The sequence below is a fragment of the Microvirga roseola genome (assembly GCF_020866965.1).
Taxonomy (GTDB): Bacteria; Pseudomonadota; Alphaproteobacteria; order Rhizobiales; family Beijerinckiaceae; genus Microvirga; species Microvirga roseola.
On the sequence record NZ_JAJATX010000007.1, the window covers coordinates 54,401 to 154,719 of the forward strand.

The 100,319-nt window shown below is 64.4% G+C and carries 93 protein-coding genes and 1 pseudogene (1 of these 94 cut by a window edge); 44 read left to right on the forward strand and 50 right to left on the reverse strand.

The features are described from left to right. The 6 genes in view from LG661_RS06800 to LG661_RS06825 are tightly spaced (at most 2 nt apart) and all read right to left on the reverse strand, a layout consistent with a single transcriptional unit that may run on beyond the window. Positions 1-528, reverse strand: partial view of a glycine-rich domain-containing protein gene (locus tag LG661_RS06800; RefSeq protein WP_230531121.1) — the 5' portion only. 372 nt of this gene lie to the left of the window's left edge; 528 of the gene's 900 nt are visible here — the first part of the coding sequence; the start codon lies at positions 526-528; its stop codon lies beyond the left edge, outside the window. Then, positions 525-4,352, reverse strand: a complete 3,828-nt coding sequence (locus LG661_RS06805) for a host specificity factor TipJ family phage tail protein (protein ID WP_230531122.1) — start codon at positions 4,350-4,352, stop codon at positions 525-527. Before LG661_RS06805 ends, LG661_RS06800 begins: the two co-directional genes overlap by 4 nt. Further along, positions 4,349-4,744, reverse strand: a complete 396-nt coding sequence (locus tag LG661_RS06810) for a hypothetical protein (protein WP_230531123.1) — start codon at positions 4,742-4,744, stop codon at positions 4,349-4,351. The genes LG661_RS06805 and LG661_RS06810 overlap by 4 nt, the downstream gene beginning before the upstream one ends. Next, positions 4,734-5,258 carry a DUF1833 family protein gene (locus tag LG661_RS06815; protein ID WP_230531124.1) on the reverse strand — a complete coding sequence of 175 codons (525 nt, stop codon included), beginning with the start codon at positions 5,256-5,258 and terminating at the stop codon, positions 4,734-4,736. The genes LG661_RS06810 and LG661_RS06815 overlap by 11 nt, the downstream gene beginning before the upstream one ends. A 2-nt stretch (positions 5,259-5,260) precedes the next feature. Continuing rightward, positions 5,261-5,635, reverse strand: coding sequence for a hypothetical protein (locus LG661_RS06820; protein WP_230531125.1), 375 nt, complete (start codon positions 5,633-5,635; stop codon positions 5,261-5,263). Positions 5,636-5,637: 2 nt separating this feature from the next. After that, positions 5,638-6,603: a hypothetical protein gene (locus tag LG661_RS06825; protein WP_230531126.1), complete on the reverse strand. Its 966-nt coding sequence runs from the start codon at positions 6,601-6,603 to the stop codon at positions 5,638-5,640. Here LG661_RS06825 and LG661_RS06830 point away from each other — a divergent pair. From LG661_RS06830 to LG661_RS06855, 6 genes are all read left to right on the forward strand, one after another. After that, the gene (locus LG661_RS06830; RefSeq protein WP_230531127.1) at positions 6,547-7,455 is read left to right on the forward strand and encodes a hypothetical protein; all 909 of its coding nucleotides are present in this window, start codon (positions 6,547-6,549) and stop codon (positions 7,453-7,455) included. The genes LG661_RS06825 and LG661_RS06830 overlap by 57 nt on opposite strands. Before the next feature lie 9 nt (positions 7,456-7,464). Further along, the gene (locus LG661_RS06835; RefSeq protein ID WP_230531128.1) at positions 7,465-8,034 is read left to right on the forward strand and encodes an MT-A70 family methyltransferase; all 570 of its coding nucleotides are present in this window, start codon (positions 7,465-7,467) and stop codon (positions 8,032-8,034) included. A gap of 1,039 nt (positions 8,035-9,073) precedes the next feature. Beyond that, positions 9,074-10,132 carry a tyrosine-type recombinase/integrase gene (locus LG661_RS06840; protein ID WP_230531129.1) on the forward strand — a complete coding sequence of 353 codons (1,059 nt, stop codon included), beginning with the start codon at positions 9,074-9,076 and terminating at the stop codon, positions 10,130-10,132. A 296-nt stretch (positions 10,133-10,428) separates the two neighbouring features. Next, positions 10,429-11,163, forward strand: coding sequence for a helix-turn-helix transcriptional regulator (locus LG661_RS06845; RefSeq protein ID WP_230531130.1), 735 nt, complete (start codon positions 10,429-10,431; stop codon positions 11,161-11,163). Between the two features lie 1,745 nt (positions 11,164-12,908). Next, a complete protein-coding gene (locus LG661_RS06850) occupies positions 12,909-13,094 on the forward strand; it encodes a hypothetical protein (RefSeq protein ID WP_230531131.1) in 186 nt (61 codons plus the stop codon). A 74-nt stretch (positions 13,095-13,168) separates the two neighbouring features. After that, entirely contained in the window at positions 13,169-13,957 is a 789-nt protein-coding gene (locus tag LG661_RS06855) for an SDR family NAD(P)-dependent oxidoreductase (protein WP_230531132.1), read from the forward strand. Between the two features lie 62 nt (positions 13,958-14,019). Here LG661_RS06855 and LG661_RS06860 read toward each other — a convergent pair whose 3' ends face one another. The 11 genes from LG661_RS06860 to LG661_RS06910 all read right to left on the reverse strand — a co-directional run bounded on the left by LG661_RS06860 (position 14,020) and on the right by LG661_RS06910 (position 26,805). Beyond that, on the reverse strand, positions 14,020-15,510 hold the full coding sequence (locus LG661_RS06860) for an NAD-dependent succinate-semialdehyde dehydrogenase (RefSeq protein WP_230531133.1): 1,491 nt from the start codon (positions 15,508-15,510) through the stop codon (positions 14,020-14,022). Positions 15,511-15,512: 2 nt separating this feature from the next. Further along, on the reverse strand, positions 15,513-16,277 hold the full coding sequence (locus LG661_RS06865) for a sulfite exporter TauE/SafE family protein (protein WP_230531134.1): 765 nt from the start codon (positions 16,275-16,277) through the stop codon (positions 15,513-15,515). Between the two features lie 3 nt (positions 16,278-16,280). Continuing rightward, entirely contained in the window at positions 16,281-18,284 is a 2,004-nt protein-coding gene (locus LG661_RS06870; protein ID WP_230531135.1) for an alpha-glucosidase, read from the reverse strand. An 8-nt stretch (positions 18,285-18,292) separates the two neighbouring features. Beyond that, entirely contained in the window at positions 18,293-19,057 is a 765-nt protein-coding gene (locus tag LG661_RS06875; RefSeq protein ID WP_230531136.1) for an SDR family NAD(P)-dependent oxidoreductase, read from the reverse strand. Positions 19,058-19,072: 15 nt separating this feature from the next. Further along, the gene (locus LG661_RS06880; RefSeq protein ID WP_230531137.1) at positions 19,073-19,954 is read right to left on the reverse strand and encodes an SMP-30/gluconolactonase/LRE family protein; all 882 of its coding nucleotides are present in this window, start codon (positions 19,952-19,954) and stop codon (positions 19,073-19,075) included. A gap of 8 nt (positions 19,955-19,962) precedes the next feature. Beyond that, positions 19,963-20,772 carry an HpcH/HpaI aldolase family protein gene (locus LG661_RS06885; RefSeq protein ID WP_230531138.1) on the reverse strand — a complete coding sequence of 270 codons (810 nt, stop codon included), beginning with the start codon at positions 20,770-20,772 and terminating at the stop codon, positions 19,963-19,965. Positions 20,773-20,783: 11 nt separating this feature from the next. Then, the gene (gene araD / locus LG661_RS06890; RefSeq protein WP_230531139.1) at positions 20,784-22,517 is read right to left on the reverse strand and encodes an L-arabinonate dehydratase; all 1,734 of its coding nucleotides are present in this window, start codon (positions 22,515-22,517) and stop codon (positions 20,784-20,786) included. Positions 22,518-22,529: 12 nt separating this feature from the next. Next, complete coding sequence (locus LG661_RS06895) at positions 22,530-23,381, reverse strand: carbohydrate ABC transporter permease (protein ID WP_230531140.1); 852 nt, start codon at positions 23,379-23,381, stop codon at positions 22,530-22,532. A 5-nt stretch (positions 23,382-23,386) separates the two neighbouring features. After that, entirely contained in the window at positions 23,387-24,325 is a 939-nt protein-coding gene (locus LG661_RS06900) for a carbohydrate ABC transporter permease (protein WP_230531141.1), read from the reverse strand. An 80-nt stretch (positions 24,326-24,405) separates the two neighbouring features. Further along, positions 24,406-25,668: an ABC transporter substrate-binding protein gene (locus LG661_RS06905; protein WP_407666669.1), complete on the reverse strand. Its 1,263-nt coding sequence runs from the start codon at positions 25,666-25,668 to the stop codon at positions 24,406-24,408. Positions 25,669-25,731: 63 nt separating this feature from the next. Then, entirely contained in the window at positions 25,732-26,805 is a 1,074-nt protein-coding gene (locus LG661_RS06910) for an ABC transporter ATP-binding protein (protein WP_230531142.1), read from the reverse strand. Between the two features lie 262 nt (positions 26,806-27,067). Here LG661_RS06910 and LG661_RS06915 point away from each other — a divergent pair, with 262 nt between their 5' ends. Then, positions 27,068-28,126, forward strand: a complete 1,059-nt coding sequence (locus tag LG661_RS06915) for a LacI family DNA-binding transcriptional regulator (protein ID WP_230531143.1) — start codon at positions 27,068-27,070, stop codon at positions 28,124-28,126. A 90-nt stretch (positions 28,127-28,216) separates the two neighbouring features. Here LG661_RS06915 and LG661_RS06920 read toward each other — a convergent pair whose 3' ends face one another. Next, positions 28,217-28,882 carry a hypothetical protein gene (locus tag LG661_RS06920; RefSeq protein WP_230531144.1) on the reverse strand — a complete coding sequence of 222 codons (666 nt, stop codon included), beginning with the start codon at positions 28,880-28,882 and terminating at the stop codon, positions 28,217-28,219. A gap of 916 nt (positions 28,883-29,798) precedes the next feature. Here LG661_RS06920 and LG661_RS06925 point away from each other — a divergent pair. The 7 genes from LG661_RS06925 (at position 29,799) to LG661_RS06955 (ending at position 38,316) form a co-directional block, all read left to right on the forward strand. Beyond that, complete coding sequence (locus tag LG661_RS06925) at positions 29,799-31,790, forward strand: AMP-dependent synthetase/ligase (protein ID WP_407666670.1); 1,992 nt, start codon at positions 29,799-29,801, stop codon at positions 31,788-31,790. Further along, complete coding sequence (locus tag LG661_RS06930) at positions 31,787-32,587, forward strand: ABC transporter ATP-binding protein (protein WP_230531146.1); 801 nt, start codon at positions 31,787-31,789, stop codon at positions 32,585-32,587. Before LG661_RS06925 ends, LG661_RS06930 begins: the two co-directional genes overlap by 4 nt. A gap of 12 nt (positions 32,588-32,599) precedes the next feature. Beyond that, positions 32,600-33,556 (forward strand): branched-chain amino acid ABC transporter permease, encoded by a 957-nt coding sequence (locus LG661_RS06935; protein WP_230531147.1) that lies wholly within the window; start codon positions 32,600-32,602, stop codon positions 33,554-33,556. A 14-nt stretch (positions 33,557-33,570) separates the two neighbouring features. After that, positions 33,571-34,656, forward strand: a complete 1,086-nt coding sequence (locus LG661_RS06940; RefSeq protein ID WP_230531148.1) for a branched-chain amino acid ABC transporter permease — start codon at positions 33,571-33,573, stop codon at positions 34,654-34,656. A 73-nt stretch (positions 34,657-34,729) separates the two neighbouring features. Then, a complete protein-coding gene (locus tag LG661_RS06945) occupies positions 34,730-36,052 on the forward strand; it encodes an ABC transporter substrate-binding protein (protein WP_230531149.1) in 1,323 nt (440 codons plus the stop codon). A 169-nt stretch (positions 36,053-36,221) separates the two neighbouring features. Next, entirely contained in the window at positions 36,222-37,055 is an 834-nt protein-coding gene (locus LG661_RS06950; protein ID WP_230531150.1) for an ABC transporter ATP-binding protein, read from the forward strand. 28 nt (positions 37,056-37,083) lie between these two features. Then, positions 37,084-38,316 (forward strand): phenylacetate--CoA ligase family protein, encoded by a 1,233-nt coding sequence (locus LG661_RS06955; protein WP_230531151.1) that lies wholly within the window; start codon positions 37,084-37,086, stop codon positions 38,314-38,316. A 328-nt stretch (positions 38,317-38,644) separates the two neighbouring features. Here LG661_RS06955 and LG661_RS06960 read toward each other — a convergent pair whose 3' ends face one another. From LG661_RS06960 to LG661_RS06970, 3 genes are all read right to left on the reverse strand, one after another. Beyond that, positions 38,645-39,487, reverse strand: a complete 843-nt coding sequence (locus LG661_RS06960) for an outer membrane protein (RefSeq protein ID WP_230531152.1) — start codon at positions 39,485-39,487, stop codon at positions 38,645-38,647. 342 nt (positions 39,488-39,829) lie between these two features. Beyond that, the gene (locus LG661_RS06965; RefSeq protein WP_230531153.1) at positions 39,830-40,273 is read right to left on the reverse strand and encodes a sigma factor-like helix-turn-helix DNA-binding protein; all 444 of its coding nucleotides are present in this window, start codon (positions 40,271-40,273) and stop codon (positions 39,830-39,832) included. Positions 40,274-40,371: 98 nt separating this feature from the next. Then, entirely contained in the window at positions 40,372-41,121 is a 750-nt protein-coding gene (locus tag LG661_RS06970) for a pentapeptide repeat-containing protein (RefSeq protein WP_230531154.1), read from the reverse strand. Between the two features lie 187 nt (positions 41,122-41,308). Here LG661_RS06970 and LG661_RS06975 point away from each other — a divergent pair, with 187 nt between their 5' ends. The 4 genes from LG661_RS06975 to LG661_RS06990 all read left to right on the forward strand — a co-directional run bounded on the left by LG661_RS06975 (position 41,309) and on the right by LG661_RS06990 (position 45,443). Further along, complete coding sequence (locus LG661_RS06975) at positions 41,309-41,596, forward strand: hypothetical protein (protein WP_230531155.1); 288 nt, start codon at positions 41,309-41,311, stop codon at positions 41,594-41,596. Between the two features lie 238 nt (positions 41,597-41,834). Then, positions 41,835-42,497 carry a Crp/Fnr family transcriptional regulator gene (locus LG661_RS06980; RefSeq protein ID WP_230531156.1) on the forward strand — a complete coding sequence of 221 codons (663 nt, stop codon included), beginning with the start codon at positions 41,835-41,837 and terminating at the stop codon, positions 42,495-42,497. 143 nt (positions 42,498-42,640) lie between these two features. After that, on the forward strand, positions 42,641-43,678 hold the full coding sequence (locus LG661_RS06985; protein ID WP_230531157.1) for a Fe(3+) ABC transporter substrate-binding protein: 1,038 nt from the start codon (positions 42,641-42,643) through the stop codon (positions 43,676-43,678). A gap of 118 nt (positions 43,679-43,796) precedes the next feature. Then, complete coding sequence (locus LG661_RS06990; RefSeq protein WP_230531158.1) at positions 43,797-45,443, forward strand: ABC transporter permease; 1,647 nt, start codon at positions 43,797-43,799, stop codon at positions 45,441-45,443. A gap of 50 nt (positions 45,444-45,493) precedes the next feature. On the opposite strand, the gene LG661_RS06995 is transcribed toward LG661_RS06990, so the two are convergent. Both LG661_RS06995 and LG661_RS07000 read right to left on the reverse strand, forming a co-directional pair. Continuing rightward, positions 45,494-46,174 carry a 3-oxoacid CoA-transferase subunit B gene (locus LG661_RS06995; protein ID WP_230531159.1) on the reverse strand — a complete coding sequence of 227 codons (681 nt, stop codon included), beginning with the start codon at positions 46,172-46,174 and terminating at the stop codon, positions 45,494-45,496. Then, complete coding sequence (locus LG661_RS07000; protein ID WP_230531160.1) at positions 46,174-46,887, reverse strand: CoA transferase subunit A; 714 nt, start codon at positions 46,885-46,887, stop codon at positions 46,174-46,176. The genes LG661_RS06995 and LG661_RS07000 overlap by 1 nt, the downstream gene beginning before the upstream one ends. Before the next feature lie 290 nt (positions 46,888-47,177). On the opposite strand from LG661_RS07000, the gene LG661_RS07005 reads away from it, so the two are divergent. Next, a complete protein-coding gene (locus LG661_RS07005) occupies positions 47,178-48,992 on the forward strand; it encodes an AsmA family protein (RefSeq protein WP_230531161.1) in 1,815 nt (604 codons plus the stop codon). Here LG661_RS07005 and LG661_RS07010 read toward each other — a convergent pair. From LG661_RS07010 to LG661_RS07020, 3 genes are read right to left on the reverse strand one after another with little or no spacing between them, the layout of a single operon-like run. Continuing rightward, positions 48,986-49,789, reverse strand: coding sequence for an ABC transporter permease (locus LG661_RS07010; protein ID WP_230531162.1), 804 nt, complete (start codon positions 49,787-49,789; stop codon positions 48,986-48,988). The two genes, LG661_RS07005 and LG661_RS07010, sit on opposite strands and share 7 nt — an antisense overlap. After that, positions 49,786-50,691 carry an ABC transporter permease subunit gene (locus tag LG661_RS07015; RefSeq protein ID WP_230531163.1) on the reverse strand — a complete coding sequence of 302 codons (906 nt, stop codon included), beginning with the start codon at positions 50,689-50,691 and terminating at the stop codon, positions 49,786-49,788. Before LG661_RS07015 ends, LG661_RS07010 begins: the two co-directional genes overlap by 4 nt. A gap of 3 nt (positions 50,692-50,694) precedes the next feature. Next, positions 50,695-51,870, reverse strand: a complete 1,176-nt coding sequence (locus LG661_RS07020; protein ID WP_230531164.1) for an ABC transporter ATP-binding protein — start codon at positions 51,868-51,870, stop codon at positions 50,695-50,697. A 205-nt stretch (positions 51,871-52,075) separates the two neighbouring features. On the opposite strand from LG661_RS07020, the gene LG661_RS07025 reads away from it, so the two are divergent. The 4 genes from LG661_RS07025 (at position 52,076) to LG661_RS07040 (ending at position 53,415) form a co-directional block, all read left to right on the forward strand. After that, complete coding sequence (locus LG661_RS07025) at positions 52,076-52,237, forward strand: hypothetical protein (RefSeq protein WP_230531165.1); 162 nt, start codon at positions 52,076-52,078, stop codon at positions 52,235-52,237. A gap of 87 nt (positions 52,238-52,324) precedes the next feature. Next, positions 52,325-52,819 carry a DUF2267 domain-containing protein gene (locus LG661_RS07030; protein ID WP_230531166.1) on the forward strand — a complete coding sequence of 165 codons (495 nt, stop codon included), beginning with the start codon at positions 52,325-52,327 and terminating at the stop codon, positions 52,817-52,819. 15 nt (positions 52,820-52,834) lie between these two features. Then, entirely contained in the window at positions 52,835-53,116 is a 282-nt protein-coding gene (locus LG661_RS07035) for a hypothetical protein (protein ID WP_230531167.1), read from the forward strand. An 11-nt stretch (positions 53,117-53,127) separates the two neighbouring features. Then, on the forward strand, positions 53,128-53,415 hold the full coding sequence (locus LG661_RS07040) for a hypothetical protein (RefSeq protein ID WP_230531168.1): 288 nt from the start codon (positions 53,128-53,130) through the stop codon (positions 53,413-53,415). Positions 53,416-53,449: 34 nt separating this feature from the next. On the opposite strand, the gene LG661_RS07045 is transcribed toward LG661_RS07040, so the two are convergent. After that, complete coding sequence (locus tag LG661_RS07045; protein ID WP_230531169.1) at positions 53,450-55,045, reverse strand: DHA2 family efflux MFS transporter permease subunit; 1,596 nt, start codon at positions 55,043-55,045, stop codon at positions 53,450-53,452. Between the two features lie 7 nt (positions 55,046-55,052). Beyond that, on the reverse strand, positions 55,053-56,246 hold the full coding sequence (locus LG661_RS07050) for an HlyD family secretion protein (protein WP_230531170.1): 1,194 nt from the start codon (positions 56,244-56,246) through the stop codon (positions 55,053-55,055). 166 nt (positions 56,247-56,412) lie between these two features. On the opposite strand from LG661_RS07050, the gene LG661_RS07055 reads away from it, so the two are divergent. Together LG661_RS07055 and LG661_RS07060 are read left to right on the forward strand one after the other, a co-directional pair. Beyond that, positions 56,413-57,081, forward strand: a complete 669-nt coding sequence (locus tag LG661_RS07055) for a TetR/AcrR family transcriptional regulator (RefSeq protein ID WP_230531171.1) — start codon at positions 56,413-56,415, stop codon at positions 57,079-57,081. Between the two features lie 68 nt (positions 57,082-57,149). After that, on the forward strand, positions 57,150-58,073 hold the full coding sequence (locus LG661_RS07060; RefSeq protein ID WP_230531172.1) for a DMT family transporter: 924 nt from the start codon (positions 57,150-57,152) through the stop codon (positions 58,071-58,073). A gap of 98 nt (positions 58,074-58,171) precedes the next feature. Here LG661_RS07060 and LG661_RS07065 read toward each other — a convergent pair whose 3' ends face one another. Next, the gene (locus tag LG661_RS07065; RefSeq protein WP_230531173.1) at positions 58,172-58,858 is read right to left on the reverse strand and encodes a Crp/Fnr family transcriptional regulator; all 687 of its coding nucleotides are present in this window, start codon (positions 58,856-58,858) and stop codon (positions 58,172-58,174) included. 150 nt (positions 58,859-59,008) lie between these two features. On the opposite strand from LG661_RS07065, the gene LG661_RS07070 reads away from it, so the two are divergent. Together LG661_RS07070 and LG661_RS07075 are read left to right on the forward strand one after the other, a co-directional pair. Beyond that, on the forward strand, positions 59,009-60,886 hold the full coding sequence (locus LG661_RS07070; protein ID WP_230531174.1) for an ABC-F family ATP-binding cassette domain-containing protein: 1,878 nt from the start codon (positions 59,009-59,011) through the stop codon (positions 60,884-60,886). A gap of 126 nt (positions 60,887-61,012) precedes the next feature. Beyond that, a complete protein-coding gene (locus tag LG661_RS07075) occupies positions 61,013-61,345 on the forward strand; it encodes a hypothetical protein (protein ID WP_230531175.1) in 333 nt (110 codons plus the stop codon). 70 nt (positions 61,346-61,415) lie between these two features. Here the strand turns inward: LG661_RS07075 and LG661_RS07080 are convergent, their stop codons facing one another. From LG661_RS07080 to LG661_RS07100, 5 genes are all read right to left on the reverse strand, one after another. Then, positions 61,416-61,790 (reverse strand): hypothetical protein, encoded by a 375-nt coding sequence (locus LG661_RS07080; protein WP_230531176.1) that lies wholly within the window; start codon positions 61,788-61,790, stop codon positions 61,416-61,418. 11 nt (positions 61,791-61,801) lie between these two features. Further along, positions 61,802-63,355, reverse strand: coding sequence for a S10 family peptidase (locus LG661_RS07085; RefSeq protein ID WP_230531177.1), 1,554 nt, complete (start codon positions 63,353-63,355; stop codon positions 61,802-61,804). Positions 63,356-63,425: 70 nt separating this feature from the next. Continuing rightward, positions 63,426-63,878, reverse strand: coding sequence for a DNA polymerase III subunit chi (locus tag LG661_RS07090; protein ID WP_230531178.1), 453 nt, complete (start codon positions 63,876-63,878; stop codon positions 63,426-63,428). A 4-nt stretch (positions 63,879-63,882) separates the two neighbouring features. Beyond that, positions 63,883-64,251 (reverse strand): hypothetical protein, encoded by a 369-nt coding sequence (locus tag LG661_RS07095; RefSeq protein ID WP_230531179.1) that lies wholly within the window; start codon positions 64,249-64,251, stop codon positions 63,883-63,885. A 9-nt stretch (positions 64,252-64,260) separates the two neighbouring features. Then, the gene (locus LG661_RS07100) at positions 64,261-65,754 is read right to left on the reverse strand and encodes a leucyl aminopeptidase (RefSeq protein WP_230531180.1); all 1,494 of its coding nucleotides are present in this window, start codon (positions 65,752-65,754) and stop codon (positions 64,261-64,263) included. 199 nt (positions 65,755-65,953) lie between these two features. On the opposite strand from LG661_RS07100, the gene lptF reads away from it, so the two are divergent. The 5 genes from lptF to rsmA are packed head-to-tail and all read left to right on the forward strand — an operon-like array spanning position 65,954 to position 72,659. Next, on the forward strand, positions 65,954-67,114 hold the full coding sequence (lptF, locus tag LG661_RS07105) for an LPS export ABC transporter permease LptF (RefSeq protein ID WP_230531181.1): 1,161 nt from the start codon (positions 65,954-65,956) through the stop codon (positions 67,112-67,114). 2 nt (positions 67,115-67,116) lie between these two features. Next, complete coding sequence (lptG, locus tag LG661_RS07110; protein WP_230531182.1) at positions 67,117-68,202, forward strand: LPS export ABC transporter permease LptG; 1,086 nt, start codon at positions 67,117-67,119, stop codon at positions 68,200-68,202. Between the two features lie 37 nt (positions 68,203-68,239). Beyond that, positions 68,240-70,780 (forward strand): LPS-assembly protein LptD, encoded by a 2,541-nt coding sequence (locus LG661_RS07115; RefSeq protein WP_230531183.1) that lies wholly within the window; start codon positions 68,240-68,242, stop codon positions 70,778-70,780. Further along, positions 70,780-71,802, forward strand: a complete 1,023-nt coding sequence (gene pdxA / locus LG661_RS07120; protein WP_230531184.1) for a 4-hydroxythreonine-4-phosphate dehydrogenase PdxA — start codon at positions 70,780-70,782, stop codon at positions 71,800-71,802. Before LG661_RS07115 ends, pdxA begins: the two co-directional genes overlap by 1 nt. Beyond that, the gene (rsmA, locus tag LG661_RS07125) at positions 71,799-72,659 is read left to right on the forward strand and encodes a 16S rRNA (adenine(1518)-N(6)/adenine(1519)-N(6))-dimethyltransferase RsmA (protein ID WP_230531185.1); all 861 of its coding nucleotides are present in this window, start codon (positions 71,799-71,801) and stop codon (positions 72,657-72,659) included. Before pdxA ends, rsmA begins: the two co-directional genes overlap by 4 nt. Here the strand turns inward: rsmA and gcvA are convergent. Further along, positions 72,656-73,603, reverse strand: coding sequence for a transcriptional regulator GcvA (gcvA, locus tag LG661_RS07130; RefSeq protein WP_230531186.1), 948 nt, complete (start codon positions 73,601-73,603; stop codon positions 72,656-72,658). The two genes, rsmA and gcvA, sit on opposite strands and share 4 nt — an antisense overlap. Before the next feature lie 113 nt (positions 73,604-73,716). Between gcvA and LG661_RS07135 the strand changes: the two genes are divergently transcribed. The 3 genes from LG661_RS07135 (at position 73,717) to LG661_RS07145 (ending at position 75,811) form a co-directional block, all read left to right on the forward strand. Further along, positions 73,717-73,899: a hypothetical protein gene (locus LG661_RS07135; protein ID WP_230531187.1), complete on the forward strand. Its 183-nt coding sequence runs from the start codon at positions 73,717-73,719 to the stop codon at positions 73,897-73,899. 66 nt (positions 73,900-73,965) lie between these two features. Further along, a complete protein-coding gene (locus tag LG661_RS07140) occupies positions 73,966-74,550 on the forward strand; it encodes a cysteine hydrolase family protein (protein WP_230531188.1) in 585 nt (194 codons plus the stop codon). 148 nt (positions 74,551-74,698) lie between these two features. Continuing rightward, entirely contained in the window at positions 74,699-75,811 is a 1,113-nt protein-coding gene (locus tag LG661_RS07145; protein ID WP_230531189.1) for a D-alanine--D-alanine ligase family protein, read from the forward strand. Between the two features lie 23 nt (positions 75,812-75,834). Here LG661_RS07145 and gmk read toward each other — a convergent pair whose 3' ends face one another. The 8 genes from gmk to LG661_RS07185 all read right to left on the reverse strand — a co-directional run bounded on the left by gmk (position 75,835) and on the right by LG661_RS07185 (position 82,741). Continuing rightward, positions 75,835-76,473, reverse strand: coding sequence for a guanylate kinase (gene gmk, locus LG661_RS07150; protein ID WP_230531214.1), 639 nt, complete (start codon positions 76,471-76,473; stop codon positions 75,835-75,837). Between the two features lie 17 nt (positions 76,474-76,490). Next, positions 76,491-77,378 carry a YicC/YloC family endoribonuclease gene (locus LG661_RS07155; RefSeq protein ID WP_230531190.1) on the reverse strand — a complete coding sequence of 296 codons (888 nt, stop codon included), beginning with the start codon at positions 77,376-77,378 and terminating at the stop codon, positions 76,491-76,493. 85 nt (positions 77,379-77,463) lie between these two features. Beyond that, entirely contained in the window at positions 77,464-78,795 is a 1,332-nt protein-coding gene (mltG, locus tag LG661_RS07160) for an endolytic transglycosylase MltG (protein ID WP_407666671.1), read from the reverse strand. Positions 78,796-78,989: 194 nt separating this feature from the next. Next, positions 78,990-80,252 (reverse strand): beta-ketoacyl-ACP synthase II, encoded by a 1,263-nt coding sequence (gene fabF / locus LG661_RS07165; RefSeq protein WP_230531192.1) that lies wholly within the window; start codon positions 80,250-80,252, stop codon positions 78,990-78,992. Between the two features lie 66 nt (positions 80,253-80,318). Beyond that, positions 80,319-80,555, reverse strand: coding sequence for an acyl carrier protein (locus LG661_RS07170; RefSeq protein WP_009764365.1), 237 nt, complete (start codon positions 80,553-80,555; stop codon positions 80,319-80,321). A 233-nt stretch (positions 80,556-80,788) separates the two neighbouring features. Further along, positions 80,789-81,526: a 3-oxoacyl-[acyl-carrier-protein] reductase gene (gene fabG / locus LG661_RS07175; protein WP_230531193.1), complete on the reverse strand. Its 738-nt coding sequence runs from the start codon at positions 81,524-81,526 to the stop codon at positions 80,789-80,791. A gap of 12 nt (positions 81,527-81,538) precedes the next feature. Beyond that, positions 81,539-82,486, reverse strand: a complete 948-nt coding sequence (gene fabD / locus LG661_RS07180) for an ACP S-malonyltransferase (RefSeq protein WP_230531194.1) — start codon at positions 82,484-82,486, stop codon at positions 81,539-81,541. 105 nt (positions 82,487-82,591) lie between these two features. Continuing rightward, entirely contained in the window at positions 82,592-82,741 is a 150-nt protein-coding gene (locus LG661_RS07185) for a hypothetical protein (RefSeq protein ID WP_230531195.1), read from the reverse strand. Positions 82,742-82,936: 195 nt separating this feature from the next. On the opposite strand from LG661_RS07185, the gene rpoZ reads away from it, so the two are divergent. The 6 genes and pseudogenes from rpoZ (at position 82,937) to LG661_RS07215 (ending at position 88,682) form a co-directional block, all read left to right on the forward strand. Beyond that, positions 82,937-83,344, forward strand: a complete 408-nt coding sequence (gene rpoZ / locus LG661_RS07190; RefSeq protein ID WP_230531196.1) for a DNA-directed RNA polymerase subunit omega — start codon at positions 82,937-82,939, stop codon at positions 83,342-83,344. A 189-nt stretch (positions 83,345-83,533) separates the two neighbouring features. After that, on the forward strand, positions 83,534-85,714 hold the full coding sequence (locus tag LG661_RS07195; RefSeq protein ID WP_230531197.1) for a RelA/SpoT family protein: 2,181 nt from the start codon (positions 83,534-83,536) through the stop codon (positions 85,712-85,714). A gap of 7 nt (positions 85,715-85,721) precedes the next feature. Next, positions 85,722-86,423 (forward strand): gamma-glutamyl-gamma-aminobutyrate hydrolase family protein, encoded by a 702-nt coding sequence (locus LG661_RS07200; protein WP_230531198.1) that lies wholly within the window; start codon positions 85,722-85,724, stop codon positions 86,421-86,423. 22 nt (positions 86,424-86,445) lie between these two features. Then, a pseudogene (locus LG661_RS07205) lies at positions 86,446-87,142 on the forward strand (HAD family hydrolase). A 69-nt stretch (positions 87,143-87,211) separates the two neighbouring features. Continuing rightward, positions 87,212-87,796, forward strand: a complete 585-nt coding sequence (gene pyrE, locus LG661_RS07210; RefSeq protein WP_230531199.1) for an orotate phosphoribosyltransferase — start codon at positions 87,212-87,214, stop codon at positions 87,794-87,796. Between the two features lie 238 nt (positions 87,797-88,034). Beyond that, positions 88,035-88,682, forward strand: a complete 648-nt coding sequence (locus tag LG661_RS07215) for a LabA-like NYN domain-containing protein (protein WP_230531200.1) — start codon at positions 88,035-88,037, stop codon at positions 88,680-88,682. Between the two features lie 75 nt (positions 88,683-88,757). Here LG661_RS07215 and smpB read toward each other — a convergent pair whose 3' ends face one another. Then, entirely contained in the window at positions 88,758-89,231 is a 474-nt protein-coding gene (smpB, locus tag LG661_RS07220) for an SsrA-binding protein SmpB (RefSeq protein WP_407666672.1), read from the reverse strand. A 5-nt stretch (positions 89,232-89,236) separates the two neighbouring features. After that, the gene (dapA, locus tag LG661_RS07225; RefSeq protein ID WP_230531201.1) at positions 89,237-90,121 is read right to left on the reverse strand and encodes a 4-hydroxy-tetrahydrodipicolinate synthase; all 885 of its coding nucleotides are present in this window, start codon (positions 90,119-90,121) and stop codon (positions 89,237-89,239) included. Between the two features lie 182 nt (positions 90,122-90,303). Between dapA and LG661_RS07230 the strand changes: the two genes are divergently transcribed. Both LG661_RS07230 and LG661_RS07235 read left to right on the forward strand, forming a co-directional pair. Beyond that, the gene (locus tag LG661_RS07230) at positions 90,304-92,391 is read left to right on the forward strand and encodes a lytic transglycosylase domain-containing protein (RefSeq protein ID WP_230531202.1); all 2,088 of its coding nucleotides are present in this window, start codon (positions 90,304-90,306) and stop codon (positions 92,389-92,391) included. A 45-nt stretch (positions 92,392-92,436) separates the two neighbouring features. Continuing rightward, the gene (locus LG661_RS07235; RefSeq protein ID WP_230531203.1) at positions 92,437-93,318 is read left to right on the forward strand and encodes an alpha/beta fold hydrolase; all 882 of its coding nucleotides are present in this window, start codon (positions 92,437-92,439) and stop codon (positions 93,316-93,318) included. 208 nt (positions 93,319-93,526) lie between these two features. On the opposite strand, the gene LG661_RS07240 is transcribed toward LG661_RS07235, so the two are convergent. The 4 genes from LG661_RS07240 to LG661_RS07255 all read right to left on the reverse strand — a co-directional run bounded on the left by LG661_RS07240 (position 93,527) and on the right by LG661_RS07255 (position 97,760). Then, complete coding sequence (locus tag LG661_RS07240) at positions 93,527-94,768, reverse strand: porin (protein WP_230531204.1); 1,242 nt, start codon at positions 94,766-94,768, stop codon at positions 93,527-93,529. A 663-nt stretch (positions 94,769-95,431) separates the two neighbouring features. Then, the gene (hppD, locus tag LG661_RS07245) at positions 95,432-96,547 is read right to left on the reverse strand and encodes a 4-hydroxyphenylpyruvate dioxygenase (RefSeq protein ID WP_230531205.1); all 1,116 of its coding nucleotides are present in this window, start codon (positions 96,545-96,547) and stop codon (positions 95,432-95,434) included. An 86-nt stretch (positions 96,548-96,633) separates the two neighbouring features. After that, entirely contained in the window at positions 96,634-97,260 is a 627-nt protein-coding gene (maiA, locus tag LG661_RS07250; RefSeq protein WP_230531206.1) for a maleylacetoacetate isomerase, read from the reverse strand. Next, a complete protein-coding gene (locus tag LG661_RS07255; RefSeq protein ID WP_230531207.1) occupies positions 97,257-97,760 on the reverse strand; it encodes a MarR family winged helix-turn-helix transcriptional regulator in 504 nt (167 codons plus the stop codon). Before LG661_RS07255 ends, maiA begins: the two co-directional genes overlap by 4 nt. 122 nt (positions 97,761-97,882) lie before the next feature. Between LG661_RS07255 and hmgA the strand changes: the two genes are divergently transcribed. Then, positions 97,883-99,250 carry a homogentisate 1,2-dioxygenase gene (hmgA, locus tag LG661_RS07260; RefSeq protein ID WP_230531208.1) on the forward strand — a complete coding sequence of 456 codons (1,368 nt, stop codon included), beginning with the start codon at positions 97,883-97,885 and terminating at the stop codon, positions 99,248-99,250. Between the two features lie 3 nt (positions 99,251-99,253). Here hmgA and LG661_RS07265 read toward each other — a convergent pair whose 3' ends face one another. After that, entirely contained in the window at positions 99,254-100,264 is a 1,011-nt protein-coding gene (locus tag LG661_RS07265) for an endonuclease/exonuclease/phosphatase family protein (RefSeq protein WP_230531209.1), read from the reverse strand. Positions 100,265-100,319: the final 55 nt, after the last annotated feature.

The window sequence follows — 100,319 nt, forward strand, 5'->3', positions numbered from 1 at the left end:
TGAGGTGCCCCCGCTGCTGCTGCCAGCCGAGCCCGCCGCGCCGCCTGCTCCGACCGTTACCGTTTCAGCGGCACCAAGAGAGTCCGCGAGGATCAGCTTTTCCGAATACCCGCCGCCCGCGCCGCCGTTAGCCCATGCGGTTTGTGTGCCGCTTGTCGCCGGGACACCATCGGAGCCGCCACCGCCACCTTGCACCCGAACCCGCACCGCACGGCACCCGTCAGGCTTGGTCCAGGTAGATACCCCAGGTGTGGCAAAGACGACAACTCGCTTCGTGGTGCCGAGGACATGCGTCTCCGGGTTGAAGGTGTAGAGCGTGATCCACTGCGCGCCGTCGTACTGCTTGACGGCGTGCTCGGTCGCGCTGGTGGTGTCGAGCCACCCCGTGCCCTTCACCGCGTAGGTCGGCGCGCTCGTCCCACTGTGCAGCGACAGCTGGGCGTCCAGTGAACCCTGCATGCGGGTCGCGACCTCGACCGGGTTCGCCGGCCCGGAGGTCGGCACGCCCCATTCTGTAGCCTGACTCATGTTTCTTTCCTTCCATAGCCGGTGGCAACGAAGTCGAGCGAACGCGCGACCGCCGTGCCGGATGCGTTGAAAAAGCGGATGTCGAAGCCCTCTTCGGACTTGTTCGTCACTGTCCAGGTGTCGCCGGTCGTCAGGCCCTGCGCCGTGATGCCCAACCCCTTCAGCCCCCGGAACGGTGGCACGAAATCGACCCGCAGCCCCGCCGCCGGAACGGCGAGATCGTTACCTCCCTCCTGGCGGTCCGGCATGTCGATCAGCGCCTCGAGGCGGGTAACGAGCGGGGTGACGCCGTGCTCATAGGAGAGCAGGCGCAGCCGGAACTCGAAGGCCTGCGCCGTCACGTCGCCGATGACCACCGGGCGCCAGTCGCTCCACACCGGAGCGCCGGCCGGGTCGTCGTTGGTTGTGCGGGCTTCAAACACCACGCCCCAGGTCGAGGCGGACCCCGTGAGGAAGAAATCCTCGACCGCGAACACATCCTCGAGGGCGAAGAAGTCGCTCGTCAGCTTGGCGCCCTGCGCTTCGATCACCCCCGACACGCGCGAGGTATAGACGGCGCCGAGGTCCAGGCTCTGGCCGAAGCCGTAGATCCCCTCGCTTTCGATGCCCTCCTCGCCCAGGAACCAGTCGGGGGGCCCGAACCAGTCGTCGCGGGCAAAGACGTCGCCAGCGTAGGCAAGCTGCAGTCCGCCGAGCGTGTCGTTGCGGATGACCTTCGACGGCGCGCCGGCAAACGCCGGTTGCTCGACGAAGGACTCGATGGCGTTCATGTTGGCGACGCCGACCACGTCGGAGACCACCACGGCGGCGTTCGCGCTCGGCACGCCGGCCCGGGTGATGGCCTTGACGAGGTAGGTGCCGGACGCGGCCGGAACCTGCGCCCCGGCGACCGGAACACGCTCGAGGAGCGGCACCGATGTGCCCCAGGTCACACCCGACAACTGCGGGGAGAACCGGATTTCGTAGTGCGACAGGTGAACGTCGGTCACGCCGATCCAGGCCAGCGTCATAACCTCGCCGCGCACGGAAGCGGTCAGCCCCGCGACGTCGGACGGCGGGGCCAGCACGCCCGTCGCCAAAATGTCGTTCAACTGCACCCAGGCCGACACGGCCTGCGCCGAATAGACGGCACGGGCCCGGATGTCGACCTGCGAGGGCGGCAGGTTCTCGATCTTGAGGAACTGTCCATCCGTTGCGCCTGCGGGGATCCATTGCCCGTCCGTTGCGGTTTCTTCCGCCACGGTATCGGCATCGGTCGCATCAACTGTCGGCAGGCGGTAGTCGATCCGGTACTGCACCTCGTGCAGCAGGGCGCGCTGGCTGGTGCGCTGCCAGGCCACAACGAAGGTCGAGCGCACCTCGCCGTCCGCCCCGATCGAGAGCCGTTCCAACGTGGTCAGATTGCCCGGTGGCGTCGGGTCCGGCGGGTCGTCGGTCGAATAGGGGTCAGGGATGACCTCCTCACCAAGCCGGCTCCACACCGCCTGGCGGTCGATCACCGCCTCGATGTCGATCCGGTCGCGCCCGTTCGGCTTGGCGCTCTTGACGATGAAATTGCGCGTGAGCGTGCTCACGCCGGCCACCAGCGCCGTGCTGGTCTCCATGATGTCAAGCGCCAGCACGCTGGTGATCGGCAGCCCCGTGTCCGCCTCGACCGCAGCCTGCGAGGCGGCATCCATCACCAGCTGGTTCAGGCCACCGCCCTGCCCCGTGAGCGCCACCGGCCCCCACTCGCGGCCGGACCGGTCGCGGATGATGAGATGATCGCCCGAGGCGAACGGCACGTCGCGGTCGAAGGTCAGCGTCTGTCCGGACACGCCGACCACGCCCGCCAGCTTTGCGTTCGAGGCGAACCAGGTCTCGACGGCAATGGAGTCGCCGCGCTTGTAGATGCGGCCATCGTGCTCGGTCTGAAACCGCACCGTCTGCCGCCGGTAAGAGGCGACCAGGGCCAGCCAGCGGGCAAGGTGCTGCGCATGGTTCCAGGACGTCACGCCGAAGAGTTTTCTCCGGGTCGGCGTGATCGACTTATTGCCGTAGTAAATATCCGGCAACTGGATCGGGCGGCGTGGGTCGCCGTCCTCGTCATACTCGGCGACAATGTGCGCATCACCCCGATCGGGGTCCACGTCGAAGGATAGCCCCGAGGAACCGCGCACGATCTGCCGCGCGGTGATGACGTGGCGCCGCATGTCCTTGCGGTCATCTCGGACCATCGACCAGATGCGCCCGAGTTGCACAGGCTCGGCGCGCATGGGGAACAGTACGGCCGACGCCACATTACAGACCGAATCCGGACCGCGGATGACGCCGTCGAACGTCCCGAGGGCGTCGATCTCGTCGTCTTCGTCGGCATAAAAGCGCAAGGTCTCGACATCGAGCGCGCTGGCCGGGATCGCAGCCCCATAAACGGTGTTGCGCATGATGTCGGCAAAGGCCCACACGGCCAGACGGGTCGCCCTGGTCTCCCAGGTGGAGCCGTTCCAGACCGGCACCCTTCCGGTCGCCTCGACTTCGACGTCAGCAAACGATGTGATGCCGAGTGCAGCACTCGATTTGACCTTGATGGCGATCTCGGTGACGTGATCGCGCACCCGCTTCTCTGGCCGGTGGCCGCGCAGACCGTCCCACTGCAGCGCATTCGCGATGTTGGTCTCGCGGAAGTTGCGTGGCTTGTTGTCAAAGAGATTGCGCCCGCGCACCATATAGCGTCCTTCCGGCACGCTGATCATGCGGGTGTAGCGCAGCGGGCGGCGGCTCAAGACTGTATTAGACCACTTGTCGAGGCGCTTCCACGAGCCGGTTCGGTTGCCGGCGTCGTCAATGGCGGCATATTCAAACTCCCACCCGAGCGGGGCGCCGGCTTCCATCGCGCCCTGCGAGTTGGCGAAGTTCAGACCGGACCCCTGCGGTGCGCTGATGTCGAGCTGAATCTTGTTGATCTCGACCCCGACCCCGGAGACGATAAAGGGCCCGGTCCACTCCCCGACATCGCTGTCGGGCCGGATCAACTCGTTACCCTGGACGGACTCCGACGAGACCACGTCCCGCGGCACGAGCCTGCAGGTCTCGCCCGGATTGACGATCTCGACCTGTGAGCCCTCGAACGGAGCGCGAATGCCGCCGGCTTCCGTCCACATCAACTGGCCGCTGACGCGAACTTTATGCACCGACGCCCCGCCAAGAGTCAGCGTCATGCGCTTGTAGAGGATCTGGTGCTCGCCCTCATAGACGAAGTAGTCTGGCTGGCTCAGGTCCGGCGTCGTCCAGCAGCGGCCGTAGAGGCGTGGGATACGGTCGCCGGGGCGGGGCAGGTTGCCGCCGCCGCTCACGCCGTAGATCTCGCGGTCCTCCTGCTCGGTCTGGTTCGCCTTCGGCTTCATGGCCGAGGACAGCAGTGCCATGCCGCCCATGACGATGCCGGTGGCCAGCAGTTTGCCGCCAAGCGTGAGCGCACCGGCGCTGGTGCCGAGAGCCGGGACGCCGAGCGCGGCAACGGCATAAGGGGCGATCACCATCAGGGCGATCGCGGCGACCGCCATCAGGATCGACGAGCCGCCCCCAGACCCTCCGCCCTGCGGCAGGTAGGTGATGATCACCGCCTCGTCGGCGCCGACCACGCGGCCGGCCATCTCGCTGCGCAGGACGACGGTCGTGTCGGCCGGCGCGAGAGGCTCGCCCAGGCGGTGAACGCTGACAATGAACGGGCGCGCCTGGTCCGCGTGCTGCGTGACGAGCCACGCGAGGTCGCCGTCGCAGCCGGGAAGCATGACGTTCGGGCGCACGATCTCGCCCGTGACGTTGCGCTGTGCGATCAGGGTCATGGATTCTTCCGGAAGAAGCGGGTGTTCCAGCGGCGCAGCTCGCGGACCTCGGTCACGGTTTCGGCCGCGACGCCGTGCGGCTGGTCGGAGTGCCACACAAGGCCCCTGCCCTGCGTGAGGAGGTAGATCCCGGCATGCAGCGTGCCGGGCTTCGTCATGATCACCACGTCACCGTCCGCAGGCGCGAAGACCTCGACCCAGTCCGCCCGGGCGGGATGGGTCTTGAAGGTGTCGCGGCGCCTGCGCGGGTCGTCCACCAGGTCGACGCCGAAGGGCGGAAGGGCCTCGCAGCCGAACAGGTCGCGGCGGATGCGCCGGACCAGATCCCAGCAGTGGTGCTCACGGCTCCACGGCCGGGAGACGAGCGCGTCGAGGTAGGGCTTACGATCCAAGGAACAGCGCCGGATAGCTGTCGATATCGTAGGTGACGCGCGGGAAAGCCTGCTGCCCGACCTCGTCGAAACCGACCTCGCTCTCGACGCTGGTCGCCGTGACCTCCACGCGCTTGCGCTTGAGTCCAGAGATCACGTCGCCCGGCTCGAACCGGGCGTCCGAACGGTAGCCGCGATATGTGACGGAGATCGATCCCGCCGAGACCGCCGCATCCTCGAGGTAGGGGATCAGCATCCCGGACACGCCGTCGATCCGGATCCGGCCCGGGATCGGGCCGTCATCGTCATAGCCCGGCGGGATGACGTCGAAGGCCATGGCGGTGAAATTCCGTGTCTGGCCGGTCTCCAGCGTGAGAGCGACCAACTCGCCCGCCGTCAGACCCTCGTCGCCGGTCACGATCCGGATCGGCGACGAGAAGGAAGCGTGGTTCAGCTCGAGCGTGTGCAGGATCACGACGTTCGAGGGCGCGGAGGCATAGGCCTCCTCCATGGCAGCCGTCAGGCGCGAGGTCATGCTTAGTAGTCCAGAACGCAAAGCTGAAGGGCGACGAAGTTGAAAGGCCCGAGGGTCTGCATCTGCGGGTCACCGATCAGCTGCACGGTCTTATCCGGCAGCGGCAGGGTCGCGCCCGGCTTCCAGACCGGCATGGTGAACCGGCTTGCCCCATGGTCGAGAGTGTCGCGCACGAAGGCCTGAAATGTGGCGAACTGGTCGTTCGTCAGCTTGAAGCGCACGGCCACCGTCGCCCAGGTCGTGGTCGAGCGGCGGCGCATCCGGCGCGGGCCATCCTCCATCTCCGTCTCGATCGGCGGGTCATAAAGGCTCGCAGGCCCGGTGCCGTCGCGCAACGGGACGACCGGCAGGGAGGCAGGCCAGACTGGGAGCGCCATGATCAGCCCCTTCCGTTGAAGCCAGCGTTGAAACCCTGCGCGAACGACCCATTCCGGTTGCGCTCGCGCACCATGTCGGCTTTCACCAGGTCTAGCACCGGACGCATGTCGCCGTTCGGCCCGCGCTCCTGGCGGGTGCTGACCTGCACGCCGGCGTGGTTGTTGACGATCACCTGCATGCCGCCGCCGCTCTTGCCGTTCGGGATGATGCGGCCAGGCGTGGTCGGCACGAAGGTCTCGCGGCCGGACTCGCCGACCGTGTATGCCGTGCCCGGCTTGACGAGCCCGCCCGAGGCGCGGCCTGTCGGGTTGAAGGACAAGCCGCCCCCGCCTCCGAGCAGGCTGTCGAGGAAGTTGCCGCCCCCGAAGAGGCTGTCGAGCGCCATGTCGATCAGCCGGTCGGCCACGCGGGACAGCATGGTCTCGAGCGCCTCGGCCGCGTCCTTGCCTTCGCGCAGGTCGGAGATGAACCCAGACAGGGCGCCGGAAGCGATCGAACCGAACTCGGCGATAGCGTCCTCGAAATTCCGGTGCGCCTCCTCCGCGTCCTCGATTTTCTGGCTCGCCTCGCCATAGGCGGCCGCCACCTGGTCGATCTGCGCCTGCAGCGTCGGCGTGATGGCGACATTGGCCTCTTTCGCCGCCTCCAGCAGCCGGAAGGCGGCCTCGGCCTTCGCCGTGTCGCCCGCCGACAGGCCGATGGTCTGGCGCTCGGCCTCCAGCGCGCGGGTGCGCATCTGGATCTGCTGGATCTCGCGCTGGAACTCATTCTCGCGCTTGCCGCGCCCCCCGCCCGCCTTGTCCTTGTCGCCGCCCGGAACTGCATAATTCGAGTTCCGGATCGGCTTCACCGTGAAGCGCATCGGGGTTTCCGCCGCGGGAGCCGGCGGCTTGTACCCCCGCATGCTGCCGTGAACGGCGTAGGAGTCGGCGTCAAAGGCCTGGTCGATGCGGTTCTTCGGATCCATTACCCCCATCGAGGCAAGGCCGCTCTCGGCCATAGCCTTCGCCTGGCCGAACAGCTGGATGAACCGCTCCAGTTCGTGGATCGTGGCCTGAAGACCTGCCGGCAGCCTGCCGATCTGGTCGACCAGAAACTCGACGGACTTCTGAAACCCATCGGTCGCGCCGATGGCCTCGTTCATCTTGCCAGCCGTGGCGGTCAGGGCTGGTATCAGAAGACCCTCCCGGAGGCCAAGGGTATCCGCGGCCGGATCGCAACTCTCGCGCCGATCCTACACTGGCGCGTCTGCAATGTCTGGGATTGGCTGAAGATCTACGCCCCGATCGCGGACTACGGCAACTGGGCGACGAAGGTCGTTGCTGACGCTTACGGCGGCGACGAGGCCGAGGAAATCAACGCCCGCACCGGCTGCATCGGGTGCCCACTGGCAAGCAAGGAAAAGGCGCTCGAGACGATCCTGCTCAATCCGGCCTGGTCCTATCTCTCGCCGCTTCTCAGCCTGAAGCCTCTCTATCGCGAGCTGAGAGAGCCCAAGCACCGGCTGCGCAAGGCTGGTGCCGAGATCCTGAAAGACGGATCGATGGCCAAGAACCCGCAGCGCATGGGCCCGCTCACGTTCGAAGCGCGCCTGATGGGTCTTACGAGGGTGCTGGAGATCCAGGCTACCTGCAATGAGGCTGCGGAGCGTCTCGGCCGGCCCCGGCTCGACATCCTCAATGCTGAGGAAGAGGCGCGCATCCGCGAGCTGATCGACCTCGGCACGTGGCCGGATGGCTGGGACGGTGAAGAGCCGACTGCCGATACACCTCTGGATCTCGTCTTCCCGGACGGGTCCGCGCAGCCCCTGTTGATGTGAGGTGGCGGGATGAACTGGCCCTTCGATCCTCTCCGCCCGCTGTCCTACGAGCTCATCGTGGCGGATCCGCCGTGGCGCTTCGCCCTGCGCTCTGAAAAGGGACAGGCCAAATCAGCGGATACCCATTACGGCACGATGCAGCTCGACGCCATCAAGGCGCTTCCGGTCGGACAGCTGGCCCGTGGCAACTGCCTTCTGTGGCTCTGGGCCACCCACCCGATGATCGGTGAAGCCCTCGACGTGATGAGAGCATGGGGATTCCGGTTCGTCAGCTCCGGCGTGTGGGTGAAGACCACCAAGACAGGAAAGCTGAGTTTCGGTACCGGGTATGTGCTGCGCTCCGCCTCCGAGCCGTTCCTGATCGGCTCCTTCGGTGAGCCGCGCACGTCGCGCAGAGTACGCACGGTCCTCATGGCTGAGCGCCGGGAGCATTCCCGCAAGCCGGACGAGGCATACGTCGCCGCCGAGGCGCTCGCCATTGATGCTGTGCGTCGTGCTGATCTGTTCTCGAGGCAAACCCGTCCGGGGTGGGACGCCTGGGGGAATGAGGCCACCAAATTCGACGAGGTGTCAGCATGACCTGGACTTTCGAGGAACACCGCTTGGATACGAGCGCACAGAAGCAGGCACGCCGTCTCCTAGAACGACTGCAACGCCACGGGTACTATCGGCAATGACTGCGCAAAGGAACAGGCAGTGGCACCTTCAGCGCCTGAGCTGTGCGGCGTTCCGCGACTTAGCCCAGGCACTCGTCCGGTCAGAACAGATCAGCATCCGCACGGCGGGCGGCAAAACAAGACCGGCCAGCGAAACTGCAACGACTGAACTCAACACTATCGTCATTCGAGTGCCCCTGTCTGAGAGAGTAAGCAGATTGGCCTGCACCTCAGTCATGGTGAACGAAGATAGTTTCCCGAAACTTACCGGTGCGCGTTTCAGAAGCGCAACCAACGGCGAGCAAAGAAAAGGGCCACTGTTGCCAGTGGCCCGAAGGAAAGAAAAGGGCCACTGTTGCCAGTGGCCCGAAGGTGGGACCGGAGTCCTTCCAGAGGGAACGACGCGACCGGGAGGATTGATCGCATCTTCCCTGACATGGGGAGGCCGCTGTGTGCCTGTCACCTGCTTAAAGGCCAAGCTGGCATGCGCACGGCGCATCAATCCCGCCTTGAATTCGCCCTCCTCACTTCCAGCCGGGGATCAGGGCCATGATCAAACCTTCATTTTGCCAGCGTCGGCAAGGTGATCGGCTCGCACCTAAGCCATTGAGACCATAAGCTCGGCTTCTTCGTGCGGAAGCCAACTCACATTAAACTACGTTCATCGATCTATTGCCAAGATGAGCGTACTCGGGAGTACTAGGCCATGGGAAGGGCGCAGCTGAGAAACACCAGCCAGACCTTACCTCCTCGTGGGTTAACGCGTGAACAAGCGGCTGACTTCTGTGGGCTCGCCCCAAGCACCTTTGACGCGTGGGTGCGCGCCAAGAAGATGCCGGGCCCTGTCGCCGGAACGAAGCGGTGGGACCTCAAGGCGCTGGAGAAGGCCTGGGATCAGCTCTCAGGACTCACCGACACGGTAAACAAGGCCGATGACGATTTCGCCCAGTGGGTACGAGAGAATGGACCTCACAGTTAAGATGAAGGGCCTTCATAGGGTCAGGGCAAAGCTCGCCGACGGAACCGAGAAGTTCTACTTTTACGCCTGGCGCGGCGGGCCCAAGCTGGAGGGGAAGCCGGGAGAACCGAAGTTCCTCGCCTCCTACAATGCGGCCATCGCCAGCCTGAAGGCTACGCCAAAAGGGCGCTTTCACAGTGTCATCAGCGGGTACAAGGCGTCTGGTGAGTTCGGGAAACTCGCTCCACGGACCAAGAGCGACTACCTGAAACACATCAAGGTCATCGAGGCAAAGTTCGGAACTATGCCGCTCAGCGGCTTCTCCGAGCGGAATCGGGCGGTCACGCGTGGCCTGTTCAAGGCGTGGCGAGACGAGCTCGCACAGCGCTCGGAGCGGCAGGCCGATTATGCCTGGAGCATCCTCGGCCGGATCTGCTCCTGGGGCATGGACCGCGGCCTGGTCGACACCAATCCCTGCGAGCGGGGTGGCCGGCTCTACGAGGCCGACCGGACGGACAAGATCTGGACCGATGCCGACGAGGAGCGCTTCCGCGAGAAGGCACCCAGCCACCTTCACCTGGCACTCCTGCTGGCGCTCTGGACCGGCCAGCGGCAGGGCGATCTGCTCCGGCTGACCTGGACCAACTATGACGGTGAGTTCATCCGTCTGCGTCAGGGTAAAACAGGAAAGCGGGTCACCATCCCAGTGGGCGAACCGCTTAAGAAAGCTCTCGACGCCGAGAGGAGGCGCGGTGCCCTGATACTGCTGAACAGCGATGGCGACCGCTGGACAGAGGACGGCTTCCGCTCATCGTGGGGTAAGGCCTGCAAGAAGACTGGTGTAGAGGAAGTCACCTTCCACGACCTACGAGGCTCGGCAGTGACCCGTCTGGCCATTGCGGGGGCCGAGGTCCCCGAGATCGCAACCTTCACGGGGCACTCGCTCAAGGATGTCCAAGAGATTCTCGATGCCCACTACCTCAGCCGGGACGTGAAGTTGGCCAAACGGGCCGTCGAGAAGCTTGAGCAACGGCACAAGCAGGTGAGTAATAAAGGGGCCTAATAGGCCCCCATTTCATTTTACGATTCAGGATCTAACCCATTGAAAACACATAAGCGCAAAAGCGCATCTTTTACAGCTAAGTTATTGAATTGCTGAAGGAAGAGCAGACTCTGACTCCGCTAGCCTTGGTTCGAATCCAGGTCCCCCAGCCACTCCCTTCCCAAATTTTTGCGGAACCAATAGGTTTTCTCGGAGCCTTTTCGGCCAGCGCCTAAAGCTCTGAGGACTGATTGACAGCCATAGCCGGGAGTGATTGCTATCCTGTTTCGCCCGACAGTGGCTTCAGGATTCTTCGTATGGCTTCTAACCGCGGTCACTTCGAGACGGTATTTGAGTTTGTCGAGGCTTGCGAAAGCCTGACCCGCATCGATGCCGTTCTGGCGGCAGTCCAGTCAATGGCGGAACCTCTCGGCTTCTCCTCGTTCATAATCACGGGGCTCCCCCTCCCGAACCGGCCTCTAGAGCCTCTCGTTCTCCTCAATTCTTGGCCGGCCGGTTGGTCAAAGCGCTATCTTTCGCAGAATTATTTTCAGATCGATCCGGTCGGGCAGCATGCCTTTGCGACTAGCGCCCCACTCCGCTGGGGCGATGCGCCGTATCGCAAAGAGGCAAGGCTCGCGCAGCAGGTGATGGGAGAGGCGGTTGAGTTCGGCCTCAGGGATGGCGTCCTGGTGCCGATTTTCACAGCAACCGGATGGCAATCTGCGATCAGCTACGCCAGCGGTCACAAGCTGGATCTTGGGCCGAAGGATATGGCAGCAGCACACCTCCTGGCCATCACAGCTCATAGCCGTCTTCGCTCTCTGCTGAGCGAAGAACGCAACCTACGCAGAAAACTGACGCCACGCGAGCGAGAGACCCTGGCTTGGATCGCGGCTGGGAAAAGTGCCTGGGAGACATCATCGATCCTTGGCATCTCCGAAGCAACGGTCATCACCCACCTCAACAACATTCGCCGTAAGCTCAATGTCGCCAATACCACACAGGCTGTGGTGGTCGCTCTGCAGGCTGGGGAGCTACAGCCCTACTGAACTCCTAAGATGTTAGGATAGCAGCACTCCCTCAGGCTTGGGATCATTCCCATGCATGCTGGAATGAGGGGCTGATCCATGATCCAAGTTCACGTAGTCACGAACGAAAATGCCTCTTTTTATGCGGAAGAGCTTCTCTGCTACTTTCGCTGGCGTCACCTGATCTATGTAGAGGAAAGAGGCTGGGAAGACCTTCGGCGTGAAGATGGGCTAGAACGCGATCAGTTCGACGAAAGGCGCTGATGTCGTTGGCGGGTCGCGTATGATTCGTATGTCCAACCCGACCCTCTTGAGCGAGATTTCCCCACCTCGTCCAGCGCGGCGAAGTTCCGCGCGACCAATCCTTCATTGAATGGACAAGGATGTTCGTCGCCCCTGCCCACCGTACCGGGACCGGGCCCCGTTCCGTTGCAGGCGCCCTGTTCTGTTCCGTCATGGAGTATTGTCTGACCATATAGGCATCCTGCGTCGGCGGAGTCATGGAAAGCTTCTGGTTGCCTCGCTGGCAAAATTTCGGCTGGACGACCCGACCGCTGGGAGTCCCTGAAGAGATTGCCGGATGCATGACCTTGGCCGCTTTCATGGATGTGGACCAGCAGTCGCTAGATGGGGTGCGCGCAGCCACGGGCTGGCATGAATCCTTATTGGTTTGGGAGAAGGAGCTCCGCGGCGATCGGTTGTCGCGACAGCGGCAACTGACCCGCCCTGCGCGCTTAGCCCGCTAAACCGAGGGCACTTCCATGGAAAAGCCTGAAGACCGAGCCGAATTCAAGTTCAGCCGGGAGGATCGGATTAGTGCCTCACTGCTGCAAATTGCGGTTCACATCGTCCTGCTGAAACGTCAGTTGAGGGAGGGAGATCTGGAGCAATTGACACATCTCCGCTCCTTCCTAGAGGCGGCGGACAAGCTCACCTGCGAACTCGGATATGGAGACGATGCGAATGCTACTCCTGCCACTCGGAAGAGACGGCGCCGACTAGATCAACGATGACGCGCCTCATCGTCCTGCTTTGATTTCTCGAATGCTGATCAGGGACCGATCCTCGGCTTCGTCGGAAGTACCTCCAGTATTTTTCCCACCCGCCTTTGGGAGGAAGGAAACAGCTTACTCCTCGAAGATCTCGCGGCGAAGGGCGGGGAATGAACTCAGTAGCGGCTTCATCATGGCTGGCGATCCGTGCGGTACCCGAGCACCATCCCCGAATTCAGAATGATAGTATCGCGTCAGTAGTCGCGATTTTCATTCTCTCTGAACTGCGCGACCCACCCTGGTGTCGTCGCGGCATGTGCGCTCCATCACCGAAGCTGGCGCGGTCCGGCGCCATGGTTGCTCAACGGCTCACGATTGAACGGAGGCTTCCATGGCGCATCACATCGCATCGTTCGGATTGGGAGTGATCGCCCCCCTCGCCCTGGTCGGCTGGCTGCTTCTCTACTAGGGGCGCGACGAGAGCGGTCGGTCGACCAGCGCAGTGCTCAGGTCAAGGCTGCGATCGCCTGCCCGGCGGCCCAGCCGACCAGAAGGCCGCCAAGGATGATGAAAGGCAGCAGGTGCCAGTCTTTGCGGCCGAGCATCCAGGCCTCTCCTTTTGTCTCAATCGGGCCTCAGGCTCCGACTCCAACCTGGGAAACATCTTCCGGTCTGTCGAGGCCCTCTTGCGGTCAGGCCCGGTAACCCGAGGGGATGATTGCCCGCCCTTCGGCCCAAGGGAAGAATGAAGCATTCCCGCCGAAGGAGAATCCGATGTTGCCCCTCGCAATGGTTGCAATGATCGCCCTGACCATCGGACTGCCTGTCCTGCTCTTCTATGCCATCGTCACGGCCAGCGGAGTCGACCCGAGCCTGTTTACAGGCATGGTCGCCGGCACCGTCTTCGCAACCTTCCTCATCGCGACGATCTTCGAGATCAAGCGCCTCGCGGACCTCTGATGCCGCGAGAGGCCTTGCGAGGGCCGGCGATCTCCTGACACACTCCTCCAAAAGAGCGTCAGGGAGGACCATCGGTGGCAAGGCTCGAAGGCAAACGGACGATCGTCACGGGAGCAGGCAGCGGGATCGGCCGCGCCAGCGCCCTGCTCTTCGCGGCAGAGGGAGCGGCGGTTCTCGCCGTCGACCGGGATGCGGAGGCGGTCGCAGAAACGGTGCGCCGGATCGAGGCTGCGGGCGGCCGGGGCATCGGCCTTGCCGCGGATGCGGGCTCCGAAAAGGATATCGCGGATTTCGTCTCCCATGCCGCGGAGACCTTCGGCGGGCTCGACGTGGTCTTCGCCAATGCAGGCGTGAGCGGCGGGCTCACGCCCCTGCTGGAACAGCCGGTTTCCCTGTGGGAAGAGGTGCTGCGCATCAACCTGATCGGGCCGTTCCTCGCCATCAGGCATGCCGCTCCTCTCATGGCGGCGCAGGGCGGCGGCTCCATCGTCTGCACCGCGTCGGTCGCGGGGCTCAGGGCCAATGCGGCGGGCGCGCCCTACAGCGCCAGCAAGGCGGGCGTGATCAGCCTCGTCCAGACCGCCGCCAATGCGCTCGGCGGGACGAAGGTGCGCATCAACGCCATCTGCCCGGGCCTGATCGAGACCGGCATGACCCGTCCTCTCTTCGACGGCGCCCGCGAGCGGGGCACCGAGGACAGGATCGGCCAGCTCAACCCTCTGCGCCGGGCTGGACAGCCGGAGGAGATCGCCGCCGCGGCGCTTTTCCTGGCGAGCGACGAATCAAGCTACGTCAACGGTCAGGCGATCGCCGTGGATGGCGGCCTGTCCAGCACGCATCCCTTCGCGCCTTCCCGGCGTTGAGCCCATGAAAAAGGCCCGCCGGTGGCGGGCCTTCTTTGCGTTCCGGCAGATCTGCGCAAGCGTCACAGGCCTGCGAGGCAGATGTATTTCAGCTCGAGGAAGCCCTCGATGCCATACTTGGAGCCCTCGCGCCCGAGGCCCGACTGCTTCACGCCGCCGAAGGGGGCCATCTCGTTGGCGAGCGCCGGGGTGTTCACGCCCACCATGCCGCTCTCCAGGGCCTCCGCCACGCGCCAGACGCGGGCCATGTCCTTGGCGTAGAAGTAGGAGGCGAGGCCGAACTCGGTGTCGTTCGCCATGGCGATCACATCCGCCTCGTCCTTGAACGGGATGATGGGAGCCAGCGGCGCGAAGGTCTCTTCCTTCGTCACCTTCATGCTCTGGTTGATGCCCGTCATCACCGTCGGCTCGAAGAAGGTGCTGCCGAGGTCCGAGCGCTTGCCGCCGATCAGCAGCTTGCCGCCCTTGGCCAGGGCATCCGCCACATGGTCCTCCATCTTCGCCACGGCGCGGTCGTCGATCAGCGGGCCCATGGCCACGCCTTCCTCCGTGCCCCGTCCGAGCTTGAGGGCTTTCGCCTTCTCGGCCAGCTTCTCGGCAAAGGCTTCTGCGACGCTCTCCTGCACATAGATGCGGTTGGCGCAGACGCAGGTCTGGCCGGCATTGCGGAACTTCGAGGCCACGGCTCCGGCCACCGCCGCATCGAGATCCGCATCGTCGAACACGATGAAGGGCGCATTGCCGCCGAGCTCCAGCGACAGGCGCTTGATGCTGTCGCCCGCCTCCCGCATCAGCCAGCGGCCGACATTGGTGGAGCCGGTGAAGGTGATCTTCGCCACCTTCGGGTTGTGGCAGAACTCCTCGCCGATGGGCTTCGCATCGTTCGTGGTGATGACCGAGAACGCGCCCTTCGGGACCTCTGCCCGCTCGGCCAGCACGGCGAGCGCAAGGGCCGAGAGCGGGGTCTGGGCCGCGGGCTTGAGCACCATGGTGCAGCCGGCGGCGAGCGCCGGGCCGACTTTCCGGGTGATCATGCCGTTCGGGAAGTTCCAGGGCGTGATCGCAGCGCAGACGCCGACCGGCTGCTTGAGCACCACGATGCGCTGGTCGGGCGCGGCGCCCGGGATGACGTCCCCGTCGATGCGCTTGGCTTCCTCGGCGAACCACTCGATATAGGCGGCGTTCGAGATCACCTCGCCCTTGGCCTCGGCCAGCGGCTTGCCCTGCTCCGTGGTGAGGATCAGCGCCAGATCGTCGGCATTCTCGATGATGAGGTCGTACCACCGCCTCAGGACCTTGCTGCGCTCCTTGGCCGTGCGCTTGGCCCATTCCTTCTGCACCTCGTGCGCCTTGTCGATGGCGCGGCGCGCGACCTCGGGCCCGAGGTCCGGAACATGCGTGATGATCGAGCCGTCGAAGGGATCCGTGACGGGAAGGGTCTTGCCCGCGGGGGCATCGATCCACTCGCCGGCCACATACGCCTGCCCCACCAGCAGGGACGGGTCCTTGAGGGCGGCAATGCGGCTTTCGGCAGGCTTGTGATGGGCTGTCATCGTTAAGCTCCCATGAGGTGAATGACGGAAGGCGCGCCGAGCGACACACCTGAGAGAAACAGAAGGGCGACCACGATGCGGCGCATCGTAGCCGGGGAAAAAGGCGGCGGCCAGCGGCGGGCTGCATAGGTCGCGCCCATGACCGCCGGGATGGCGAGGAAGGCGGACCAGGTGGAGCCCGACGGCAGATGCCCGGCCAGCGCCACGATGCCGATACGAAACACCGAATTCACGGCGAAAATCGTCACCAGGGTCTCGCGAACCTTCACCATCTGCATCGGCTGACGGTAGAAGTGATAGACCAGAGGTGGGCCCGCGGTCGAGAACATGCCACCCATCAGGCCCGCAATTCCGCCGAAAACCAGGAAAGAGAGCTTGCCGGACGGACGCCTCAGCGGTGCGGGCTTTCGCGCGAGCTGCAGGCTCGAGACGATGATGACGAGCCCGAGGATCAGGCGCAGGAGATCCGCACGGTCGCCCGCCAGCCAGTCGAGCAGCCAGTAGCCCACGAAGAGGAGCGGCAGGCTGGCCGCCATGACGAGCCAGAACTCGCGCCGGGCGATGTCGCGCCAGCCCTTGAGGAACATCTGCACCGCATTGACGAGAACCAGCACGCTCACGACCAGGGCCGCATCGGGCAGCGGCATGATTCCCATGAGGCCCACGCCGCCCATGGTGATGAGCCCGAAGGCGAAGCCCGTCAGGGTCTGGGCATAGGCGGCCGCCCCTGCCAGGAGCAGGAAGCCGATCAGCTCAGGAAGAGACATGCGTCAGAGCGCCCTCAGGGCTTCGAAGAGTTCCGTGAAGTCCGATCCCGCCCGGTAGAACACGGGCGGCTGGCCGTAAGGCGCGGCAACCGTCGCCTCCTGCCCGCCCGGGAAGCAGCGGCCCGACCAGAGATGGATCCATTCCGCGCCCTCGGCAAGATAGGTGGCCCATTCAGTCTTCCCCGCCTGCCAGACGGGAGCGACGAGGAGATCCGGGCCGTAGAGGTAGGCGTCCTGGATCGCATAGGTGCGCGCATCGTCCTCGAAATGGAGGAAAAGCGGGCGCTGGACCGGAAGCCCGCGGCTGGAGGCCTCGGCCACGAGGGATTTCAGGTAGGGCACGAGATGCACATAGACCCGCGTCATGCGCGCGAAGTGGGAGAGCACCTCCGGGTCCTGGTCGATCTGGAGGTTGTCGCGCGGGCGGTTGCCCTCATGCGTACGCATGACCGGCGTGAAGGCCGCCATCTCCGCCCAGCGGATGATGAGCTCCGCCGTGCGGACATTGCCGAAGAGGCTCGTATACCCGCCGATATCCGAGTGGTGATAGGCATTGCCAAGGAGGCCCGAGGAGAGTGCGCCCGAGATCACGGTGACGAGACCGTCATGGCGGGTGAAATCCACCGATTGGTCGCCGGCCCAGAGCAAGGGACAGTGCTTCTGCACGCCCGTGAAGCCGGCGCGCATGAAGAACAGGATCTCGCCCGTCTTGGCTCTGCTTTCCACGGCGCGGGCATTCACCCCGGCCCAGAGGGTCGGCCAGGCATTGTGCATCAGCCTGGCGTCAATGCCGTTGGCGAGATTGACGTCGATGGGCAGGTACTCGCCGAAATCGGCCATCCAACCGGAGAGGCCGTAATCGAGCATGTTCTGCCCGATCACCCGCTCGGCGAACCAGGCGGCAGCCTCCGGGTTGGTGAAGTCCACGACGCCGCAATCGAACTCGCCGAAATCGACAAGGGCCGTCCCGCCTTCGTCGTTCGTGGCGAAATAGCCTGCCGCGTCGGCTTCGGGAAAGAGCGAGCCGTCAACGGCGATGTAAGGGTTCACGTAGCCGAGGAAGCGGATTCCGCGCTCCTCCAGATCCGCGATGCGCTGGCGCAGGCCCGGGTAGCGGTCCTCGTTCGCCTTCCAGTCCCAGAACAGGCGCGCGCCAAACGAGGTGTGGCGAAGCCCCACCCAATCTTCGCACCAGAGGCCGGAGACCTTCGCGCCGGCGGCGACGATGGCCTCCAGCCGCTCGAAGGAGTTCGCGCCGTCCTTCAGGCCGATGATCGCGCCGCCATAGACCCATTCGGGGAGCGGCGGCTGGCGGCCGAAGCGCTCGGCCATCGCCTCGACGAGATCGATGAAGGTGGGGCGCGCGGTGAGCTCGATCCGCTCAGGCACGGCCCAGATCTCGACCTCGTGGAAATCCTCCTTCCGAAAGTCGAAGGCGGAATAGGCGGTGGTCTCCACGTGGAGGGCGTAGCGCCGTGAGGAGAGATAGGTCGGCTGCGGATAGTTGGTGTTCCAGTAGTCGCCGCCCGACTTGCCCGTCACATCCGCCTTGAAGGTGATCTCGGTGGTCTTGTCGCGCCCGACGCCGGGCTCCGAGGTCCATAGGGGGAAACGCCGGCCGCGCATGTCGAAGTAGGACATCTGCTCGCCGCCGCCCCAGACATGCTCGCCCTTTTCCGCGGCCACGCGAAGCCAGACGCGGTTGATGGCGGCATCGGCGGCGTTGAATGCGACGATCCCGTTCCTGCCGTCACCGGAAACGGTGAGGGTCAGCCGCGCATGCTGGCCGGGTGCCGCAGAGAAGGCAATCTCGGAGCCGGAGACAGCGGCATGGCGGAGCGGCGTACGCTCGACCACGTAGTCCTCGATGTCGAAATTGCCCCGGTACATGTCCATCCGCGCCTCGCCGGAGCCGACGAAGAGGCAGGGTGCGTCATCGCGGTGGCTCAGGACGAGCCTGCCGTCGAGAACGAGGTCGAAGCCGTCGGCTGTGGTCTTGATGTGCATGGGACGTCTCAGTTCTGGGTCAGGCCGGCATCGACGATGAAGTTCGCGCCCGTGCAGCCGACGCTCTCATCGGAGCCGAGGAAAAGGGCCATCTTCGCCACGTGGCTGGCGTCGAGGCGGAATTTCAGGGCCTGCAGGTCGATGAACTGCTGGTTCAGCTCGGGAGTCAGCCAGAGCTTCTGCTGGCGTTCGGTGAGGATCGCGCCCGGCACGATGCAGTTCACGCGGATTCCGGAAGAGCCGAGTTCGCGGGCGAGCGTGCGGGTCATGCCGTTGATCGCGGCCTTTGCTGTCGTATAGCCGACCATGCCGGGGCGGCCGCGCATCCAGGATATCGAGCCCAGCATGATGACGGAACCCGAACCCCGCTCCGCCATGCCCTTGGCCACGGCCTGGGTTGCGAAGAGCTGGTGGTCGAGGTTGAGCGCCAGAGCCCGCCGCCAATATTCTGGCTCGACCTCGTCCAGGGCGTGCCGGTCGTCCTTGCCCGCATTGTTGACGAGCACGTCGATGCTCCCCTGCCCGCTCTCGGTCCGGGCAAGCACATCGCGCAGCTTCGCAATGTCGGTGACGTCGCAGACGTGGAAGTTCGCACCTGTGGAAGCCGCAAGCGCCTCCCCCATCTCCGCATCGATGTCGAGAAAGGAGACCCGCGCGCGCTGCGCCACAAAGGCCTTCACCATCTCCTCGCCGATACCGGAGGCTCCTCCCGTGATGACCACGGAGCGGCCTTCGAGGGAGCGGTACTGGACGGATCTATAATCGAACGGCATCGGATGTCTTTCGCCTTAGACGGCAGGATCGAAACGGTACTCGGGCTGTCCCGGCACATCGACCGGCATGGAGAAAACGCTGCCCGAATGCGGGAATTCGGCCAGCTCCTCGGCCGGGCGGCCCGTCCGCGCGGAGGTCACGTAGAGGGTCTTCAGGTCGGGCCCACCGAAGCTGACCATGGTGGGGCAGCGGGCGGGAACGGCATATTCCGCCATCAGGCGTCCCTCCGGGCTGTAGCGCTGGATGCGCCCGCCCTCGAACAGCGCGGTCCAGTAGCAGCCGTCAGAATCCACGGCGGCTCCGTCGGGCCGCCCCCGGTCGGTCTCGGTGGGCTCCAGGCGCACGAAGAGAGTCTTGTCCGTCGCCTCCCCGGTCGCCGGGTCGTAGGCGTAGCGCCAGACCGTGAAGGTGGGAGTATCGGAATGATAGAGCGTCCGGCGATCCGGCGAGAAGGCGACGCCGTTCGAGGTCAGGAGGCCGCCCGCCATCGGCACGAGCCCCCGCCGGTCATAGCGGTACAGATGCGCCTTGCCGCCCGCCTTCGGCTCGTCGATGGTGCCGGCGAGAAATCGTCCTACCGGATCCACGCGCCCGTCATTGAAGCGGCTCGTGCGCTGGTCTTCCGGATTCTCGGCGAGCTTTGTCTCGGGCACGCCACTGGCGTCCAGAAGCCAGATCCCGGAGCGGAACCCGGCGATGAAGCCGCCACCCTTCCTGAACCCGTAGCAGCCGATCTCCTCGGGCATCGCCATGACGTCGTGCCCGCCCGTGGAAGGCTTGTAGCGGTGGAGCGCCTTGCCCTTGATGTCGACGAAGAAGAGCGCCTGCTCTTCAACCGACCATTTCGGGCATTCTCCCAGCTCCGCCCGGACATCAAGCGCGACGGTCAAGGACATGGCAGGCCTCAATAGGCAGCGGCGGCGGCAGGCGTCGGGGCTGGCTGGCTGCCGCGCAGGGTGCCGAGCCAATCGCTGGCGCGACCGGTCATCATGGCGATGTCGGACGCCATCGCGGCGAAGTCATAGCCGTAATCGATGAAGCGGCGCACCATCTCCGGGTTGGGACCGACGATCCCCACCGGCTTCCCGGCGGCATGGCAATCCTTGGCCGCCTTCTCGATCAGCGCCTGCACCTCGGGATGGGCGATATTGCCGATATAGCCCATGGCGGCGGAGAGATCGCCCGGCCCGACGAAGAGCGCATCCACCCCCGGAACCGCCGCGATCTCCGGCAGGCGCTCGATGGCCTCCGGCGTCTCGACCTGGAGGATGACGGCCACCTCGTCGTTGGCGCGCTTCAGGTAGTCGGTCGCCCGACCGAAGCGTGAGCTGCGGTGGATCGCCGCCACCCCGCGCACGCCGTGGGGCGGATACTTGGCGTAGGAGACGGCCTGGCGCGCCTCCTCGGCATTCTGGATGAAAGGCACCATGATGGTCTGGGCGCCGGCGTCCAGCACGCGCTTGATGAGGACCTGATCGTTCCAGGCCATGCGCACGACGGCTTCAGCCGGAGTGCAGCCGATGGCGCGCAGGATATGGGCGAGGTCGGCCACCTCGATCGGCACATGCTCCATGTCGACCACGAGGAAGTCGAAGCCCGTATGGCCCATGGCCTCGGCTGTCGCCGGAGCCGCAGCCATCAGCCAGGTGCCCAACGGCGGACGCGGGCCAGCGCCCTGCAGCCAGCGCTTGAAGCGGTTCTCGATGTCGATCATGGGCCTGCCCTCTAGAAGATCACGGGCTCGGCCACCGGGCCGGGCGTGCTCAGGAAATCGAAGTCGCAGCCCTGATCGGCCTGCGAGACATGGCGCTGGTAGAGCGCCGCAAAGGAGCGTTCATAAAGGGGCGCGCTCGGCTTCCATGCGGCGCGGCGGCGCTCCAGCTCCGCCTCGTCCACCCGCATGTCGAGACGGCCCGCCTCTACGTCGAGCTCGACGAGATCGCCGGTCTTGAGCAGGCCGAGCGGACCGCCGACGGCGGCTTCAGGCGCAACGTGCAGGATGCAGGTGCCGTAGTGGGTGCCGCTCATGCGCCCGTCGCAGATGCGCACCATGTCGCGCACGCCCTGTTTCAGGAGCTTCTTCGGGATCGGCAGATTGCCCCATTCCGGCATGCCGGGCGCGCCGACGGGACCGGCATTGCGCAGCACGATCACCGTGTCCTCGGTGATGTCGAGATCGGGATCGTCGATGGTCCGGTTCATCTCGGCGGGGCTGTCGAAGACGAGGGCCGGGCCGACGTGCTTGAGGAATTTCGGGTTCGCCGCGGAGGACTTCATCACCGCGCCGTTGGGCGCGAGATTGCCGCGCAGGAGCGCCAGGGTCTTGCCCTTCGAGAGCGGCACGACCGGGTTCTCCGGGCCCCGGATCACCTCGTCGTTCCAGCACTCGGCTCCGGCGATGTTCTCGCCGAGCGTTCGGCCGTTCACGGTCAAGGCCGTGGGGTCGAGGTGCGCTTCGAGCTTCTTCAGGAGCGCCGTCAAGCCGCCCGCGAACCAGAAATCCTCCATCAGGTACTCGCCGGACGGGAAGAGGTTGGCGCAGACCGGCACTCGGCCCGCCATCTCGGACATGTCGTCGAGGGTGAGATCGACGCCCGCGCGGCGGGCCATGGCGATCAGGTGGACGGCGGCATTGGTCGAGCCGCCGAGCGCCATGTAGGCGACGAGCCCGTTGCGGAAGCTCCGCGCATCGAGGAAGCGGGAGGGCTTCCAGTCCTCCCAGATCATCTCGATGATGCGCTCGCCGCAAGCGGAAGCCATGCGCGGATGGCCGCTGTCGGCGGCGGGAATGGAGGACGCGCCGGGAAGGGTCAGGCCCATGGCGTCCACGATGGAGGTCATGGTGGAGGCCGTGCCCATGGTGTTGCAGGTGCCGATGGAGCGGGTCATCCGGCTTTCCAGATCGACCCAGTCGTCCTGCGTGATGTTGCCGGCGCGAAGCTCGTCCCAGTATTTCTTCGTATGCGTTCCCGCGCCGGTCTTCTGGCCGCGCCACTGGCCGTTGGACATGGGTCCCGCGGGGCAGAAGATCACCGGAATGTCCATGCTGATCGCGCCCATGAGCAGGCCCGGGGTGGACTTGTCGCAACCGCCCAGCAGCACCGCCCCGTCCACGGGATGCGAGCGCAGCAGCTCCTCCACCTCCATGGCGAGGAAGTTGCGGTAGAGCATGGTGGTGGGCTTCACCATCACCTCTCCGACCGAGAGCGCCGGCAGCTCCACCGGGTAGCCGCCCGCCTGCCAGACGCCCCGCTTCACCGCCTCCGCGCGGTCGCGCAGGTGCGAATGGCACGGGCTCATCTCGCTCCACGTATTGACGATGGCGACCACGGGCTTGCCGAGGAACTCCTCGCGGCGCATGCCCATCTGCTGCGTGCGCTGACGGTGGGCGAAGCCGCGCATGTCGTCGGAGGCGAACCAGCGCTGGCTCCGCAGCTCTCCGAGGTTTCGGCGTGTCATCACAAAAATCCCTTATCCCTTGATGCCGCCGGAGGTCAGGCCGGATACGACGCGTTCCTGGAAGATCACGATCAGGATCGCGACGGGCACGATGCCGACGACGAGCGCCGCGGAAATCACCGGCCAGGGGAAGGCGAACTCTCCCTGGTAGAGGGTGATGCCGACCGGCAGCGTGCGGAGCGTCGGGCTGGAATTGAACGAGAGGGCGAGCAGGAACTCGTCCCAGGCGTTCACGAAGGCGAGAATCCCCGCCGTGAAGACGCCCGGCGCCGAGAGCGGCACCACGACCTTGAAGAGTGCGCCGATGCGGGTGCAGCCGTCGATCATGGCGGAGTTCTCCAGATCGCGCGGGATGCCCTCGAAAAATGAAACGAGGATCAGAGTGCAGACCGGAAGGCTCAGCACCGTATAGGGCAGGATCAGCGCGACCCAGGTGTTGAGCAGGCCGAGCGCCCGCATGATCTCGAAGAGCGGCACGAGGAGCGTCACGAGCGGAAAGGTCGAGACAGCAATGATGGCCGACAGGACCAGGTCCCTGCCCCGGATCTGGAGCCGTGCGATCGCATAGGCCGCGAGCACCGAGATGAAGAGCGTCAGCGCCGTGGACAGGATTGCCACCATGAAGCTGTTGAACAGGAAAAGCAGCAGCGGCTGGTCCGTGAAGGCGCGAAGGTAGTTCGCGATGGTCGGCGCATGCGGCAGCCAGGTGATCGGCTTCACCGTCAGCTCGGCCTCGGTCTTGAGCGAGGTGAACAGGATCCAGAGCGCCGGGAACATGCCGTTCACGACGAGGATGAAGCCGATGAGGATGCGCAGCGGCCTGCCTGAGAAGATGGAGCGGGTGGCGGGGGAATCGGAAGTCATGGCTGTCACCCCTTGGCCCGGATCATGCGCAGATACACGACCGTCACGCCCATGGAGAGGAGGAACATGACGACGGCGAGCGCGGAGCCGTATCCGAGGTCGAGGAAGTCGACCGTGTTCTGGTGGATATACATGGCGAGGGTCGCGGTGGAGGTGCCGGGGCCGCCCCGCGTCATGGTGTAGGGAATGTCGAAGGTCTGCAGCGCCGTGATCGTTCGGAAGATCAGCGCCACGACGATGGCGGGCTTGAGTAGCGGCAGGGTGATTTCGAAGAACTGGCGTATCCGCCCTGCCCCATCGACCTCCGCCGCCTCATAGAGCGAGCGCGGAATGGTCTGGAGACCGGCCAGGATGATCAGCGCCATGAAGGACGAGGTCTTCCAGACGATCGTCAGGCAGATCGCGGCGAAGGCCCAGTTGGCGGAATTGAACCAGATCACGCCCTCGAAGCCGAGACGGCGCAGCACGTCGTTCACGACGCCGTACTCGGAGTGGAAGAACCATGCAAAGATCAGACCCGCAAAGGAGAGCGGCAACGCCCACGGAATGAGGAGCGACAGCCTCGTCGGCCACTTCGTCTCGAAGGGCAGGTTCGCCATGAGGGCGAGGATCATGCCGACCACGAGGGCGCCGGGAACGGTGATGAGGGTGATGAGGATCGTGTTCCAGGTCGTCTCCCAGAACACCGGATCGTCGAGCATGAGGGCATAGTTCTCAAGCCCGGCGAAAGTGGCCGGCAGGCCTGACGTCAGGGAGAGGTTCTGAAAGCTCGTCCAGACCAGACGGCCGACCGGATAGACGATGATGAGCGCGAGCAGGAAGGCCGCCGGCAACAGCAGGAGCACGGCGAGCGTACGCTCGCTCGGATCGAGGAAGCGCGTCCACCATTTCGTGGCGCCCTCGGCCGGCGCCGAGACTAGGGTTGTTTCGCTGGCGGTCGCCATCGTCATTATCCTGCTCGGATGCAGTAATGGAGGGACAGACGCCCGAAGGCGTCTGTCCAAGGATTTGGTGCGAAAGAGGCTTACCGCAGGACGCGGTGCAGGCGGCTTTCCATCTGGTCGGCGCCCTGCTCCGGCGTCTGCTGGCCGGCGAGCACGCCGTTGACCGTCGTGCGGATGATCTCGCTGACCTCGTTGTAGCGAGGCGTCACGGGACGGGCCTTCGCGGTCTCGACGACAGGCTTCGCATTCGCGAACCACGGCACGGCCTTGGTCACGTCCTCATCCGTGTACTTCTCGGGGAAGGCCGGGAGCAGCGCGGCGTTGATCGCCATGAACTCCGAGGTCTCGGGGCTCGAGAGGTACTGCACGAGCTTCTGCGCTTCGGTCTTGTTGTTGGAATAGGAGGACACGCCCCATTCCCAGCCACCCAGGCACGAGGCCGGCTCGCCGCCCTCGACTGCCGGCAGCTTCACCACGCCGACCTTGTCCTTCACGGCGGATTCGTTGCCCTGGAACTGACCCCAGGCATAGGACCAGTTGACGGCGAACACGACGTTGCCGGCCTGGAACTCCTTACGGGTGTCGTCGGTGGCGACCTCGGCGATGTTCTTCTTGGCGACGCCCTGGTCGACGAAGTCCTTCCACAGCTTGAGCGACTTCACCGCCGCATCCTTGTCGAAGGAGAGCTTGCCGTTCGAGACCAGTTGCTTGCCCATGCTCCAGTAAGGCAGGAGGAAGGTGCAGACTGCGCCCTCGATCGCCTTGCCCTGGAAGGAAAGTCCCTGCAGGTTCGGATCCTTCTCGGCCTCGGTGATCTTCTTGGCGGCGGCGGTCAGCTCGGCCCAGGTCTTGGGCGGCTGGATGCCGTGCTTGTCGAGGAGGTCCTTGCGGTAATACAGGAACATGGCGTCCGCGAATGCCGGCAGCGCCACGACCTTGCCGTCGACGGTGTTCGCCTCGGCATAGGCCGGCAGGTAGCGATCCATATAGGCCTTCACGTCCTTGCCGATGACCTCGTTGAAGGGCACCGTCCAGCCGGCAGCCGCATATTGCGCCGGGCGGATGACGTCGAGGATCATGACGTCAAGCGAAGAGTCCTTCGCGGTCATGACGGTGTTGAGATACTGCGCCTGCTGCTCGGAGGTGTTGCCGCCGGTCTCCAGCGTCACCTTCACGTTCGGGTTCTTGGCCTCGTACATGTCGAAGGCCTTGCGCCAGACATCCGGGCGGTGCTGGCTGGAGACGAACACGCGAAGGTTCGTCTGCTGCGCCATGGCGGCGGAGGCCGTCACGGTCATCGCTGCGCCGGCGAGCAGCAGCGTCAGGGTCTTGTTCAAAGTCATCGCTTCCTCCGTAGAAGTTTCGGATGCCGGTTCCTCGCCGCCATCTCCGTCGTTAAGGGCTGCTCAGTTGAGGGCCCGCTCCGTTGCCGCATCGAACAGATGGATCCGGGACGGATCGACACCGATGGACAGGATCTCGCCAGGCTGGGGCCGCATCTCCGGCGCGACACGCGCCGTGAGAGTGGCGCTCCCAAGGGCGAAATGGATGAGCGTGTCGGAGCCCAGCGGCTCGACGACCTGCACGCGACCGGACAGGGGCTGCCCCTCGCCGGCCGACACGAAATGCTCGGGGCGGATGCCGACGACGACCTCACGGCCTTCGAGCCCGTTCGCCTTTCCGGCGCCGTTTCGATGCAGGGGAAGATGCTCGCCGCCGTCAAACACGATCTCGCCGCTCTGGACGACGCCCTTGGCGAAGTTCATGGCGGGCGAACCGATGAAGCCGCCGACGAAGATGCTGGCGGGGCTGTTATAGACCTCGTCCGGCGTGCCGACCTGCTCGATCTCGCCGCCCTTCAGGATCACGATCCGGTCGGCCAGCGTCATCGCCTCCACCTGATCGTGGGTCACGTAGATGATGGTGGTGCCGATGGCCTGGTGGAGCCGCTTGATTTCTGTGCGGACTTGGCCGCGCAGCTTGGCGTCGAGGTTGGAAAGCGGTTCGTCGAAGAGAAAAACCTGCGGACGGCGCACGATGGCACGGCCCATGGCCACGCGCTGGCGCTGGCCGCCCGAAAGCTGACTCGGACGGCGCTCAAGCAACTGGCCGATGCCGAGCATCTCGGCAGCCTGGGTGATGCGCGCCTTGATCTCGTCGGCCGCAACGCCCCGCACCTTCAGGCTGAAGGCCATGTTCTCATAGACGGTCTTGTGCGGGTAGAGCGCGTAATCCTGGAACACCATGGCGATGTCGCGCTCGCGCGGCGGCAGCTTGTTGACCACCTTCTCGCCGATGCGAATCTCGCCGCCGCTGATGCTTTCGAGACCCGCGAGCATGCGCAGAGTCGTCGACTTGCCGCAGCCGGACGGACCGACCAGCACGACGAATTCCCGGTCCGCGATCTCGAGATCGATGCCCTTCACGATCCGAAGCGAACCGTAACTCTTTTCAAGCCTACGGAAGCTGACCGACGACATGCTTCCTCCCTTCACCGTTCTTGCCGCGCCCGATATCGATGCGCTTACGCCAGATCGGCCGCAGGCAGGACCTGCAGCGGAATCTGGCTCATTGCGATTATCATAGCGCTACGATTTTCAGCTCGCAAGCCTCCCTGGAGAGTATCCAAAGAGATGAAATTGGCTGGCTACATTGGGCCGTACGCTTGGATTTGGGCGCAAACCATCCTATAAAGATGCGGCCTCCTCCAATCGGAGCGCTGCGAAACAATAAGGATAATCGGTGGATACTGGCAGCGGCACCGCACAGATTCGGGAGCCCCGCAGACGGCGGAAGATGCAGCGCGTCACCATGATGGACGTCGCCAAGCTCGCCCAGGTCTCCCCTTCCACCGTCTCGCTCTATTTGCGCAAGCCGGAGGCCGTTTCTCCGGCGGCGGGCCAGGAGATCGCCCGCGCCATCGGCGCCCTGGGCTATGTTCCCAACCTCGTGGCAGGCGGCCTCGCCGCCGCCTCCTCGCGGGTCGTCAGCATTATCGTGCCGTCCATCCGCAACGCCTTCTTCGCGGAAACCGTCTCGACCCTTCAGTCGGAACTCGCCGCCGAGGGCCTGCAGGTCCTCCTCGGGCACAGCGAATACGGCGAGGCACAGGAGGAGGCCCTGGTGCGCACAGCCCTCTCCTGGGCTCCGGCCGCCATCGTTCTCACCGGCCTCTCCCATAGCCCGGGCACGCGCAAGCTGCTGGAGGCCAGCGGCGTGCCTGTCGTGGAGATGTGGGAGTTGGGCGGCGAGCCGCTGGACATGGCTGTCGGCTTCAACCATCCGCAGGTCGGCGCCTCGGCCGCCCGACATCTGCTCTCCAAAGGGCGCCGGAATCTCGCCTTTCTCGGAGCCCGCATGCAGGAGGACCACCGCGCCGCGCAGCGCGCCAGCGGTTTCGAGGAGGCATGCGGGGCCGGCGGGGCTACCGCTTGCGAGGTCATCAATCATCTCGGCGCCGCAACCGTGGAGGCGGGCACCCTTCTCCTGAACCGGGCGCTCCAGCAGATCCCGGACCTCGACGGAATCGCCTGCTCGAACGATCTGATTGCGCTTGGCGTCCTCTTCGAATGTCAGCGCCAGGGCATCGCGATCCCGGGACAGGTCGCCGTGATCGGCTTCGGGGATCTCGACTTCAGCGCCTCATGCATTCCCTCGCTCACCACGATCAGGCCCTCGGGAGACCTGATCGGCAAGGAGGTGGCGCGCCTGATCCTGAGCAGCATTCAGGGCGCCCGGGTCGAGGGAGCCCAGCGCATCATCGACACTCACCATGTCCTGATCGAGCGGCGCAGCACGTGACCATCCTGCAGGCTTGGAACCGCAAGCCGCCAGCCGCAAAGGAACAGCCCCGGCCGCATGACAGCCGGGGCTTTTTCGATCTGCTGACGCTCAGGCTCGCTTAGCGCTCGTGTCCGCCGCGGCCACCGGAGCCGCCATGGCCACCATGCCCACCGGAGCCGCCGTGTCCACCGCCGGCCGGGTTGCCCGGACCATGTCCGCCGGGAGCGCCACCGGGGTCGGAATGGCCTCCGCAGTTGCACCCCTCCGAGCCGCCACCGCCAGACCCGCCGCCTCCGGAGCCACCGCCGCCGGAGCCACCGCCCCCTCCGGAGCCTCCAGACCCTCCGCCGCCAGAGCCGCCTCCGCCAGATCCGCCGCCTCCAGTGCCACCGCCGCCGGAGCCACCGCCCCCTCCGGAGCCTCCAGACCCTCCGCCGCCAGAGCCGCCGCCGCCAGATCCGCCGCCTCCCGTGCCACCGCCGCCGGAGCCCCCGCCCCCTCCGGAGCCTCCCGACCCGCCGCCGCCAGAGCCGCCGCCGCCAGATCCGCCGCCTCCCGTGCCACCGCCGCCGGAGCCACCGCCCCCTCCGGAGCCTCCAGACCCTCCGCCGCCAGAGCCGCCGCCGGACGAGCCTCCGCCTCCGCCGCCTTTACCGCCGCCGCTGCTGCCGCCTCCACCCGTGCCGCCGCCGGAGCCGCCGCCGGTTCCGCCCCCAGAGCCCCCGCCTCCGGAGCCTCCCCCGCCGGAACCTCCTCCCGGGCTGCCACCGTCATTGCTGGCCATCGACTCGCCGCCACTCCCGCCCTGGCGGCTGGTGCAGACGGCCCGCCCGGTCGCAGGATCGATCCAGCCGTCGCTGTAGGCGCAGTTCCGATTCCAGAATGGACTTGCGAAAGAAGGCGCCGGAGCGGCCACCGGCACCGCCGGGCTCCGCGGAAGCGGCGCAGCGCCCGTCGAGCCCGTCACGACAACGTCCCGATCCCATCCGCGATTGGCGGCACGCTGTGCTGGAGGCACAACGGCGCAACGGCAGATTTCCTGACCGCGCACGATGCGCAGGCGACAATTCGTGTACATGGATGTGTCGGGAACATCGGGCACGCATTGCCGAACAGGCCCTGCTCCGGGACCGAACAGGTCGGCTGCCAGCAACGATGTCGGCGAGACAAGGAATAAAAGAGAGCCGGAGAGAGCAAGGGCGTGCAAACGCTTCATAGTTCACCTTCACATGAGCAGCGGGAATCTGGGCTCCTTGGACAGAGAACTATGCTATACCTTGATATTAATCCTAATTTCGATTGATCGTCGGAGTTATCACGTATCTCTTTATTCTTCTGTGCTTATTCTTTTTTCTGCTCAGTCACTCAAATTGGTTAGTTGCGCTCCCGCTAACCGCTTACCCCTTGTGGCTTGCCGGCCAGCCCGCCTCGACGCCCGGCGCGGCTCCTTGCCCCAACGAAAGGGACCTCGCCTGTGGCCTATAGGGCCGCGACATCCATTAGCCCATGGTAGTGGGGGCTGCGCTCAAGTCGGCTCTTGTGGTTCCCGACCCACCGTTTAAGAATGCCTCGCAACAAGGCTCCTCAAGAGCCGCCGGCAAAGACCGGTAGGTCGTGCGGAACAACAAGAAACCGCACGCCAGAGGAAACGAGGCCAGCCTGCGCGCGCAAGCGTGCGGAGACCAGGGAGGTGACGTCGGTGGCGACGGCAGCGGATTCGCGCGAGGATACGTTCCCCAAACTGCTTGCGCGGAATGCGCGCGTCCGCCCGGACCGGACGGCGTTCAGGCACAAGGATCTCGGCATCTGGCAGTCCTGGACCTGGAAAGAGGTTCACGAGATCGTCCGCGCCTATGCCGCGGGCCTGCAGGCGCTGGGCCTTCAGCGCGGCGGCAAGATCGCCATTGTCGGATACAACCGTCCCTATCTCTACTGGACCATCGCCGCCGCCCAGTGGCTCGGCGCCGTGCCGATTCCCGTCTATGCCGATTCCGTTGCGGAAGAGATGGCCTATGTCCTCGCCCATGCGGAAGTGACCCTGGCGGCGGTGCAGGACCAGGAGCAGGTCGACAAGATCCTCTCCGTCTCCGACCAGATGCCGCAGCTCGCCCATGTGCTCTACGACGAGGACAAGGGCCTGAGGGACTACGACCACAGCCGCCTGCACTCCATCGTGTCCGTGATCGAGGAGGGTCGCGCGCGACTGGCCGAACCGCAGGCGATGGCGGCGGTCGAGGGCGAACTCCAGGCCGGGAAAGGCTCGGACCTTGCAATCATTCTCTACACTTCGGGCACAACGGGCCGCCCCAAAGGCGTGATGCTCACCTCCAACGCCGTCATCGCGGCGGCGCGGATCGGCTGCGACTTCGACAAGCTCGACGAGACGGACGAGATCCTGGCCTATCTGCCGATCGCCTGGGTCGGCGACCACATCTTCTCCTACGCGCAGGCAATCCTCGCCGGGATGTGCGTGAACTGCCCCGAAAGCCCCGAGACCGTGGCCGAGGACCGGCGCGAGATCGGCGCCACCTACATCTTCGCGCCGCCGCGCATCTTCGAAAGCATGCTGACGCTCACCATGGTGCGCATCGAGGATGCCTCGGCCCTGAAGCGCGGCATGTTCCACTTCTTCATCCGCCACGCGAACAAGGTCGGCGAGCGAATCCTGAACCGGGAAGCCGGGATCGGTCTCTGGGACCGCTTCCTCTGGCATGTGGGCAACGTGCTGGTCTATGCCCCCCTGCGCAACCGCTTCGGCATGACCCGCGTGCGCACTGGCTACACCGCGGGCGAGGCCATCGGGCCGGAAATCTTCCGCTTCTACCGCTCCATCGGCGTGAACCTGAAGCAGCTCTACGGACAGACCGAAGCGGGCGTCTACATCACCATGCAGCCGGACGGCGAGATCCGAGCCGACACGGTGGGCCGCCCCGCTCCCGGAATCGAGATCCGGATCGCGGAGAACGGCGAGGTTCTCTACCGCTCCCCGGGCGTCTTCACGGGCTACTACAAGGACGAGGAGAAGACGACGGAAACGAAGACGCCCGACGGCTTCGTGCATTCGGGAGATGCGGGCTTCTTCGACCAGACCGGCCATCTCAAAATCATCGACCGGGCCAAGGATGTGGGCAAGATGCGCGACGGTGCGCTCTTCCCGCCGAAATACATCGAGAACAAGCTGAAGTTCTACCCCAACATCAAGGAGACGGTCTGCTTCGGAGACGGACGGGACTATGTCGCCTGCTTCATCAACATCGATCTCGTGGCGGTCAGCAACTGGGCCGAGCGCAACGGGGTCGTCTACGCCTCCTATCAGGAGCTCGCAGGCCACCCGCTGGTCTACGACATGATCGAGAAGCACGTGGACGAGGTGAACCGCTCGCTCGCCTCCGAGCCTCGCATGGGCGGCGCCCAGATCAAGCGCTTCCTGATCCTGCACAAGGAGCTCGACGCCGACGACGGCGAGCTGACGCGGACCCAGAAGGTGCGCCGCGGCTTCATCGCCGATCGCTATGCCCCGCTCATCCAGGCGCTCTACAGCGGAGCGACCGAAGCCGACATCTCGACCGAAGTCACCTTCGAGGATGGCCGCAAGGGCGTAATCTCCGCCCGCGTGAAGATCCGCGACATGGATCTCTACCCGATCGAGCCAGCCACATCCCTCCCGGAGGCCGCGGAATGAGAGCGCCCGATCATCCCATTCTCGCCAAGGGCGACGTGCTGCTCGCCGTCGAGAACGTGTCCTTGGGTTTCGGCGGCGTGAAGGCCCTGACGGACGTGTCCTTCGACATCCGCAAGAGCGAGATCCGCGCCATCATCGGGCCGAACGGCGCCGGCAAGACCTCAATGCTCAACTGCATCAACGGCTTCTACTATCCGACCGAGGGCAGCATCACCTTCCAGGGTCTCAAGCGTCCCAAGATGCGCCCCTACGAGGCGGCGCGCGGCGGCATCGCCCGCACCTTCCAGAACGTCGCCCTCTTCAAGAGCATGTCGACCCTCGACAACATCATGGCCGGGCGCTCGATCAAGATGCGCTCTAACTTCTTCTGGCAGCTCTTCCGCCATGGCCCGGCCATGAGGGAGGAGGTGGAGCACAGGAAGGTGGTGGAGGAGATCATCGACTTCCTCGAGATCCAGCACATCCGCAAGACCCCGGTGGGACGCCTGCCCTATGGCCTGCAGAAGCGGGTCGAGCTGGCCCGCGCGCTCGCCATGGAGCCGGAGCTCCTGCTGCTCGACGAGCCCATGGCCGGCATGAATCTGGAAGAAAAGGAAGACATGTCCCGCTTCATCATTGAGGTGAACCAGCAGTTCGGCACCACCATCGCTCTCATCGAGCACGACATGGGCGTGGTGATGGACCTCTCCGACCGGGTCGTGGTGCTGGAATACGGCCGCAAGATCGCGGACGGCACCCCCGACGAGGTGAAGCGCGATCAGCGCGTCATCGACGCCTATCTCGGCGTGGCGCACTGAGGGCGAGAAGCGATGGACATTCTCTACAAGATCTTCATCGAGCCCTTCGTCTTCATGGGTGAGGCGCCGGATCTCCTGATCCAGACGCTGTGGGAAGGGCTGGTCTCCGGGATCCTCTATGCCCTGATCGCGCTCGGCTTCGTCCTCATCTTCAAGGCCTCGGGCGTGTTCAACTTCGCGCAGGGTATCATGGTCGTCTTCTCGGCCCTGATCCTGGTGGGGCTCTACGAGCAGGGCGTGCCCGCCCTCCTCGCCCTCCTCCTGACCGGTGGCGCGATGCTGATCCTGGCTCTCACGGTGGAGCGCGTGGTTCTGCGCCCCCTCGTGAACCAGCCCGACATCATCCTCTTCATGGCGACCTTCGGGCTCACCTATTTCCTGATCGGCTTCGGCGAGCTCATCTTCGGCGGCAGCCCAAAGGAGATGATCACGAGCGAACTCTACCTGCCCCAGGGCACGACGGAGGTTGAGATGCTGGGCGGCTTCGTGCGCTTCCAGCACCTCGACATCGCCGCGACCGTTATCGCGTCGATCATGATCGGCCTGCTTGCGGTCTTCTTCTCGAAGACCCGTATCGGCCGGGCGCTCCGCGCCGTCGCGGACAGCCACAAGGCCGCCCTTTCGGTCGGCATCTCGCTCAACCAGATCTGGGTCATCGTGTGGTTCGCCGCCGGCATCGTGGCCCTGGTGGCCGGCATCATGTGGGGCGCACGCGCGGGCGTGTCCTTCTCGCTGCAGATCATTGCGCTGAAGGCCTTGCCCGTCCTCATCCTCGGCGGCTTCACCTCCATCCCCGGAGCCATCATCGGCGGGCTCATCATCGGCATCGGCGAGAAGCTCGGGGAATTCTATTGGGGGCCCCTGGTCGGCGGCGGCATCGAGACGTGGCTCGCCTACGTCATCGCCCTCCTGTTCCTGCTCTACAGGCCGCAGGGCCTGTTCGGCGAGAAGATCATCGAACGGATTTGAGGGAGAAGAGTTAAGTGCTCTACCGTGAGGCTGGCCAATTCAAGACGAACTATGTCGCCGACCGGGCGATCTTCCCCTTACGCGAGGACAGGATCGGCCTCGGCCTCATCGTCCTGGTCGCCTATTCGCTTGCCTTTCTCGGCAACGACTTCCTGCTCCAGGCGGTGCTGATCCCGTTCCTGGTGTTCTCTCTCGCCGCCATCGGCCTGAACATCCTCACCGGCTATACGGGCCTCCTGTCGCTCGGCACCGGCGCGTTCATGGGGGTCGGGGCCTATGCCTGCTACAAGCTGATGACCGCCTTTCCGGAGGTGAACGTCATCGTCTGGATTTTCGTCTCCGGCTTCTTCTCGGCGGGCATCGGCGCCCTGTTCGGGCTTCCTTCCCTGCGCATCAAGGGATTCTACCTCGCGGTCGCGACGCTGGCGGCGCAATTCTTCCTGCAATGGTGCTTCATCCGCATCCCGTGGCTCGTGAACTACAATGTGTCGGGAGCGCTCGAGGCGCCCCTGCGCACCCTGTTCGGCATCCCGATCGTCGGCGCGACCGCCACGCCGCAGACCCGCTATCTGGTGGTGCTGACCATCGTCATCGTGCTCACCTGGCTCGCTTCCAACCTCGTCCATGGCCGCATCGGGCGCATGTGGATCGCGATCCGCGACATGGACCTCGCCGCCGAGCTCATGGGCATCCGTCCCCTCCAGACGAAGCTCCTGGCCTTCGCGGTCTCGTCCTATTACTGCGGCGTCGCCGGAGCCCTGCTCGTCTTCCTCTGGTACGGCGGCGCGGAATACGACGTCTTCAACATCAACCAATCGTTCTTCATCCTGTTCATGGTCATCATCGGCGGCCTGGGCAGCCTGATCGGCTCGTTCTTCGGGGCGGCGCTCATCTTCATCATGCCCATCGTTCTGGGCATCGTGCTGCCGGCTATCTTCGAGCCCCTCGGCATTCCGATCGCCGCCGAGACCATCGAACACCTGCGCTTCATGATCGTGGGCGCGCTCATCATCTTCTTCCTAATCGTGGAACCGCACGGCCTCGCGCGGCTCTGGCAGATCGGCAAACAGAAGCTCCTGGTCTGGCCGTTCCCCTACTGACAGCGGACCATAAGGAGACGGGAACTACGAACCTCCGGCGTGATGCCGGACAACAACGGGAGGAAACGCAGAAATGTCGTTTCGAAAACTGAGCCTTGGACTGGCCGTTGCGACCCTGGTCGGCGGCGCTACCCTTCCTGCCTTCGCGCAGGACTCCGTCTATGTGCCCCTCTTCACCTACCGCACGGGCCCCTTCGCCGGCTCCGGCATTCCCATCGCCGACGGCATGCATGACTACCTTCAGATGCTGAACGAGCGCGACGGCGGCATCGGCGGCGTGAAGCTCGTGCTCGAAGAATGCGAAACGGGCTACGACACCAAGAAGGGCGTCGAGTGCTACGAGGCGGTGAAGGGCAAGAACCCGGTTATCGTCAATCCCTGGTCGACCGGCATCACCCTGCCGCTGATCCCCCGCGCCTCAGTGGACAAGATCCCGATCCTCTCCATGGCCTACGGCCTCTCGGCCTCGGCCCGCGGCGACATCTTCCCCTGGGTCTTCAACCCGCCGGCCACCTACTGGGACGGCCTGTCGATGATCGTCAAGTACATCGGCGAGAAGGAAGGGGGACTGGAGAAGCTCAAGGGCAAGAAGATCGGCTTCCTGCATCTCGACGCAGCCTTCGGCAAGGAGCCGGTCCCGCTGCTGCAGGAACTCGCCAAGCAGTATGGCTTCGAGGTGGCGCTCTATCCGGTCGCCGCCCAGGACATGCAGAATCAGTCCTCGCAATGGCTGAGCGTGCGCCGCGACCGTCCCGACTACATGATCATGTGGGGCTGGGGTGCCATGAACGGAGCCGCCGTCAAGGAAGCGGTCCGCTCGGGCTATCCGATGGACAAGTTCTATTCCGTCTGGTGGCCGGGTGAGGACGACGCCCGTGCGGGCGGCGCAGGCGCCAAGGGCTTCAAGATGCTGAACTGGCATGCCGTCGGCACGGATTACCCTGCCCTGAAGGACATCCAGAAGCACGTGGTCGACAAGGGCCTCTCCAAGGCACCGAAGGATAAGGTCGGAGAGCTCCTCTATAATCGCGGCGTCTACAACTCGCTGCTGATCGCGGAAGGCATCGCCCAGGCCCAGACGGTCACCGGCAAGAAGGTCGTGACGGGCGAGGACGTGCGCCGCGGCATGGAGAACATCAAGCTCGATCCGGCCCGTCTCAAGGAGCTGGGGCTCGAAGGCTTCACGGATCCGATGGCTCTCACCTGCACGGACCACAACAGCCACAGCCCTGCCTTCATGCAGGAGTGGGACGGCTCGAAGTGGGTGAAGATTTCCGAGCCCATCAAGCCGATGACCGAGCAGGTCCGCGCCCAGCTCGACGCCGCAGCGAAGGACTATGCCGACAAGAATCCCGGCTGGCCCAAGCGCTCGGAGCGTTGCGACAACCAGAGCTAAGACGACTGACCCTCTCCCCGCGCAGGCCGGGTGTTCCCGGGCTCGGTGGGGAGAGGGTGACCCTTGTGTCAACATGGTTCGGGAGAAGGGAAGCTGCGACTTCCGGCAGCCCCTCTCCCGGCTCACTTCCTTCGCCACCCTTTCCCGCAGAGAGGGCCGGGAGATTGTCATGACCGCCGCAGCCTTGCAGCCTGCTCCTGCCGAAACCGTCCTGACGGTCAACAACATCGAGGTCGTCTACGACCACGTGATCCTCGTTCTCAAAGGCGTCTCGCTCAGCGTGCCCAAGGGCGGCATCGTGGCTTTGCTCGGGGCCAACGGCGCAGGCAAGACCACGACGCTGAAGGCTGTCTCCAACCTGCTGCGCGCCGAGCGTGGCGAGGTCACGAAGGGCACCATCGAGTTCAAAGGCGAGCGCGTCGACCGCCTCTCCCCCAACGAACTCGTGCGCCGCGGCTGCATTCAGGTTCTCGAGGGCCGGCACTGCTTCGGGCACCTCACCATCGAGGACAATCTCCTCACCGGCGCCTTCACGCGCCGCGACGGCAACGCTGCGATCCGGCGGGACTTGGAAGCCATCTACGAGTATTTCCCGCGCCTGAAGCAGCGGCGAACCTCCATGGCGGGCTATACCTCCGGCGGCGAGCAGCAGATGTGCGCCATCGGCCGGGCGATGATGTCCCGTCCCTCCATGATCCTGCTGGACGAGCCGTCCATGGGCCTGGCCCCGCAGATCGTGGAGGAGATCTTCGAAATCGTTCACAAGCTCAACGAGACGGAAGGCGTCTCCTTCCTCCTGGCCGAGCAGAACACCAATATGGCGCTGAAATACGCCACCTACGGCTACATTCTCGAGACCGGACGCGTCGTCATGGACGGTCCCGCACAGATGCTGCGGGAGAACGAGGACGTGAAGGAATTCTACCTCGGCGTCTCGGAAGGCGACCGCAAGTCGTTCCGCGACGTGAAGAGTTACAAGCGCCGCAAGCGCTGGCTGGCGTGACAGCCCTTCAGACGGGAAGAGACAAGCCTTGAGCGACCATTTCGATATCTACGAAACCCGAGAGCCTGCGGAACGCGAGGCCTCTCTTTTCGCGCGCCTGCCGGATGTCCTGAGGCGGGCCGCCGAGACACCGGCCTATGCGGAACGGCTGCAGGGCATAGATCCGAGCCGCATCACGAACCGCGAGGCGCTGGCAGGCCTGCCGGTGCTTCGCAAGGCCGAACTACCAGCTCTGCAGAAAGCGTCCCTCCCCTTCGGCGGCTTCGTTCCCGGCGCTCCGGGCTCGTTCGCGCGCCTCTTCACCTCGCCGGGTCCGATCTTCGAAGCGGAGGCCAATGCGCCAGATCCCTGGCGCATGGCGCGGGGATTGCATGCCGCCGGGTTCCGCAACGGCGACGTGGTGCTCAACACCTTCAGCTACCACCTGACGCCGGGCGGCTTCATCATGGATTCCGGTGCGCGCGCCCTCGGCTGCGCCGTCATCCCTGCCGGGCCCGGCAACACGGAGCAGCAGTTCGAGCTGATCGAGGCCTACCGGCCGGTCGCCTATTGCGGCACGCCGGATTTCCTCAAGATCCTCCTCGACGGCGCGGAAGCGGCGGGACGGGACGTGTCCTCCATCAGGCGGGCGCTTGTCTCGGGCGCGGCCTTTCCGAAATCCCTGCAGGAGGAGTTCTCCTCCCGCGGCATCGAGGCCTACCAGGCCTATGCCACGGCCGATCTCGGCTTGGTGGCATACGAGTCTCCTGCCCGCGAGGGTCTGGTGGTGAACGAGGGCCTCATCGTCGAGATCGTGAAGCCGGGCACCGGCGATCCGGTGCCGGAGGGGGATGTAGGCGAGATCGTTGTGACCACGCTCGATCCGCACCGGCCTCTCATCCGGCTGGCACTCGGCGATCTGACCGCTTCCCTGAAAGGTGCGAGCCCCTGCGGACGCACCAACATGCGGATCAAGGGCTGGATGGGAAGAGCCGATCAGGCCGCGAAGGTGAAGGGCATGTTCGTGCGCCCCGAGCAGGTGGCGGAGATCGGCCGCCGCCATCCCGATCTCGGGCGCCTGCGCCTCGTCATCACCCGCGAGGGAGAGACGGACATGATGACGCTGATGGCCGAAGCCCCGTCTCCAGGCGACGATCTGGCCGCCGCCATCGGGGATACGCTCCAGAACGTGACCAAGCTCAAGGGCGTCGTCACCCTCACCACACCGGGCAGCCTCCCGAACGACGGCAAGGTCATCGCCGACGAGCGCACCTACGCCTGAGCTTTTGCGACGCAGAGGAGCTCTACAAAAAAGAAAGAGCACTCTCTAGGAGAGTGCTCTAAGTGTCCGGCCGTAGGGGCAAAAATGGACCGGAGATCCCTACAACACTCCGCGGAACGTTTGGTTCCACAAAAAATAAAATTTTTATCCCGAAGCTGTGCCGCATTCAGGTCACGTTTGAACGGTTTAGGGCTGAACTTCCCGTGGGGGCAAAATCACGGGCCGGAGGCTGCGACCTGTAAACGTAAAGGAACAGGTCGCGGCCTTTCTCTTGTTGCCACGAAAAAGGCCCGGGTTCTCCCGGGCCTTTCGTTACGGTCGGCAAGGTTCAGTACGTGCCGAACTTGAAGTTCAACTTGGCACGGGCCACGAAGAACTCGTTGTCCTCGCTGTTCCGGACACTGGCGAAGACAGGCTCCCGGCCGCCGGGAACGGCTACGCTTCCGATATACGTGCCGTTGTCCTCCTGATCGAGGTTCACCCACAGGCCTTCGAGGCCGATGGTTGCGCCCGAACCGAGGAAACCGAAGTTCGTCGGGATGGCCCATTCGACACCGCCGCCGATCACCCAGCCAGTGCGCACGTCATTGCCGTCATCCCCGAAGAGGAGGCCGTCGAACTCGTCGTTCGTATCGCCGCTGCCGTAGGCGAAGCCGCCGGTGGCGTAGACCAGCAACCGGTCGAAGGCTACGCCCGCGCGGGCGCGAACGGTGCCGAACCAGTCGATCCCGCCGGCCACGCCGGCCGCACGGAAGTCATAGGCATTTCTCCAGACCGCCGGGAAAACGGCCCCGTCACGGTCCGCGCCGAGATCCGCCCACTGAATGTCGGTCTCGAGACCGATCACGAAGGAGCCGATCTGGTAGTTGTAGCCGATCTGACCGCCGCCGACGAAGCCGTCGCCGCTCTCGTCCGTGTAGCTGATCGTGCCGGCGGGCGAGCCCGGGCCGATCTCGCCGGCAGGGACGAAGACGCTTTCGTTGTTGTTCTCCGCCCAGCCATAGCCGGCGTTCACGCCCACGTAGAAGCCCGACCAGGTGAAGACCGGCGGCGGCGCGAAGACCGGAGCCGGAGGTGGAGCCTGGACAGGCAGATCCGCAGCCGAAGCCGCCGGGGCGACAAGAGCCAGGGCCGCCGTCCCAGTCAGAAGATAGAGAATACGCTTTCTCATAACCGCTATCCTTTGTGTGAGGACCACGACGGCACTTTATGAAGTTTCCCCTCAGGAAGACTATGGCAAAGCTGCAACACCTACTTGCAAGGCGCCTGTAATTCCGTAAGAAAAAGGACTACTCCTTTCGGGTTTTACATGAGCGATACAGAGACATCTGCAATTAAGACGAAAGTAACGCTCGTCGGCGAGGATAAGCGATTTGACATCTCTCAGTTGCTATGCCCTACTATGCCTGTTTTCGGTGTGACACCCGAAGGCGAGGAGATCACTCGGCCCTGCCCCACCCGGGCAGGGCTTTTTATGTTCCGGCGCGGATTTTCTAGGCTGCGGCACTACCGCTCACAGGTCGCCGAGAGTCAGTTGGCCCTGCCCTGCCGGTTTCTGCCCCTGGCGACGCTTGGGTGTGGCGGAGCGTGTCTTCTGCGTCCCCGCCGTCTTGCGTCCTGTCCGTCCAGCCATCCTAGCCTTGGCGCGGTCACGGGCCAGGGCCTCCGGCGCGGCGGGATTCTCGTCGAGCCATTTGCCCCGCTTGATCACCTCGTTGACCCGCCCCTGATTGACGCCGAGAGCAAAGGCGATCTCCTGCTGCGTCATCTCCGTGGTGGCATGGAGTTCCAGGATCTCCCGGGCCAGCTCAGGGGTCATCCTGCGGCCCGCGATCCGACGCCCGGGCGTGACGGAGCGCTTCTCCCGGTCCCGCTCGCGCAGCCTCTGCAGGATGGCGAGGGCCATGTGCATTCCCTGCTCACGCAGGGCATCCTCGAATTCCTTGAGCGTGGTCACGTCAGCGCACCCCCAGGCAAGCAGGCCCGAAACAGAAGGCCCTGGGAAATCAACGGCCAAGCTGGAATTTGGTTCACCCGCCCGCGTTACGGCGAGGTTCAGTCGCCCTCCTCGGAACAGGGCCAGTGCTGTGGTCTTGCCAGTTCGGCAGGCAACTGCGTCTGCGCATCGCCGCACGCAATATCGATCTGCTGCTGCGTCAGGCCGGTCGCGCCGCTGAGGTCGGTTCCGGCAAACTGCGTCAGATAGAGATAAGCGCGGGTCAGGTTCGCACCCGTCATATCCGCACCGGCAAACCTGGCCCGTGAGAGATTGGAGTAGCTGAGATCCACCCCTGTAAGCTGCGCATTCTGAAAGACGACCCGCGCCAGTTCCGCCTTTGACAGGTTTGCGCCCGTCAAATCCGCGCCGCTGAAATCGGAACGGTTCAATTCGGCCTTCCTGAAGCTGGCACCCGCGGCCTTCACCTGCGCGAAATTCGAGCGGCTCATATCCGCCGTATCGAACATGGCGCCCGTGAGAACGGCCCGGCCGAAATTCGCTCTCCAGCCGAGCGCCTTCGTGAAGTCGGCCTTCGTCAAGTCCGCGCTCTCGAAGCGCGTACGGCTGACCTCGGTCTCATCGAGCCTTGCCCCGGCGAGACTGGAGGCTGCAAAGTCGCTCAGAGTGAGAAGGGACCGGCTGAACACAGACCCCGCCAGATTCTCATTGGCCAGGAAAAGCCGCGCCTTCGAGCAGCCGGACCAGTCCACGCCGGGGCCGGGCGCATCCGAACACTTGGCCATGGCCGGCCCTGCAAGAACCGTCAGCATGAGCACGGCGCCACCGGCACGGCAGAACGGCTTCATCGATCCCTCTCGATCACAACGGATACTGTCTCTTTAGGTGGCGCGCGATGGCTGCCGGTGGAGACCCTACCCCGAGATTTTCCATGCATGCTAGCCTTGGATTCTGCATGGCCGGATGCGTGAGACTCGACTCTTCGGAATAATGGCCTAGCTCTCTGCGCGTCCTTGTTCGTTGCGGAGTCGGACTATGCGTCACCTGATGATCGTTTCTGCCCTCGTCCTGACCGGCATGAGCCTTGGCGGATGCAACACCGGAGCGCCCATGGGGGTGCTGCCGCGGGATCCCGTGCCCCCTCCGCCCTCCGTTACCGGCAGCCTGTCGAATCGCTCGGCGGCGGACGAGAGGCCCAGCGTTTCGGTCCAGCGCCGGAGCAGGCTCAGTGTGCCGGATCGGATCGCCCCTCCGCGCCCATCTTCGCCCGAGATCGAGCCGGTCATGACGGGACGCGGGGCCGGAGCAGGCTTCCGCTTCTGAGCGCGAATCCGGGAAGCGCGTTTTCCGGTCAGATTCATGGACGGGAATGCTCTCTCTGCATTAGGAGGTCTCCAGGTCGCCTGGAGGCCTTTTTGCCGCATGAGGCTCCAAGCGCCTTGACTTCCCTTGGCTTCCGGCGCGAACGGATCTGTTCTCGTGTGCGCCAACTCGGCGGTACCCGGCCTTTCCGATTTGATGGTATAGGCCATTCCGCAACGTAAACTCTGGATCACCTTCCATGACATGGGTCGAGGCAATCGGCTGGCTTGGGGCAGCGCTCGCCATTACCGGCAGCGCAATGAAGACGATCATTCCGCTGCGATGCGTCGGCATCGCGGCGAATGTGACCTCGCTGACCTATTCGTCCATCATGCATCTCTACCCGAGCATGACGGTCAATCTGATCCTGCTGCCCCTCAACAGCTGGCGCCTCTATCAGATGCTGCGCCTGATCAAGAAGGTCAAACAGGCCTCCAAGAGCGACCTGTCCATGGAGTGGCTCAAGCCGTTCATGACCCGCCGCAAGGTGGAGGCCGGCGAGGTGCTGTTCGCCAAGGGCGACACTGCCACCTGCATGTTCTACACGCTGTCTGGCCGGTTCCGCCTGAAGGAACTCGGGATCGAGCTCCCCCAGGGCCAGGTCGTGGGCGAGATGGGCTTCATGGCGCCTGACAACAGGCGCACCCAGACCCTTGAATGTCTTGAGAGCGGCGAAGTCCTCAGCATCTCCTATGACCAGGTACGCCAGCTCTATTTCCAGAACCCGGAATTCGGCTTCTATTTCCTGCGCCTTACCAGCGAGCGCCTGTTCCAGAACATGGAGAGGATGGAGGCGGAAATCACGCGCCTTCGCGCCGCCGCTCCCGACGAGCCTGTCGTCAAGAAAGCCATGTCAGCTTAGAATTCTTACAATAAACCTCAGTTTAGAATTTATCTAACCTATTGAAATAACTTATTTTTTTATTGAATCGGAATCGCAGCTGTGGTTCTTCCAGAGCCAATCGGGACAGGCTGTCCCGCCCAGTTGCTCCGAAGGATTCCACAATGCTGAACTCCAAGCTTGCGCGCAGCCTTGCCCTGGGCGTTGCCGCCATGGGCATCTTCGCCGGAACGAGCCTTTCCGCGGCAGCGGAAGAAGTGCTGAACATCTACACCACCCGCGAGCCGGGTCTCATCAAGCCGATCCTGGACGACTTCACCAAGGAGACCGGCATCAAGGTCAACACGATCTTCCTGAGCAGCGGCCTCGAGGAGCGCATCCGCTCCGAGGGCGCGAACAGCCCGGCGGACCTGATCATCACGGTCGATATCGGCCGCCTGCAGGCTGCCAAGGATTACGGCGTGACCCAGCCGGTCAAGTCCGAGGCGCTCGAGAAGGCGATCCCCGCCGCCTATCGCGATCCCGAAGGCCACTGGTACGGCATCGCCCTGCGCGGCCGCGTGGTTTACGCCTCCAAGGACCGTGTGAAGCAGGACAAGATCACCTATGAAGAGCTTGCCGACCCCAAGTGGAAGGGAAAGGTCTGCATCCGCTCGGGCCAGCACCTCTACAACATCAGCCTCTTCGCAGCCATGATCGCCCACAAGGGCGAGGAGAAGGCAGAGGAGTGGCTGAAGGGCCTGAAGGCCAATCTCGCCAAGAAGCCCTCCGGCGGCGACCGCGAGCAGGCCAAGGACATCCTGGCCGGCGTCTGCGACATCGCCATCGGCAACACCTACTACGTCTCGCTCATGCGTAACGGCAACAACGAAGAGCAGAAGAAGTGGGGCGAGGCCATCAACGTGATCCTGCCGACTTTCGAGGACGGCGGCACCCACGTCAACGTCTCCGGCCTCGCGCTGGCGAAGAACGCTCCGAACAAGGCCAACGCCGTCAAGTTCATGGAATACATGGTCTCCGACGACGCTCAGCGTCTCCACGCCGAGGCCAATTCCGAGTATCCGGTGAAGGCCGGCATCAAGATCCACCCGACCATCGCCTCCTTCGGCGATCTCAAGGCGGACAACGTGCCGATCGCCGAGATTGCGAAGCTCCGCAAGAAGGCCAGCGAACTAGTCGACAAGGTCGGCTTCGACCAATAAGCCAGTGACCACAACCTGACAGGAGGCGCTGCCGGAAACGGTGGCGCCATTTCCATTGAAAGCAACAGCAGCAGCCCCTCCCCTTTTCCGCCTTCCCGGCCGGCGCAGGACGCGGCGGTTGCCCTGGTGGCTAATGGCCGCCGTGGGGACGGTCGGGCTGCTGGTTCTGCTGCCCCTCGCTTCGCTCCTCGGCATCGCGGCGGAGGGCGATGCGGAGATCTGGCCGCATCTCATCGCCAATGTCCTGCCGGCGAGCATCATCGACACGCTGGCGCTCCTGACGGGTGTCGCCGTCTTTGCAGGCTCCATGGGAATCGCGACGGCGTGGCTCGTCACGGCGCACCGATTTCCCGGTCGCGACATCCTCGTCTGGCTGCTTCCGCTGCCGCTCGCCGTGCCGACCTACATCACGGCGTACATCTATGTCGAAGTCTTCGATTCCGCGGGCCTCGTGCAGATGGCCCTGCGTGAGGCGATGGGCTGGACCTCCCGCTCCGATTACTGGTTTCCCGAGATCCGCTCGCTTCCGGGCTGCATCCTGGTGATGTCGGCCGTCCTGTATCCTTACGTCTATATCGCGGCACGGGCGATGTTCCTGACCCAGAGCGCCAGCCTGATGGAGGCGGCGCGCACTCTCGGGGCCGGTCGCTTCAAGCTCTTTCGAGTCATCGCGATCCCCCTTGCCCGCCCGGCCCTTGCGGTGGGGCTGTCGCTTGCCCTCCTCGAGGCCCTCAACGACATCGGTGCGAGCGAATTTCTCGGCGTGCGCACGCTGACGGTTTCGGTCTACACCACCTGGCTCAACCGTGGCAGCCTCGCAGGAGCGGCGCAGATCGCCTGCGTGATGCTCGCCTTCGTGGTGGCGCTGATCCTTATCGAGCGCCACGGCCGGCGCGACAGGCGCTACACGCTTTCCACCAAGCGGCCGCGGATCGTGCAGCCGGTCCCCCTTTCCGGCCGCCAGGCATGGATTGCGACAACCCTCTGCGCCCTCCCCGTGACCTTGGGCTTCATCCTGCCAACTGCGTTCCTGCTGCGGGAGACCTTGCGCGGCGGACTCACCCGCCAGTTGGACGCGGCCTTCCTGTCCCACCTGACGACCACCATCGGCCTTTCAGCCGCGGCAACATTGGCCGCCCTCGCTCTCGCCATCATGCTGGTCTCGGCCGCGCGGCTCGCGAGGACCTCCCTCACCCGAGGCTCGCTCTTCCTGGCGGGCCTGGGGTATGCGGTTCCGGGCACCGTTCTGGCCCTGGGGCTCATGACGCCCCTGATCGCCTTCGACACCCTGATCGGCAATCTCTGGCGGAGTCTCACGGGCGAGCGCATCGGGCTGCTCCTGATGGGCGCGGCGGGCGGGATCATCATCGCCTACGTGATCCGGTTCCTGCCAATCGCCACCGGCTCTCTTTCCGCCGGCATGGACCGGGTTTCCCCAGGGCTCGAGGATGCGGCCCGCACTCTCGGCGCCTCCCGGAAGGACCTCGTCCGAAGGATCCAGCTGCCGCTCATGCGGCCTGCTTTGGCGAGTGCAGCGCTCCTCGTCTTCGTGGACTGCATCAAGGAGCTGCCGGCGACGCTGCTGCTGCGGCCCCTCAACACCGAAACCCTGGCGACGCTCGTCTATGGCTATGCCGCGCGGGGCACATTCGAGAACGGCTCGCTGGCCGCCCTCGTCATCGTCCTGGTCGGGCTCGTTCCCGTCACCCAGTTGGTGCGCGGCGCCGAGATGCGGCTGAAGGCCTCCGGCAGCGCCAGCCCATAAAGGAAAAGCGGCCCGAAGGCCGCTTCTCGTCTCATCCCGATTCTGGCCGATCAAGCCGCGCTGGACTGCTTGCCGTCCAGGGCAACCTTGAACGCGGCCTGCGTCTTCGCCTTGATCTCATCGAGCGTGACGCCGTCGGCGAGCTCGATGAGGGTCATTCCGGAGCCGCCCTTCTTGTCGATGCTGAACACACCGAGATCGGTGATCACCATGTCGACCACGCCTGCGCCGGTGAGCGGCAGCGTGCAGGCCTTCAGCAGCTTCGGATCCTCCGAGCCGTCCTTGCCCTTGGCCACGTGCTCCATGACCACGACGACGCGCTTGACGCCCGCCACGAGGTCCATGGCGCCGCCCATGCCTTTCACCATCTTGCCTGGGATCATCCAGTTGGCGAGGTCCCCGTTCTCGGCCACCTGCATGGCGCCGAGGATGGAGAGATCGATGTGGCCGCCGCGGATCATGGCAAAGGAATCAGCAGAGGAGAAATAGCTCGTCGTCGGCAGTTCGGTGATCGTCTGCTTGCCGGCGTTGATCAGGTCGGCATCCTCCTCGCCCTCGAACGGGAATGGCCCCATGCCGAGCATGCCGTTCTCGGACTGCAGCTGAACCCGCATGCCCTTGGGGATGTAGTTCGACACCAGCGTCGGGATGCCGATGCCGAGATTCACGTAATAGCCGTCGCGCAGCTCCTTCGCCGCGCGGGCGGCCATCTGTTCACGGGTCCATGCCATTAGACTGCCTCCTCCGCGCGCTTGCGGGTCGTACGCTGCTCGATGTGTTTGACCGGGTTCGGCACATGCACGAGGCGCTTCACGAAGATTCCCGGCGTGTGAATGGTGTCCGGGTCGATCTCACCGGCCGGCACCAGGTGCTCGACCTCGGCGACGGTCAGCCGCGAGGCGGAGGCCATCATCGGGTTGAAGTTGCGGGCCGTCTTCCGGTAGACGAGGTTGCCTTCCGTGTCGCCCTTCCAGGCGTGGACGATGGAAATATCGGCGAAGAGCCCCGTCTCCATGACATATTTCTCGCCGTTGAACTCGCGGACCTCCTTGCCCTCGGCGATGAGGGTGCCGACGCCGGTCTTGGTGTAGAAGGCCGGGATGCCTGCCCCGCCCGCGCGGATGCGCTCGGCCAGCGTCCCTTGCGGGTTGAACTCCAGCTCCAGCTCCCCGGAGAGATATTGCTGGGCGAAGAGCTTGTTCTCGCCCACATAGGACGAGATCATCTTCTTGATCTGCCGGGTCTCCAGCAGCCGGCCGAGACCGGCGCCGTCCACGCCCGCATTGTTGGAGATGAAGGTCAGGTCCTTCGCCCCCGAATCACGGATCGCTTCGATCAGCGCCTCCGGAATGCCGCAAAGGCCGAAGCCGCCGGCCATGATGGTCATGCCATCCTTCACCAGACCAGCCAGCGCCGAGCGCGCATCGCTGTAAACCTTATCCATTCAATCCTCTCCCGAGCATTCCCCGCTCTTGTAGAAGCTCTTAGAGCCGTTTCCACCAGGGTGGAATTACCTCTTTCGTTTGGTACGCCTCCCGTTCCCGAGCGGCAACCAGATCCGCCCCGCCCGAGCACGGTCCGGTGCGACTGAGCGCCACCCTGCAGCCCGGCCTCATTTTAGACAATCCCTTCGTGTGGATATATGGAAACGGTCCATGGCTCAGGCCTCCCCGGACTGTCATTCTCCCACCACCGCTTGTGATGCGGGGCACAAGGTTTCATAAGCTCAAATCCATGTCTCGCCGCGTCGTTTTTCTCATCGCGCTCATCTCGCTTGCCGTGCTCGGAGCGGCGGCGGCCCCCTGGACCTTGACCGGGAGTGGGCTCTCGTCGGCAGTGACCGAGCACATGAAGGAGCGCTACGGTCTCGAGCTCAAGGCCGAGGGGCGCAGCACCTTCGCCCTTCTGCCGATCCCCCGCGTCAAGTTCGAGAATGTCACCATTCGCTTCCCCGGCAAGGCTCTTGAGGCAGAGGGTGGCACCCTGCGAGGGGAGCTGCGCCTGCTGCCGATGGTCTTGGGCCGGGTCGAGCTTGCGGAAGTCTCCTTGAGTGAGGCGAACATCACGGCCTCATCGAAGGCACTTCAGGGTTTGGACTGGGCCGGGCTCGCCAAGGCCCGCCCCGACGATGCGCGCGCCCGCCGCCTCATCCTGGCCGGCGCAACGGTCCGCTGGACCGATCTGGAGGATGCAAAGCTCGACAGGGTCAACCTTGTGGTGAGCTGGGCCGATGCCGATTCACCGCTCTACGCGGTCGGCTCCGCCGTGTGGCAGAACGAAACCGTGCTGCTTGAGCAGGCCTCCCTCACCCCGAGCCTGCTCGCTTCGGACCAGATCAGTCCGGTCTCGCTGATCCTGTCGGCTCCCTCCGGCCGCATCGCCGTGACGGGCGAGGCGCAGCTCGGAGACGATCCCCGCATGACGGGAGAAAGCACAATCGAGGCCAAGTCGGTCCGGGATTTCACGCATTGGAGCGGCGTCGAGCTACCGTTCGGCTCGCTCGTCCGGGCTTTGTCGGTCGCAGGCGATTTTTCCATGCACCGCCGCCGTCTGACCTGGCCCTCCGTGGCCGTGACGCTGGGCAAGGACAAGCTTGAGGGAACGATGGCGGTCCGTTTCGAGGCGGAGCGTCCCATCATCACGGGCACGCTCGCAGCCGGCACGCTGAACCTGTCGGACCTGTTCGTGCCCTTCAAGCAGGCCCGCAACGAATCCGGCGCCTGGAGCAGCGAGACCATCGACCTTGCGCATACCACCGGCAGCAGCCTGGATCTGCGCCTGTCGGCATCGAGCGCCCAGCTCGGGCGCCTGCGCCTCGACGACATGGCGGCCAGCGTCCTCGTCCGCCCCGGCCGGATCGAGGCGTCCATCGGACGCGCCGATTTCCACAAAGGCACCCTGAAGGGCCGCCTGTCCCTCATCGCCCAGGGCAAAAGCGTGGAGTTCAAGAGCCAGGGCACGTTCTCCGGCGTGGACGTTTCCACCTTCCTGGCCGCAATCGGCGAGCCGCGTTGGCTCACGGGCGCAGCCCAGGGCCAGTTCCAGCTTGAAGGCTCGGGCAAGACCCCTGCCGAGGTGATGCGTCATGCCCAGGGGCGCTCATCGGTCACGGTCAAGGAAGGCGAGCTTGTCGGGCTTGCTCTCGACGACGCCCTCCGGAGGGTCGAGAAGCGACCGCTCCTCGCCTCTCTCAACTGGAAGAGCGGCCGAACGGCATTCGATCAGGCTCAGGCACAACTCGTCGTGGAGAAGGGCATCGGCAAGGTCCTGGACACCCGCCTCACGGCCCCGACCATTCAGGCCGGCCTCGACGGGCAGGTCTCACTGGTGGACCGCGCCCTCAGCCTGAAAGCGCATGTCTCCCAGGCAGGCGCTAGCCCCGACCCCGACGTGGCCCTCGAATTCGACATCACGGGCGGATGGGACAGCGTCACCGTGATGCCGGACGTGCGCTCTCTCATCAAGCGTTCGGGAGCGGCCAAGCCTCTCTTCGGCCGCCAGCAGCTGATCCAGCCCAGCAGCCAGAACCCTCTCGCAACGGCTCAGTGAGCGTTGCGGCGGGAGCGGATGACCGAGCGCTTGCTCAGGAGCGTCGCCGCAATCACGCCGAGCGTTACGATCCCGATGAGGATGGTCGAGGCTGCGTTGACCTCCGGCGATAGTCCAAGCCTCACCGCACTGTAGATCCGGATCGGCAGGGTCGTCGCACCGGGCCCCGTGTTGAAGCTCGCGATCACCAGGTCGTCGAGGGACAGGGTGAAGGCGAGCAGGAAGCCCGCCACGATGGACGGCGCGATCAGCGGCAGCGTCACCGCGAAGAAGGTGCGGAGCGGCGGTGCGCCGAGGTCCATCGCCGCTTCCTCGAGAGACCGGTCGAAAGTCACCAACCGCGCCTGCACCACCACGGTCACGAAGCACATGGTGAGCGTGGTATGCGCCAGCGTAATGGTCCAGAATCCGCGGTCGAGCCCGATGGCGACGAAGAACAGCAGCAGCGACAGGCCTGTGATGACCTCCGGCATGACCATGGGCGCATAGACCATTCCGGTGAACAGCGTCAGGCCGGGAAAGCGCCCGTAGCGCGTCAGGGCGAGGGCAGCGAGCGTTCCGAGGATCGTTGCGACGCTGGCCGTGAGCAGCGCGATCCTGAACGTCACCCAGGCTGCCTCCATCAGCGCCTCGTTGCGGAAGAGCATTCCGTACCAACGGGTCGAGAAGCCCCCCCAGACGGTGACGAGACGGGAGGCGTTGAAGGAATACACCACCAGCAGGAGGATCGGCAGGTAGAGAAAGGCGAAGCCGAGCACCAGGGCCGTGACGTTGAAGGGGCTGAGGCGGCGCGTCATCTCACATTCTCCACCCGACGGGCCTCGGCATCGCGATAGATCACGATGGGCACGACCAGAATAATGAGTAGGACGATGGCGACCGAGGAAGCCAGCGGCCAGTCCCGGTTGGAGAAGAACTCGCTCCAGAGCTGACGGCCGATCATCAGCGTCTCCGACCCGCCGAGAAGATCCGGGATCACGAACTCGCCAACCGCCGGAATGAAACACAGAAGCGAGCCTGCGAGGATGCCCGGCATGGCGAGCGGAACGGTGATCGTCCAGAAGGAGCGCCAAGGCGTCGAGCCGAGATCGAGCGCCGCCTCGAGCAGCGTATCGTCCATCTTCTCGAGCGTCGCGTAGAGCGGCAGCACCATGAAGGGCAGATAAGCATAGACGATGCCGATGAAGACCGCCGTCTCCGTGTTGAGGATGCCGAGAGGCTCCGAGATCAGCCCCGCTCCCATGAGGACCTGATTGAGAAAGCCGTCCGGCTTGAGGATGGCGATCCAGGCATAGATGCGGATCAGGAAGCTCGTCCAGAACGGCAGGATGACGAGGGCGACCAGCAGGGAGCGGTAGCGCTCCGGCGCGCGAGCCATGGCATAGGCGATGGGAAAGCCCACCAGAAGCAGCAGCAAGGTCGAGACAGCCGCAATCCGCACCGACGACAGCAGCGCCCGCAGGTAGAGATCGTCGCCGACCAGGAGTTCGTAATTCTCGAGATTGAGCTGCGAGAAGAAGCCGGCGATGTCACTCCAATCGAAAACCGGCCTGTAGGGCGGCTGGGCAATGGCCGGATCAGAGAGGCTGATCTTGAGGACGATCAAGAACGGCACGAGGAACAGGAGGCAGAGCCAGAGGAAGGGCACGGCCGGTACCAGCCCTTCGCTCAGCCGGCGGGTCAACGGGCGCTTGTGCATGGCTCACTCCGCCAGGATCACCGCCGCGTCGGGCGCGAAGGTGATGTAGACCTGTTCATCCCAGTCGATGGGATTCTCCACGAAGCGCGAGGCATTGGCGCGCGTCACACGCAGGATCTCGCCGGTGGCGAGCCTGACCCTGTAGACCGTCCAGTCTCCCAGATAGCCGATATCCCACACCTCGCCGGTGAGCACATTGATCGCATCGGGCCCCGGCCACTCGCGCTGGATCACCATCTTCTCGGGCCGCACGGCGATCGCCACCGCCTGGCCGGAATGCAGGACCTCGTCGGGATCGTCGATGGTGAGCGGAACCTCCGCCGAGGGGGTCTGCACACGCCAGAGGCCGTTCTCCTGGCCGAGCACATGGCCTTCCAGGATGTTCACGTCGCCTACGAACTCGGCAATGAAGCGGGTCTTCGGCTGCTCGTAGATCTCGCCCGGGGTCGCGACCTGAACGATCCGGCCATGGTCCATCACCGCGATCCGGTCGGCCATGGTCATGGCTTCTTCCTGGTCGTGGGTGACGACGATGAAGGTCATGCCCAGATCATGCTGGATGTCCATCAGCTCGAACTGGGTCTCCTCGCGCAGCTTCTTGTCGAGGGCGCCGAGGGGCTCGTCGAGGAGGAGGACCTTCGGCTTCTTGGCAAGCGCCCGGGCAAGCGCCACACGCTGGCGCTGGCCGCCGGAAAGCTGGCTCGGGTAGCGTCTGGCGAGCTTCTCGAGCTGCACGAGACGGAGCATTTCCCCGACCCGCGCCACGATCTCACCCTTGGGCAGGCCGTCCTGCTTGAGCCCGAAGGCGATGTTCTTCTCCACGCTCATATGCGGGAAGAGCGCATAGGATTGGAACATCATGTTCACCGGCCGGCGGTAGGGCGGCACACCGGCTAGGTTCTGCCCCGCCAGGGTGATGACGCCCTCGCTCGGGAACTCGAAACCGGCGAGCATGCGCATGAGGGTGGTCTTGCCGCAGCCGGAGGGCCCAAGCAGGCAGAAGAACTCGCCTTCGAAGATGTTCAGCGTGAGATTGTCGGCGGCGACGGCGTCACCGAAACGCTTCGTGACGTTCTCGAAGCGGATGAGAGGCTTGGCGTCGGGATCTGACCAGGGGGCAAAGGTACGGCGCACGGCGCCGACAGAGGCGGAAGCGGAATGTCGGAGGGGAGGAGGCAAGATGCGTGCACTTCGTCCTGAACGAGAAAACCTGGCGCGCAACCTATGACGTTCGGCCCCTGAGAACAACAGGTTAAACGCGGCTTTCCCCTGACCGCCCCGACCCGAGCGTTGCCGCATAATCCGGCACTGGATTTCCGCCGGTCCGCCCGGAACAACCACCCATTTCCATCGTTCGCCCACCAATGGCAGAAGGAGTTTCCCAATGCCCGACAAACGTGACACCAAGCACGATCCGGCTGCCAGCGGCAGCCCGAAGGCCCATTCGCCGGACAACGCCGAGAAATGGGGCGGCGGCTCGAAAGGTTCGAAAGGCGGGATTACGCCTGACGAGCGGCGCAACCAGCAATCCAGCGCCAAATCGTAAAATTCAGTTTCATGCATGCTGCGCTGGCCGGGCCTGCCGATCCAGAGGGCGGCCCGGCCTGAACGGCTCAATTTTTGGAGGTTCGTCATGAGCGCGAACGGTCTCGAAGTCTTCGACAAGACGCTTCAGACGACGCATATCTGGCTCAATGAGATCATGGAAGTGACCGGTCCTGACCGGCATGTCGCCTGGCATGCCCTCGGCGCCGTGCTGCGCACGGTCCGCGACCGGATCCCACTGGACCTGTCCGCCCATCTCGGAGCGGAACTGCCCCTGCTGGTACGCGGAATCTATTACGACCAGTGGCGTCCCGCGATCCAGCCGGAGCGCTACCGCTCCCTCGACGAGTTCCTCGAGCAGGTATCGGACAATCTCGGCATGACACGGCCCGTGGATCCTCGCACCGCGGCCTGCGCGGTCTTTGCCGTGCTGACGCGCCATCTTCCCGAGGGGCAGACCCGCAAGGTTCGCGAAGCCCTCCCCCAGGACATCCAAACCCTGTGGCACGAGAGCGCCTCGTCCGGCGACATGAACCGCGTCGAGGTGGAGGTTGACCAGAACCGGATGTCCCGCGAAGCCTGAGAGAGGAGCAACAGGATGAAGCCCAAGGCGGACCAGAGACACGACCTTACCGCCGGCCCGGACAAGGGGGAGCCCGGCGAGGGCCATACCCCCGTGCTCGAAACCGAGAACAGAGCCGAATGGCGCGTGAACGACGGCGGATCGTTCATCCTGCGCCTCGACCGGACCACCGGCGAGTGGTCCGGCGAGCAGCGACTGATGGATGGCGGCAGCGGTAATCCCCTGTCGCCCCAGGAGGTTTCGCTGATGGCGCGCGCTCACAACCTGCGTTTCAAGGACGGAACGAGAGCCGGGTAGACGCGACAGGAATGAAGGCGGAGCAGCATGCGCTCGAGGAGGATTTCTACCGGGAATGCGCCCGACTGCTCGATGCCGTGCATACCTACCGCCCCTGGATCGGGCGTCCGCCCAACCGGTGGAACAATCGACATCCCGGAAACGGGCGCTTTCCGGGCTTCGGCACCATTCGCATGTATGGGTCCAGTCACATCCACGTTTCGCTGCGGCAGCCCGTGATCCTCAACCGGATCTGCCACTCGACGGAGGAGGTCTATGCCCTGCTGCGCAAGCTCAAGCTGAAGTCCATGGCCAACTGAAAAAGCCCGGCTCGACGGCCGGGGTTTTGTTCGCTCAGTGGCCGCCGGCTCCCGCAGGAGCGGTGCGCGGCTTCTCGATGAAGGGCAAGGCAACGACCAGTCCCAGGAAAAGCACCGTCAGCAGCAGGAAGACATCCGAGAAGGACATCACCAGCGCCTCGCGCCTGACGATGTTCGAGAGGGTCTTGAGAGCGGCCTGCCCGGCATCCGACCCGAGATCGTGGAACTTCAGGGTCAGGTTGTTGAGTGCCTCGACCGCGGTCGCATGGCTCCAGTTCACGCTCTCACGCAGTCGCTGGAGATGGAGATCCAGGCGGTCGTTCAGGATCGTATTGATGAGCGCCAGGCCCACCGCACCACCGAGATTGCGTGTGAGGTTGTAGAGGCCCGACGCGTTCTTGATCCGGTCCGGCGGCAATGTGCCGAGCGCGATGTTGTTGATCGGCACCATGCAGATCATCAGCCCCACTCCGCGCAGGATCTGGGGAACGAAGAGCTCCCAGAAATCCCAGTCTTTCGTCAGTCCCGTAATCTGCCAGGTTCCGAGCGCGAAGGCTCCGAAGCCGATGGCCATCATCATCCGCGGATCGAGCTTGCGCGAGAGGATGCCGGCCACGGGAGCCATGAGAAACATGGTCGCGCCGGTGACGAACATCGTCTCGCCGATCTGGAGCGAGGAATAGCCGCGCACGCGGGCGAGATAGACCGGGTACAGATAAGTCAGGCCATAGAGGCCGATCCCCATGACAAAGCTGAACGAGGAGCCGGCCAGGAAGTTGCGGTCGGCAAAGGCGCGCAGATCCACGATGGGCTGCTTCGCCGTGAAGGCTCTATGGAAGAAGCCGACAGCGCCCACGACGCAGACGACGGTAAGGACCAGCACCAGCTCGCCCCGGAACCAATCGTTGAGCGGCCCTTCCTCCAGCACATATTCGAGGCCGCCGAGAAAGGCGGCCATGAGGCCGAGGCCGGCCCAGTCGAAGCTCTTGAACAGGCTGAGATCCGGCTCATCGAAATCCACCAGAAAATAGGTGGAGACGGTCACGAAGATGCCGGGCACGATGTTGATGAGAAACAGCCAGTGCCAGGAGAACAGGTCCGTGAGATAGCCGCCGAGCGTCGGGCCGATGGTCGGCGCGAGCGTCGCCACGAGGCCGATGATCGGCGAGACCACGGGCCGCTTCTCCGGCGGGAAGATCGTAAAGGCGGAGGCGAAGACGGTCGGGATCATGCCGCCGCCGATGAAGCCCTGGAGCACACGGTAGACGATCATCTGCTCGATGTTCGTGGCCGTCGCGCACAGAAAGCTCATGAACGTGAAGCCGCCGGCAGAGATCACGAACATCCACCGGGTCGAGAGCACGCGCGAGAGCGTGCCCGAGAGCGGAATCATGATCACTTCCGCGATCAGATAGCTCGTCTGCACCCAGGAGATTTCCTCCGAGGAGGCGGACAGGCCAGCCTGGATCTCGGCCAGCGAGGCCGAGACGATCTGGATGTCCAGGATCGCCATGAACATGCCGAAGACCATGCAGAAGAACGCGAAGGTCCGGCGCCTGCTGACGGACGCGGACGGCGCGGCAGGTCCTGCCGCATGGGGCTTGTTCCGAATGGCGGCGGAGGCGGCCATGGTTCGCCTACTCTTTGATGCTGGCCGTCTTCGAGGGTTCGGCCGAGGTGCGCGTATCCACATCGACGACCACCGAGAGACCGGGACGAAGAATGCCCTGCCGGGCGACCTCCGGGCTCACGGCGATGCGGACGGGCACGCGCTGGACGATCTTGGTGAAGTTGCCGGTGGCGTTCTCCGGCGGCAGCAGGCTGAAGACGGAGCCCGAGGCCGGCGATACGCTCTCCACCGTGCCGAGGATGTCGGCATCCGGATAGGCGTCCACCTCGATATGGACCTTCTGGCCGATCTTGAGAGCGGCGAGCTGCGTCTCCTTGAAGTTGGCGTCCACACGCACGCTCGTCAGGGGCACGAGAGCCGCAAGGCGGGCGCCCGGCTGAACGTAGCTGCCGACCTCGATGGCCTTGTTGCCGGTGACGCCTTCGACCGGCGCGCGGATCTCCGTGAAGGACAGATCGCGCTCTGCCTTGTCGACGGAGGTCTGCAGTTCGGCGGCAACCCGCCCGCCTTCCTTTCGCTGGGCGGCGAGAACGTCGACATTGGCCTGGGCGGCCGCGAGCGCGGCCTGGGCGCTCTTCACATTGGCCTCGGCCCGATCCCGGGCCGCCTTCGCGGTCTCAAGCGCGGCCTTGCTGGTGAAGTCCGAGCGGGAGAGCTGAAGCTGGCGGGCATAGTCGCTCTCCGCGCGCTCTGCTTCGGCCCTGGCTGCTGCGATCTGCGCCTCGGCCTGAGCAGCAGAGGCCCGAGCCGCCTCGATCTGGCGGCCGATGCGCTCGATTGCGCTCTGCTGGGTCGCGAGCTTGTCCTTGGTCGCCTGCAAGGCGAGCCGATAGTCGCCTTGGTCGATCTGGGCGATCAGGTCGCCTGCCTTGACCTGCTGGTTGTTGGCGACGGCGATGGAGGAGACGTAGCCGGAGACCTTGGCCGAGAGGATCGTGATATCGGCCTGCACATAGGCATCCTCGGTCGAGACCATGAAGCGCCCGTCCGTCCACCAGTTGTAGCCCTCGTATCCGGGGAAGCCGAGCGCAGCTGCGACGACAGCTAGAATGACCGGCTTCTTGCCGAGCCCCTTCTTTTTAGGCTGCGGCTCCTGCCCTGCCGGCGTATCCTGCCCCTGGGCAGATGCCGCTCCGGGCTGCCTTTGCACTGCAGCCCCGGCGATGCTGCCGCCCTGCTCGGAATCTTCACGATAGGCCATGGAAACCCTCCAAAGCGCCACTACGGACTGGCCCCCAAACACTCATTCCGATCTCTCGCCCGGAATTCTTGGCCCTGCCTTGCCGCTTTGCTCTATGATGACTATGTAGGCCCTATATGATTTGACCGAACCGTTCGGTCAATAGCCTCGAGGTGACAAAACGCACATGAGCGACCTCAATGAAATCGCTCGCTCCAAGGATCTCCCATCCTCTGCAGAGGATGGGGCTGAGAGCGCCAAGCGCCGCCAGATCCTGGAGGGAGCTCGCCAGGTCTTCCTTGCGCGCGGCTTCAACGGCGCGAGCATGGGTGAAATCGCCAAGGTTGCCGGCGTCTCGAAGGGGACGCTCTACGTCTATTTCGAAAGCAAGGAGAGCCTGTTCGAAGCCCTGACCCTCGAAGAGAGGCAGAGCCTTGCGGAGGTCCTGTTCAAGCTGGACGCCGAGGATCCGGATGTCAGGGCTGTTCTTTCGAAGCTCGGCGACAGCTATCTGCGCTACATGGGCAGGCCCGAGCACATCTCCTCGATCCGCATGGTGGTCGGTGCGGCCGAGCAGTTTCCACGTCTTGGCCGATCCTTCTTCGAGGCGGGTCCCTGCCAGGGGATCGCCCGGCTTAAGGCCTATTTTGACCGGCAGGTGGAGGCAGGAAGGCTCTCCATCGAGGACACCGGCGTCGCGGCCCAGCACTTCCTCGATCTCTGCGTCTCCGGCCTGATGCGCCGGCAGCTGTTTGCCGTCGGCGGGCCGCCCACGGAGGCCGAAATCCGGAAGAATGTGGAGAACGCGATGCGCGTGTTCTTTGCAGCCTATGGGCCCGGTGTTCAGAAGCATTAGGACCTGTCCCGACGCTTTCCCGCCGCCCTTGCCTCCACTAGGGTGAAACGATCGGCGGAGGGGCAGAGATGGAGCGACAGGGCACCGGCACGGCACGATGGGTGGCCTTTGCCCTGATGGCCCTGATCTGGGGCCTGACATGGCTGCCGATGAAGCTCGCCTCCGAAGCCGTGCCGCCGATTTTTCTCGCTGCCCTGCGCTTTGCCCTCGCCGGGCTCTGCTATCTCGCGATCACCCTTGCCAAGGGTTTGCCGCTCCGGCCGGAGCAGCCGGGCCGGGTCATTGCCGCTTCGCTTCTGATCACCACCGGCTGCTACAGTCTTCTCTTCTGGGGCGTCGCCCGCGCACCGACCGGCCTCTCCGCCATCGTCAATCTCGCCCTGCTGCCGATCTTCTTGATCCTCGTCGGGGCGTTGTATGGGCAGGAGCGCATCACCACGCGCCGCCTCGCAGCAATCGGGCTTGGCCTCGTCGGCCTCGTCCTGCTCTTCTCCGGCCGCACGGGCAGGACGCAGGATGGAGCATTCATCGGCCTTGCCGCCGTGGCGGCAGCCACCCTGAGCTACGCCTGGGGCGCGGTGGTCAGCCGCCCGCTCATGCAGGCCATGCACCCTCTTGCCCTGGCTTTCTGGCAGACCAGCATCGGCGCGCTCGGCCTCGTGCCGATCTCGCTTATGGTGGAGGGCTATGATCCTGCCTATTTCGCGGCGCTCGCCGACTGGCGCGCTCTGCTGGGACTGGGCGCCCTGGTTCTCGGCGGATCGCTGATCGGCTTCTCGATCTATCTCTGGCTGGTGCGCGACTGGGGCGCCTTCCGCGCCGGTCTCTACTCATTCGTCAGCCCCGTCATCGCCGTTGCAGCCGGCGTGGTTTTTGCGCAGGAGGCCTTCGGCTGGCCGGAGGCGCTTGGCATGGGCGTGACGCTGACGGCCACCGCCCTCGCGCTCACGGAGGGCAGAGCCGCCACGAAAGCTGCGCCGAAGCCGGCCTAAAGCATCCGATGCCCTTCTTCTCGCAGGTGAGCATCGTTGGGCGCGGAAGAACCGGACCCACTTTCCGCTGACGCGGCTCTCCGAGGCCGCACGATGCGCTAATGATCCGACCGCATGGCCTCGGCGACGCGGGCCTTGAGCACGTCAGGCTGGCGCAGGACCAGGGCTCCGCGGGTGCGCTCGATCAGCCCCTCCTGGGTCATCATGGTGAATTCCCGCGTCACCTGCTCGCGGCGGCAGCCGATGCGGGCGGCCATGATGTGATGGAAGGGCGGCGGCGTGATGACCCGCTCCCCAACCCTCTCGCCCCGCGGGATCGATAGGCGCAGGAGCTCCGAATAGAGCCGGTGCCTCAGGTCGAGAACGGTCTGCTCCACAAAGCGGGCGTTCAGTTCGCGGATCCGTGAGGCCATGAGGCAGAACAGGCGCTCCGCAACCTCCTTGTGGGAGAAGATGATCTCCTTGAAGACCGAGGCCGGCATCACGCAGGCCTCGCCCCGCGTCAGCGCGGTCACGTTGGCGGAGCGCTGGATGCCGTCCAGGGCTGCCAGTTCGCCGAACAGCTCTCCCGGCCGCATCTCGTCGAGAATGACCTCCTTGCCGGAGGCCGTGCGCATGAGCACCCGCACCTCCCCGGCCAGCAGGAAATACACGTCCGTCGAGAGGTCGTCGAAGTCGACCAAGACCTCCTCGGGATCAAAGCGGCGCCAGTTGGCCCGCGCCTCGAAAGGAGCAAGGTCGATATTCAAGCCCTTGAACAGCTGAATTCCGGCGAGCCGCGCCATGACGTTTTCCCCCGATCGCGCGCTTATGAGCCGTTAACCATAGCACGGGCCCGGCAAAGCTTCGAGTCCCATGACGCTAAGACAGCCCACCTCCACCGGTCATGTCCCCAGGCACCTTGCCAGACGACGGCGCACGCGCCAAAAGGCGGCATGCTCCACGTCAACGACCTGACCTACCGCATCGGCGACCGGCTGATCCTCGACCATGCCTCCTTCAATCTTCCGACCGGGGCGAAGGTCGGGCTCGTCGGCCGGAACGGCGCGGGCAAGACCACCCTGTTCCGGATCATCCAGGGGGAGATTTCAGCCGAGAGCGGCAGCATCGGCCTGCCCCGCAATGTGAAGATCGGGGCCGTGGCCCAGGAAGCGCCGGGCGGGCCGGAGACGCTGGTCGAGGTGGTGCTGGCGGCGGACACCGAGCGCACCCGCCTTCTCGCCGAGGCAGAGACCGCCGACGGCTTCCGTCGGGCCGAGATCGAAACGCGGCTCACCGACATCGGCGCCCACTCCGCCCCGGCGCGAGCAGCGGCGATCCTGCACGGCCTCGGCTTCGATGCGGACGCCCAGAACCGCCCGTGCTCGGCCTTTTCCGGCGGCTGGCGGATGCGCGTGGCGCTGGCCTCCGTGCTCTTCACCGAACCGGACCTGCTGCTTCTCGACGAGCCGACGAACTACCTCGATCTCGAGGGCACCCTCTGGCTCTACGACTATCTCGCACGCTACCCGCACACGGTTCTCATCATCAGCCACGACCGGGAACTGCTCGACACCTGCGTGAACCATATCCTGCATCTCGACCGGGCGAAGCTCTCGATCTATCGCGGCGGCTATACGTCCTTCGCCAAGCAATATGCGGAGAAGCGCGAGCTGACCGCCAAGATGGCGGCGAAGCAGGAGGCCGAGCGCAAGCACCTTCAGGCCTTCGTGGACCGCTTCAAGGCCAAGGCCTCGAAGGCGCGCCAGGCCCAGTCCCGCGTGAAAAGGCTGGCGAAACTCGAGCCCATCGCCACCATCATCGAGGACGATGTCCTCCCCATCAACCTGCCCGATCCCGAACGCCCCGTCGCGCCGCCCCTGCTCGCCATCGAGAGCGCCGCCGCGGGCTATGGCGAGCGGACGGTTCTCGACCGGCTGAACCTCACCATCTCGCCGGACGACCGGATCGCGCTCCTCGGCTCGAACGGCAACGGCAAGTCCACCTTCTGCAAGCTCATCGGCGGACGTCTCGACCCCATGAAGGGCGAGGTGCGCCGCCCGACCAAGATGGATGTGGCCTATTTCGCCCAGCACCAGCTCGACGAGCTGAACCCGAAGGCGACCCCTTACGACCATGTAGCCGAGCGCATGGCGGACGCCCCTGTCGCGAAGATCCGCGCTCGTGCGGCGCAGATGGGCTTTCCCGGCGCAAAGGCCGACACGCCGGTCTCGGCGCTCTCCGGCGGCGAGAAGGCCCGCCTGCTCATGGGGCTCGCCGCCTTCGAGGGCCCTCACCTGCTCATCCTCGACGAGCCGACGAACCACCTCGACATCGACAGCCGCACGGCCCTGATGGAGGCGATCAACGACTATTCCGGCGCCGTCATCCTGGTGAGCCACGACCGTTTCCTGATCGAGGCCTGTGCGGACCGGCTCTGGCTCGTGAGCGGCGGCACGGTGAAGCCCTTCGACGGCGACATGGACGATTACCGGCAGCTCGTGCTCTCGGGCGAGTTCGATCCCCAGAAGCGCATCGAAAAGCCCCAGGCCTCCTCCCCCTCGAAGGTCGACGAGCGCCGCGCCGCCGCCGAGCGCCGGGTCGCGCTCGCGCCCCTGCGCAAGAAGCTGGAGGCGCTGGAGGCCCGGATGGCGAAGCTCACCGAAGTGATCGGCAAGGTGGACGCGGCGCTTGCCGACGGCACTGCCTTCCAGAAAGACCCTGTGAAGGCGACGGAACTCTCGAAGATGCGGGCAGAAGCCGCCTCCACGCTCGCTTCCATCGAGGAAGAATGGCTGACTGTCAGCGGGGAGATCGAGGCAGCGAGCGCCTGACGGCTGGACAGGGATCCCGAGCGTCGCTGCAGCGTTCACCGATGAGAGGCACAGATCGTGCTGCGCTCACCATGGGGAACGGACATGCCTCGCATGTTATTGGCAGCTTTGGTCGCCACCGGAGGGATGTTCGCGGCCCTCCCGGAAGCCCAGGCGCAGAGGCTGGTGCCCTGCGCTCGGGAGAACGGATTTTGCCGCGTCCCCTATCCGACCACCGTCGTCTATGGCGTGCCGGGAAGAAGCGTCGAGATGTTCGTCCAGGGACGCGGTGTTCCCTGCTCGAACAGGGTCTTCGGCGATCCTGCCCCGGGAATCGTCAAGCGCTGTTCCTACGTCGCCCGCGGGTTCGACAGAGGCTACCGCGGCTATGACGACGATTACCGCAGGCCGCGCCGCGACTGGGATCGGGGATATCGGGACTATGATCGCCCCTACTACCGCCGCTATGACGATTACTGATGGGACAACCGGTTGACCGCCAGCGGCATGACCGAGAGGGTGCTACCGGGTGGCTTCCTGATGGTCGGCCTTACGGCTTCACGACCCGGTCGAGCCTGTTGTTCACGAAGAAGTACAGCTCCCGCCCTCCGGGCTCGGAATAGAGCACCTGGACCTCGCGCTGGCCCTTGCCGCTTTCGCCGACGAGGACATCGGTGGCGGGCTTCCCCTTCAGGCGGACGAGGTCGCATTCCGTGATGCCGGGCTCGATGGCCGTCGCCGTGCCCGCGGGACTTCCGGTGCATTGCCCGTCCGGGCCGAGTACCGGCCCGTCGATCACCGGGCCGGTTGAGGCCACGGCAGGCGGCGTGGGGGCGGGCACGGCCGCAACCTGGGTCCTCGTGCCTGAGCCGTTGCAGGCCGCAAGCCCGAGCGCTGCGAGCAACAGACCCGCCGGAAATTTCATCTGCATGCCCCTCAATCCCCGTTCTCGGGCCCCCTAGCTTGCAGGGCCTGCTCGTACAGCCGCTGCGCGTCATTCCGGAAGGCCTGCCGCGATGCCTGGCGCGAATAGAACATGTGGCCGCCCTCGTAAACCTCGAGCGCGATGCGGTTCTCCGGCCCCAGATCGGGAATCTGGTTCAGGAGGAGCTGTGAGGCGAAGTACGGCGTCACCAGATCCGTGAAGCCGTGGGCCACGAGAACCCGCAGATTGCCGTCGAGGGCCAACGCCTGCCGTAGCTCGCTGAGGCTCTCGGGGGCTGTGCGCCCGCCTCCCCAGCGCCAGGAGCCGCTGACGGAGCCGTTCAGCAGGTTGTAGCGCCCCTCGGCCTTGTAGTTCAGGGTCCGCGTCAGGTGATCCAGCATGGCGCTGGTGAGAGGCGCGGTCATGCCTTCGAGAACGGGGTCGTCGAAGCGTGAGAAATAGGCGTCCGGGTTGGGATCGGCGCTTGCCACATTGGTGTCGTAGGCGCTGACAACCTCCAGCGTGCCGCGCCGCGCCTCCCGCTGGAAGGCGCGCATGTCGATCCGCCCGGAAAGGCTGCGGGTGAGTTCAGGCGAGAGGCCCGTCAGTTCGGCCACCCGGCGGCTCACGCGCTCCAGCGCCTCCTTGTCCTGCACCCCGCGCACGAGATCGACGAGATACTCGCCCGAGGCATAGCGTTCGGCGTCCTGTAGCATCGCCCGCGAGACCGGACCCTTGCGCGACAGGGCTGCGGCCGCAAGCGACGGCAGCCGCGCAGCATCGGCCCAAGGCGCGCTGGGGCTCGACTCGATCCAGTCGAAATCGAGAACCGGCGAGACGAGGACGAGGCCGCTGAGCCCGATCCCCTGGTCGCTCTGAAGCTTCTGCGCCAGGAGCGGCCCGCGGAATCCCCCATAGCTCTCGCCCACGAAGAATTTCGGCGAAACGAGCCTGTTCTTCTCCTTCAGCCAGCGCGTGACGAAGGCAGCAAGGCCGTTGATGTCTCCTTCGACTGAGTAGAAGCGCTCCCGCGCCTCGCCCCCGGCAACGATCCGGCTATAGCCGGTCCCCGGCGGGTCGATGAAGACGAGGTCCGTGAAATCGAGCCAGGTCTCAGGATTGGGGATTAGCGCCGCTGGTGCCGAGGGGCTTATGGACGGCCCATCCAGGGGCAGGAGCCAGGGCCCGATGGCAAGAAGATGCAGATAGGCTGAGGAAGCCCCCGGCCCTCCATTGACGGCGAAGGTGACCGGCCGCGCCCCAGGCTCGGCGCCGTCCCGCGTGTAGGCCACATAGCCGATATCGGCCTGCGGGTTTCCCTGCTGGTCGGTGAGTGTCAGACTGCCGGCGGTTGCCGTGACCTCCAGCGTCCGACCGGGGAGCTCCAGGGTATGGCGCGTGACGGATTGCGGCGGCAGCCGCGTCTCCGATTGGGACCGGCGGGCCTCCTGCCTCTCGGTATTCTGCTGCTCGCGACTTCCCTGCTCCTGAGCGCCGGCAGCGAAAGGCATGACGAGGGACAGGCACAGGGCTGCATAGAGAGGCAGGCGAAGGGCTCGGATCATCGGGGATTTCCTCATGGTCCCCTACAGATGGGGGAGCATGCCCTCCGGTCCACCCTTCGGGGGCGTTACGTCACGCCTTGCGCTGCCAGCGCCCGCGGTCGTCCTGCTGCCAATAGGTTGCATCGTGCCCGCCCGCCTTGACGGCGCGCCACTGATCGCGGGCAAGGGCGAGCGCCTGGACATCATTGCCGTCGAAGAGGATCGCCAGGCGCTGATAGCTGTCGATGTCCTCCGGCAGGTCGGCCCCCTCCACAAGGAAGCGGATGGAGGCGCTGTTGGGATTACCGCTGGCGAGCGTAATGAGGATCGGCTGATCCGCCGCATGCGCCTCCCGGTCCGTGCCGTGCGGCAGGAAACTCTCGTCCGAGAATGTCCAGAGATGATCGTCGAGGGCGGCCATGCGCTCCTCTGTCGTCACCTGCACAACCGCGCGCCAGCCCCGCTCCAGGGTCTTCTGGAGAAGCGTGGGCAGCACGGCCTCGAGAGGCTGGTGCTGGAGGTGGTAAAAGAGGATTTCCGCCATCTCCTCAACCGCCCGTGCCGACTGTCGCGGCGCAGCGGGCCGTGAGTTCCTTCAGCTCCTGGAAAAGATCCGGATCCGGCGTCTTGAAGTTGGAGCAGGTCTTGCCCTGCCGCCGCTTTTGCAGGGCGTCCGACAGGCCCTCGCCGAGTTCCGGATGCTCGTAGAGCGGAATCAGGTGATAGGCGACGTAGGCGCGCCCATTCTTGATCCAGATGAACGGCGATGTCGGCTTGCCGCGGTAGGGCTTGTTCGCCTCGACGATGTAGCTGTCGGAGGTATCGGCGGTCAGGACGAAAGGACCAGCGGCATAGGGAGCGGCCAGCTCCCTCAACGCCGCGAAGACCTCTGCCCTGCCGTCCAATCCCTTCGTCATGAAGTTACATTACCCTTCGTAATGATCGCGGACAAGCCGGTCGAGGAGGCGCACGCCCCAGCCCGAGCTCCAGCCCTTGTTGATCTCGTTGTGCGGCGAGCCCATGGCGGTGCCAGCGATATCGAGATGCGCCCAAGGCACGTCGTTTACGAAGCGCTGGAGCAGCGCCGCTGCCGTGCTCGAACCGCCATGGCGGCCTGCCGAGTTCTTCATGTCGGCAAACTTGGAGTCGATCATCTTGTCGAATTCGGGTCCCAGCGGCATGCGCCAGACCCGCTCGCCCGTGGCCTTTCCGGCCGCCGTCAGGCGATCGGAAAGCTCATCGTTGTTCGAGAAGAGGCCGGCATATTCCTGCGCCAAAGCCACGAGGATCGCGCCGGTGAGGGTCGCAAGATCGATCATGAACTTGGGCTTGAACCGGTCCTGGATGTACCAGAGCACGTCTGCCAGCACGAGGCGGCCCTCGGCATCCGTATTGATGATCTCGATGGTTTGGCCGGACATGGTGGTGACGATGTCGCCGGGACGTTGGGCATTGCCGTCCGGCATGTTCTCCACGAGACCGATGGCACCCACCACATTGGCCTTCGCCTTACGGCTTGCCAGGGCGTGCATGAGGCCGACCACGCAGGCCGCGCCCGCCATGTCGCCCTTCATGTCCTCCATGCCCGCGCCCGGCTTGATCGAAATGCCGCCGGAGTCGAAGACGACACCCTTGCCAATGAAGGCGACGGGCTTATCGGCCGCCTTGCCGCCGTTCCAGCGCATGACGGCGACCCGCGCGCCGCGTACGGAGCCCTGTGCCACGCCGAGAAGGGCATTCATGCCGAGCTTGCGCATGGCCTTCTCGTCGAGGATCTCGACTTCGACGCCGAGCTTCGTGAGAGCCTCCGCCTTGGCTGCGAACTCGACCGGTCCCAGCACGTTCGGCGGCTCGTTGACGAGGTCGCGGGCTAGGACCACGCCCTGGAGTACGCCCTCGCGCGCTTTGTAGACCTTCTTCACCGCAGCAGGGTCGGCAACGCTCAGGAGCAGTCGGCCGGCACGATTCTTCTTCTCGTCATTGTCCTTCTTGGTCTTGTAGCGGTCGAACTTGTAGCGACGCAGCTGAACACCGAGGGCAATGTCTGCAACCGCATCGGGCGTCACCTCGGTCCCGGGCAGATCCAGCACGGCGGTCGCGGTCTTGCCGTTAGCCTTGCCGGCAATCAGACCCCCGAGCTGCACCCAGTCCATCTCAGCCTTGTCCTTCTCGCCGCCCACCCCGATCACGATGAGCCGGTCGACGGAAAGGCCCGCAGGAACAAGGATGGCCATGGAGGACTTGGCCTTGCCCTTGAAGCTCTCCGCCGCCGCAGCCTTGGCGATGAGATCCACAGCCTTCGAGCCGATCTGTTTGGCGACCGCCGGCGTCGGTTTGAGGTTTTCTCCCACGAAGACAATGAGATCCCCCGTCTCGACGCTGCCATGCGCCTGGAACTCGATCTTGTAGCTGTCGGCCATGAAACCCTCTTGATTCAATGCTCTACAGACCGGCTTAGCCGGATGCGACTTTTGGTGACATACAACAGATTGTGTGCGGGATCACCCAGGCTCTGCCGTGAAAGGGGCATAATCACAGGCTGTTGGGGAGCGGCCGACCTTGTCTGGGGGCAAGGGACAGGCTACCGAAGGTGACTCGCGCCCGGGGGGCGAAGGGCTCATGACACTTCTCGAACGCTATATTTTAAAGATTGCCTTTACGGCCTTTGCTGCGTGCCTCATCGCCCTGACCGGGGTTATCTGGATCACGCAGGCTTTGCGCGAGCTCGACCTGCTGACAGGCAAGGGGCAGACGCTCTTCATCTTCCTGACCGTGACGGGTCTCTCTCTTCCGGCGCTGATCAACGTCATTTCACCAGTCGCCCTGTTCCTCGCCACGATCTACACCCTCAACAAGCTCAACGGCGATTCGGAGCTGATCGTCATGAGCGCGGCCGGCATGCCGCCCCGTCGCCTCCTGAGGCCATTTCTTACCTTGGCAGCCTTCATCAGCATCGTGGTGGGGGTCATCACGATCTACGTCATGCCCGCGAGCTTTCAGGAACTGCGGAACCTCTTCACCAAGATCCGGGCCGACTTCGTGGCGACCATGGCCAAGGAGGGCCAGTTCATTACCCTGGAGAACGGCATCACGTTCCACTACCGCGAGCGCTCGGGCGATGCTCTTCTCGGAATCTTCATGGAAGATCAGCGAGATAAGGACAAGGCCATCGTCTATCTTGCCGAGCGCGGCCAGACGGTCGAACAGGATGGTCAAGCCTATCTCGTGCTCGAGAAAGGCAGCGTTCATCGCAAGGAGCCCAACAGCCGCGACTCGTCCATCGTGGCGTTCGAGCGCTACGCGGTCGACCTCTCGGCGTTCAACCAGGAAGGTGGGGACATCATCTATAAGCCGCGCGAGCGCAACACGACCCAACTTCTCTTCCCGGACAAGGACGAGTTTCTCTACAAGGCGCAGGAAGGCCGCTTCCGGGCCGAACTGCATGAACGGCTTTCATCCTGGCTCTATCCGCTCGCCATGATGATGATCGCTTTTGCGGCTCTGGGGGACCCTCGCACCACCCGCCAGGGCCGGGGCTTCGCCATCGCCGTCGCAGTGATCGGCGTTGTCCTGCTGCGGATTATCGGGTTTGCGGCCTCCAGCGCAGTGGTCAGGTCGGAAGCGGCCGTCATAGGCGTCTATGGCGCGCCGCTGGCTGCCATCGCCGTCTGTCTAATGCTCATTCTTCAAGGGCCTGCCATGCGGTCCATGAAACTGAAAATCGGCGCGCTCGGGAAAAGCCTGCTTTCCTCCCGCAACCCTGCGCCTCAAAAGGCCTGACGATGCTGATCGGCCCTACCCTCGGGTTCTACTTCTCCCGGCAGTTCCTGAAGACCATCTTCATGGTCTTCGCGACCGTCTTCGCCCTCGTCTATACCTTGGACTTCGTGGAGCTCATGCGCCGGGCCGGCGATACGGAAGGCGCGACGGCCGGTCTGATGGCGCAGCTAGCCCTCTTCCGCACCCCGGCCATTGCCGAGCAGGTCATGCCCTTCGCGGTTCTCTTCGGCAGCATGGCGGCGCTCCTGCAGCTGAGCCGCAAGCTCGAACTCGTGGTCGCCCGAGCTGCCGGCGTTTCGGCATGGCAGTTCCTTCAGCCGGGCTTGTTCGTAGCCCTGGCCATCGGCATCGGCTCGGTCACGGTCTACAATCCGCTCTCGGCGATCCTGAAGCAGCGCGCCTCCGACCTGGAAACGAAAGTCTTCTCTGGTGCCTCCCAAAGCCGCGGGAAGGTCATCTGGCTCCGCCAGAAGAGCCAGGACGGGCAGGCCGTTTTCCGGGCGGCAGGCTCCGTCAGCGGCGCCGCTGCCCTATCAGGCGTGACGGTCTATGCCTTCGACCATTCGGGAGCCTTCACGCAGCGGATCGAGGCCAAGGAGGCCACCCTGCATGAGGGCTTCTGGGAGTTGAAGGAGGCCCGGGTCCTCTCCGCAACGGAAGAGCCACGATCCCATGACCGTTATCTGATCGCCTCAAGCCTTGAGCCCAGTCAGGTAAGGCAGAGCTTCATCGACCCGGATTCGGTGCCCTTCTGGAGCCTGAAGGACACGATCCAACGCATGGAGCAGGCTGATATAAATACCACAGCCTACCGCCTTCATTACGACATCCTCCTGGCGCGGCCTCTTCTCTTCATCGCCATGGTTTTCGTGGCCGCATCCGTATCGTTAAGATTCTTTCGATTCGGCGGCGTCGCGATGATGGTTCTGGGTGGCGTCGCAGCCGGGTTCGTGCTTTATGTCGCCACTGAGCTTATGGCGGAGCTTGGAGCTTCGGGAATCATCAGCTCGGTCATTGCCGCCTGGTTCCCTGCCGTCGTCGGCAGCCTGTTGGGGACTTTGGCTTTACTATACCAAGAAGACGGTTGATCCGTCCGACGATACGAGCGTGGGGCAAGGAGTGAGGATGAAACGGCTCAAGGCAACGATCGCGACATCTGCGGTCGCGGTGGCTTTGTCCTATGCCGCCGGGTCCACGCCTGCCCTTGCCCAGTCCCTGAATGAAGCCATCACCTCGCGGGTCCAGTCCTCCTCGGGCCAGGACCGGCTTCTGGTCGATGCTCAGGAAATCGTCTACGACAACGACAAGAATACGATCTCGGCCTCCGGCGATGTTCAGATGAACTACCAGGGCCGGACCCTGCAGGCCGACCGGGTCATCTATGATCGGAATACGGGCCGCGTTTTCGCCGAAGGGAACGCCCGCCTCACCGATGCGAGCGGCACCGTCGCGACGGGCGACCGGTTTGAGCTCACGGACGACTTCCGGGACGGCTTCATCGATTCTCTAAGGGTCGTTCAATCCACCGTGGATAACGGCCGGCCCGTGACGACGCGTTTCTCCGCTCCGCGCGCAGAGCGCTCTGGGGGCGAGACCACCGTTTTCGAGAGCGGCACCTACACAGCCTGCGAACCCTGTAAGGACAACCCGGAGAGGCCACCGCTCTGGCAGGTCAAGGCCGCCCGGATCATCCACAACAACACCGAGCAGACGATCTATTACGAGGATGCGCGCCTCGAGCTCTTCGGACTGCCTGTCGCTTATCTGCCCTATTTCTGGACTCCGGATCCGACCGTCAAACGCAAGACGGGCTTCCTCTCTCCACGCTACGTCTACTCCAATACCCTCGGCTTCGGGTTGGGCGTCCCGTTCTTCTGGGCCATTGCCCCGAACTACGACCTGACTATCACGCCAACCTATCTCAGCCGTCAGGGCCTCCTTGGCCAAGTCGAATGGCGCCATCGGCTCGAGACCGGTGCCTACAACATCCGTGCGGCCGGTATTTCGCAGCTCGACTCCGATGCATTCCTGGACAGCCCATATGGTCCCGGCGACCGCGAGTTCCGCGGCTCCCTTGAAACGACCGGTCAGTTCTACATCAACCAGAATTGGAGATGGGGCTGGGATATCGCACTCGTTTCGGACAAGTGGTTCCTGCACAATTACAGCATCCGAAGCGAGAGTCTTAGCTCACTCTACTTGAAGGAATCGGTGTCGACTCTTTACCTCCAAGGGCAAGGGGACCGGTCCTTCTTTGATCTACGCGGATACTATTTTCAGGGCCTGTCGACATCCGACTGGCAGAAGCAGCAGCCTATCGTCGCCCCTGTTCTCGACTACAACAAGCGCATTACGCCTTCCGGGATCGGCGGCGAATTCAGCCTCGACGTGAACGTAACAAGCCTCTCGCGTGAAGCCGCCCAGTTCGAGTCGACGACCAAGGAACGGCCCACTATCTTCGGCCCCTATGATACCTGCGCTATCTTCTCGCCCGAATCCTGCATAGTGCGCGGGATCAGCGGTTCGGTATCGCGCGCCTCGGTTCAGGCCTCATGGCGACGCGAATTCATCGACCCTGTTGGCCAAGTCTGGACTCCTTTCGCCTATGTACGCGCGGACCAGTTCTGGATCGCACCCGATTTTAATGGTTACCAGAACTATGAATTGGCAAACTTCATCGATGGCGAGGACGATTACCTGTTCCGCGCCACACCGGCCATCGGTCTCGAGTACCGTTTTCCTCTCGTTGCCAGCCTCGGCACCTCGGGCCAGCAGATCCTTGAGCCTATCGCGCAGATCATCGCGCGCCCGAATGAGACAAGGATCGGTCGTCTTCCTAACGAGGATGCGCAGAGCCTCGTCTTCGATGATACGTCCCTGTTCGAATGGGACAAGTTCTCCGGCTACGACCGTGCGGAGGGCGGCGTCCGCGCTAATGTGGGCCTGCAATATACCGTCACTGGTGCGGACGACTTTTATGCCAATGTGCTGTTCGGACAGTCTTACCAGCTCGCCGGTCGCAACTCTTTCCGCCAGGGCGATCTTGCCAATGTCGGTCTGGAGTCAGGTCTTGAGTCCCGCACATCGGATTACGTCGGCCGCCTACAGATCTCACCCAACCAGAACTTCTCCTTCGTCACGCGTGCACGCCTCGATCAAGAGGATTTCGGGCTCAGCCGCCTGGAAGCAGGGTTAGGGGCCAACTTCAATCCACTCGTACCCCTCTCGACTTCTGTGACCTATGCGCGTTACGACGCACAGCCTGAGATTGGTTTCGTTTACCCGCGAGAAGGCATTCTGACATCGGCGAGATGGGATATTACGCCAAACTGGTACATCTCCGGCTCCATCCTCCTGGATCTTGACCGGTATCTGAGGGCGCGCGACACATTCCTGGCGCAGTATACGGCCAACCCGGAGACCGCCGTCTATAACCGTCAGAATTATGCGTCCGTCAGTTCCTTATCCGTCGGCATGGGCTACATTGACGAGTGTACGACATTCTCGGTCAACTACACGATGACGCCACGGGACGTTGCCGTGTATTCTGGCGAGAAGGATCGGAACCACACCGTTTCACTGCGACTCGAATTGCGAACTCTTGGCGAAGCAACGATTTCGCAGAATTTGGATGGTGCCGGCTCCGAAGATGGTGTCGCCAACTAGTGACCGGATTAGAGGACCTTCCCCTCGTCATCACGCAAGGCGATCCAGCCGGGATCGGGCCAGAACTAACCCTTAAAGCCTGGCTGCAGCGTAGCCAAGTCTCACTGCCGCCTTTCGCCGTCATTGCCGATCCCGGCCACATGGAGCGGGTCGCGAAGGGCTATGGGTGGGATATTCCTATCGCGAAAGTCGAGCCTGGACAAGCGTCACCGGCCTTTTTCCATGCGCTCCCTGTCATCCCCCTCTCCTCGTCCGTTTCCACCCGCCCCGGCGAGCCGGATTCGGCATGTGCTCCCTCAGTGATCGAATCGATCGAGACGGCTGTGCGCTTGGTCCGAAGTGGTCAGGCGTCGGCGCTGGTCACCAATCCCATCGCCAAGCACGTCCTCTACGAGGCAAGTTTCCGGCACCCCGGTCACACGGAGTTCCTGGCTGCGCTTGCCTCTGAAGGTGATGGTCAGGCCCATCACCCGGTCATGATGCTCTGGAGCGAGGAACTCGCGGTCGTCCCCGTCACCGTCCACGTCCCCCTCTCCGCCGTTCCTGCCATCCTGACGACGGAATTGATCGTCCTCACCGGGCGGATCGTTGCGCGAGATCTGCGGAAGAAATTCGGCATCCAGCATCCACGCCTTGCAGTCTCCGGTCTCAACCCGCATGCGGGGGAAAGCGGCGCCATGGGATTGGAGGACAGGGATGTCATCGTCCCGGCGGTCGAGATCCTCAGGCGCGATGGGATCGATGTGACAGGTCCCCTTCCAGCGGACACCATGTTCCACGGCCGGGCCAGGGCCCGCTACGATGCGGCGCTCGCCATGTATCACGACCAGGCGCTCATTCCGATCAAGACCATCGCCTTCGATGACGGGGTGAACGTGACCCTGGGGCTTCCCTTCGTGCGCACCTCGCCCGATCACGGCACGGCCTTCGACATCGCAGGCAAGGGCATCGCACGACCTGACAGCCTGATCGCTGCGATCAGGCTCGCCGCACGCCTCGGCGCGGGAGCGCATCGCCCATGAGCCAGATTGATGACCTGCCGCCCCTGCGCGAAGTTGTCAGGACCCACGGGCTGATCGCCAAGAAGTCGCTCGGTCAGAACTTCCTCTTCGATCTCAATCTGACGAGCCGCATCGCCCGTTCCGCGGCCCCCCTGGAGGAGGCAACCGTCATCGAGGTGGGTCCCGGTCCCGGCGGCCTGACCCGAGCCATCCTGGCGGCGGGCGCCCGGAAGGTGATCGCCATCGAACGCGACAGCCGCTGCCTGCCGGCGCTTGCGGAAATTGCAGCTCGCTACCCCGGGCGGCTCGAGGTGATCGAGGCCGATGCGCTGGAGTTCGATCCGCGTCCTATGGTCGGCGATGGGCTTGTGCGGATCATCTCCAATCTGCCCTACAATGTCGGCACGGCGCTCCTGACCGGCTGGCTCACGGGCGAAGCATGGCCGCCCTGGTGGGATTCGCTGACCCTCATGTTCCAGCGTGAAGTCGCCGAGCGCATCGTGGCCGACGAGGAGGACCCGAAGAACTACGGCAGGCTTGGCGTTCTCTGCGGCTGGCGGACGCAAGCGCGTATTCTCTTTGATGTGCCACCTTCCGCCTTCGTGCCGCCGCCGAAGATCACGTCGAGCGTGGTCCACCTGACCCCCCGCCCCAATCCCCTGCCCTGCCGCATCGGCGCGCTGGAGACCGTGACCCGCGCTGCCTTCGGCCAGCGGCGCAAGATGCTGCGTCAGAGCCTGAAATCCCTTGCGCAGGATCCCGCCGGGATCATCGCCGCAGCAGGTCTCGAGGAGACAATCCGGGCCGAGAACGTGCCGGTGGAAGGCTATGTGGCCCTCGCCAACGCTTTCGATGCCGCCAGATCCAGACCTGTCTAGGCCGCTACGGAGCGTGAAGGTCGTGCGAGAGGGTCGACCGGCGGGCAGCGGACGCCCGAGGCCCTGATCTCCTCAAGCAGCCAGTCGCGAAAGGCGCGGATCTTTGGGACGTGGTCCCGCGCCTTTGGGTAGACGAGCCAGTAGCTCCGCCCATCCTCGGCGACGATGTCAAAGGGGATGACAAGGCGACCCGCCGCGAGGTCCTGGGCGAAGAAGGCCGGGGTGATGATCGCGACGCCATGCCCGGCCAGCGCCGAAGCACCTTCAAGCAACTGTGTCCCGAGATTCAGGTCAGGTCCTTTCGAGAGCCTGGCGTCCGGCACGCCCGCCATGTCGAACCAGTGCGCCCACCATGGATCGCGCGGGCTGAGCAGAGGCAGCTTCAGGAGATCCGCCGGCTTTTCGAGGCCGCCGGCACGCTCGATGAGCTGCGGGCTGCAGACGGGCACGAAGGTGCTGGCAAAGAGCATGTGCGCCTCAAGCCCCGGCCAGTCGCCCCTGCCGCTTCGGATGCCTACGTCGAACTCGCCCTGCATCAGGTCGACGACGCCCATCGAGCTGTCGAGGCGAACCGCGAGATTGGGGTGGGCCAGCTGAAAGCTGCCGAGACGCGGCACGAGCCAGTTTGCGGCGAAGGTCTGCAACACGGTGATCGCCAGCACGGTCTCTTCGCCTTCCGCGACCGCCTGGAACGCCTTGCGCATCAGCTCGAAGGCTTCGGTGATGGACGGCGCCAAGCGCCTGCCCGTCTCCGTCAGTGTGACCTGCCGTGTGGTGCGCGTGAAAAGGGGCGCACCAAGACGGTCCTCCAGCATCTTGATCTGATAGCTCACGGCGGCCTGGGTCATGCCGAGTTCCTCGGCGGCCCGCGTGAAGCTCTGGAGCCGGGCGGCGGCCTCGAACACGCGCACGGCGCTCATGGGGGGCAGCTTCTGCAGGGACATGCATAAATCCAGCTTATGAAACGGCCTTCAGTTTCATTTTGTAGAGCAGCACGCGCAGGACTATGTCAATCCACAGAACGCCGGAACACTCCCCGGCGTCGTGGAGAAGTCCCATGACACCCGCCATGACCCTGAAAAGCCGTATCTTTACGGGATATTTCGCCTTCGTGAAGCGCCTCCTGGGCATCCCCTTCCGACAGGCCAAGGTGATGGCACTTTACCCCCACGAACTCTCCGATCACCTGCTTCGCGACCTCGGATACCTTGATGCCGACCGCTTGGGTGTGCGGGACTGATATAAGCTCAGCTAATCAGATGCTGAATGCCGAATGCCGCCGCCCCGACCCGGAACAGACCCTCACATGATCCACCTTCCCGACAACGCCGCCCTCCTCGTCATCGATGTGCAACAGGCCTTCGACCAGCCTCGCTGGGGCCAGCGCAACAATCCCGAGGCCGAGGGGAATATCGCCCGTCTGCTGGCTGCATGGCGAGCGAGCCGCCGTCCGGTCATCCACGTACACCATGAATCGGCCTCCCCCACCGGAGCCTTCCGGCGGGGAGAGGCCGGCATCCTGACGAAGCCGGAGGCAATGCCTGTCGAGGGTGAGCGGCTCTACTGGAAGACGGTCAACAGCGCCTTCATTGGCACCTCTCTGGAAGCGGATACCAGAAAGGCTGGCATCACAGCCCTCGTCATCGTCGGGCTCACCACCAACCACTGCGTCTCCACCACCGTGCGGATGGCCGGCAATCTCGGCTTCGACACCTATGTGGTCTCGGATGCCACCGCCACCTTCGAGCGGAAGGGACTCGACGGACGGATCCGGTCGGCCGCCGAGGTCCATGCCTCCGCCCTCAGCGACCTTCACGAGGAATTCGCCACAGTCGTGGACACCGGCACGCTCCTGGCGGAACTGGAGCCCAATTCCCGCACAGCTGCCTAGAAAAGCCGAGCGTCATGCTCGCCCGCCGCGCGGCCGCGCCTATCTGGACCTGTGGAGCAGGTGGAATTCCTTTACGGGACCTTAACCCGCCTCTCCAATGATCTTGTTAGAGGGGTGGCCCCGGCGGGCCACTCCGGGGAGGATGGGCATGATGGAGCCGCGCAAGAGAATCGGGCTGCTGTTCGGCGGACGCTCGGCGGAGCACGAGGTTTCGAAGTTGTCGGCGGCCAATGTGCTCCGCGCCCTCGACCCCGACCGCTATGAGGTCGTGCTGATCGGGATCGGCCGGGACGGGCGCTGGCTCCTGTGCGACAACGGAAACGGCGCGGGACGAGGCGCACAATCCCTTGAAATTCCCGAAGGATCGCCCCAGGTCGCCCTGCTCCCCGGCGGCCATGGGGAGATGATCGTTCTGCACGATTCCTCGCAAGCGGGCACCTTGCGCCTCGATGCGGTCGTGCCCGTCCTCCATGGACCCAATGGAGAGGATGGGACGGTTCAAGGCAGCCTAGAACTCGCGAACATTCCTTATGTCGGTTCGGGCGTCACGGGCTCTGCAGCCAGCATGGACAAGGATGTCGCCAAGCGCCTGCTACGCGACAGCGGATTGCCCGTAGTCCCCTACCTGACGCTCACGGCGGGCAAGAACCTAGACTACCGTGCGGCGGTCGACGCACTCGGAACACCCGACCTTTTCATCAAGCCCGCCAATATGGGATCGTCCGTGGGCGTTTCCCGGGCCACCTCCGCCGAGGAGTTTGAGAAAGCCTGCGAGCGTGCCTTCCGCTATGACGGCAAGCTCCTCGTCGAGCGCAGCGTCACGGGCGCGCGCGAGATCGAATGCTCCGTCCTCGAAGACGCTTCGGGTGAGGTCCGCGCCTCACCGCTCGGCGAGATCGTGCCTGCAGCCGATCACGGCTTCTACAGCTACGACGCCAAGTACATCGATGCGGCCGGGGCTCTCCTGCGCATTCCCGCGGATCTTGCGCCCGATGAGGCGGACCGCATCCGGGGCCTCGCGGTCGAGACGTTCAAGGTCCTGAACTGCGAGGGGCTGGCCCGGGTCGACTTCTTCGTCGACCCGAAGCGGACGGATGCCCTATACGTGAACGAGGTGAATACCCTGCCCGGCTTCACGGCGATCAGCATGTATCCGAAGCTCTGGGAAGCCGGCGGATTGCCGGCAGGCGCGCTCATGGAGGTGCTGATCCAGCACGCCATCGCACGCCACGCGCGCCGAAACGCGCTCGCGCTGGTATAGGCGCGAGCGCGGGTTCTTAGGCTTCAGTCCAGCTTCTCTGCCAGCAGGCCCTGGACGAATTCGGGCAGGCCGACGAGGCGGTCGCGCTTGAGGCGTTCCGCCGCCTGGATAGCCTTCAGGCTCTGGAAGGACGCACCGAGATCCTCGTTGACGATCACGTAGTCGTACTCGACCCAGCGCTCCATCTCGACGCGCGCATTGGCCAGGCGCTTCTGGATCACCTCGGGAGCGTCCTCCGCACGCCGCTCCAGCCGGGCCTTCAGCTCCTTGAAGCTCGGAGGCAGGATGAAGACGGTCACCACGTCTTCCGGCAGCTTCTGGCGCACCTGACGGGTGCCCTGGTAGTCGATGTCGAAAATCATGTCCTGGCCGCCGGCGAGCGCCTTCTCTACAGGCTTGCGCGGCGTGCCGTAAAAGTTGCCGTGCACCTCGGCCCATTCCAGAAGCTCATCGCGATCGCGCAACGCCATGAACTCTTCAACATCGATGAAATGGTAGTGCTTTCCGTCGATCTCCGAGGGACGCTTTGGGCGCGTGGTGACCGAGATCGACAGCACGCCGGCCCGGTCATCCACAAGGCTTCTGGTGAGCGTGGTCTTCCCCGCACCCGAGGGCGAGGACAGGATCAGGATGAGGCCGCGACGACCGACCGGGGATTTCATTTCAGCGCTCACGGCCCTTACTCCACATTCTGAACCTGCTCGCGGAACTGCTCGATCACGGCCTTCAGCTCGAGGCCGGTCCGCGAAAGGGAAACGTCGCTCGCCTTGGCGCAGAGGGTATTCGCCTCACGCCCGAATTCCTGCGCCAGAAAATCGAGCCGCCGCCCCACCGGTCCGCCCTCCCCCAGCAGGCCGCGGGCGGCGTCCACGTGGGCGCGCAGGCGGTCGAGTTCCTCGCGGATGTCGGCGCGGGCAGCGATCAGCACCGCTTCCTGGTGAAGCCGGTTGGGATCGAGCGCCGCCTTACCGTCGGTGAGTTCGGCGATCTGCGCCTGAAGCCGCGTGCGGATCGCTTCCGGCTTGCGGGCGGGTGACGCCTCGGCCTCGGCCACGAGGCGGGAGATGAGATCGAGATGCTGGTTGAGGACGGCGACCAGCGCCTGTCCCTCCTTCAGGCGTGCGCTCTTCAGGGCATCGACCAGACCGCCGATTTCCGCCTTCAGCGCTCCGGCCAGTTCCTCGTCCTGAGCGGGATCGACCGCATCCTCGTCGAGCTCCACGACGCCGCGGACGGAGAGCAGGCCATCGAGGGAGGCGGGCTTCACATTGTCCGGGAGCGAGAGATTGCCCACCGCCGCGAGCAGCGATTGCAGAACCTCCTGGTTCACGCGCAGCTTGGGGGCTGAGGAGGCGCGGCTGAGGGAGAGATTCAGCTGCCCCTGACCGCGGGTGAGCGCCTTGAGGATCTGGCTGCGCGCCTCTTCGCCGATTGCATCGAGGCCGGAAGGCGTGCGCACCCGGATTTCGAGCCCGCGTCCGTTCACGGTCTTGATCTCCCAGGCCCATTGATAGGAACCGGTGATGCCGGCTTCGCGGGCGAAGCCGGTCATGCTCGCAATGGCCATGCGTTCAAACCTTAAGGGTACCCGAGGTAAAAAATCGGCGCGACCATAATGCGCGCCGATCACGGAGTCGATTTGTTCTTGGACCTTACGGCTCCGCCAGGGTCGGAACCGTCTTCGGATTGGTTAGGTCGAAGCTCTTGTTCTTCAGGGGATCCTTGTCGGTCCCCTCGCTGGCGTCGAAGCCGCGCCGGCCGGGAGCGGCGGCGCCCCGCAGTTCCTGACTGATATCGCCGGCCGCTTCGTCCGGCTCTGCCTTGTCCACGTTGTCGGTCTCGGTCGTGGCGCGCGTCTTCTCGATCTGCCGCCAGCGCGCAACATTGCGCTTGTGCTGCTCGTAGGACTCGGCAAAGGCGTGACCGCCCGTGCCGTCCGCGACGAAGTAGAGGTCCTTGGTGCGGGACGGATTGGCCACGGCCTCGAGGGCGGCCCGGCCCGGATTGGCGATGGGCCCCGGGGGCAAGCCCTCGATCACGTAGGTGTTGTAGGGGGTCGCCTGCTCGATCTCGCTGCGCATGATTCCCCGGCCCAGAGTGCCTTTGCCGCCCACCAATCCGTAAACGATGGTGGGATCGGACTGGAGCTTCATGCGCTTCATGAGCCGGTTGATGAAGACGCCCGCGACGCGCGTGCGCTCGTCGGCCCGGCCTGTCTCCTTCTCGACGATGGAGGCGAGGATGACCAGTTCCTGCGGGGACTTGATGGGCAGGTCCGGGGACCGGCGCTGCCAAATCTGGTTCAGGGCCTGGCGCTGGGCCGACTGCATGGTGTTGACGATCTGCTGGCGGGTCGTGCCGCGCTCGAACTTGTAGGTATCGGGCAGCAGGGTGCCTTCCCGCGGGGTCTCGACGATGTCGCCGCTCAGGATCTCGTTCTCGTAAAGGCGCGCGATGATCTGCTCGCTCGTGAGCCCCTCGGGAACCGTGACGGAGTGCAGGATCGCCTTGCCCTGAACCAGGGTATCGACGGCTTCCGCGACGCTGGTGCCGGCCTTGAACTGGAACTCGCCCGCCTTCATCTGGCCGCGCTGGCGGCTGATGAGCGCATAGAGCTCGAAAATCAGCGGCCGCTCGATCACGCCCTCCTCCTTGAGGATGTTGGCGATGCCGCTCGTGCCGGTATTACGGGGAATGAGGACGACCTTGTCGCTCTGCAGCGGCCCCTGCTCTTCGGCCTGCTGCTGCAGCATGGAGAAGCCGATCATGGCGCCGATGGCGACCGCCACGAAGAGGGTCAGGAGGCCGCTGAGCAGGGACAGCATGCCGCGCCGCCGGCGGCGCAGCCGCGGCGGGGGCGGCGGGGCCGGCATCGGCTTGATGGCCTCGCTCGGGGAGCGAGGCGCGAGGCGCGGCTGCAGGTGATCCTGGGACTCCCCATCCTCCGGGGTCATCATCAGCGTTTGTTTTTTTCGTCCGAACATCACGATGCTTTTCTGGTACCGACCGGCGGTGACCCGGTCGCTCGACAGCCTAGACCATGACGGGGGCAGGTGGAAATTCCGTTACATGCCCGGATCATGCGGCCTCAAGGAGCTGGAACTCGCTTCGCCTCTGGAAGACCAAGCGAGTTCTAGCGGGGATTATGGCGAAAAGCCGTAACGGACCTGAGATGTCTTCAGGCAACCCGGCGGAAGATCAGCGATGCGTTTGTCCCACCGAACCCGAAGGAGTTCGAGAGGGCCACATTGACCTCCTTGCGCTTCGCCTTGTGAGGCACGAGGTCGATGGCCGTGTCCACCGAGGGATTGTCGAGGTTGATGGTCGGCGGAACGATGCCGTCGCGGATCGCGAGTACCGCGAAGATTGCCTCCACGGAGCCCGCTGCACCCAGCAGGTGCCCGACGGCCGATTTGGTCGAGGACATGGTGAGCTTGCCGGCGGCATCCCCCACGAGACGCTCGATTGCCTTCAGTTCGATCTCGTCGCCGAGCGGCGTCGAGGTGCCGTGGGCGTTGACGTAGTCGATCTCGGAGACCGGAATGCCGGCGCGCCTGATCGCCGCGGACATGCAGCGATAGGCCCCGTCGCCGTCTTCCGATGGCGAGGTGATGTGATAGGCGTCGCCCGAGAGACCATAACCGATGACTTCGGCGTAGATCTTGGCGCCGCGCGCCTTGGCGTGCTCGTACTCCTCCAGCACCACGACGCCTGCGCCCTCGCCCATGACGAAGCCGTCACGGTCCTTGTCGTAGGGACGCGAGGCCTTGGTGGGGTTGTCGTTGAAATTGGTGGAGAGCGCGCGGCAGGCGGCAAAGCCCGCAATGGAAAGCCGGTTGATCGGCGATTCCGCGCCGCCCGCCACCATCACGTCCGCATCGCCAAGGGCGATCAGGCGCGCCGCATCGCCGATGGCGTGAGCGCCGGTGGAGCAGGCGGTCACGACCGCATTGTTCGGGCCCTTCAGGCCGTGCTCGATGGAGACATAGCCGCCCGCCAGATTGATGAGGCGACCGGGAATGAAGAAGGGAGAGATGCGGCGCGGGCCGCGCTCGATCAGGGTGGCGGAGGCCTCGTAGATGCCGCCGATGCCGCCGATGCCGGAGCCGATGAGCACGCCGGTGGCGCACTGGTCCTCGTAAGAGGTCGGCTTCCACTCCGCGTCCCTGAGAGCTTGGGTGGCCGCGGCCATGGCGTAGACGATGAAGGGGTCGACCTTGCGCTGCTCCTTGGGCTCCATCCATTCATCGGCATTGAAGGTGCCGTCGGAGCCATCGCCGCGCGGGATCTGGCAGGCGATCTGGCAGGCGAGGTCGTCGACCTGGAAATCGGTGACCTTATTGGCGCCGCTCTGGCCTTCCAGGATTCGGGACCATGTGGCGTCCACTCCGCTTCCCAGCGGGGTAACCATGCCAAGACCAGTAACAACAACCCGGCGCATAATCGTTCTGCCCTAAAACTGAATAAAATTAGGGCGTCGGATGAGTCACCCGACGCCCTGACGGCTTTAGGCCGCGTTCTTCTCGAGGAAGCGGATGGCGTCGCCGACCGTCACGATGGTCTCGGCCGCGTCGTCCGGGATCTCGACGTTGAACTCTTCTTCGAACGCCATGACCAGCTCGACCGTATCAAGGCTGTCGGCGCCCAGGTCGTCAATGAAGTTGGCGTTGTCGGTCACCTTGTCGGCTTCGACGCCGAGGTGCTCGACAACAATCTTCTTCACGCGATCAGCGACGTCACTCATCGTTTCTTCCTCAGTGGCTGCCGCCTCAGGATTGGGCGGATCAAGAATTGAATTTAGATCAGCTGCTCAGCTGACAACGCTGAAACGGCTACCCTGCGCCGTGCAAAGCCGCATTTTTGAGCGCCGGTCAACCCCTTTGACCTGATCGGGCTCATGATTAACACAAGCTTATCCGGTCTGGCGAGGGGGGTGGCGGAGCGTTCGAACAGAATTCCGCCGCCCCGCCAAAAGCCTTAAAACATGGCCATTCCGCCGTTCACGTGCAGGGTGTGTCCCGTCACGTAGCCGGCCTCGCTCGAGGCGAGATACACCACCGAGGAGGCGATCTCGTCCCCCTGGCCGAGCCGCGCCATGGGAATCGTTCCCAGGATCGCCTCGCGCTGCTTCTCGTTGAGGGCGTCGGTCATCGGGGACTGGATGAAGCCCGGGGCGACGCAGTTCACGGTGATGTTGCGGCTCGCGACTTCCGCCGCCAGAGCCTTGGTCATGCCGATGAGGCCCGCCTTGGAGGCGGCATAATTCCCCTGCCCCGGATTGCCCGTGGAGCCGACGACCGAGCCGATATTCACGATGCGTCCGTAGCGGCGGCGCATCATGCCCTTCACCGCGGCGCGGGAGAGGCGGAAGGCCGCAGTCAGGTTAACGGCGATCACCGTGTCCCACTCCTCGTCCTTCATGCGCATGAAGAGGTTGTCCTTCGTCACGCCCGCATTGTTGACGAGGATGTCGAGCCCATCCATGGCCGCTTCCGCAGCCGGAACGAGAGCCTCGACCGAATCCTTGTCCGAGAGGTTCGCCTCGACGACGTGGACCCGCTCCCCGAAGGAGGAGGCGATCTCGTCGAGAACGCTGCGGCGGGTTCCGGACAGGGTGACGGTCGCGCCGCGGTCATGAAGGGCGCGGGCGATGGCCCCGCCGATGCCGCCGGTGGCGCCGGTGACGAGAGCCTTGCGGCCGGTCAGATCGAACATGCAGGGCTCCTGTTATCCTTGCAGGGAGGCTTTGAAGGCGGCGACATCCTCGGGCGTGCCGATGGCGGTGGCGGAGGCTCCCGCCGCGATGCGTTTCACCAATCCTGTCAGGACCTTACCGGACCCGACCTCATAAAAGGCTTCAACACCCTGCACCGCCATATAGGCCACGCTCTCGCGCCAGCGGACGGTGCTCGTGACCTGGCGGACCAAGGCATCGCGGATCGCGGCCGGATCGGTGATAGGAGCAGCCTCCACATTCGCCACGACCGGAACGATGGGAGCGTTGACGGTGACGCCCGCCAGCGCCTCGCGCATGGCGTCGGCGGCCGGTTGCATCAGGGCGCAATGGAAGGGGGCGGACACGGCCAGCATCACGGCGCGCTTGGCGCCATTTCCTTGAGCGATCGTGACGGCCCGCTCGACGGCCGTCTTGTGGCCGGACACCACCACCTGGGCGCCGCCATTATCGTTGGCCGCATCGCAGACCTCGCCTTGGGCCGCCTCCCTGGCGACCTCCAGGGCCGCGTCGAACTCAAGCCCGAGGAGCGCCGCCATGGCGCCCTGCCCCACGGGCACGGCGTTCTGCATGGCATTGCCGCGGATCCGGAGGAGTCGGGCCGTATCGGCGATGGACAGGCTGCCCGCAGCAGTGAGCGCCGAATACTCGCCCAGCGAATGCCCGGCGACGAAAGCGGCATGCTTCTCGAGGTCGAAGCCGACCTCCGCCTCCAGGACCCGGATCGCCGCGAGGCTCACGGCCATCAGGGCCGGCTGGGTGTTGGCGGTCAGGGTCAGGTCCTCCGCCGGGCCTTCCCACATGAGGGTGGAAAGCTTCTGGGAGAGGGCGTCGTCCACCTCGTCGAAAACGGCCTTGGCCCGGGGAAAGGCCTCGGCAAGGGCCTTGCCCATCCCGACGGACTGACTGCCCTGGCCCGGAAAAACGAATGCGCGCTTCATCAGGAGCAAAAACCCTTATTGCCTCAAGAACCGCGCGGGACTCGCACTGGCAGGCGGAGGAGTCAAGGCGCAGAGCACGCCTCTCCGCACCAGAATGCTGCCGGATCAGGGAATGCGGCGACGCCAGCCCTTCAGAATGCCCCGGTCGGCCGGGTCGTTGGAAGGAACGCCCCGGTCCAGCAGGCGACCGGCCAGGACGGCCGCGACCAGCAGGAGCGGGAACAAAGTGAGCAGGACAGCGATAGCGCTTGTCAAAGTCCACTCTCCACGTGTCATAGGAAGAGCTTATTCCCATGCCCGGCCGCCCGGCCTGCGCCTGCACACCCTATGTAATCATGTAGTGTTTGATCCGGCCCCGATGAGGGCGAGGGTTATCCCCTTGTTTTCCTGGCCCAATCGGTGTATCCCAGCCCCCTCCCGATATTCCGAACCTGAAGAAGGAGCCTTTCAATGGCTCGTGTGACCGTCGAAGATTGCATCGACAAGGTCGAAAACCGGTTTGAGCTCGTGCTGCTGGCCAGTCACCGGGCGCGCCTGATCTCCTCGGGCTCGCCGCTCACCATCGATCGCGACCGCGACAAGAACCCCGTCGTGGCCCTCCGCGAGATCGCGGATGAGACCATTGCTCCCGACGACCTGAAGGAACAGCTCATCCACTCGATGCAGAAGTATGTCGAGGTGGACGAGCCGGAGGCGGAAGCCGTTCCGATGCTCAGCAACACCGCCGCAGCCGCTCCCGCAGGCAGCGACAACGATGCCGATGTCCAGTTCGACCGCATGAGCGAGGAAGACCTGCTCCGCGGCCTGGAAGGCCTCGTTCCCCCGAGCAGCAGCGCGGACGACGACGACCGCGAATAAGCCTCAGGACATCCCGTCTTTCCGAAGCCCGGCCGTTGAGCCGGGCTTTTTCATGCGCGCTCTTAACCACCACTCGGTTTTATCCCCCTGCGGCAAGGTATTCAGCTTGCGGTGGCAAGGCTTGGTACAATATCTTTCAAGGCCTTTTTGCCTTCAGCCAGATAATCCGGGAAAGGAGATGGCCGCCGTATGATGCGCCAGTACGAACTCGTCGAGCGGGTCAAGCGCTACAACCCCTCGGCCGACGAGGCGCTTCTCAACCGTGCTTACGTGTACGCCATGATGGCACACGGCAACCAGAAGCGCGCATCCGGCGACCTTTTCTTCGGCCATCCCCTCGAAGTCGCGGCGATTCTCACGGACCTGAAGCTCGACGACGCCACCATCGCGGCGGCGGTTCTCCACGACACGGTGGAGGACACCCAGGCGACGCTGGAGGAGATCAACAAGACCTTCGGGACGCAGATCGGCGCACTCGTCGACGGCCTGACCAAGATCAAGCGCCTCGACCTCGTGTCGAAACAGGCGGCCCAGGGCGAAAACTTCCGCAAGCTGCTCCTGGCCATCGCCGATGACGTGCGGGTGCTTCTGGTCAAGCTCGCCGACCGCCTGCACAACATGCGCACCCTCCAGTTCATGCCTGCGGAGAAGCGCAAGCGCATCGCCGAGGAGACCCTGGAGATCTATGCGCCGCTCGCCGGCCGCATGGGTATCCAGGAGATGCGTGAGGAGCTGGAGGACCTTGCGTTCCAGAACCTCGATCCGGAAGCCTATGGAGCGATCAGCCGACACCTCGCGGAAGTGACCGTGAAGGCCGAAAAGCTTGTCGAGGAGATCGAGCGGGATCTGACCACGAAACTCAGCGCCCAAGGGATCGGAGCCCAGGTCACCGGACGCCAGAAGCGCCCCTACTCGATCTGGCGCAAGATGGAGCGCAAGTCCGTCTCCTTCGAGCAATTGTCGGACATCTTCGGCTTTAGGGTTCTCGTCGATACGGTGGACGAGTGCTACCGGGCGCTCGGCGTCGTGCACACGACCTGGCCGATGGTGCCGGGGCGCTACAAGGATTACATCTCGACCCCGAAGCAGAACGACTATCGCTCCATCCACACCACGGTGATCGGCCCGGGGAGCCAGCGCGTGGAGCTTCAGATCCGCACCAAGGCGATGGACGAGGTTGCGGAATACGGCATCGCGGCGCATGCCCTCTACAAGGAGGGCATCAACGACAATTCGCGCCTTGCGAACGAAAGCCGCGCCTATCAGTGGCTGCGGCGCACCATCGACCTCCTCGCCGAAGGCGACAACCCGGAGGAGTTCCTGGAGCACACGAAGCTCGAACTCTTCCACGACCAGGTCTTCTGCTTCACGCCGAAGGGCCGTCTCATCGCCCTGCCCCGCGGGGCGACCCCCATCGACTTCGCCTATGCAGTCCACACGGATGTCGGCAACACGGCGGTGGGCTGCAAGATCAACGGCCGGATCTCGCCGCTGCTGACGGAGCTGCAGAACGGCGACGAGGTGGAGATCGTGCGTGCGGAAGGACAATCGCCGCCGGCCGCCTGGGAATCCCTCGTCGTCACCGGCAAGGCGCGCGCCTCGATCCGCCGCGCCACCCGCGCAGCCGTGCGCCAGCAATATACCGGCCTCGGCCGGCAGATCCTGGAGCGCGCCTTTGAGCGCGCCGGCCACCCCTTCTCGGACGAGAAGCTGAAAGGCTCCCTGCCCCGCCTGGCGCGCATCTCCATCGAGGATGTGCTGGCGGCCGTAGGCCGGGGTGAGATGTTCTCCGGCGACGTGGTGCGCGCCGTCTATCCGGACTACAAGGAGGAGCGGCGCGGCGGCACCGAAACGCGGGTCGTGGGTCAGGCCATCAAGGGCGATGGCTCGGCCGGCAAGACGCCCGGCGACTCGGCACGCGGCATCCCGATCCGCGGCCTCAACGGAGACGTTCTGATCCGCTTCGCCCCGGAAGGCGGAGCCGTTCCCGGAGACCGCATCGTCGGCATTCTGACGCCCGGCGAAGGCGTCACCATCTACCCCATCCAATCGTCATCCCTTGCGGCCTTCGATAACGAGCCCGACCGCTGGATCGACGTGCGCTGGGATCTGGAAGCTGGCGACACGCAGCGCTTTCCGGCCCGCATCAAGCTGCAGTCGATCAACGAGCCCGGCTCGCTTGCCCAGATCGCCCAGGTCATCGCCGACCATGACGGCAATATCGACAATGTCGCCATGAAGCGCCGCACCCAGGACTTCACGGACGTGACCATCGATCTCGCCGTCTGGGACTTGAAGCACCTCAACGCCATCATCGCCGAACTGCGCGCCAAGCGCGTGGTGAGCCGCGTCGACCGGGTGACAGGATAGGATTTCCATGTCAGCTAAGCCTCGCATCGCCGTCATCATGGATGAGAACACCAGCGGTGACGGCACGCGCTACGACACGACCAAGGCCTATTTCATTGCCGTGCAGCGCGCCGGGGGACTTCCCTTCGGCATCCCGTACGTCAGTGATATGATCGAGCCGGTCACAGAAGAATTCGACGGCTTCATCAGTGTCGGCGGGCGCATCCGGTTCCCGAGCGAATGGTACGTCCCCGGCGACGGGTCGCGCTATCCGTCCTCCGAGCGGCTCGAGGTCGAGCAGGCGCTCATGCGAGGGTTCCTCGACCGCGACAAGCCGGTGCTCGGCATCTGCAACGGCATGCAGATGCTCGCCTGCCTTCACGGCGCACGCATGGTGCATGAGGTGCAAAAAACCCGCTCGCATGTTCTCACCCACGATGACCGGGCCGCCATGCATTCAGTTGAGATCGTGCCGGGTACGATGCTCTCGCGCATCGTGGGCGCGACGCGGCTCGACGTGAACAGCCGCCATCAGGAAGCGGTCGTCGCTGTGTCCGATCAGGCCGTCGTGGCCGCCAGGGCGGATGATGGGGTGATCGAGGCCGTCGAGATTCCTTCCAGGCGTTTCGCTATCGGCGTCCAGTGGCATCCGGAGGCCTTTGCAACTCAGGACAATCCCGGCAACAGGTTGTTCAGCGCGTTCGTACAGGCGGCGCGACAGCACCGCTGAAACGCCATTCCAGGATTTGCAAATGTCCGTCACGGTTCTAGGCCTCGATGCCGACGACACGCTCTGGCACAACGAAACCTTCTACCAGATGACGCGCTGGCGCTTCAGTGACCTGCTCTCCGACTTCGTCGATCCGAAAAGGCTCGAAGAGGAGGTTGCGGCAACGGAGAAGCGCAATCTCGGCCTCTACGGCTATGGCGCGAAAGGCTTCACCCTCTCGCTTTTGGAAACCGCGCTGGAGGTAAGCCGGGGTCAGGTGTCCAGCGCCGTGCTCTAGGAAATCCTCGCCGCCGGGCGCGAGATGTTGGCCCATCCCGTGGAGCCGCTCCCGGGCGTTCAGGAGGCCCTCGAAGAACTCTCCGCTGATTACCGGCTGGTCCTCATCACCAAGGGCGATCTCTTTCACCAGGAATCGAAGCTCGCAGCCTCGGGGCTGGGCTCGTTCTTCTCCGGCGTCGAGATCGTGAGCGAGAAGACCGCGGAAACCTACCGCCGCGCCTTCGCCCGCCACGGAGCCGGCGCGGAGCAGGCCGCCATGGTCGGCAATTCCGTCCGCTCCTATATCCTGCCGGCACTGGAAAGCAGGCAGCTATGCCGCTCTCGTCCCGTACCACCTGATCTGGGCCCACGAGGCGGCCCCCATCCCCACCTCGCATCCACGCTTCAAGGAGCTCGCATCCCTGTCCGAACTGCCCGGCTGGCTCGCACAGATTTCGTGACGACCGACAGTCGCCTCTTGCCTCTCACGGCAGCCCCTGCCAAAGAGCCTCCGTGCAGGAGACAAGGCCATGAACCCGAACGATGTCCTCGATGAATTCCGCTCCGCTGGCGCGCTGCTAGAGGGGCATTTCGTTCTCTCGTCGGGGCTGCACAGCCCGGTCTTCCTGCAGAAGATGTTCGTGTTCCAGGATCCGGCCCGCACCGAGCGGGTCTGCCGGCCCCTGGCGGAGAAGATCCGGGAGGCCTATGGGCCCGTCGATTACGTGGTCTCGCCGGCCGTGGGCGGCATCGTGCCGGGCTACGAGACGGCGCGGCACCTGGGGGCCAAGGCCATCTTCGTCGAGCGGGAGAACGGCGTGTTCGCCCTGCGGCGGGGCTTTGCAATCCCGGAGGGCGCGCGGGTGGTCATGGTAGAGGACATCGTGACCACGGGCCTGTCCTCCCGCGAGTGCCTGGCGGCCCTCAAGGAGCATCCCGGCCAGCTTCTCGGCGCGGCCTGCCTCATCGACCGGTCGGGCGGCAAGGCGGATCTGGGCGCTCCCCTCGTGTCCCTCGTCCAGCTCGACATTCCGGCCTATCCGCCGGACCAGCTTCCGCCCGAGCTCGCCGCCCTCCCCGCCGTCAAACCGGGAAGTCGCAGCCTCAAATCGTAAAAAGCTGTTTACTTCTGCATAAATGGCTTGACTGCCACAGGAGCGACAACTTGACTCAATGGAGGGACAGGTCTTTAGTCTGCGGCGTTGTCATTTTACTCGTCTGAAGGGTTAGCAACAGCCTGTTTTCGGGCACGTCGTAATTTTATCGCGCAGATGTTTTCAAGCGTGAATAAGAGATGTCGCTTTGACAAGTTAGGTTGTGATGCCGCCCAAGCAGGCATGAAAGAGAATACTCATGTCAGGTCAGCAGCGGATCGCGCTCTTCATTGACGGCGCCAATCTTTACGCGACGACAAAGACCCTTGGCTTCGATATCGACTACAAGCGTCTTCTGAAGGAATTCCAGGGACGCGGCACCCTCGTCCGGGCCTTCTACTATACGGCCCTCGTCGAGGACCAGGAATACTCGTCCATCCGTCCTCTGATCGACTGGCTCGACTATAACGGATACCGGGTGGTGACGAAGCCCACCAAGGAATTCGTCGACTCCGCCGGCCGCCGCAAGGTGAAGGGCAACATGGACATCGAGCTCGCCATCGATGCGCTCGAGCTCGCTCCCTATATCGACCACATGGTCCTATTCTCCGGCGACGGGGACTTCCGCTCGCTGGTCGAGGCCATGCAGCGCCGGGGCGTCCGGGTCTCGGTGGTCTCCACCGTCACGACCCAGCCTCCCATGGTGGCCGACGAGCTGCGCCGGCAGGCGGACGAGTTCCTCGACCTGTCGCAGCTCGCCTCCCGAATCGGCCGCGACCCGTCCGACCGGCCCCAGCGGAGCGAGAACGGCGAGCGCCTCGAGCGTTCGCGTCCGCAGCCACGCAACGGCGCCCTCGAGAGCCGTTACGGCATCCGCCAGCCGCAGGACGACGATTTCGAGATCTGAGGGCCGGACCGACTTCCGATAAGACAATGGCCGGGGCGTCCCCGGCCATTTGCATTTTTAGAGCTCGGCGTCTTCTCAGCCCTTGTCCCGCATGAGACGGGCCTTCTCCCGGTTCCAGGAGCGCTCCTTCTCCGTCTCGCGCTTATCGTGCAGTTTCTTGCCTCGGCCCAAGCCGAGTTCCACCTTCGCCCGACCGCGGTCGTTGAAATAGACCTTCAGCGGGATCACTGTAAAACCCTCACGCTGCGTCGCGCCGATCAGCTTGTTGATCTGCCGCTTGTGCAGCAGCAGGCGGCGGGGGCGGCGGGTCTCGTGGTTGAAGCGGTTGGCCTGCAGGTATTCCGGGATATAGGCGTTAAAGAGGAAGAACTCCTCGCCCGACGGCCCGGCATAGGCTTCGCCGATGGTCGCCTTGCCCTGGCGCAGGGATTTGACCTCCGTACCGGTCAGCGCAATGCCGGCCTCGTAGGTGTCGAGAATCTCGTAGTTGAACCGCGCCTTGCGATTGTCGGCGACGACGCGGTGAGCATTCTTCGGGTCTTTTGACATGGCGATCAGGTGTTGATCAGGCCCGCATGGACCATGGCCGAGCGCACGGCCTGCTTGGTGCCCTCGGAGACCTGAACCATCGGCAGGCGCACATCGTCCTTCATGAGGCCGAGCACCGAGGCGGCGTATTTCACGGGCGACGGGTTGGTTTCCATGAACAGATTGGTGTGGAGCGGCATCAGGCGGTCCTGCACCTTCAGGGCGCTCGCGTAATCGCCCTGAAGGCAGGCATTCTGCATCTCGGCGCACAGCCGCGGGGCCACGTTCGAGGTGACGGAAATGCAGCCATGGCCGCCATGGGCCATGAAGCCGAGGGCCGTGGCATCCTCGCCCGAGAGCTGGATGAAGTCGGGCCCCATGGCCTGCCGCTGCAGGCTGACGCGGGCCATGTTGGCGGTGGCGTCCTTCACGCCGGCGATGTTCTTCAACTCATAGAGCCGCGCCATGGTCTCCACCGACATGTCGATCACCGAACGGCCGGGGATGTTGTAGATGATGATCGGGATGCCGATGGCGTCGTTGATTGCCTTGTAGTGCTGATAAAGGCCTTCCTGCGTCGGCCTGTTGTAGTAGGGCGTCACGATCAGCACGGCATCCGCGCCGACCTTTTCCGCATGCTGCGAGAAGGCAATGGCTTCCGCCGTGCTGTTGGAGCCCGCGCCTGCGATCACCGGCACCCTGCCCTTCACCTCGTCAACGCAGACCTCGACGACCCGCTCGTGCTCCTTGTGGCTCAAGGTGGGGCTTTCGCCCGTGGTTCCGACGGGAACCAGGCCGTTCGTGCCCTGCTCGATCTGCCAGTTGATGAAGGCCCGGAAGGCCGCCTCATCCACGGCCCCGTCCTTGAAGGGGGTCACAAGAGCCGTGATGGAGCCTCTGAATTGGGTCATGATCATCCTCGAAAAATTCGCAGGGCCTTCAGGTCCGCGGGCTTTAACACATAAGGGTTGCGGCGCATGGGCGCAAACGAGCCGATTTAAGAGGTTGTCCTAGCCCGGCTCTTGGTGTTTCCTCAAGAGAAACGTCACAACAAAGACATCGGGCAACAAGGGGGTCTTGCGGGGAATACAGGATGAGTCTCGAATTGCGTCTCCTCACACGTCTTCTGGCGTCGGCCGCTCTTTTCCAATTGTCCGTCCTCTCCGCTCACGCCGGCGATACTCCCCCAGTCCCGGACACGCCGGAGACCGAACAGGCGCAGCCGCTCCCACAGACGGAGACGCCAAGCTCGCTCGAAAGTTTCGAATCCGCGAGCCGGGATCCGGGCGATCCGGACTACCTGCCCAACATTCTCAAGGCCTACCGCAGCGGCGATCTCACTGAAGCCCAGATCCTGACGACGAAGCTCTCACAACCGGCGGCCCGGGCCCTCGTGGAATGGTACGCCATCCGCAGCCGCACGCCGGTCAGCTTCGATCGTATCGTCGCCTTCCGGAAAGATTATCCCGACTGGCCTGTGACCGCGCGGCTCCGTAGGAGCGCCGAGGATGCGCTGCTGGCGGAACGCAGGTCTTCGACGCAAATTCGCGCCTATTTCGCCGACAACCCTCCCGTCACCACCACTGGGCGGGTGGCGCTCGCCTTCGCCCTGAAGGATGACGGTCTTGAGAAGGAAGCGAATGAGCTGATCCGCCATGTCTGGCGCGAGGATTCCTTTGGAGCCGATACCGAGAAGCGCATTGTTGAGCGCTTTCCCGATCTGCTGAATGTGGCCGACCACCGCTTCCGCATGGAACGGCATCTATTGAAGGAAAGCTGGAGCGGCGCGTTGCGCGCGGCGGGCTATGCGGGCAAGGAGTACAAGTCCCTCGTCGATGCCCGAAGGGGGATCTATCAGGGAAAGAAGAAGGCCGAGAAGGCTTTCGCGGCGGTCCCCGCCTCCCTGCGCAAGGATCCGTCCTACCTGTTCTCCCGCGCCCTTTACCTGCGCCGCGGCAAGAAGCTGATCGAGGCGGCGGAGATCATTGCGCAGGCGCCACGCGACCCGGAACTGCGCGTCGACGGGGATGAATGGTGGGCCGAGCAGCGCCTGATCGCCCGCACCCTTCTCGACGAGGGTGACGCGAAGGCAGCCTATAAGGTGGCGAGCCACCACACGGCAGAATCACCGGCCCAGCAGATCGAGGCGGAGTTCCACGCCGGCTGGATCGCCCTGCGTTTCCTGGACGATCCGCAAACCGCTGCCCGACATTTCGCGACAATCGCAGAAACCGCCACGACACCCATCTCGGTCTCCCGCGTCACCTATTGGCAGGGACGCGCCGCGGAAGCCGCCGGCAAGAAGGACGAAGCCAAGGCCTTCTTCGAGCGTGCAGCGGGTTATCCGACGACCTATTACGGGCAGCTCGCACAGATCAAACTGGACCGAATCGTTCCCCTGAGGACGGTCGATCCCCTGACGGAGACCGAGCGCAAGGTCTTCGAGGCTCTCGTCCCGATCCAGGCGATCAGCCTGCTGCAGCAGATCGGTGAGGAGGACATCGCCATCATCCTCTCTACCGATCTGGCCCAGACCCTTGACGATCCCGCAAGGCTCGATGCCCTGGCGGCCCTCGCATCCTCGCAAGGCAACCCGCGCGCGGTTCTCGCCATCGGCAAGATCGCCCAGCAGCGCGGCTTTCCTCTCGATGAGCACGCCTATCCCCTTGCCGGCATTCCGGATTTCGAGCCGGTGGGCGACGATGTTGAGCCCGCAATGGTCTATGCCATCGCCCGGCAGGAAAGCGCCTTCAACCCGCGCGCGGTCTCAAGCGCAGGGGCGCGGGGCCTCATGCAGCTCATGCCGGCGACTGCAAAGATGACGGCGAAGCGCTTCGGCGTCAGCTTCGATCTCAAGCGCCTTGTGGAGGACCCGTCCTACAACGCCAAACTCGGCTCGGCGCATCTCGGCGAGCTGATGGAGGACTGGAAGGGCTCGTACATCCTGGCCTTCGCCTCCTACAATGCCGGCGGCGGCAATGTGAAGAAATGGGTCAACGCCTATGGCGATCCCCGCAAGCCGCAGGTGGATGTGATCGACTGGGTCGAGCGCATTCCCTTCTACGAGACCCGCAACTACGTCCAGCGGGTAATAGAGAACCTTCACGTTTACCGGCAGCGTCTGAAAGACAAGACGCCTCCCGCTCCCGAGACCGCAGATGCGACAAAAGCCCAGGATTAGGGCAGGATGGCCGCCCGTTGAAGCAAGACCGGGATCGGATGTGACATGAGCGGCCCCTATCGGGATCTTTTCGTATCGGCCTCGGACGGCCTGCGCCTCTATGCACGGGATTACGGCCCGGATATCGGCGATGCCCTGCCGGTCGTCTACCTGCCGGGCCTCGCCCGCACCTCGGAGGACTTTCACGACCTCGCGGAAGCCCTGAGCCAGGACGAAACCCGCCCCCGCCGCGTTCTTGCCCTTGATTACCGGGGTCGCGGGCGCTCCGAGTGGGACCGGGATTGGCGTAACTACGACGTCAGGATCGAACTGAACGACACGCTCCAGGTGCTGACCGCAGCCGGAATCGAAAAGGCTGTCTTCGTCGGCACCTCGAGGGGAGGCCTGATCACAATGGCGCTCAGCGCCGTCAGGCCTGCCCTGATCGCTGGAGCGATCCTCAACGATGTGGGCCCGGTGATCGAGGGGAAGGGCCTGATCCGGATCCGCAGCTATGTGGGAAAGCTCCCCACACCGGCGAGCGTGCGGGAGGGCGCAGAGATCCTGAGGCAGATGTCGGACGCCCAATTTCCCGGCTTCGCCGAGGAACAATGGGAGAAGCTGGCGCGCGGGACCTGGCGGGAAGAGGAAGGACGGCTCGTCCTGAACTACGATCCGGACCTGATGCGCGTTCTCGAAGCGCTCGACCTTGAAACACCGCTGCCGGAGCTGTGGGCTCTCTTTGAAGGGCTCAAATCTGTCCCCGTCCTGGCGATCCGGGGCAGCCATTCCGACCTGCTGACGGCAGAAGCCCTTCGCAGCATGGAAGAGCGCCATCCTCGCCTAACGGCCCTCACCGTCCCGGGCCAGGGCCATGCTCCGGCCCTCGACGGGAGCGTGATCGAATCGATCAGAGAGCTGATTCAAGCAGCCGAGCGGCCGGACTGAATCCCTTCTCCAGGGTAAAAACGATAGACGCGAGCCCGGTCGCGGAGTCGCTCTTTGGTGATGGCCAGGAGCGCAGGGTCAGTGCGGCCCTGAAGATCCTGCAGCGTCCCACCTGCCACAGGGCGATCAACTCGACGACCGCTTATCAGCAAAAAAGAAACCCCGGTGTTTCCACCGGGGTTTCCTTCAACCAATCGGCTTGAACCGATTAGAAGTCGCGCTGGATGCGGAGACGACCGGAGAAGTCGTCGTTCTCGACGCCAGCAGGCGTAAAGCCGTCGCTGTCGATGTTGGCGTAGAGAACTTCCACACCGATGTCGAGACCGGCAACCGGCTGCCAGAAGACGTTCGTGCCGACGCGCCACTCGCGGAAGTCCGCCGACGGAGCAACGCCTGCGCCGTACTCGACGCTCGCGTACGAACCGAAGACGTTCTGGCGGATCTGGGGCGTCCAGTAGTGACGGAGACCACCAGCGATGGACCAGCCGTGACCGCGCTCGATGTCACCCGTGATCGGGTTCACGTAGGCATTGGCAACGCCGTAGGAGATCGTGCCAGCGCCAGCGCCTTCACCGAAGCCGAGGTAAGCCAGAGCGCCATTGGCGTAGGTGGCATTGAGCCACAGAGCGTCGCCAGCGCCGAGCATCGGGAGGTTGATGCCAACGCTACCGGACACGGCGAAGCCGTACTCGGTATCCGGGATTACAACAGTGCCGCCCGGAAGGGTGACGAAGTTGTCGCTGCGGATCTGGCCGACGGCACCAGCGAGCTGGGCCGTACCCCAGGTGCCGGTGTACTTCACGTTACCGACGAGGTTGGGGGCGCGCTGACCAGCGTAGACCAGAGCGTTGCCGAGACCGGGAACGAACGCGAGGGCGCCATTGACACGGCTCTCGAGCTGATCCTCGAGCGACAGGGTGGCCGAGAAGCCGTTGCCGAACGAGAAGGTGTAGGCGAGCAGGTCAACGTCGGGCGCATCGTAGAAGCGCAGCGTGCCCATGTGGCCGGTCGGCAGGTCGCCGTTCGCGAAGAACGAGGTGACGCGACCAGCGGTCAGGCCGCCGAACTGCACGAAGGCCTGCGCGATGTTGGCACTGGTGGAGCCACCAGCCGTGCGGTTCATCTCCATGCGCACCAAGGTGCGGAGCAGGCCGTAAGCAGTCGCCGTGCGGGCGTCGAGCTGGACGCGACCACGGACGAAGAAGTTGAACGCGTCATCCGAACGGTCGAACGTCTCGCCGTAGATGTAGTCAGCGCGGACGCGGCCGCCGACGCGCAGGCAGGTTTCCGTGCCCGGGATGTAGAAGAAGCCTGCACCGTAGGTGTTGCAGACGCGAACGTATTCAACAGCCGGAGCGACCGCACGTGCGGGCAGATCGGCAGCTTGAGCCCCGGCGACGGTGGCGAGAGCCGCAGCCGATCCGAGGAAGAGGCTCTTAGCGAGCTTCATGGTTGACCTCCAAAGTTTCGAGACCCTGGGGGACCGGGTTTGTGTGCCTCGACAGCTTCAACGAAGCTTCAAACACGTCCCTTTTCCCCTANAGCTTGAGCCCCGGCGACGGTGGCGAGAGCCGCAGCCGATCCGAGGAAGAGGCTCTTAGCGAGCTTCATGGTTGACCTCCAAAGTTTCGAGACCCTGGGGGACCGGGTTTGTGTGCCTCGACAGCTTCAACGAAGCTTCAAACACGTCCCTTTTCCCCTAGAAACCCGGTGACCCCGTCTTTGACTGAGACTCACCGGATCACGACTGGGGTGCCCCCGTCGCTGGAGCCACATTAGCCAGAGCCGCTCCGCAAGCAACCGAAACAAGGCGCAAAATGGGCGCCGGAGGGGGCTTTCCGAAGGCATGTTGCACAAAGGCAACGTTTCCGCCATCGGCCGTTTACTGCTCGGTAACGGTTCAGCCAGCTTCCTAACAAAGTGTTAAATTTCAAGCGTTTGCGGCAAGCCGTCAGAAGCATGCGAGGAGAGGAATCGCCCCTCTCAAGGAACGTAACCTTGGGGCAGACTGTGAATAAGCCGGTTCACAGTTTGGCCAGAGTTCCGCTAGTCCAGACAGCAAAAAGGCCGGGACGTGCCCGGCCTCTCCGTCGAATCGTGTCCTATCCGGAACTCAAGCGGCGTCAGGCTTGAGCACGCCGCGGCGGATCTGATCCTCCTCGATCGATTCGAAGAGCGCCTTGAAGTTGCCCTCGCCGAATCCCTCGTCACCCTTGCGCTGGATGAACTCGAAGAAGATCGGCCCGATTGCGGTCTTGCCGAACCGCTGGAGCAGAACCTTGGTGAAGCCGCCCTCCACCACGCCCTCGCCGTCGATGAGGATGCCGTTCCTCCGCAGGCGGTCGAGGGGCTCCTCGTGACTGGGCAGACGCTGGTCGATACGGCTGTAGTAGATGTCATTTGGCGCGGGCATGAACTCGAGCCCGGCCGAGATGAGCGCCTCGATGGATTCGTAGAGGTCGTGGGAGCCCAGGGCCACGTGCTGAATGCCCTCGCCTTTATACTCCTGCAGGTATTCCTCGATCTGACCCGTCTCGCCCGCATCCTCGTTGATCGGGATGCGGATCTTGCCGTCCGGGCTCGTCATGGCGCGGGAATGGAGCCCCGTCAGCTTTCCCTCGATGTCGAAATAGCGGATCTGGCGGAAGTTGAAGAGGCGCTCATAGAAGCCCGCCCATTCGTTCAACCGGCCGCGGTAAACGTTGTGGGTCAGGTGATCGATGTAATAGAGGCCGACGCCGCGGGGCTTCGGGTCCGGCTCGCCGAGCCATTCGAAGTCGACGTCATAGATCGAGCCCTTCGCGCCATAGCGGTCGACGAAATAGATCTGCAGCCCACCGATTCCCTCGATGGCCGGGATCTCGAGCTCGTTGGGGCCGACTTCAACCTGAGCCGGCTTCGCCCCCATAGAGAGCGCCCGGTCATAGGCGTGCTTCGCATCGACCACGCGGAAGGCCATGGCGGGCGCGGAGGGGCCGTGCTGGCTCGCAAAGCGTTCGGCGAAGGAGCCGGGCTGCGCATTCACGACGAAATTGATGTCGCCCTGACGGTAAAGGAGGACGTTCTTCGACCGGTGCTTGGCGACGACGGAGAAGCCCATCGTCTTGAAGAGACGATCCAAGGCCTGAGGGTCGGGATGGCAGAACTCGACGAACTCGAAGCCGTCCGTGCCCATCGGGTTCTCATCGGAAATGGCGGGCGGCGGCGCATCGTGCGGAAATGGTCCCATAGTCTCCTCCTGTTATGCATCGGCCCCTTCTGAGGGCTCCTGTGACGGGAATAACGCATCCGCCCCGTTGACGGATGCGCAGCGTCTCACTCCGCATCCGGCTGGTTGGCCGGCGCGGCGTTTTGGAAGGCGGTCAGGGCAGCGCAGGCCGCATCGACCGCGAGAATCCTCGGATAGTCGTCCAAGGGGACGTTGAAGCGCCGGGCATTGAAGACCTGCGGCACGAGATAGACATCGGCGAGCGTGACGCGCGGCCCGCAGGCGTATGGTCCAGGCTCGATCATCGCCTCGATAGCGTCGAAGCCCTGCCGCACCCAATGGGTGTACCAAGCATCCAGAGCGGCCTGGTCGTGGCCCAGCGTCTTCTTCAGATAGGCCAGGGTGCCGGAATTGTTGAGCGGGTGGATATCGCAAGCGATCAGGCTGGCGATGGCCCGGGCCTTGGCCCGGTTCACGGCCCCGACCGGCAGCAGCGGCGGCTCCGGATAGACCTCATCGAGATATTCGAGAATGGCCGGTGACTGGACCAGCGTGGCGCTGCCGATGTCGAGGGAAGGCACGCGCTTGTGTGGATTGACGGCCCCGTAGGCCTCCTCCCGCTGCTCCCCTTTCAGCAGGTTTACCGGCACGGATTCATATGCGACGCCCTTCAGGTGGAGGGCAATCCTGACCCGGTAGGCCGCGGAGGAGCGGAAATAAGTGTAGAGCTTCACCCCTCGCCCTCCCCTGCATCCTCGGGCGCCATCAGCCGCGCGTGGCCGCTGAGGCGATCGATGAGATCGGCCAGCAGCTTCTGCTCCTCGGACGTGAGCACGGACACGAAGCGCTCCTCGAAGGCGAGCGCCTGGGGCGCCAGCGCCTCGTAGATCTCCCGGCCTTCGGCGGTCAGCTCCAGCAACTCCTCCCGCCTGTCGTCCTGGTTGGGACGGCGCGCGATCAACCCGCGCTGCTCCAGGGCAGCGACGGCGCGGGACACCGTGGATTTGTGCATGACCCCATGGGCCGCGATGTCCCGCGCGGTGCGATAATCGTACTGTCCGAGGGTCGCGATGACCCGCCAAGCCGGGATCGAGAGGCCGAAACGCTCGGCATAGATCTGCGCCAGGGCATTCGAGGTCAGGCTCGCCAGAACGTTGAGCCGGTAAGGGAGGAACCGCTCCAGCACCACGAGAGGTGCAGGGGCTTCCTTTTTTGCTGCGGAATGTGACGCCATCGTTGACAGAAACCGTTGCTCATGCAACCAATAAACGAAATTCGTTGCATGAGCAACTAGATTTCCGGACCGCAGGGTCAATACCCCCCCGGACATCCAATTCGCTCTCCAGGGAGAACGCCATGAAACTTCAGAACGTCTCCGGGTTCCAGTCACCCAAGGAACGCACCAGCGCCATCGTGCCGGGCTACATGTCGGGCTTCGGCAATTCCTTCGAGACGGAGGCGCTGGAGGGTGCGCTGCCCATCGGGCGCAACTCGCCCCAGAAAATCAATTACGGCCTCTATGCCGAGCAGCTTTCCGGCTCGCCCTTCACTGCCCCGCAGGCCACCAACCAGCGCTCCTGGCTCTACCGCATCCGCCCGGCGGTGAAGCATTCGGGCCGATACGTGAAGGTCGACAAGGGCTTCCTGCGCACGGCTCCGGCAGCCCGCGACGAGAGCGAGCTTCCCATCGGCCAGCTGCGCTGGGACCCAACGCCGATCCCGGACGAGCCCCTCACCTTCATCGACGGGATCCGCACCATTACGACGGCGGGCGACTCCGATACGCAAACCGGCATGGCGGCGCACATGCTCCTCGCCACGCGCTCCATGGAGAACGAGTACTTCTTCAATGCGGACGGCGAGTGTCTCATTGTGGCGCAGGAGAACCGCCTTCGGTTCCGCACCGAATTCGGCGTGATCGACATCGAGCCCGGCGAGATCTGCATCATCCCTCGTGGCGTGATCTTCAAGGTCGAGCTGATCGACGGGCCGGCGCGGGCCTATATCTGCGAGAATTACGGCGGTGCCTTCACCCTGCCCGACCGTGGCCCCATCGGCGCAAACTGCCTCGCCAATCCGCGCGACTTCCTCACGCCCGTCGCGGCCTATGAGGACAAGGAGGCGCCGTCGCTTTTGTATGTGAAATGGGGCGGCGAGCTCTACCGCTCGGAGATCGGCCAGTCGCCGCTCGACGTGGTGGCTTGGCACGGCAATTACGCACCCTACAAATACGATCTGCGCCATTTCTCGCCGGTCGGCGCGATCATGTTCGATCATCCCGACCCGTCGATCTTCACGGTGCTGACCGCGCCTTCCGAGACGCCGGGCACGGCGAACGTGGATTTCGTGATCTTTCCCGAACGCTGGATGGTGGCCGAGAACACCTTCCGCCCGCCCTGGTACCACCGCAACCTGATGTCGGAATTCATGGGGCTGATCTACGGGGTCTACGACGCCAAGCCCGAGGGCTTCGTGCCGGGCGGCATGAGCCTCCACAACCAGATGCTGCCGCATGGGCCGGACGCCATGGCCTTCGAGCACGCTTCGAACGTGGAATTGAAGCCGGTGAAGCTCACCGGCACCATGGCCTTCATGTTCGAGACGCGCTTCCCCCAGCGGGTCACGAAATACGCCGCCGAGCTGCCGACGCTTCAAGAGAACTACATCGATTGCTGGCGAGACCTGAAGAAGCACTTCGATCCGAACCAACGGAAGCCGAAGTGAGCGTCAGCCCTGTTCCGGCTTGAGCGACAGATCCGCAAGAACGGGCAGATGATCGGACCCGATATCCTCGCCCACTTGGTTTGCGATAACCTCAAAGCCTGAGTTGACCAGGATATGATCGATCGGGAGGCCAAAGAGGGGAAAGCGGTTGAGCCAGGTTGCAGCAAGCCCCCTCGCCTTCGCGCTGTCCTCCAGTCCGGCCTGCTCTGTGAACGATTGAAAGAGCGGAGCCCAAGGGGTCAGGTTGAGGTCACCCACCACGATGACCGCGCCGCCGGAGGCGGCCTTCACCTCGCGCGCTACGGCGCCGAGCTGCGCCCGCTGGCGGCGGACACCGGCTTCTCCGAATGGACGGGCGGCGTGAAGCCCCACAAGCGTGAAGCACTTCGTCTCCGTTTCAGGATGGCAAAGTTCGACCGTCAAAACGGGGAGGAAGGATGCAACACTTCGGTCGACGGACCAGTCCCGGGGCTTCCATCGGCTGAACAGCAGCACGTCCAGGGGCGAACCCCGGCGATCCAGGATCCGGTGCGGGTATCGCCCATCATCCGGAATAGAGCGTTCCGCATCATCAGGCACTTCCGTCAGCAGGACGACATCCGGGTTCTCCCGCTCGATCAGCCGGCGCAAGGATTCCGGATCGGTGCTCTCGCCATGCAGGTTGAAGGTCATGACGCGGATGCGGTCGCTCGGTCCTACGCCGCCGACTGCCGCGGCACGGTCACCCGCCATGTAGGGCGCGAGCGGCATGGCATTGACGACGGTCAGGACGAGGCTCACCGCCAGGGCTGCCCAGGAACGCGCCAAGAGGGCAACGAAGACGGCGATCAGGCCGAAGGCCGCCAGTTGCGGGCGAAAATGCGTCAGCAGGTCGAGCCGCCACGACCAGGCGCCCAGGAAGCTCCCGGTCGTTGCAACAAGAAGCAGCGCCGCCAGCACGGCCGGCAACGCCTTGATCGCCTTCCGGACGGGTCGCGTTCCGCTGCGGCCCGTTCCGGCGTGTTTCTTCGGCATTTAGACCTTTCCGCGGGTGCGGATCATGAAGGTATCGAAGGCGTATTCGTTGAGC

Coding starts and splice junctions, on each gene's coding strand:
- LG661_RS06805 (WP_230531122.1), bottom strand. CDS start 4,352: ATGACCCTGATCGCACAGCGCAACGTCACGGGCGAGATCGTGCGCCCG.
- LG661_RS06815 (WP_230531124.1), bottom strand. CDS start 5,258: ATGACCTCGCGCCTGACGGCTGCCATGGAGGAGGCCTATGCCTCCGCG.
- LG661_RS06820 (WP_230531125.1), bottom strand. CDS start 5,635: ATGGCGCTCCCAGTCTGGCCTGCCTCCCTGCCGGTCGTCCCGTTGCGC.
- LG661_RS06825 (WP_230531126.1), bottom strand. CDS start 6,603: ATGGATCCGAAGAACCGCATCGACCAGGCCTTTGACGCCGACTCCTAC.
- LG661_RS06835 (WP_230531128.1), top strand. CDS start 7,465: ATGAACTGGCCCTTCGATCCTCTCCGCCCGCTGTCCTACGAGCTCATC.
- LG661_RS06840 (WP_230531129.1), top strand. CDS start 9,074: ATGGACCTCACAGTTAAGATGAAGGGCCTTCATAGGGTCAGGGCAAAG.
- LG661_RS06845 (WP_230531130.1), top strand. CDS start 10,429: ATGGCTTCTAACCGCGGTCACTTCGAGACGGTATTTGAGTTTGTCGAG.
- LG661_RS06850 (WP_230531131.1), top strand. CDS start 12,909: ATGTTGCCCCTCGCAATGGTTGCAATGATCGCCCTGACCATCGGACTG.
- LG661_RS06860 (WP_230531133.1), bottom strand. CDS start 15,510: ATGACAGCCCATCACAAGCCTGCCGAAAGCCGCATTGCCGCCCTCAAG.
- LG661_RS06865 (WP_230531134.1), bottom strand. CDS start 16,277: ATGTCTCTTCCTGAGCTGATCGGCTTCCTGCTCCTGGCAGGGGCGGCC.
- LG661_RS06870 (WP_230531135.1), bottom strand. CDS start 18,284: ATGCACATCAAGACCACAGCCGACGGCTTCGACCTCGTTCTCGACGGC.
- LG661_RS06875 (WP_230531136.1), bottom strand. CDS start 19,057: ATGCCGTTCGATTATAGATCCGTCCAGTACCGCTCCCTCGAAGGCCGC.
- LG661_RS06880 (WP_230531137.1), bottom strand. CDS start 19,954: ATGTCCTTGACCGTCGCGCTTGATGTCCGGGCGGAGCTGGGAGAATGC.
- LG661_RS06885 (WP_230531138.1), bottom strand. CDS start 20,772: ATGATCGACATCGAGAACCGCTTCAAGCGCTGGCTGCAGGGCGCTGGC.
- araD (WP_230531139.1), bottom strand. CDS start 22,517: ATGACACGCCGAAACCTCGGAGAGCTGCGGAGCCAGCGCTGGTTCGCC.
- LG661_RS06895 (WP_230531140.1), bottom strand. CDS start 23,381: ATGACTTCCGATTCCCCCGCCACCCGCTCCATCTTCTCAGGCAGGCCG.
- LG661_RS06900 (WP_230531141.1), bottom strand. CDS start 24,325: ATGGCGACCGCCAGCGAAACAACCCTAGTCTCGGCGCCGGCCGAGGGC.
- LG661_RS06905 (WP_407666669.1), bottom strand. CDS start 25,668: ATGACTTTGAACAAGACCCTGACGCTGCTGCTCGCCGGCGCAGCGATG.
- LG661_RS06910 (WP_230531142.1), bottom strand. CDS start 26,805: ATGTCGTCGGTCAGCTTCCGTAGGCTTGAAAAGAGTTACGGTTCGCTT.
- LG661_RS06920 (WP_230531144.1), bottom strand. CDS start 28,882: ATGACGGTGGCAGCCCGGGAGGAGGTTCCGGCGGGGGAGGCTCCGGAG.
- LG661_RS06930 (WP_230531146.1), top strand. CDS start 31,787: ATGAGAGCGCCCGATCATCCCATTCTCGCCAAGGGCGACGTGCTGCTC.
- LG661_RS06935 (WP_230531147.1), top strand. CDS start 32,600: ATGGACATTCTCTACAAGATCTTCATCGAGCCCTTCGTCTTCATGGGT.
- LG661_RS06945 (WP_230531149.1), top strand. CDS start 34,730: ATGTCGTTTCGAAAACTGAGCCTTGGACTGGCCGTTGCGACCCTGGTC.
- LG661_RS06950 (WP_230531150.1), top strand. CDS start 36,222: ATGACCGCCGCAGCCTTGCAGCCTGCTCCTGCCGAAACCGTCCTGACG.
- LG661_RS06960 (WP_230531152.1), bottom strand. CDS start 39,487: ATGAGAAAGCGTATTCTCTATCTTCTGACTGGGACGGCGGCCCTGGCT.
- LG661_RS06970 (WP_230531154.1), bottom strand. CDS start 41,121: ATGAAGCCGTTCTGCCGTGCCGGTGGCGCCGTGCTCATGCTGACGGTT.
- LG661_RS06975 (WP_230531155.1), top strand. CDS start 41,309: ATGCGTCACCTGATGATCGTTTCTGCCCTCGTCCTGACCGGCATGAGC.
- LG661_RS06980 (WP_230531156.1), top strand. CDS start 41,835: ATGACATGGGTCGAGGCAATCGGCTGGCTTGGGGCAGCGCTCGCCATT.
- LG661_RS06985 (WP_230531157.1), top strand. CDS start 42,641: ATGCTGAACTCCAAGCTTGCGCGCAGCCTTGCCCTGGGCGTTGCCGCC.
- LG661_RS06995 (WP_230531159.1), bottom strand. CDS start 46,174: ATGGCATGGACCCGTGAACAGATGGCCGCCCGCGCGGCGAAGGAGCTG.
- LG661_RS07000 (WP_230531160.1), bottom strand. CDS start 46,887: ATGGATAAGGTTTACAGCGATGCGCGCTCGGCGCTGGCTGGTCTGGTG.
- LG661_RS07005 (WP_230531161.1), top strand. CDS start 47,178: ATGTCTCGCCGCGTCGTTTTTCTCATCGCGCTCATCTCGCTTGCCGTG.
- LG661_RS07010 (WP_230531162.1), bottom strand. CDS start 49,789: ATGACGCGCCGCCTCAGCCCCTTCAACGTCACGGCCCTGGTGCTCGGC.
- LG661_RS07015 (WP_230531163.1), bottom strand. CDS start 50,691: ATGCACAAGCGCCCGTTGACCCGCCGGCTGAGCGAAGGGCTGGTACCG.
- LG661_RS07025 (WP_230531165.1), top strand. CDS start 52,076: ATGCCCGACAAACGTGACACCAAGCACGATCCGGCTGCCAGCGGCAGC.
- LG661_RS07030 (WP_230531166.1), top strand. CDS start 52,325: ATGAGCGCGAACGGTCTCGAAGTCTTCGACAAGACGCTTCAGACGACG.
- LG661_RS07035 (WP_230531167.1), top strand. CDS start 52,835: ATGAAGCCCAAGGCGGACCAGAGACACGACCTTACCGCCGGCCCGGAC.
- LG661_RS07040 (WP_230531168.1), top strand. CDS start 53,128: ATGAAGGCGGAGCAGCATGCGCTCGAGGAGGATTTCTACCGGGAATGC.
- LG661_RS07045 (WP_230531169.1), bottom strand. CDS start 55,045: ATGGCCGCCTCCGCCGCCATTCGGAACAAGCCCCATGCGGCAGGACCT.
- LG661_RS07050 (WP_230531170.1), bottom strand. CDS start 56,246: ATGGCCTATCGTGAAGATTCCGAGCAGGGCGGCAGCATCGCCGGGGCT.
- LG661_RS07055 (WP_230531171.1), top strand. CDS start 56,413: ATGAGCGACCTCAATGAAATCGCTCGCTCCAAGGATCTCCCATCCTCT.
- LG661_RS07060 (WP_230531172.1), top strand. CDS start 57,150: ATGGAGCGACAGGGCACCGGCACGGCACGATGGGTGGCCTTTGCCCTG.
- LG661_RS07065 (WP_230531173.1), bottom strand. CDS start 58,858: ATGGCGCGGCTCGCCGGAATTCAGCTGTTCAAGGGCTTGAATATCGAC.
- LG661_RS07070 (WP_230531174.1), top strand. CDS start 59,009: ATGCTCCACGTCAACGACCTGACCTACCGCATCGGCGACCGGCTGATC.
- LG661_RS07075 (WP_230531175.1), top strand. CDS start 61,013: ATGTTCGCGGCCCTCCCGGAAGCCCAGGCGCAGAGGCTGGTGCCCTGC.
- LG661_RS07080 (WP_230531176.1), bottom strand. CDS start 61,790: ATGAAATTTCCGGCGGGTCTGTTGCTCGCAGCGCTCGGGCTTGCGGCC.
- LG661_RS07085 (WP_230531177.1), bottom strand. CDS start 63,355: ATGATCCGAGCCCTTCGCCTGCCTCTCTATGCAGCCCTGTGCCTGTCC.
- LG661_RS07090 (WP_230531178.1), bottom strand. CDS start 63,878: ATGGCGGAAATCCTCTTTTACCACCTCCAGCACCAGCCTCTCGAGGCC.
- LG661_RS07095 (WP_230531179.1), bottom strand. CDS start 64,251: ATGACGAAGGGATTGGACGGCAGGGCAGAGGTCTTCGCGGCGTTGAGG.
- LG661_RS07100 (WP_230531180.1), bottom strand. CDS start 65,754: ATGGCCGACAGCTACAAGATCGAGTTCCAGGCGCATGGCAGCGTCGAG.
- lptF (WP_230531181.1), top strand. CDS start 65,954: ATGACACTTCTCGAACGCTATATTTTAAAGATTGCCTTTACGGCCTTT.
- lptG (WP_230531182.1), top strand. CDS start 67,117: ATGCTGATCGGCCCTACCCTCGGGTTCTACTTCTCCCGGCAGTTCCTG.
- LG661_RS07115 (WP_230531183.1), top strand. CDS start 68,240: ATGAAACGGCTCAAGGCAACGATCGCGACATCTGCGGTCGCGGTGGCT.
- rsmA (WP_230531185.1), top strand. CDS start 71,799: ATGAGCCAGATTGATGACCTGCCGCCCCTGCGCGAAGTTGTCAGGACC.
- gcvA (WP_230531186.1), bottom strand. CDS start 73,603: ATGTCCCTGCAGAAGCTGCCCCCCATGAGCGCCGTGCGCGTGTTCGAG.
- LG661_RS07135 (WP_230531187.1), top strand. CDS start 73,717: ATGACACCCGCCATGACCCTGAAAAGCCGTATCTTTACGGGATATTTC.
- LG661_RS07140 (WP_230531188.1), top strand. CDS start 73,966: ATGATCCACCTTCCCGACAACGCCGCCCTCCTCGTCATCGATGTGCAA.
- LG661_RS07145 (WP_230531189.1), top strand. CDS start 74,699: ATGATGGAGCCGCGCAAGAGAATCGGGCTGCTGTTCGGCGGACGCTCG.
- gmk (WP_230531214.1), bottom strand. CDS start 76,473: ATGAAATCCCCGGTCGGTCGTCGCGGCCTCATCCTGATCCTGTCCTCG.
- LG661_RS07155 (WP_230531190.1), bottom strand. CDS start 77,378: ATGGCCATTGCGAGCATGACCGGCTTCGCCCGCGAAGCCGGCATCACC.
- mltG (WP_407666671.1), bottom strand. CDS start 78,795: ATGTTCGGACGAAAAAAACAAACGCTGATGATGACCCCGGAGGATGGG.
- fabF (WP_230531192.1), bottom strand. CDS start 80,252: ATGCGCCGGGTTGTTGTTACTGGTCTTGGCATGGTTACCCCGCTGGGA.
- LG661_RS07170 (WP_009764365.1), bottom strand. CDS start 80,555: ATGAGTGACGTCGCTGATCGCGTGAAGAAGATTGTTGTCGAGCACCTC.
- fabG (WP_230531193.1), bottom strand. CDS start 81,526: ATGTTCGATCTGACCGGCCGCAAGGCTCTCGTCACCGGCGCCACCGGC.
- fabD (WP_230531194.1), bottom strand. CDS start 82,486: ATGAAGCGCGCATTCGTTTTTCCGGGCCAGGGCAGTCAGTCCGTCGGG.
- rpoZ (WP_230531196.1), top strand. CDS start 82,937: ATGGCTCGTGTGACCGTCGAAGATTGCATCGACAAGGTCGAAAACCGG.
- LG661_RS07195 (WP_230531197.1), top strand. CDS start 83,534: ATGATGCGCCAGTACGAACTCGTCGAGCGGGTCAAGCGCTACAACCCC.
- LG661_RS07200 (WP_230531198.1), top strand. CDS start 85,722: ATGTCAGCTAAGCCTCGCATCGCCGTCATCATGGATGAGAACACCAGC.
- pyrE (WP_230531199.1), top strand. CDS start 87,212: ATGAACCCGAACGATGTCCTCGATGAATTCCGCTCCGCTGGCGCGCTG.
- LG661_RS07215 (WP_230531200.1), top strand. CDS start 88,035: ATGTCAGGTCAGCAGCGGATCGCGCTCTTCATTGACGGCGCCAATCTT.
- smpB (WP_407666672.1), bottom strand. CDS start 89,231: ATGTCAAAAGACCCGAAGAATGCTCACCGCGTCGTCGCCGACAATCGC.
- dapA (WP_230531201.1), bottom strand. CDS start 90,121: ATGACCCAATTCAGAGGCTCCATCACGGCTCTTGTGACCCCCTTCAAG.
- LG661_RS07230 (WP_230531202.1), top strand. CDS start 90,304: ATGAGTCTCGAATTGCGTCTCCTCACACGTCTTCTGGCGTCGGCCGCT.
- LG661_RS07235 (WP_230531203.1), top strand. CDS start 92,437: ATGAGCGGCCCCTATCGGGATCTTTTCGTATCGGCCTCGGACGGCCTG.
- LG661_RS07240 (WP_230531204.1), bottom strand. CDS start 94,768: ATGAAGCTCGCTAAGAGCCTCTTCCTCGGATCGGCTGCGGCTCTCGCC.
- hppD (WP_230531205.1), bottom strand. CDS start 96,547: ATGGGACCATTTCCGCACGATGCGCCGCCGCCCGCCATTTCCGATGAG.
- LG661_RS07255 (WP_230531207.1), bottom strand. CDS start 97,760: ATGGCGTCACATTCCGCAGCAAAAAAGGAAGCCCCTGCACCTCTCGTG.
- hmgA (WP_230531208.1), top strand. CDS start 97,883: ATGAAACTTCAGAACGTCTCCGGGTTCCAGTCACCCAAGGAACGCACC.
- LG661_RS07265 (WP_230531209.1), bottom strand. CDS start 100,264: ATGCCGAAGAAACACGCCGGAACGGGCCGCAGCGGAACGCGACCCGTC.